The sequence below is a fragment of the Paraglaciecola sp. L3A3 genome (assembly GCF_009796765.1).
In the GTDB taxonomy this organism is placed as follows: domain Bacteria; phylum Pseudomonadota; class Gammaproteobacteria; order Enterobacterales; family Alteromonadaceae; genus Paraglaciecola.
Genome location: NZ_CP047023.1, coordinates 2,919,017 through 3,034,359, shown reverse-complemented (window position 1 = coordinate 3,034,359; position 115,343 = coordinate 2,919,017). Strand labels below are relative to the sequence as shown.

The 115,343-nt window shown below is 38.4% G+C and carries 104 protein-coding genes, 1 other RNA gene and 1 pseudogene (2 of these 106 running past the window's edge); 41 read left to right on the top strand and 65 right to left on the bottom strand.

Annotation, left to right across the window (positions count from 1 at the left end; all coding sequences use genetic code 11):
• Positions 1–254 carry the start of an L-dopachrome tautomerase-related protein gene (locus GQR87_RS12695; RefSeq protein WP_158969847.1) on the bottom strand. It extends 844 nt beyond the left edge of the window, so 254 of the gene's 1,098 nt are visible here — the first part of the coding sequence; the start codon lies at positions 252–254; the stop codon falls past the left edge of the window.
• 36 nt (positions 255–290) lie between these two features.
• On the bottom strand, positions 291–935 hold the full coding sequence (locus GQR87_RS12690; protein WP_158969845.1) for a peroxiredoxin-like family protein: 645 nt from the start codon (positions 933–935) through the stop codon (positions 291–293).
• Positions 936–1,089: 154 nt separating this feature from the next.
• Between GQR87_RS12690 and GQR87_RS12685 the strand changes: the two genes are divergently transcribed.
• The gene (locus GQR87_RS12685; protein WP_158969844.1) at positions 1,090–1,677 is read left to right on the top strand and encodes a TetR/AcrR family transcriptional regulator; all 588 of its coding nucleotides are present in this window, start codon (positions 1,090–1,092) and stop codon (positions 1,675–1,677) included.
• Positions 1,678–2,006: 329 nt separating this feature from the next.
• Here the strand turns inward: GQR87_RS12685 and GQR87_RS12680 are convergent, their stop codons facing one another.
• From GQR87_RS12680 to ssrA, 9 genes are all read right to left on the bottom strand, one after another.
• Positions 2,007–2,282, bottom strand: a complete 276-nt coding sequence (locus GQR87_RS12680; protein WP_158969842.1) for a helix-turn-helix domain-containing protein — start codon at positions 2,280–2,282, stop codon at positions 2,007–2,009.
• Positions 2,279–2,473: a type II toxin-antitoxin system RelE/ParE family toxin gene (locus GQR87_RS22180; protein ID WP_199271616.1), complete on the bottom strand. Its 195-nt coding sequence runs from the start codon at positions 2,471–2,473 to the stop codon at positions 2,279–2,281. The genes GQR87_RS12680 and GQR87_RS22180 overlap by 4 nt, the downstream gene beginning before the upstream one ends.
• A 39-nt stretch (positions 2,474–2,512) precedes the next feature.
• Positions 2,513–2,647: a hypothetical protein gene (locus tag GQR87_RS22550; RefSeq protein ID WP_255456427.1), complete on the bottom strand. Its 135-nt coding sequence runs from the start codon at positions 2,645–2,647 to the stop codon at positions 2,513–2,515.
• 433 nt (positions 2,648–3,080) lie between these two features.
• Positions 3,081–3,455: a hypothetical protein gene (locus GQR87_RS12670; protein ID WP_158969840.1), complete on the bottom strand. Its 375-nt coding sequence runs from the start codon at positions 3,453–3,455 to the stop codon at positions 3,081–3,083.
• A gap of 21 nt (positions 3,456–3,476) precedes the next feature.
• Positions 3,477–4,064: a DUF6036 family nucleotidyltransferase gene (locus tag GQR87_RS12665; RefSeq protein WP_158969838.1), complete on the bottom strand. Its 588-nt coding sequence runs from the start codon at positions 4,062–4,064 to the stop codon at positions 3,477–3,479.
• 182 nt (positions 4,065–4,246) lie between these two features.
• On the bottom strand, positions 4,247–4,606 hold the full coding sequence (locus GQR87_RS12660; RefSeq protein WP_158969836.1) for a hypothetical protein: 360 nt from the start codon (positions 4,604–4,606) through the stop codon (positions 4,247–4,249).
• The gene (locus tag GQR87_RS12655; RefSeq protein WP_158969834.1) at positions 4,603–5,259 is read right to left on the bottom strand and encodes a hypothetical protein; all 657 of its coding nucleotides are present in this window, start codon (positions 5,257–5,259) and stop codon (positions 4,603–4,605) included. The genes GQR87_RS12660 and GQR87_RS12655 overlap by 4 nt, the downstream gene beginning before the upstream one ends.
• Before the next feature lie 500 nt (positions 5,260–5,759).
• The gene (locus GQR87_RS12650; RefSeq protein WP_158969832.1) at positions 5,760–6,398 is read right to left on the bottom strand and encodes a hypothetical protein; all 639 of its coding nucleotides are present in this window, start codon (positions 6,396–6,398) and stop codon (positions 5,760–5,762) included.
• A gap of 876 nt (positions 6,399–7,274) precedes the next feature.
• Positions 7,275–7,632, bottom strand: a transfer-messenger RNA (tmRNA) gene (gene ssrA / locus GQR87_RS12645).
• A gap of 366 nt (positions 7,633–7,998) precedes the next feature.
• Between ssrA and GQR87_RS12640 the strand changes: the two genes are divergently transcribed.
• The 4 genes from GQR87_RS12640 (at position 7,999) to GQR87_RS12625 (ending at position 17,297) form a co-directional block, all read left to right on the top strand.
• On the top strand, positions 7,999–11,439 hold the full coding sequence (locus GQR87_RS12640; RefSeq protein WP_158969830.1) for a ThuA domain-containing protein: 3,441 nt from the start codon (positions 7,999–8,001) through the stop codon (positions 11,437–11,439).
• A gap of 353 nt (positions 11,440–11,792) precedes the next feature.
• Positions 11,793–14,963, top strand: a complete 3,171-nt coding sequence (locus GQR87_RS12635; RefSeq protein WP_158969828.1) for a GH116 family glycosyl-hydrolase — start codon at positions 11,793–11,795, stop codon at positions 14,961–14,963.
• A 37-nt stretch (positions 14,964–15,000) separates the two neighbouring features.
• Positions 15,001–16,005, top strand: a complete 1,005-nt coding sequence (locus GQR87_RS12630) for a family 43 glycosylhydrolase (RefSeq protein ID WP_158969826.1) — start codon at positions 15,001–15,003, stop codon at positions 16,003–16,005.
• 149 nt (positions 16,006–16,154) lie between these two features.
• Positions 16,155–17,297, top strand: a complete 1,143-nt coding sequence (locus tag GQR87_RS12625; RefSeq protein ID WP_158969824.1) for a DUF6786 family protein — start codon at positions 16,155–16,157, stop codon at positions 17,295–17,297.
• Positions 17,298–17,359: 62 nt separating this feature from the next.
• On the opposite strand, the gene smpB is transcribed toward GQR87_RS12625, so the two are convergent.
• Entirely contained in the window at positions 17,360–17,839 is a 480-nt protein-coding gene (gene smpB, locus GQR87_RS12620; RefSeq protein ID WP_158969822.1) for an SsrA-binding protein SmpB, read from the bottom strand.
• Positions 17,840–17,989: 150 nt separating this feature from the next.
• Between smpB and GQR87_RS12615 the strand changes: the two genes are divergently transcribed.
• Positions 17,990–18,421 (top strand): type II toxin-antitoxin system RatA family toxin, encoded by a 432-nt coding sequence (locus tag GQR87_RS12615; protein ID WP_158969820.1) that lies wholly within the window; start codon positions 17,990–17,992, stop codon positions 18,419–18,421.
• A gap of 70 nt (positions 18,422–18,491) precedes the next feature.
• Entirely contained in the window at positions 18,492–18,833 is a 342-nt protein-coding gene (locus GQR87_RS12610) for an RnfH family protein (RefSeq protein ID WP_158969818.1), read from the top strand.
• Between the two features lie 3 nt (positions 18,834–18,836).
• Here the strand turns inward: GQR87_RS12610 and GQR87_RS12605 are convergent, their stop codons facing one another.
• The 11 genes from GQR87_RS12605 to GQR87_RS12555 form a co-directional block, all read right to left on the bottom strand.
• Positions 18,837–19,358 (bottom strand): DUF3833 domain-containing protein, encoded by a 522-nt coding sequence (locus GQR87_RS12605; protein WP_158969816.1) that lies wholly within the window; start codon positions 19,356–19,358, stop codon positions 18,837–18,839.
• Between the two features lie 258 nt (positions 19,359–19,616).
• Positions 19,617–20,120, bottom strand: a complete 504-nt coding sequence (locus tag GQR87_RS12600) for a DUF2878 domain-containing protein (protein WP_158969814.1) — start codon at positions 20,118–20,120, stop codon at positions 19,617–19,619.
• Positions 20,098–21,360 carry a cyclopropane-fatty-acyl-phospholipid synthase family protein gene (locus tag GQR87_RS12595; RefSeq protein WP_158969812.1) on the bottom strand — a complete coding sequence of 421 codons (1,263 nt, stop codon included), beginning with the start codon at positions 21,358–21,360 and terminating at the stop codon, positions 20,098–20,100. The genes GQR87_RS12600 and GQR87_RS12595 overlap by 23 nt, the downstream gene beginning before the upstream one ends.
• A gap of 8 nt (positions 21,361–21,368) precedes the next feature.
• On the bottom strand, positions 21,369–22,094 hold the full coding sequence (locus GQR87_RS12590; protein WP_158969810.1) for a DUF1365 domain-containing protein: 726 nt from the start codon (positions 22,092–22,094) through the stop codon (positions 21,369–21,371).
• Complete coding sequence (locus GQR87_RS12585) at positions 22,091–23,344, bottom strand: NAD(P)/FAD-dependent oxidoreductase (RefSeq protein WP_158969808.1); 1,254 nt, start codon at positions 23,342–23,344, stop codon at positions 22,091–22,093. The genes GQR87_RS12590 and GQR87_RS12585 overlap by 4 nt, the downstream gene beginning before the upstream one ends.
• Positions 23,341–24,066 carry an SDR family NAD(P)-dependent oxidoreductase gene (locus GQR87_RS12580; RefSeq protein ID WP_158969806.1) on the bottom strand — a complete coding sequence of 242 codons (726 nt, stop codon included), beginning with the start codon at positions 24,064–24,066 and terminating at the stop codon, positions 23,341–23,343. The genes GQR87_RS12585 and GQR87_RS12580 overlap by 4 nt, the downstream gene beginning before the upstream one ends.
• Positions 24,063–24,491 carry a nuclear transport factor 2 family protein gene (locus GQR87_RS12575; protein ID WP_158969804.1) on the bottom strand — a complete coding sequence of 143 codons (429 nt, stop codon included), beginning with the start codon at positions 24,489–24,491 and terminating at the stop codon, positions 24,063–24,065. Before GQR87_RS12575 ends, GQR87_RS12580 begins: the two co-directional genes overlap by 4 nt.
• A 201-nt stretch (positions 24,492–24,692) precedes the next feature.
• A complete protein-coding gene (locus tag GQR87_RS12570; protein WP_158969802.1) occupies positions 24,693–25,340 on the bottom strand; it encodes a ChrR family anti-sigma-E factor in 648 nt (215 codons plus the stop codon).
• Positions 25,333–25,926: a sigma-70 family RNA polymerase sigma factor gene (locus GQR87_RS12565; RefSeq protein ID WP_158973003.1), complete on the bottom strand. Its 594-nt coding sequence runs from the start codon at positions 25,924–25,926 to the stop codon at positions 25,333–25,335. The genes GQR87_RS12570 and GQR87_RS12565 overlap by 8 nt, the downstream gene beginning before the upstream one ends.
• A 136-nt stretch (positions 25,927–26,062) precedes the next feature.
• Entirely contained in the window at positions 26,063–27,271 is a 1,209-nt protein-coding gene (locus GQR87_RS12560; protein WP_158969800.1) for a response regulator, read from the bottom strand.
• Positions 27,258–29,972 carry a hybrid sensor histidine kinase/response regulator gene (locus GQR87_RS12555; RefSeq protein ID WP_158969798.1) on the bottom strand — a complete coding sequence of 905 codons (2,715 nt, stop codon included), beginning with the start codon at positions 29,970–29,972 and terminating at the stop codon, positions 27,258–27,260. Before GQR87_RS12555 ends, GQR87_RS12560 begins: the two co-directional genes overlap by 14 nt.
• A gap of 205 nt (positions 29,973–30,177) precedes the next feature.
• Between GQR87_RS12555 and GQR87_RS12550 the strand changes: the two genes are divergently transcribed.
• Together GQR87_RS12550 and GQR87_RS12540 are read left to right on the top strand one after the other, a co-directional pair.
• Positions 30,178–31,392: an EAL and HDOD domain-containing protein gene (locus GQR87_RS12550; protein ID WP_158969796.1), complete on the top strand. Its 1,215-nt coding sequence runs from the start codon at positions 30,178–30,180 to the stop codon at positions 31,390–31,392.
• Positions 31,393–31,824: 432 nt separating this feature from the next.
• Positions 31,825–34,839 carry an FAD-binding and (Fe-S)-binding domain-containing protein gene (locus tag GQR87_RS12540; protein ID WP_158969792.1) on the top strand — a complete coding sequence of 1,005 codons (3,015 nt, stop codon included), beginning with the start codon at positions 31,825–31,827 and terminating at the stop codon, positions 34,837–34,839.
• 95 nt (positions 34,840–34,934) lie between these two features.
• Here the strand turns inward: GQR87_RS12540 and GQR87_RS12535 are convergent, their stop codons facing one another.
• From GQR87_RS12535 to GQR87_RS12505, 7 genes are all read right to left on the bottom strand, one after another.
• Positions 34,935–35,393: a GNAT family N-acetyltransferase gene (locus GQR87_RS12535; RefSeq protein WP_158969790.1), complete on the bottom strand. Its 459-nt coding sequence runs from the start codon at positions 35,391–35,393 to the stop codon at positions 34,935–34,937.
• 13 nt (positions 35,394–35,406) lie between these two features.
• The gene (locus tag GQR87_RS12530) at positions 35,407–36,552 is read right to left on the bottom strand and encodes a cupin domain-containing protein (RefSeq protein WP_158969788.1); all 1,146 of its coding nucleotides are present in this window, start codon (positions 36,550–36,552) and stop codon (positions 35,407–35,409) included.
• Between the two features lie 2 nt (positions 36,553–36,554).
• Positions 36,555–37,787, bottom strand: a complete 1,233-nt coding sequence (locus tag GQR87_RS12525; protein WP_158969786.1) for an adenylate/guanylate cyclase domain-containing protein — start codon at positions 37,785–37,787, stop codon at positions 36,555–36,557.
• An 88-nt stretch (positions 37,788–37,875) separates the two neighbouring features.
• A complete protein-coding gene (gene purB / locus GQR87_RS12520; protein ID WP_158969784.1) occupies positions 37,876–39,249 on the bottom strand; it encodes an adenylosuccinate lyase in 1,374 nt (457 codons plus the stop codon).
• A 9-nt stretch (positions 39,250–39,258) separates the two neighbouring features.
• Positions 39,259–39,903 carry a high frequency lysogenization protein HflD gene (hflD, locus tag GQR87_RS12515; protein WP_158969782.1) on the bottom strand — a complete coding sequence of 215 codons (645 nt, stop codon included), beginning with the start codon at positions 39,901–39,903 and terminating at the stop codon, positions 39,259–39,261.
• Entirely contained in the window at positions 39,903–41,033 is a 1,131-nt protein-coding gene (mnmA, locus tag GQR87_RS12510; protein ID WP_158969780.1) for a tRNA 2-thiouridine(34) synthase MnmA, read from the bottom strand. Before mnmA ends, hflD begins: the two co-directional genes overlap by 1 nt.
• A 167-nt stretch (positions 41,034–41,200) precedes the next feature.
• Positions 41,201–41,809 (bottom strand): pseudouridine synthase, encoded by a 609-nt coding sequence (locus GQR87_RS12505; protein WP_158969778.1) that lies wholly within the window; start codon positions 41,807–41,809, stop codon positions 41,201–41,203.
• 230 nt (positions 41,810–42,039) lie between these two features.
• Between GQR87_RS12505 and GQR87_RS12500 the strand changes: the two genes are divergently transcribed.
• On the top strand, positions 42,040–44,265 hold the full coding sequence (locus GQR87_RS12500) for an NADP-dependent isocitrate dehydrogenase (protein WP_158969776.1): 2,226 nt from the start codon (positions 42,040–42,042) through the stop codon (positions 44,263–44,265).
• A 92-nt stretch (positions 44,266–44,357) separates the two neighbouring features.
• Here the strand turns inward: GQR87_RS12500 and cspD are convergent, their stop codons facing one another.
• Positions 44,358–44,576 (bottom strand): cold shock domain-containing protein CspD, encoded by a 219-nt coding sequence (cspD, locus tag GQR87_RS12495; protein ID WP_158969774.1) that lies wholly within the window; start codon positions 44,574–44,576, stop codon positions 44,358–44,360.
• A gap of 237 nt (positions 44,577–44,813) precedes the next feature.
• Between cspD and clpS the strand changes: the two genes are divergently transcribed.
• The gene (gene clpS / locus GQR87_RS12490) at positions 44,814–45,128 is read left to right on the top strand and encodes an ATP-dependent Clp protease adapter ClpS (protein ID WP_158969772.1); all 315 of its coding nucleotides are present in this window, start codon (positions 44,814–44,816) and stop codon (positions 45,126–45,128) included.
• A gap of 52 nt (positions 45,129–45,180) precedes the next feature.
• On the top strand, positions 45,181–47,457 hold the full coding sequence (clpA, locus tag GQR87_RS12485) for an ATP-dependent Clp protease ATP-binding subunit ClpA (protein ID WP_158969770.1): 2,277 nt from the start codon (positions 45,181–45,183) through the stop codon (positions 47,455–47,457).
• Positions 47,458–47,580: 123 nt separating this feature from the next.
• Here clpA and infA read toward each other — a convergent pair whose 3' ends face one another.
• The 3 genes from infA to aat form a co-directional block, all read right to left on the bottom strand.
• Positions 47,581–47,799, bottom strand: a complete 219-nt coding sequence (gene infA / locus GQR87_RS12480; RefSeq protein WP_006010397.1) for a translation initiation factor IF-1 — start codon at positions 47,797–47,799, stop codon at positions 47,581–47,583.
• A gap of 83 nt (positions 47,800–47,882) precedes the next feature.
• The gene (locus GQR87_RS12475; protein ID WP_158969768.1) at positions 47,883–48,587 is read right to left on the bottom strand and encodes an arginyltransferase; all 705 of its coding nucleotides are present in this window, start codon (positions 48,585–48,587) and stop codon (positions 47,883–47,885) included.
• Entirely contained in the window at positions 48,584–49,291 is a 708-nt protein-coding gene (gene aat, locus GQR87_RS12470; protein WP_158969766.1) for a leucyl/phenylalanyl-tRNA--protein transferase, read from the bottom strand. Before aat ends, GQR87_RS12475 begins: the two co-directional genes overlap by 4 nt.
• 191 nt (positions 49,292–49,482) lie before the next feature.
• Between aat and GQR87_RS12465 the strand changes: the two genes are divergently transcribed.
• A complete protein-coding gene (locus GQR87_RS12465) occupies positions 49,483–51,711 on the top strand; it encodes a beta-galactosidase (protein ID WP_158969764.1) in 2,229 nt (742 codons plus the stop codon).
• Positions 51,712–51,799: 88 nt separating this feature from the next.
• On the opposite strand, the gene trxB is transcribed toward GQR87_RS12465, so the two are convergent.
• Entirely contained in the window at positions 51,800–52,753 is a 954-nt protein-coding gene (gene trxB / locus GQR87_RS12460) for a thioredoxin-disulfide reductase (protein ID WP_158969762.1), read from the bottom strand.
• A 266-nt stretch (positions 52,754–53,019) separates the two neighbouring features.
• Here trxB and yfbV point away from each other — a divergent pair, with 266 nt between their 5' ends.
• Entirely contained in the window at positions 53,020–53,445 is a 426-nt protein-coding gene (yfbV, locus tag GQR87_RS12455; protein WP_370459637.1) for a terminus macrodomain insulation protein YfbV, read from the top strand.
• Between the two features lie 104 nt (positions 53,446–53,549).
• Here yfbV and GQR87_RS12450 read toward each other — a convergent pair whose 3' ends face one another.
• Positions 53,550–54,035 (bottom strand): SprT family zinc-dependent metalloprotease, encoded by a 486-nt coding sequence (locus tag GQR87_RS12450; RefSeq protein WP_158969759.1) that lies wholly within the window; start codon positions 54,033–54,035, stop codon positions 53,550–53,552.
• A 96-nt stretch (positions 54,036–54,131) separates the two neighbouring features.
• Here GQR87_RS12450 and GQR87_RS12445 point away from each other — a divergent pair, with 96 nt between their 5' ends.
• Together GQR87_RS12445 and GQR87_RS12440 are read left to right on the top strand one after the other, a co-directional pair.
• Positions 54,132–54,617, top strand: a complete 486-nt coding sequence (locus GQR87_RS12445) for an acyl-CoA thioesterase (protein ID WP_158969757.1) — start codon at positions 54,132–54,134, stop codon at positions 54,615–54,617.
• Between the two features lie 148 nt (positions 54,618–54,765).
• Positions 54,766–55,860, top strand: a complete 1,095-nt coding sequence (locus GQR87_RS12440; RefSeq protein WP_158969755.1) for a sorbosone dehydrogenase family protein — start codon at positions 54,766–54,768, stop codon at positions 55,858–55,860.
• An 81-nt stretch (positions 55,861–55,941) separates the two neighbouring features.
• Here the strand turns inward: GQR87_RS12440 and GQR87_RS12435 are convergent, their stop codons facing one another.
• Positions 55,942–56,652 carry a GDSL-type esterase/lipase family protein gene (locus tag GQR87_RS12435; RefSeq protein WP_158969753.1) on the bottom strand — a complete coding sequence of 237 codons (711 nt, stop codon included), beginning with the start codon at positions 56,650–56,652 and terminating at the stop codon, positions 55,942–55,944.
• A 128-nt stretch (positions 56,653–56,780) separates the two neighbouring features.
• Complete coding sequence (sppA, locus tag GQR87_RS12430; protein ID WP_158969751.1) at positions 56,781–58,640, bottom strand: signal peptide peptidase SppA; 1,860 nt, start codon at positions 58,638–58,640, stop codon at positions 56,781–56,783.
• 156 nt (positions 58,641–58,796) lie between these two features.
• On the opposite strand from sppA, the gene GQR87_RS12425 reads away from it, so the two are divergent.
• Positions 58,797–60,824, top strand: a complete 2,028-nt coding sequence (locus tag GQR87_RS12425; protein WP_158969749.1) for an NADPH-dependent 2,4-dienoyl-CoA reductase — start codon at positions 58,797–58,799, stop codon at positions 60,822–60,824.
• 19 nt (positions 60,825–60,843) lie between these two features.
• On the opposite strand, the gene GQR87_RS12420 is transcribed toward GQR87_RS12425, so the two are convergent.
• The 11 genes from GQR87_RS12420 to GQR87_RS12370 form a co-directional block, all read right to left on the bottom strand.
• Positions 60,844–63,966: an efflux RND transporter permease subunit gene (locus tag GQR87_RS12420; protein ID WP_158969746.1), complete on the bottom strand. Its 3,123-nt coding sequence runs from the start codon at positions 63,964–63,966 to the stop codon at positions 60,844–60,846.
• Positions 63,967–64,009: 43 nt separating this feature from the next.
• A complete protein-coding gene (locus GQR87_RS12415) occupies positions 64,010–65,305 on the bottom strand; it encodes an efflux RND transporter periplasmic adaptor subunit (protein ID WP_158969744.1) in 1,296 nt (431 codons plus the stop codon).
• Positions 65,298–66,701 carry an efflux transporter outer membrane subunit gene (locus tag GQR87_RS12410; RefSeq protein WP_158969742.1) on the bottom strand — a complete coding sequence of 468 codons (1,404 nt, stop codon included), beginning with the start codon at positions 66,699–66,701 and terminating at the stop codon, positions 65,298–65,300. The genes GQR87_RS12415 and GQR87_RS12410 overlap by 8 nt, the downstream gene beginning before the upstream one ends.
• A 134-nt stretch (positions 66,702–66,835) precedes the next feature.
• Positions 66,836–68,404, bottom strand: a complete 1,569-nt coding sequence (locus GQR87_RS12405) for a diguanylate cyclase domain-containing protein (protein ID WP_158969740.1) — start codon at positions 68,402–68,404, stop codon at positions 66,836–66,838.
• The gene (locus tag GQR87_RS12400) at positions 68,397–68,822 is read right to left on the bottom strand and encodes a hypothetical protein (protein WP_158969738.1); all 426 of its coding nucleotides are present in this window, start codon (positions 68,820–68,822) and stop codon (positions 68,397–68,399) included. Before GQR87_RS12400 ends, GQR87_RS12405 begins: the two co-directional genes overlap by 8 nt.
• On the bottom strand, positions 68,819–70,018 hold the full coding sequence (locus GQR87_RS12395; RefSeq protein WP_158969736.1) for a hypothetical protein: 1,200 nt from the start codon (positions 70,016–70,018) through the stop codon (positions 68,819–68,821). The genes GQR87_RS12400 and GQR87_RS12395 overlap by 4 nt, the downstream gene beginning before the upstream one ends.
• Before the next feature lie 184 nt (positions 70,019–70,202).
• A complete protein-coding gene (locus GQR87_RS12390) occupies positions 70,203–70,943 on the bottom strand; it encodes a DUF4840 domain-containing protein (RefSeq protein WP_233267257.1) in 741 nt (246 codons plus the stop codon).
• 76 nt (positions 70,944–71,019) lie between these two features.
• On the bottom strand, positions 71,020–73,002 hold the full coding sequence (locus GQR87_RS12385; protein ID WP_158969734.1) for an alkaline phosphatase: 1,983 nt from the start codon (positions 73,000–73,002) through the stop codon (positions 71,020–71,022).
• A 13-nt stretch (positions 73,003–73,015) separates the two neighbouring features.
• Positions 73,016–74,599 (bottom strand): alkaline phosphatase, encoded by a 1,584-nt coding sequence (locus GQR87_RS12380; RefSeq protein WP_158969732.1) that lies wholly within the window; start codon positions 74,597–74,599, stop codon positions 73,016–73,018.
• Between the two features lie 274 nt (positions 74,600–74,873).
• Entirely contained in the window at positions 74,874–75,602 is a 729-nt protein-coding gene (lpxH, locus tag GQR87_RS12375) for a UDP-2,3-diacylglucosamine diphosphatase (protein WP_158969730.1), read from the bottom strand.
• Between the two features lie 68 nt (positions 75,603–75,670).
• A complete protein-coding gene (locus tag GQR87_RS12370) occupies positions 75,671–76,165 on the bottom strand; it encodes a peptidylprolyl isomerase (protein WP_158969728.1) in 495 nt (164 codons plus the stop codon).
• A 173-nt stretch (positions 76,166–76,338) separates the two neighbouring features.
• Between GQR87_RS12370 and cysS the strand changes: the two genes are divergently transcribed.
• The 3 genes from cysS to GQR87_RS12355 all read left to right on the top strand — a co-directional run bounded on the left by cysS (position 76,339) and on the right by GQR87_RS12355 (position 79,931).
• Positions 76,339–77,718, top strand: a complete 1,380-nt coding sequence (gene cysS, locus GQR87_RS12365) for a cysteine--tRNA ligase (protein ID WP_158969726.1) — start codon at positions 76,339–76,341, stop codon at positions 77,716–77,718.
• Positions 77,719–78,387: 669 nt separating this feature from the next.
• On the top strand, positions 78,388–78,891 hold the full coding sequence (locus GQR87_RS12360) for an HNH endonuclease (RefSeq protein WP_158969724.1): 504 nt from the start codon (positions 78,388–78,390) through the stop codon (positions 78,889–78,891).
• A gap of 59 nt (positions 78,892–78,950) precedes the next feature.
• A complete protein-coding gene (locus GQR87_RS12355; protein WP_158969722.1) occupies positions 78,951–79,931 on the top strand; it encodes a transposase in 981 nt (326 codons plus the stop codon).
• Between the two features lie 440 nt (positions 79,932–80,371).
• On the opposite strand, the gene ltrA is transcribed toward GQR87_RS12355, so the two are convergent.
• A complete protein-coding gene (ltrA, locus tag GQR87_RS12350) occupies positions 80,372–81,721 on the bottom strand; it encodes a group II intron reverse transcriptase/maturase (RefSeq protein WP_158969720.1) in 1,350 nt (449 codons plus the stop codon).
• Positions 81,722–82,331: 610 nt separating this feature from the next.
• Here ltrA and GQR87_RS12345 point away from each other — a divergent pair.
• Positions 82,332–82,760, top strand: a complete 429-nt coding sequence (locus tag GQR87_RS12345; protein WP_158969718.1) for a hypothetical protein — start codon at positions 82,332–82,334, stop codon at positions 82,758–82,760.
• Between the two features lie 123 nt (positions 82,761–82,883).
• On the opposite strand, the pseudogene GQR87_RS22175 reads toward GQR87_RS12345, so the two are convergent.
• Positions 82,884–83,132 (bottom strand): annotated as a pseudogene (locus GQR87_RS22175) (group II intron reverse transcriptase/maturase); the annotation flags it as partial.
• A gap of 402 nt (positions 83,133–83,534) precedes the next feature.
• Between GQR87_RS22175 and GQR87_RS12340 the strand changes: the two are divergent.
• The 6 genes from GQR87_RS12340 (at position 83,535) to GQR87_RS12315 (ending at position 89,916) form a co-directional block, all read left to right on the top strand.
• On the top strand, positions 83,535–84,137 hold the full coding sequence (locus tag GQR87_RS12340) for an acyloxyacyl hydrolase (RefSeq protein WP_158969716.1): 603 nt from the start codon (positions 83,535–83,537) through the stop codon (positions 84,135–84,137).
• A 343-nt stretch (positions 84,138–84,480) separates the two neighbouring features.
• A complete protein-coding gene (locus GQR87_RS12335) occupies positions 84,481–85,755 on the top strand; it encodes a sugar phosphate isomerase/epimerase (protein ID WP_158969714.1) in 1,275 nt (424 codons plus the stop codon).
• 212 nt (positions 85,756–85,967) lie between these two features.
• On the top strand, positions 85,968–86,693 hold the full coding sequence (locus tag GQR87_RS12330; protein ID WP_158969712.1) for a glycosyltransferase family 2 protein: 726 nt from the start codon (positions 85,968–85,970) through the stop codon (positions 86,691–86,693).
• On the top strand, positions 86,686–87,426 hold the full coding sequence (locus GQR87_RS12325) for a TVP38/TMEM64 family protein (protein ID WP_158969710.1): 741 nt from the start codon (positions 86,686–86,688) through the stop codon (positions 87,424–87,426). Before GQR87_RS12330 ends, GQR87_RS12325 begins: the two co-directional genes overlap by 8 nt.
• The gene (locus GQR87_RS12320; protein ID WP_158969708.1) at positions 87,413–89,137 is read left to right on the top strand and encodes a glycosyltransferase family 39 protein; all 1,725 of its coding nucleotides are present in this window, start codon (positions 87,413–87,415) and stop codon (positions 89,135–89,137) included. The genes GQR87_RS12325 and GQR87_RS12320 overlap by 14 nt, the downstream gene beginning before the upstream one ends.
• An 83-nt stretch (positions 89,138–89,220) precedes the next feature.
• Positions 89,221–89,916 carry a DUF1722 domain-containing protein gene (locus GQR87_RS12315; RefSeq protein ID WP_158969706.1) on the top strand — a complete coding sequence of 232 codons (696 nt, stop codon included), beginning with the start codon at positions 89,221–89,223 and terminating at the stop codon, positions 89,914–89,916.
• Positions 89,917–89,982: 66 nt separating this feature from the next.
• On the opposite strand, the gene GQR87_RS12310 is transcribed toward GQR87_RS12315, so the two are convergent.
• Genes GQR87_RS12310 through rimK form a run of 3 tightly spaced genes read right to left on the bottom strand, consistent with a single transcriptional unit; the run spans position 89,983 to position 92,359 of the window.
• Positions 89,983–90,423, bottom strand: coding sequence for a RimK/LysX family protein (locus GQR87_RS12310; protein ID WP_158969704.1), 441 nt, complete (start codon positions 90,421–90,423; stop codon positions 89,983–89,985).
• Between the two features lie 5 nt (positions 90,424–90,428).
• Positions 90,429–91,454 (bottom strand): succinylglutamate desuccinylase/aspartoacylase family protein, encoded by a 1,026-nt coding sequence (locus GQR87_RS12305; protein ID WP_158969702.1) that lies wholly within the window; start codon positions 91,452–91,454, stop codon positions 90,429–90,431.
• Entirely contained in the window at positions 91,454–92,359 is a 906-nt protein-coding gene (rimK, locus tag GQR87_RS12300; protein ID WP_158969700.1) for a 30S ribosomal protein S6--L-glutamate ligase, read from the bottom strand. Before rimK ends, GQR87_RS12305 begins: the two co-directional genes overlap by 1 nt.
• A 190-nt stretch (positions 92,360–92,549) precedes the next feature.
• Between rimK and GQR87_RS12295 the strand changes: the two genes are divergently transcribed.
• From GQR87_RS12295 to GQR87_RS12275, 5 genes are all read left to right on the top strand, one after another.
• Positions 92,550–93,392, top strand: coding sequence for a mechanosensitive ion channel family protein (locus tag GQR87_RS12295; RefSeq protein WP_158969698.1), 843 nt, complete (start codon positions 92,550–92,552; stop codon positions 93,390–93,392).
• A gap of 113 nt (positions 93,393–93,505) precedes the next feature.
• Positions 93,506–94,604 (top strand): peptide chain release factor 2 gene (prfB, locus tag GQR87_RS12290; protein WP_158969696.1). Its coding sequence is split into 2 segments (ribosomal slippage): positions 93,506–93,580 and positions 93,582–94,604, totalling 1,098 coding nucleotides; the frame shifts between segments, so codons are not numbered across the junction.
• A gap of 50 nt (positions 94,605–94,654) precedes the next feature.
• Entirely contained in the window at positions 94,655–96,199 is a 1,545-nt protein-coding gene (gene lysS, locus GQR87_RS12285; protein WP_158969693.1) for a lysine--tRNA ligase, read from the top strand.
• 107 nt (positions 96,200–96,306) lie between these two features.
• Positions 96,307–96,756, top strand: coding sequence for a hypothetical protein (locus GQR87_RS12280; RefSeq protein ID WP_370459605.1), 450 nt, complete (start codon positions 96,307–96,309; stop codon positions 96,754–96,756).
• Positions 96,757–96,826: 70 nt separating this feature from the next.
• A complete protein-coding gene (locus GQR87_RS12275) occupies positions 96,827–97,786 on the top strand; it encodes a DUF4862 family protein (RefSeq protein ID WP_158969691.1) in 960 nt (319 codons plus the stop codon).
• Positions 97,787–97,829: 43 nt separating this feature from the next.
• Here GQR87_RS12275 and GQR87_RS12270 read toward each other — a convergent pair whose 3' ends face one another.
• The 3 genes from GQR87_RS12270 to GQR87_RS12260 are packed head-to-tail and all read right to left on the bottom strand — an operon-like array spanning position 97,830 to position 100,001.
• Entirely contained in the window at positions 97,830–98,753 is a 924-nt protein-coding gene (locus GQR87_RS12270; protein WP_158969689.1) for a ketopantoate reductase family protein, read from the bottom strand.
• Between the two features lie 8 nt (positions 98,754–98,761).
• Complete coding sequence (locus GQR87_RS12265) at positions 98,762–99,439, bottom strand: TIGR01621 family pseudouridine synthase (protein WP_158969687.1); 678 nt, start codon at positions 99,437–99,439, stop codon at positions 98,762–98,764.
• A gap of 13 nt (positions 99,440–99,452) precedes the next feature.
• Positions 99,453–100,001, bottom strand: a complete 549-nt coding sequence (locus GQR87_RS12260) for an Hpt domain-containing protein (protein WP_158969685.1) — start codon at positions 99,999–100,001, stop codon at positions 99,453–99,455.
• A 270-nt stretch (positions 100,002–100,271) separates the two neighbouring features.
• On the opposite strand from GQR87_RS12260, the gene gshA reads away from it, so the two are divergent.
• A complete protein-coding gene (gene gshA / locus GQR87_RS12255; RefSeq protein ID WP_158969683.1) occupies positions 100,272–101,852 on the top strand; it encodes a glutamate--cysteine ligase in 1,581 nt (526 codons plus the stop codon).
• 110 nt (positions 101,853–101,962) lie between these two features.
• The gene (locus GQR87_RS12250) at positions 101,963–102,586 is read left to right on the top strand and encodes a hypothetical protein (RefSeq protein ID WP_370459636.1); all 624 of its coding nucleotides are present in this window, start codon (positions 101,963–101,965) and stop codon (positions 102,584–102,586) included.
• Positions 102,587–102,620: 34 nt separating this feature from the next.
• On the opposite strand, the gene smrB is transcribed toward GQR87_RS12250, so the two are convergent.
• On the bottom strand, positions 102,621–103,205 hold the full coding sequence (gene smrB / locus GQR87_RS12245) for an endonuclease SmrB (protein WP_158969679.1): 585 nt from the start codon (positions 103,203–103,205) through the stop codon (positions 102,621–102,623).
• A 40-nt stretch (positions 103,206–103,245) separates the two neighbouring features.
• Here smrB and prmB point away from each other — a divergent pair, with 40 nt between their 5' ends.
• From prmB to GQR87_RS12225, 4 genes are all read left to right on the top strand, one after another.
• Positions 103,246–104,223: a 50S ribosomal protein L3 N(5)-glutamine methyltransferase gene (gene prmB / locus GQR87_RS12240; protein WP_370459604.1), complete on the top strand. Its 978-nt coding sequence runs from the start codon at positions 103,246–103,248 to the stop codon at positions 104,221–104,223.
• Between the two features lie 68 nt (positions 104,224–104,291).
• Entirely contained in the window at positions 104,292–105,389 is a 1,098-nt protein-coding gene (aroC, locus tag GQR87_RS12235) for a chorismate synthase (RefSeq protein ID WP_158969677.1), read from the top strand.
• A 30-nt stretch (positions 105,390–105,419) separates the two neighbouring features.
• The gene (locus tag GQR87_RS12230; protein WP_199271614.1) at positions 105,420–106,583 is read left to right on the top strand and encodes an MFS transporter; all 1,164 of its coding nucleotides are present in this window, start codon (positions 105,420–105,422) and stop codon (positions 106,581–106,583) included.
• Positions 106,584–106,918: 335 nt separating this feature from the next.
• Positions 106,919–107,125: a cold-shock protein gene (locus GQR87_RS12225; RefSeq protein WP_006994582.1), complete on the top strand. Its 207-nt coding sequence runs from the start codon at positions 106,919–106,921 to the stop codon at positions 107,123–107,125.
• A 126-nt stretch (positions 107,126–107,251) separates the two neighbouring features.
• Here the strand turns inward: GQR87_RS12225 and ansA are convergent, their stop codons facing one another.
• From ansA to GQR87_RS12210, 3 genes are read right to left on the bottom strand one after another with little or no spacing between them, the layout of a single operon-like run.
• On the bottom strand, positions 107,252–108,265 hold the full coding sequence (gene ansA / locus GQR87_RS12220; RefSeq protein ID WP_158969675.1) for an asparaginase: 1,014 nt from the start codon (positions 108,263–108,265) through the stop codon (positions 107,252–107,254).
• A gap of 18 nt (positions 108,266–108,283) precedes the next feature.
• On the bottom strand, positions 108,284–109,108 hold the full coding sequence (locus GQR87_RS22380; RefSeq protein WP_233267256.1) for a hypothetical protein: 825 nt from the start codon (positions 109,106–109,108) through the stop codon (positions 108,284–108,286).
• Positions 109,109–109,125: 17 nt separating this feature from the next.
• Positions 109,126–109,863, bottom strand: coding sequence for a dienelactone hydrolase family protein (locus GQR87_RS12210; protein WP_158969673.1), 738 nt, complete (start codon positions 109,861–109,863; stop codon positions 109,126–109,128).
• Between the two features lie 186 nt (positions 109,864–110,049).
• Here GQR87_RS12210 and GQR87_RS12205 point away from each other — a divergent pair, with 186 nt between their 5' ends.
• Together GQR87_RS12205 and GQR87_RS12200 are read left to right on the top strand one after the other, a co-directional pair.
• On the top strand, positions 110,050–110,334 hold the full coding sequence (locus tag GQR87_RS12205) for a pyrimidine/purine nucleoside phosphorylase (RefSeq protein WP_158969671.1): 285 nt from the start codon (positions 110,050–110,052) through the stop codon (positions 110,332–110,334).
• A 38-nt stretch (positions 110,335–110,372) separates the two neighbouring features.
• The gene (locus tag GQR87_RS12200) at positions 110,373–110,711 is read left to right on the top strand and encodes a Fis family transcriptional regulator (RefSeq protein ID WP_158969670.1); all 339 of its coding nucleotides are present in this window, start codon (positions 110,373–110,375) and stop codon (positions 110,709–110,711) included.
• Positions 110,712–110,845: 134 nt separating this feature from the next.
• Here GQR87_RS12200 and GQR87_RS12195 read toward each other — a convergent pair whose 3' ends face one another.
• Positions 110,846–111,739 carry a LysR family transcriptional regulator ArgP gene (locus GQR87_RS12195; RefSeq protein WP_233267255.1) on the bottom strand — a complete coding sequence of 298 codons (894 nt, stop codon included), beginning with the start codon at positions 111,737–111,739 and terminating at the stop codon, positions 110,846–110,848.
• Positions 111,740–111,829: 90 nt separating this feature from the next.
• On the opposite strand from GQR87_RS12195, the gene GQR87_RS12190 reads away from it, so the two are divergent.
• On the top strand, positions 111,830–112,438 hold the full coding sequence (locus GQR87_RS12190; protein ID WP_158969668.1) for a LysE/ArgO family amino acid transporter: 609 nt from the start codon (positions 111,830–111,832) through the stop codon (positions 112,436–112,438).
• Between the two features lie 16 nt (positions 112,439–112,454).
• Here GQR87_RS12190 and GQR87_RS12185 read toward each other — a convergent pair whose 3' ends face one another.
• The 3 genes from GQR87_RS12185 to GQR87_RS12175 all read right to left on the bottom strand — a co-directional run.
• On the bottom strand, positions 112,455–112,667 hold the full coding sequence (locus GQR87_RS12185) for a DUF3820 family protein (RefSeq protein WP_199271613.1): 213 nt from the start codon (positions 112,665–112,667) through the stop codon (positions 112,455–112,457).
• The gene (locus tag GQR87_RS12180) at positions 112,660–114,465 is read right to left on the bottom strand and encodes an ABC transporter ATP-binding protein/permease (protein WP_158969664.1); all 1,806 of its coding nucleotides are present in this window, start codon (positions 114,463–114,465) and stop codon (positions 112,660–112,662) included. Before GQR87_RS12180 ends, GQR87_RS12185 begins: the two co-directional genes overlap by 8 nt.
• A gap of 104 nt (positions 114,466–114,569) precedes the next feature.
• Positions 114,570–115,343, bottom strand: the 3' portion of a protein-coding gene (locus GQR87_RS12175) for a GGDEF domain-containing protein (protein WP_158969662.1). It continues 312 nt past the right edge of the window; 774 of the gene's 1,086 nt are visible here — the last part of the coding sequence; its start codon lies off the right edge, out of view; the stop codon is at positions 114,570–114,572.

The window sequence follows — 115,343 nt, the reverse complement described above, 5'->3', positions numbered from 1 at the left end:
TTTTCATTTGGGTAAGGTTTGGTTGTTCCATCTGGTAACAGCTCAACGATCCGTAGAGATTTGCCGTAAAACCCGTGAATACTGAGAAATATTCGGCCATCAGGGCCCACCGCAATGTTACCCGGAGGCGTTTCGGCACTGAGCTTGGCGACTACTTCAAGTTGTCTTGCTTCATCGGCTGCTGCCATATTTAGGCTGAATGCACTGGTAGCAATCATAGCGGCCGATGCTAATAGTTTGAATGAACGCGTCATTTTAACGTTTCCTGTTAGTAAGTTATTGCCAAGTTTTTAGATTTGCTTCAATGATGCAACGACTTCGCTAGGCTCTGCGCGGTGTGTGTAATCAGCATGCACATCAGCAAATACGATTTTGCCTGATGGGGCGATGACATAGGTTGCAGCAAGAGGTAGTTCGAACGCGCCTTTGCCGTTATGAGCTTCAACTTCAATGCCAAAGCCACTGTAAATAGGCTTGATTGAGTCCGGTAGAGTGAACACTAGACCTAAGGTTTTAGAAAACTCAGAATTAGGATCAGACAATACAGAGAAGCTTAGCGCATTTTTTTCTGCGGTTGAAAGTGATGCATCAGGTAGTTCAGGTGTTATAGCCAGTAAGCTAGCACCTTGTGCTTTGATGTCGTCAAGAACGCTTTGGTACGCCCGCAATTCTAGGTTGCAGTATGGGCACCAGCCGCCACGGTAAAATGTTAGTACTACTGGGCCTTGAGCAAGCTTTTCTGACAAAGTAACTTGGTTGCCAAGTTGGTCTGTAAGAGAGAATGCAGGAAACACTTCACCCGCTTTGGGAGCATTCTTCTCTAGCTCTTTTGCTTTTAGGTTGTCGGTTTCAGCCAGCATGACAGAAAGCTTTTCCGCAGGGATGTTTTTAGCAGATGCTTCGCGTACTTCAGTTAATTGATCTTTAAGACTCATCATTTTCCTTAAGGTTAAATTTGTTTTTTTTGAATGAACGTTCAAAATGTTATTTCCGTATGGGATGTTTGTCAATATTAATTTGAATAATCATTCAAAATGTTATTAAATATCCCTGTACTCAATAAAGTAATGAGCATTATGGCGATTAAAAATGGCGATTAAAAAATTCGATGTAGATGTCGTACTTGAGCAGGCAATCAATACATTTTGGCAATATGGTTATCATGGAACATCTATGCAGCAATTGTTACAAGCTACTGGATTACGCCCGGGTAGTTTGTACCGAGAGTTTGAAAGTAAAGAAGGGTTGTACTTGCTTGCTCTGAGTCGCTATGCTGCGGCCACTATTACGACTGTGAACAACCGTATACAAGGCAGTTCAAGTGTTCTTGAAGGCATTAAGTCGATACTGGTTGACTTGTTCGAAGAGGCCAAAGCTAAGAATTACTGTGGCTGCTTTTTAGTTAAAACTCAATTGGAGTTGTCAGCTCACAATGAGTCGATACTGACTAATGTTTCTGAAGAGTTTGCAAAAATCGAAGCCAATTACTGCGCTATCCTAAAGACGATATTCTCTCCTGAGATCAGTTTGCAATACGCAAAACAGCTCATGCTCGTCATTTTTGGTATTCGTGTTTATAGTTATCAAAGTGAGCAACCTGAAGATGTTGAGGAATTTATTTTATCCATATTGCCTTGGTTGAAAGATGATTCTAATAACAATATTAAGCGGGGTTAACTTTTATAACTTAGGCAGGCGTTGTTGATCAAATTAAAGCCCCGAGCATAGCTGCCTCAAGGTTTTGCCCCGATCCTGCGCCTTGAATTGAATTGATAATGATTCTGTAAAGCTAGATTTGTTAAAAGATAAAATTTACAGATAAGGGCAGGACTTAAACCAGCCCAATTTTAGGTGTTTTCTCTGTGCCCTCTGTGAAGCTTAGCCTATGTGGTAAATAGCTTTTAGTCTTTTCGGCGAAGCCGCATCCTTAACCTCGGTGTAACTCTGTGACAAGCTTTTGACTTTGTCTTTTTCTATCTCCTAGCTACTATTTACTGCTCTTCGCACTATACCAATCGAATTTCTATCTTTTTACCTAAAGCAGATGCAAAACGTTCAAGTGTGGATAGCTTTACATCATCAGAATGGTTTTCAATTCTAGATATCGCACTTTTTTGAGTGTGTAGCATTTCGGCCAATGCTTGTTGGGTAATGCCTGATTCTTTTCTAGCTGTTTTCAGCATGATGCCAAATTTTAAATTTTGGTAACCTTCATCATATCCTTCGGCAAAACCCTTATCATCGGCTTTGCGTTTTGCTACGTACTTTTTTAGATCGCTCATTGTTTTTTCCTCCGTAGATAATCTCTACGTCTTTGTTCTGCAAGTTTGATATCTTTAGCTGGCGTTTTTTGAGTTTTCTTTTGAAAACCATGGTTTAGTACCACTAAGTTATCACCATCGAAAAAGCCTAATAATCTAAAAATATTATTGCCCACTTGCGCTCTTACTTCCCAAATGTCTTGGGTATTCACCAGCTTCTTTAAATAAGTAGTAGGAATAACATCTAGCTCTTAAACCAATTGTAATACCCAAGTTATTTTTTGAGCTTGCTTTGCTGGCAATGAATCTAAGAACTCAACAACGGGTGTTTTACCTTCTTGTGTTGTATAAAAATTAATAGCTTTCATCTCGATGTTAACATCCATGTGAACTTCTGCAAGTTTCTAATAAGGTATATATAGATAAGTGATGATAGATACGTCCAGTATTAAATACGTTGAAATGAATATACTGGGAGTGTCATCAATAAATGGTGTGAGGTGAATGATTATCTTTATGCAACTCTGTGAGTTTTGTGGTGAACAGCTTGATTAATTTTCATAATAACGTGCACAATAAAGTTGGGAAGTGTGTGCATATAAAAGAAACGCGCACATAAACTGCTGATTCATGATTGTCGAAAATATATAATTTATAGATCAGAGCAAAATTTTACTAACACATTGTTAGATCTTTTCTCTGTGCAACTCTGTGACAAGCTTTTAGTCTTTTGCTTTTAAGCTCGAATCTCGTAACTCCTTTTATACAGGAATGACGGGCTTTTAATAGTTATTGAATTATTTGACTTAATAGTCAAAATCAAGCCAAGTGTTGGTAGCTTCTTCTTTGGTAGGGTAATAACGATTTGAATGAATATTTTAAGTCAGAATTAACACCCCAAGCCATAGCTAACGCATCACTGCTATTCACAGATTTTGAGTGGCTATTTAGTTTAAGGGCTGGCAATACAAAATTTCTCACTTGCTGCTTAGACGATAAGGGGGTACATGAATAACGAGATAATTTGTCTAAAACAAAACCTGCTTGGGCAACATTGTCGCCTGAAAAAACATCAGTAGAAGGAACAAAATTTTCATACCAAAAAGCCAAAGCCACAACCTTCAGCCATTCTGAAGCTTTAGGGTGCTCTGGATTGAGTACTAATTGTTCAAACACTTGTTGTAAATTTGGCATTTTCTCGATTATCTTAAAAAACTAACTGTTTTCGCACTCGATTATAACGTGACTAATATTTAACCGCAATTTTTCTGGGTTGATAGAATAGCCAGCCGCTTCAACTGCCAGCTTTTCAAATTCATCAAGGGTAAAATATCCTTTTTTATATAAAGCGACTATATCAGTTACATCATCGGCTTGGCAGCGTTCAAGTTTAGAAATGGCAATATCAATTGCTGAGACTAAATAAACGTGTAAAACAGTTTTGCCAGTTGAAAGCGCTATCACTCGTTCCTTGTAATCAGGGTGTAAGGTGGGTAGACCAACATTAAAGGTATCGTCTAAACTTAGTACTTTGTCACCTTCTAACGGATCAGTGTAGTACACATCATCTACTTCAAGAATTAGTGAGTGGGTATCAAGTTTTTCAGCTGAACGAATTTCAATATCAACGTCATCACTGCCTCTTACATTAGTCAGTAAATGAATAGCGCACCCACCAAAAATAAACGCTGTGACAGCCCCATAGGATTGATTTTCGCTAAAATGAATAACTAGTTTTTCATTAAACTTTTTGAATAATTCAAATATTGCCGAAGCTAATGGGGTATCTGTGTAGAGGCTCAAAGTTATCCTTAATACTGTTGAAATAAGTAATCAGCCAAGAGTGTAATGTCTGGCTAGATAATTACCAAATTGTTAAAGATCTGCAGGGTTAGGTTCGTTGAAAGTAAAATCCATCGTTTAGGGCTGAAAATTATAGCCGAGTGACAAAAATGCAGTAAATTTTACTGCATGGAATACCTTAACTATTCCTCAATAGTTAAGGTATTTGCCTTCTCTAGCATTTTGCTCAAGCTTTGTATGTCTTCTGGTGTCATCTTGCTAAACTTTTCAATATCTAAGCCTTGTGCAGAGCGTAAAATATCTTCAATTTTTCTCTTATTGATTGGGGGGATACCGCCAGATGTACGTTGACTTTTTGAAGAATATTTTTTTAATAAGCAGGTATCTTTTTCAACTTTTGTTGTGGGTTTTGTACAGTTTAATTGGTTTGGTTGTTTATATTTAGCCAAAAGACTTTCGATGGTTGCATTGTCTTGTGCCAATAGGCATGAGGAAAATATCGTTATACCAATAGACAATGCAACTTTAGCTATATTTATCATTTCAAGTACTCCGAATTCAGTTCTGCGAATAGAGTTTCAAAACAATTTTCAATATCTGTTTGCTTACAGTCTTTATAAGCATTGTGGTTTGTGTTCAACAGAGCTAGCATTTCCTCTACTTCCGCTGGAATAACGCTAGTTTCAGTCGTATGTATATACCCAGGTATACCCGAACCTTGATACGTGTTAGGCAGAACCCCTCCAATTGTCGCCATAATGGCACCGACCACAAACACTAACACGCCAGTAGAACTGGTTCTGATATCAATACTCATACCACCTGCTTCGCCAACTATATTATGGGAGTGTAAATCTGTTGGCCCCGTTCGAGGTTCTTTAAAACCAAGAACAAATACAGCCAGGCCTACACTTATCACAGCAAAACCAATGCAGATAACTGCGACTTTCATACGTTGTTTGTTTTCGACTGTTTTGATGTTGCCGTGTTCGACCAACATCAAAGACAAAAGCTGATAGTCATTCCCATTCCCTATGTCCTGCAAGGATTTAAATTCAGTTATGACATCGGCGGTGGTTGTCTTTTCATTTAACGAGTCGCTCGTCGACCCAATTTGTAGATAAGCCATAACTAATATGAGTGTGGGAGCAATTACACCGAGAAAAAAAGTTGTCGCGTATTTCATTCCTTGCATAGGTTAGCCTTTTATCTTTATTAAAATGATTTGCCGTCAGCATTGAGTTCCTACCAGACGTATTTTAATACTATGACAACGTAACTATGTTCGCCATCTATATGATGAATTTAGTGAAGCAACTGGAACTGTGTGGGAGGGCAGGATTGTTGAAACTTGATATAATTATTAATCGTTAAATCTGAGTGCATTGATTTTACTGGCTAGCTGTTAGGGGAGGATATTGATTTTTAATTAAATAATAAAGCCTGTTGTTATATCTTTTCTCGGTGTTCTCAGTGACAGGCTTTTGACTTTTTCTAGTTGAGTTTATTGATACCTTTTTCTTTTCCTCAGGAGTCACAGGGACAGTGCTAGCGTTTCCATGATACTTACGGTGACCATTTTCAGAACTAGTACTGTCATTCTTTAAGGGAAGGCCTGAGCGCGATTTAGCTTCGCATTTCATACTAAGACAAAAATGTGTATAGGGGATGGTCAATGACCTAACCGCATACAAATCATTGAATGGTGTAAACGTGAGATATGTAAAGAGAAAAGAACAAAAATGAAATAGCCAATAGAATAAATCCTGATATTGAAGAGGTTAGTTTTAGTTTGTTAAAACTGACTTCTATTTCACTTTCCAAATTGCCATTTTTGGAAGTCCCAAAAACTCCAAACCCAATTTGAATCGTTGCCAAAATTAACGCTACAAAAATCATGGAAAAGACAATAAATTTGACCTCAGCACTTCTATCTTTTTGCTCGAGTCTTATTTTCAGATAATACGATTGAATATCTGTAGTGGTTTTCATTCGTTTGATTTGGTTTTTAATATAGGAATCACATAAATAGTAAATAGGATTGTCTAACTTGATTTTTTCCTTCCCAGAATTAGAGACACATATTTCAAAAAGTGATTTTGCATTATGTTCAGCTTCTTTGCTAAGTACTTCTTCACTAGTAGGAAGTACTGCATCTGCTTGTGGCAGGAGTTGGGGTATAACACCTGCGATATGACCAGAGTCAGTATTGTCCGCAAGCGATATGTCAGCTTGGGAAACTGAACCTAGAAATATTTGTTCAGCAATTATTGGGGACGAATCTGCCTGTTGTGCAAATATATCATTAGAAAAAATAAATACTATTATTGACACTAACAATTTGCGTTCGGTAGGTATGAAAAAATTTCGAATGTAATGAGTTATTTTGAGTAGAGTTTTAATTTTAAAATCCTTTTATAAAAATATGGATGAACCATTTCTAAAGTTAGACCAAACTTTTCCGTAAAGCAAAAAGCTTGCAGTACTTGGGTATAGGTAGTAACTCGGACAAAATAAAATTAGAAATTACTTTGTCAAATTAGCTTTTTCATTGTGCTCATAAAATACAGATTCATTTCATCTTCTTTTGCTAATCCTTACTTCTGAAATATCGTGAATATCGGAGTTAGAACAAGATTATTTTACGTTAATCACCTGTCTCTGCGGAAAATGGTGAACAAAAGAACAAAATGGTCATCGCCATATTAAATAAATACAATTTAAGATGGACTGAGTATTGAATTGAGTTAGTCGAAATTCGGCGGATTTTGGGTCGTTAAATGTAAATTCATAGATAAGGGCAGGACTTAAACCAGCCCAATTTTAGGTGTTTTCTCTGTGCCCTCTGTGAAGCTTAGTCTCTGTGGTTCAATGCTTTTAGTCTTTTGCTTTTAAGCTCGTAGTTCTAAAATCGTAACTAGCCACTGCTTACAATGGATTCCTGCTAACAACATGCAGGAATGACAGGCTTTGAGGTTGGGTGATGATCTTGTGCCAGTTCAATCTTTAAACTATTTCCTACCTCCTATTTACTAGGATCTGCAGTTGGCTTTGCTCTGTGTAGCAAAGCCTCTGTGGTGAATAGCTTTTAATCTTTTGCTTCATACTGCACCATGCTGTTTAGTCTGTAACATTCTGCTTTATTCTGCTCTACATCACTTTATTTCAGGCATAAAAAAAGGCTGATAAATCAGCCTTTTTTTATTCAGTTGGTGGAGCTGGCGGGACTCGAACCCGCGTCCAAAAAACGTCAACCGTCGGTACTACATGTTTATTTTGTCTTTTATTTAACTACGTGGAACTCCGACAAACAGGATTTCGTTGCAGCTGGCCTAATACTATTTCGCGGTTCACCCTTAGACAAGGTTCCCTCGCTATCCTGCTGGGATGACCTTCCGAACCTCTACTAGCAGAAAGAGTATGAGTGGAAGGGCACTGCCGGTTATTAAGCGGCTAGTGCGTAGTTTTCGTCGTTTGCGACTATTTAAATGCGGCTTTTTACGAGGCAAACCGCTCCTCGACATGCACCTAAAGCGTCTAGAGTCTTGTCGAATCCAAAATCAGCCCCAAGGCGTTGGTTGCAAACCACCAACGCAGGCATTCTAACACAGGCCCACCAATAAGGAATAATGATTAACACTAAATATTGTTACAAAAGGTCACTAAATAACGAATTTTTAGTTTGATTGTTGCTTATTTGAGCAAAAAATTTAGCCAGTGGGGCTTTTCAGTGCTGGCAATAATATTTTTAACGTCATTAACAGATATGTTAATGACTGTGTGATAAATCGTAATGTTGGGCGAGGCCTTTGCCTTACTGGGATATCAATATTTTTACCTAAATAACAATTCGTTAACTATTGACTCAAAGTCATACGAAAGTAGTATATCTGCTCCTCGAATTTGTAAAATCCTTATCTTAGGTCGTGTATATATGAAAAGCTTGTCGCGGTTTGTTGCCGTATTATTTGTTGTTAACCTAGGTTTAGCTCTGGTGGGTTGTGGTACTGAAACCAAAGAATCTCAGCCGGTAAAAATGAATGCTACAGAAAAGGTACTTATTTTTAGTAAAACTATGGGCTACCGACATAAGTCTATCGAGCCTGGCACGGAGCTTTTAAAACAAGCGTTAGTTAAAAAAGGTATCGAAGTGACGGTATCTGAAGATGCGGCAATTTTTAACGATACTAATTTGTCAGAATTTTCAGCCTTAGTGTTTTTAAATACCACTGGTGATATTTTGAATCAACCACAACAAGTAGCAATGGAGCGTTATATTCAAGCGGGCGGTGGATTTGTTGGCATTCATGCCGCTACTGATACTGAGTGGCGTGGTGATTGGATTTGGTATCGCCGATTAGTGGGGGCTGTGTTTGCTAGTCATCCTAATACTCCGTCGAATGTGCAAACGGCTCGTATTCAAGTGATTAATAAATCTCATGCTTCGACCACTGATTTCCCAGATAATTTTTTGATGGCCGACGAATGGTACGACTTTGAAAGTTTGTCAGATCGTCGCATTGATTTAATGAAGGTAGACGAAACCTCATACAATGGTGGGGGTCATAATGGTTATCATCCTATTGCTTGGTATCACGACTTTGATGGTGGCCGTTCGTTTTATACCGGCATTGGCCACAATGCTGAAAACTTCAAAAAGCCTTTATATATGAAGCACCTTCTAGGCGGTATTGAATATGCTATTGGCAATAACGTCAGAGACTATACAAAATCAAGGCCTGAACCGAATCGTTTTGTTAAAGAAACACTGTTAGATAATTTAAAAGAGCCAGTCAGTTTAGATATTACTCAAGACGGTAATGGGGTGATATTTATTGAACGTAAAGGTCAAGTGCATTGGTTTGATACGCAAACCAATAACGTTGAGCAGATTGGTAAAGTGGATGTGTTTTCTGCAGTAGGATTTGGTGAGTTTGGTTTATTAACTGTGGCGCTTGATCCTAACTTTGCTACTAATCAGTTTGTTTATATGATGTATAACGTACCTTCAAATGTTGCAGGGGCGGGGCCATTACAAAGAGTTTCACGCTTTACAATAGTAGATGGCAAGCTGGATAATAGTTCAGTGGTGAATATGTTAGAAACCAGCAACGAAGATACATGTTGTCACACTGGTGGCAATATGGAGTTTGACGGCGAAGGCAATTTATATATTGCTTTAGGCGATAATACCAATCCATTTGAAGCCTTTGGTGTCGGTCCTGCTGATTTTAGAGATGGCCGAGATGCTCACGATGCGTATCGTTCGTCAGGCAATACTCAAGATTTTCGCGGTAAAATATTACGTATTAAACCGCAAGCCGATGGTAGTTATACCATTCCTCAAGGTAATTTATTTGCTGATGCTGCAAAAGGTAAACCTGAAATATATGTTATGGGTACCCGTAACCCATATACCTTAGCCTTTGATGATCAAGAAAAAACCTTGTACTACGGCGATGTGGGGCCAGACAGTAAAGCAGACAATGACGAACATGGCTCAAAAGGATATGACGAAGTTAACCGTGTACGTAAAGCGGGTAACTTTGGTTGGCCGTTATTTATTGCTAACAATAAGTCTTATCGCCAATTTAACTACGACACTAAAAAGCCTGGTAAATGGAATAACCCGTTAAGTCCACGTAATACGTCGCCGCGTAATACTGGCTTAGAAAGGTTACCGCCTGCGCAACCCGCTTATATTTGGTATCCCTATAGTCAATCTGCCAAGTTTCCTGAATTAGGAGCAGGCTCTCGTAATGCGTTAGTGGCGGGTGTGTACCGAACTAAGAAAGGTGAGGGGGCTTTACCGAGTTACTACGATGGCGGTTTGTTTATTTCTGATTTTATGCGTCGTTGGGTGAAAGTGGTATTTAGTGATAAAAACGGTGATATATACAAAATCGAAGAGTTTGCCCCTGAAGCTGAATTAATCGCACCAATTGATTTAAAATTTAGCGCTAAAGGTCAATTATATGTATTGGAATACGGCGCTAAATGGCATGCGAATAATCCTGATGCAAGATTGTCTCGACTGGTTTATACAGGTGCCGGTAACAGAGCGCCGACGGCAAAAATACAAACTGCTGTAACCCAAGGTGTTGCACCTTTAACTGTTGACTTGTCGGCTGTTAATTCAACTGATCCCGACCTAGATCCCCTGACTTTTAGTTGGCAATTAACTCAGTTAACGGCACAACAAAGTGTTGCTACAGCTGATTTTACTGGCGCAGAAAAAAAACAGGGGCTAGAGACTGTATTTAATATCCAAGATAATGGCCGATATGCAGTCGCACTAACGGCAATCGACAAGGCTGGAGCTACTCATACTGCTATGCAGTTAATCGAAGTAGGCAACGCACCACCTAGTATTGATATTAGTGTTAAAGGGAATCAAGACTTTATCTGGCCAAATATTTCAACTCATGAATATCAAGTGAATATTAGTGATTTAGAAGATGGCGTGATTAGCCAAGACTCTGCTGAGTTTGCCCAAGTGGATATTGCTTTGGTGAAAAATGACGGAGCAGCGGTTGAAAAAGCGGTCGGGCATTTGGCCAATGATCCTTTTGGACCAGGTCGTGCAGCCACCAAAAAACATTTGTGTATTGGTTGTCACCAAGAGCAAGCTGTTTCTGTTGGGCCTTCTTTTCAAAAAATTGCCGACAAATACGCCAGTTTAGATAATGCCATGGAGTATTTGAAAAATAGCATAGCATCAGGTAGTACAGGTAAGTGGGGGCAACATCAAATGCCAGCACACGACTTTTTGTCAGACCAGATACGCACAACCTTAAGTCAGTATATTTTACTGAATAAGTCTAAAGTGCCGAGCTTGCCACTTACGGGCAAGTTACCTGTTGTTAGTAAAGATGGTCATTATGCATTACGTGTCAGTTATACCGACCAAGTTGCCAATGGTATGTCTGCGATAAAACGCCAAAATGAATTTGCGTTACGCTCTGCTACTTTATTAGCCAGAGAGTTATTTGAATCTGCGGGTAAAACTAAAGGCATTGTCTTTGCTGGTGGCGGAGTGGAATCGGTGATCTTCTCTGGTGAAAATACCACTTTATCTCTTGGGACTTTTGATTTAACTCAAGTGAAAGGGTTACAAATCAAACAAAAGTATTTGGACTGGTTACCTGATGACGCTCAGTTTTCACTAAGAATGGGTAGTAAACGAGGCAAAGTGATTGCCTCAGGTAAATTTACTTATGGCAAGAACTTAAAACCCTACGCAGATGTTGATCTTACTTTGGCGTTTGCACCTATCAATGAAAAAACACCTTTATTTTTGACTGTGACTTTACCTGAAGTTAAAGCTGATACCGCCACAGCCAATATATTTTCGGTTAGTTTTATTCATCAATAACAGCAACTAAAATACGACGCCAGCATTTAAGCTGGCGTCTATATCTAAGTAAAAAATCGATTTATCGTCACTTCCTTCCGTTCTCAGTCATTTCCTCGATAACCGCCTTAATAGTCATTTGTTAAATAAAAGTAATGCAGAAGTTAAATTTCATAACTTTATGTTTTTTGTTTAATCCGTTGATTTATATAGTTAATGTCTTAAATAGCTGATTTTGATCTTTTTGACTAAAGCCCTCGGCTAGTTAATAATCACACTTAATGATTTTAACTTTACACATAATTTAAATTGAAAAACAAAACTATATGTAAAGTGCTCTGAACCTGTGTTTTTGCTACATAAAAGAGGTGTCTTTGAAAAATTTATTTGTCTTAATAGTGCTACTGTTTACCAATGGATTCACTTATGGCCAGGATCAGTCAAACACTATTATGCAGAAATTGCAGTTAAGTAGTGATGGCAAAACCCCGACAGTGAAGAATTTTCCAGCTAATTTTCCGCAAGTTTTAACACAAAGAGGGCAACCTCTGGTGTATAGCAAAAACAATTCGAACAACTTTGAATATATAGGCATGCCAGTTGGCGGTATTGGCGCCGGGCAATTGTATTTGGGAGGCGATGGCAAACTTTGGTTTTGGGATATCTTCAATTTAAATTACAACATTTTAAAAAATTTAAAAGGGGAAGAAGCCTACGAATTTCCCTATGAACGCAGTAAGGGAAACGACAAAGGGGCACGAGATATTGAGCATGGATTCGTGTTAACCACACAATCACAAGGTAAAACCGTTAGTAAAATATTAGATCGCCATGGCATAGATAAAATTCAGTTTAAAGGCCAATACCCCATTGGTAACGTCACTTATCAGGATGATGACTTACCTGTAGAGGTTAATCTTGAGGCCTTTTCTCCATTTATGCCGTTAAACGTGGATGACTCTGCTTATCCAGCTACCATTTTAAATTTTTCAGTTAAGAATACTTCTAACGCTGCCGTATCATTTGATTTAACTGGATGGATAGAAAACGCAGTATTTACCGAATCGAAAACATACCGCAAGATTACAGATGGCAAACTGCTTAATAGCTTGTCTACTTTAGACAATGGCGGACTCAGATTAGACAGTACTGTGGTTTTTAATCCTGATAAAAGTGAACGAGCAGATATTGTTTATGATGATTTTGAAAATGGTCTAGGTAAATGGCAGGCCACAGGGCGTGCATTTGTTGAAGAAGCTTCACCTTATAACAATGCTTTTAACAATCAACCCTCACAAAAGGCGGGTAATAGAATTGCTGATTCTCGTTTGGTTAAAGACCAATCAAATTCAACCTTTGATAACCGTCTGCTAGGTACCTTAACCTCAAAACCTTTCACTATAAATAGAGATTATTTAACCGCGTTAATTGGCGGTGGTGATTATAAAACAAATGGCGTCAGTGAAACGGGCCTAAGAGTATTAGTGGATGGAAAACCCATCGCTTCAATACACGGCGAAAGAAGTGAATTTGTCACCCGTAAACAAATAGACTTAACCGAGTATCAGGGACAACAAGCACAAATAGAAATATTCGATCTGTCTAAAGATGGTTGGGCGGGTTATGTGATTGTTGACCAAGTTGTGCTGACCGATATTGGCTTGCAACCGCAGTTGATGCAAGATTACGGTTCTATGTCACTGAGTTTACTGAACCGCGGGGCGACAGGCTCTGCTGATTTGAATTTACCTGTAACAGGTATTCCGAATAACTCCAAGACTCATTCCAGCGCTAAAATATCGGCCACGGCCCAGTTAATTGGTGGATTAAGTACTAAATACACATTACAGCCGGGTGATGAGAAAACCGTTAAATTTTTATTAACTTGGCATTTCCCCAATACCAAAGTGGCGTTTTCACAAACTAAAAAGCGCCACTATGCAGAGCGTTTTGCTAATGCCACTTCTGTGTCAGAACATCTCATTCGTCACTTGCCGAGTTTAGAAAATCAAACCAAATTGTGGAAAAACACTTGGTACGATTCAACTTTACCTTATTGGTTTTTAGACCGTACATTTTTGAATATTTCAATATTGGCTTCTGGCACGTCTCATATATTAGAAGGCAAGCAGTTTTATGGTTATGAAGGTGGCTATCAAGGCACCGGCACTTGCACCCATGTTTGGGGATACGCCCAAGGGTTAGGGCGATTATTTCCTGAACTTGAAATAAACCTCAGAGAAAAAACCGATCTTGTGCCACAAAGTGAAAGTGGCGCCATGATGGAAAACGGAGTGATTAAATTTCGTTGGATGGAAAACGATGGTGCGGTTGATGGCCAAGCTGGGATTATTCTAAGAAGTTATCTTGCTCACCAAATGTCGGTAGACAACACGTTTTTGCAACAGAATTATCAAGCATTAAAAAAGGCCATGGCAGGTTTAACTGAGGTGAATGATGCTGATCATGATGGGATTTTAACCGGCGCACAACATAATACTTTAGATGCTGATTGGTACGGAAAAGTGGCTTGGCTGAGCATGCAATATAATGCCGCTTTGCTGGCTATGGCTGAAATGGCAGATGAAATGGGTGACCGTAAATATGCTGAATTTAATCGTAATATTGCCCGTAAAGGCAAAGAGTTTATTGAAAATGATCTGTTTAATGGTGAGTACTTTTTCCATATTGGCGATCCTGAACATGAAAATTCCCCAGGTATTTATACGGGTAACGAATATAGTCAAATGTTGGGACAAAGTTGGGCTTATCATGTTGGCTTAGGCAGTATTATTGATAAAGATAAAATAACCACAGCCCTAGATTCTATTTGGAAATATAACTTCACAACTGACGTTGGACCTTACAGACAACAAAAGCCAGCGGGTCGCTGGTACGCTATGCCAGGCGAGGGCGCTTTTATTGCTGCGACTTGGCCAAGAGGTGGCTCTGAAGTGTTAGATAAAGGTGAAGCTCGTTTTGCCGCTTATAATAATGAATCGCAAAATGGTTATGAGTACGCTTTGTCGTCGTTAATGATGTGGCATGGCATGCCTCATCGTTCTTTGGCTCACATCTGGTATATGCATAATCAAAGATATCATGGTAGTAAACGTAACGCTTGGGCAGAAGTAGAGTGGGGTATTCATTACGCTCGCTCTATGGCTAGTTTTGGCCATTTCACCGCTATTAGTGGTTTTGAGTATCACGGACCTAAAGGTTATTTAGCTTTTTCACCAAAAATTACCCCAGAAAAATTTAAAGCACCGGCTGTGACAGCAGATGCTTGGTTAACCTTCGAGCAGACACGTAACAAGTCGCAACAAACTGAATCTATTTCAATTAAACATGGCTCTCTGGTTTTAAATAAATTGGCTTTTAGCTTAGAAGATCAAGCGTCAGCCAAAACGGTTGTAGTGAGTGTAAACGGTAATCCCGTGACCACAAGCTACTTCCAAAACGAAGACAAGCTTGTTATTGATTTGCCTAAAATGCTGACGCTGAAAGAGTCTGATTCTGTTTTGGTATCGATTAAACACAATTAAATAGTCGTTTATTGAATGAAATATAGGGAACATAAATATGAAATGTAAAACTTTATTAGTCCTTTGCTTGTCATTATTTTTAGTGGCTTGTATTCACTCCAGTCAAAATAATAAGAGGGTAGAGGCATCAGCTAAGGTGTTGATCCCTAAACAAGCGAATAATTTTGTTTGGATCTATCAACCTAAAGGTGACAGATTTTTTGGCCCCGATACGCAACGTTTAAAACAAGGACAGTGGTATCAAGATTGGGTGCCGAATGACCATACTTTTATTAAAGGTGATGCAGGCCTTTGGCACATATTTGGTATTACTCATCCCTATGTTCCACCTAGTCCTAAAAGTGGTGTACACGAGGGGGAAATGGCATCGTTTCATGCGGTTTCAACTGTTACTAGTTTTAAACAATCGATACTAAACGACCATTATGTCGACCAAGCTAAAGTCTTGCCTCCCCATGAAAGGCCAGGCGAGCCATTATCTAATCATGCCCCGACTATTGTTAAGAAAAATGGCTTATTTCATATGATTTATGGGCCCAGCCCAATTCGTTTGGCTGTGTCTAAAGACCTTTATAAATGGCAAGTAAAAGGTAATTTGTTTTCTGAAAAAGATGGTGCACGTGATCCCAGTTTATTATTCCACGATGGTCAGTACTATCTTGTGTATTGCACCCAAAAAAGTGTCGCATTAAGAACTTCAACTGATTTAGTGAATTGGAGTGAGCCTAAGATTATTTTTACTGCTAACACTTATGATCCAGAATCGCCAAGCTTGATTTTTCACAATAATACTTTCTATTTATTTGTCTGTTCATGGAACGGAATTTGGGATGGCAAAGAAATTCAAGGCGCTTATCAACAAACCACTTATGTACTTAATTCCAATGATCCTGTGGATTTTGGTTTAGGCGATGAAAAACAAATTACAACCTTACAGGGCCATGCACCGGAAATATTTCAAGATGAAAACGGCGATTGGTATATCTCCAGTGCTGAATGGCCAAACCGAGGTGTCAGTGTCGATAGTTTAGTTTGGCAGTGATTTTTCTAGCCGCGCTTTATGTATGTAGTGCTTTATAGAAAAATTAACAGGGTAAAGACATAACAATAAATGGCGATGAAATAATGGTGAATTATCTTAAAAGTGTAGTGTGTGTATCTGTTTTATTGGTTAGTTGTAGTGAGCCTGCAATGATAAAAACTGCAGAAAGTTCGCCGCAGAAAGGGACTTTTGCTTATGATCTTGATTATCTAAAAAGATACCAACAAGTTATCACCCTAGAAGAGAATAATGGCAAAAGCCAAATTATTATTTTGCCTGAACTACAAGGTCGAGTGATGACCAGTACCGCATCAGGCTTGGCTGGTAATAGTTATGGTTGGATGCATTATGATTTACTGGCGGCAGGGAAATTTGCACAACACATTAACCCCTTTGGTGGTGAAGACCGATTTTGGATAGGCCCAGAAGGCGGACAATATTCAATTTTCTTTAAAAAAGGCAGCGAATTTGTTTTTGATGATTGGTTTACCCCTGCAGCCCTCGATACTGAACCTTTTGATGTTATCTCACAATCTAGTCGCGACGTATCTTTTGAAAAAAACATGCAACTGATTAATTATCAGGGGTTTGAATTCGATATTAAAGTGAAACGTAAAGTTACTATTTTTGATAAAAAATCGATTGAGAAAGATCTCGGTATTATTCTGAATAACAAGGTGGATTACGTTGCATATCAATCTGATAATGAAATAGTAAATACGGGTATCCAGACATGGAAAAAAGAGACGGGACTGTTATCTATCTGGATATTGGGTATGTATATTCCCTCTGATAATACCACTGTAATCATTCCGTACAAAAATGAATTAAGCCTTAATACCTCTTACTTTGGCGAAGTGCCGGAGGGGCGCTTAACCACCACAGATAAACATGTCATGTTTAAAGGTAATGGTACTGCACGTTTTAAATTGGGCTTGCCACCAAAAAATGTTGAACCCTACATTGGTAGTTATGATGCAGATAAAAACATGTTAACCATTGTTGGTTATACGTTTGATGGTCGTCCTGATTATGTTAATTCTGAATGGAGAGAACACCAAAATGGTGGTTATCAAGGGGATGTGATCAATTCTTACAATGATGGCCCGCTAGATAATGGCGAACAGTTGGGACCATTTTATGAATTGGAGTCGTCATCTCATGCCGAAGAATTACAGCCTAATGCTTCTATTCAACATCTACATAAGACTTATCATTTTGCAGGTGACTTTACTGCTTTAAATAAGATTGCTAAGAAGGTTTTGCAAAAAGATTTAACTGAATTGAAATAAAAAACCTTAACTTAGGTTAAATATGCCCCCTTTAACGATACGTTATTGGGGGAGCATTTTATTTAGGCCGAATGTTTCATCATGCGCTCTTTATCGCGAGCCCAATCTCTATCTTTAACCGCATCACGCTTGTCGTGTTCGTGTTTACCTTTACCCAGATAGATTTCAACTTTTACCCAGTTTTTCTTCCAATACATAGCGGTTGCTATAATTGAAAAACCTTGGCGTTCAACCGAACCGATTAATTTATCTAGTTCACGCTGTTTAAGTAATAGTTTACGTTTACGGGTTGAGTCACATACAACATGACTAGAAGCTTGATTGAGTGGCTGTATAGTAGAACCAATTAAATAAGCTTCACCTTTTTCGATAGTGACGTAACTTTCGGAAATATTGACTTTACCAGAACGAATACTCTTTACTTCCCAACCTTGTAAAGCCATACCTGCTTCTAACTTATCTTCTAAGTTATATTGATGACGGGCTTTTTTGTTGAGAGCAATAGTGCTGTCGGTATTTGATTTTGACTTCTTTTTATTCATGGGCGGTATTATAGAGATTGTGCTTATTGGTACAACAAAAAACATAAGCAATTTTGTAAATATCCTAGATCTGCGAACATCAGGCTGTGCCGAATTTTGATTAATTATGGTAATCTACCCAGAATAACGTTTATAAGTGCTGGAGAGTGGATGTCGAATGTATCACGAAGTGCGTTAGTCGCTTATAGTGCCGATTCCATGTTTGATTTAATTAACGATGTTGCAAGTTACCCTGAATTTATTCCGGGTTGCGCTGAAACCAAAGTCTTAGAGCAAAATGATGAGCAGATGCGTGCATCTATTTTGATTTCTAAAGCAGGAATTAAACAGTGGTTTACTACCTGTAATACTTTACAGCGGGGCGAATCGATTCAAATGGATTTAGTGGACGGGCCTTTTTCTGAGCTAACTGGAGGTTGGACAATTAAAGCCCTGAGTGACTCAGCATGTAAAATTGAACTGAATCTTGATTTTGCTTTTTCAAGTAGATTAATCGAAATGGCTTTTGGTCGAGTGTTTAATTCTATTGCCGGCAATATGGTTGTCGCTTTCACCGAACGAGCAAAACAAGTTTACGGTTAGCCTTATGGCAAATTAATAACGTAAAAGCTTGAAGTTAGTTAATTTATAAAGAAAAAAGTAAAAAATACACATGACAGCAGAACTCATCACTATCGAAGTCGTTTATGGCCTTCCTACCAAACAAGTATTACTCGAATGTAAAGTTGCACAAGGCTCAAGCGTAGAACAAGCTATTGAAACGTCAGGGATCCTTTCTCATTTCCCTGATATAGATATACAAACCAGTAAAGTGGGGATTTGGAACAGGGCCTGTAAATTAACTGATTTACCCAAAGAGGGGGATCGTATAGAAATTTATCGTCCACTGATTGCCGACCCCAAAGAAGCTAGAAGGCGTAGAGCCGAAAAAGCTATCGATGAAGGCCGAGCAAATAAAGTCACGGGCGGTAGGGCTAAAGCACTAAAAAAATAACAGCTATAATTTACGAATCGACAAAATTACTTGGCCAACCTCAATGCCGTATTTAATAATTTGTGATTTATTTAATAATACATCTTGGTCAATTAAGTACATCCAGTCATCTAGGGTGACTATCATAGGTTCGCCGTCTACCTTGATTTCTAGGTCGTATCGCCAATAAAATGCCGCGCCAGCTGCTTGACCTGTGGCAATGCCAATAACATCTCCAGCCGTGCCTTGATATTGGTTATCTCCTAGGTGAGTTAATTGCCAAATGCGAGTATCCGTTTCTCCGTCATCATAGATAAACCTTTCATCTAAGATGCCTTTTTCATCTTGCCAACTGCCGGTAATATCAGCAGTAAAACGACGAGTGAGTTTGCCATTCATATCTAACACCATGCCGTGAGCGATTAATTTACCATTAAAAAACTGCTGTAAATTGAGCTCTGGGTTAGTGCTTTGGTAGTCATCAATGTACGGGCTTGAACAAGCTACTAATATCAAAGCAAAAATTGTGAGGGTGAATGTTTTCATGATTGAGCCTTAGCATAATGTTGGTGATTTAATGGGTATTAGAATATGTCACCTGAGCTTGGAATTATCCGAGCCACTCGATAACGCTCTTTTTGCGCCTAGCTGCGTTGGATTTTCTAATAATAGCCTGTCTTGCTATTCACAAAAAAATTTGTCATCGAGTTAGCCTTAATCCAAATATAACTTAGAACATATTTTTAAGTGTTTGAATTGTTGTTAAAATTCAATTTAAACGACACTTCTTAAGCCGAGTTAAGGTTATGAAGTCTGGATATTTCTAAAGATGATTTTTGCCCGTAACATGATTAATAAAGGCAATACTATTGCCCACGACAGAGCAAAAAACACGATTTGCCATAACCAAGGGAAACTTGATTGTAATGCGCCAAAACTAATGGCCGCCATATAGCTCGAACAACCTGCAATTGCGCCAATTAAACTTTGCCAATGGACAGCTAATTTTGATAACCACAATAAACTATGGTTCAGCGATAGAATAAACATACACCAGAGTATAACTAGCCAAAGGGGGATCCAGTCATTGCTAGTACTGATAATGGAAAAATGTAGCAAGACAGAATCGAGCAACCAACCAATAGGTGCCAGCATCAGTAGCTTGGCATCTACTAGCTTTCTATCTAATAGTAAAAAATGTAAAACTAGCAGCAAACTAATTAATACAACTGCAAACTCTGTGAGTAATGCAGCTGAAAACCAAGCTAATTGAAATAATACTGCATTAATAAGCCAAGACTTTTGCATCATTCCGTCCAACAAATTTTAATTTTCTGGCAGTGATGTGGTGTGTGCTAATGGCTCTTTCTAAAAAGGCCCCTTCGCAATAACATAAATAATAATTCCACAAACGTTTGAATTGGGCATCAAATCCCGATTCGGCTAAAACAGCCCAATTTTGGTTAAAGTTTTGATACCACTGATTTAAGGTGCGAGCGTAATGTAAACCTATATCTTCTACGTGATCGATCACCATGTCACTTTGTTCGGCAAACTGTTTACTGATAACTTGTATTGAAGGTAAACAGCCACCGGGGAAAATATATCGTTGGATAAAATCGACATTTTTTCGATAATGATCGTAACGGTTATCTGCTATGGTGATGGCTTGTAGCAACATCTTACCTGAATCATTAAGCAGAGAATCACACTTTTTGAAGAAGGTAGGTAAATAATCATGCCCCACTGCTTCGATCATTTCTATGGACACTAGCTTGTCATAAGTGCCTGTTAACTCTCGGTAGTCTTTTTTCAGTAAAGTGATTTGTTTGCTTAAGTTTTGTTTCTTTACTTGTTGTTGAGCGTAGTCAAATTGTGCGTCTGAAATAGTGGTGGTTGTCACCTTACAGCCGTAATTTGTTGCCGCATAAATAGCTAAACTTCCCCAGCCTGTGCCGATTTCAACTAAATGGTCACTGGATTTTAATTCTAATTTGTCGCATATGGTTTTTAATTTGTTGTTTTGTGCAGCCTCCAAAGTTTGACTTTGTTGATTATAAATAGCGGCCGAATACATCATAGTAGGATCTAAAAACTCTTTATAGAGATGATTGCCTAAGTCATAATGGCTCAATATGTTTTTCTTTGAACCTGTTTGAGAATTTTTATTGGCAAGGTGTAACACTTTGTTTTTGATTTTTGTTGGCCATGATATGGAAGCTTCTACCTTGTCTAATTGCTGCTGATGCCTAGCAAATATCTGGATTAGTTTGGTGAGATTAGGACTGGTCCATTTATGTTCGATATAGGCTTCGGCTGCGCCGATAGAGCCACCTTTAACAAAGTCGTTGTATAGGCTGGAGTCTAACACTACAATTTTTGCTGTTAGTGATGCTTTGGTATTACCTAATTGATAAATGCTGTTAGCTTCTTGTATTTCTACGTAAGCGTCTTGCATAGAATTTAGAGTGCTGAATACCAACTTTCGACATTTGCTGGTCCACCAATCTAAATGAATCGCGGGTGTTAAACTTTGTGTATTTTCCATTATTTACCTCAGCGTTCTGGGTGTGCTACAAAAGGCACTTTTTTAATAAATAGCTTTAATGCTTGCCAATAAATCGTTAACACAATTTTTAAGGTCATCATTGGTGTACTGCTAATCGTAGCCAACAAATTAGTGGCTGTGATTGACTGTTTTTTCATGGTTAATGTGGCATCGAATACTTTGTTTTTTTGGTGGTTTTCAATATGCACCAACATACTTTTTGCTGGTGCTTTAACCCGCCAGTGGTAATCCATATCCATTTCCATAAATGGGGATACATGGAATACTTTTGCTGTTGGTTGTGGTGTGTCTATATTGACTAAATAATAATGACGTTCTTTCCAAGGTGTATTACTCACCTCTGCTAACATATAACTACAGTGGTCTTGCTGGTTGTAACAAAAGTAGAAATTAATAGGACTAAAATAAAGTCCAAAACATCTAGCTTGCACCACCATTAACACTCTATGCCCATCCCAACTTCCACCTAGCTCATGTACTTTATTGTTAATACGTTGGCGCAGTTCGCCTGGTTCACTTTTTAGGTAATCTTTTTGCTGAAAACGTATGGGGTGATACCATTTTTCTCCAAATAAACACGATTGTTTATTTAGTTCAGGTAATTCATCTAAATCAATGGCCAGCATGTATAAAGAGTAGCTGAAACTATGCTGAGCATGTTTAAATCGTCTATGGCGAACTTGGCCTTCATAAATGCCACTGTTTAAGGTCATAGTTCAACGCCAAAGCGTTGACCAATATCGGTAGCACTTCTTACCCCGTCTTCGTGAAAACCGTTGTACCAATAAGCGCCCACAAAATGTGTACGATTGATGCCACAAATAGTATTTCTTTGTTGTTGTGCTGTCATACAGGCTTGGTTGAATACTGGATGAGCATAACTAAATTTTTGGATAATAAGCTGTGGATCAATTTGTTCTGATTGATTTAATGTTACGCAAAATGTGTGTTCTGACTGCAGACCTTGCAAAATATTCATATTGTAGGTGACGCTTGCCTGGCGGTCATAATCGCCATTCAGTTGGTAATTCCAACTGGCCCATGCGGCTTGACGTTTTGGCAATAAAGCAATATCTCTATGTAGCACCACTTCATTTTTTTTGTAGTGAATATTACTTAGTACATGTTTTTCTTGTTCAGTCGCATCAGCTAATAGAGCCAGAGCTTGATCTGAGTGACAAGCAAACACCACTTCATCAAAATCAGTGGTGGCTCCATTTGCATAATGCACTGTGACTTTATCCGCTTGACGAGTCACTTTATCTATATCGGCATTTAACATAATGTTTTGTTTAAAGTTTTTAATCAGTGGCGTGATGTACTCTCTGGAGCCTCCTGGTACTACATACCACTGAGGACGGTCACTGACATTTAATAATCCATGGTGATGGAAAAAGCGAATAAAAAAGTTTAATTCGAATTGGCGCATCTCATTTAAACTAGTAGACCAAATGGCTGCACCCATAGGTAGAATATAATTTTGGCAGAAATAATCACTAAATCCTTCGTTATCTAAAAACTCACCTAAGGTGAGATCTTGAGGAATGTTTTGTTCTGCATATAGTTTTTTGCAGTGTTTATTAAAGCGTAAAATATTAGCAATTAATCGCCAAAATTTGAGGTTTAGCAAATTACGTTTTTGCGCAAAAAGGGTGGTTAAACTATGACCGTTATATTCTAAACCTGTGTTTTGATTTTTAACGCTAAAACTCATTTCTGTTTCTTGGGGCTGAATCCCAAGTTGCGATAATAAGGTTAAAAATCGCGGGTAGGTTTTGTCATTAAATACAATAAATCCAGTATCGATAGGGTAGTTTTGTTTTGCTACTTTGATATCAACTGTAGCGGTATGGCCGCCAATGTAGTTATTTTTTTCATATACCGTGACTTGATGCTTTTTGCTGAGTAAATACGCAGCAGTCAGCCCCGATATGCCAGAACCAATGATGGCTATGTTTTTCATTTTTTCACCATAGAAATTGCAATTTTTCGCCACCAAGAAAAAGGTAATAAAGACATTAGTCTGAGGGTTGCGATAAATAATGTAGGAAATCGAATCGTTAATTTTTTAGCTTGCATGCCTTTAAAAATAGTCTCTGCAGCAAATTTAGCTGTGACTTTAGCTGGCATGTCGAAGGTGTTTTTATCGGTTAATGGGGTTTCTACAAAACCAGGTTGAATAAGACTAACCCCTATCTTTTTGTCAGCTAAGTCTACGCTCAGACTTCTGGCTAGATAATTTAATCCTGCTTTTGATGCACCATAAGCTTGTGCTTGAGTAAAAGCTAAGTAAGTGACACTGGAACTGACTATACCTAGCTGTGAGCCTGAACCAAGTTTAGGTAAAAATGCTTGTAAACAATAGCCCACAGACAGTAAGTTTGTGCGGATCACACGTTCGAATAATTCACTATCAAAAGGATAAACCGTATCCATGTATTCGCAGTTGCCAGCATTTAAAATAAGCTGGTTTATGGGCGGTAAATCATTTGCCACAACTAACACTTGTTGCAGATCACTCACGTCAAATTGTAGTGGGGTGATGGCGGCAAAATCAGCTTTTAATTCAGCTAGTTTTGTTGGGTTACGTCCGGCCGCAAATACGTCATAACCCTGATTAACATAGGTTGCGACTAAGGCTCGGCCAATGCCAGAGGTTGCGCCAGTAATCAATACTGTATTCATTGGCTGGCCTTACGTTTTAAATATTTAATTAACCTTCCAATAACAGGGATATGCTCGAACAACATGGCATTAGTATCTAAATAATCTTGATGAAAAATGACCAGTTGTTGTTGGAACTTGAGACGACTGTGTCCTTTTACGCTTATGGGTTTACCGCCATTAAGAGATGTATGACGATAAGTCATGGTCCAGTACAAAAATCCTCTGTCATTGGATTCGAAACATTCTTCAATGGTGAATTCAATAGACTCAACATTAGCGTAAAGATGGCTAAAATATTGCTCTAGTTGTTGCATCCCATGGACGGTATGTAGAGGGTCAATAAACTGTATATCACCATGGTAAATATCCTTAAGTTGATAAAGATTATCCTTGTTTAATCTTTGATAAACTTGGATGAAAGCCTCAGTTCTATTGGTATCCATTCGCTACTCTCTGGTCTTAATGATTGAAAACATCAGGTTAAATTATCTAACTTTTTTCGCATGCAATCTTCACAAGCAATATTTAATTAGTATTTAATACCCAATACGTGAAGTTGCATTAGTTAGATCAATGTTTTTCAATATTAAATAAAAAAGCAGCCCTAGTTTTAGCTGCTGCTTTATAAAATCGGATAGTTGGACTTAGTAAATTAATTTACCTATAGGATTTAATGCTTTACTTAAACCTTGCACAAAATGCATAGAGTCATTAGCCACAGTCAGACACAAACATCCAGTTTCTGTCGTAGGTGAGTGGGTGTTTGTATCATTTAACCAAATAAAGTCACCAGGTACATATTCACCATGCTCATCGTTAAATTTACCCGCTAATAAGACTGTTAGTTCAAAGCCTTTATGAGTGTGTAAAGGAATAGTGCCGCCTTTTTCAATATGTAATAAATTGGTATGAACTTCACCTTCATTTAAATCAATCCGTGCTCTGGCCAGTTTGCCTAATTTTAACCAACTAGAAAGACCGACTGACTGTAATGCCTGGGGCAGGGTGTAGTCAGTGCCTTTAATATTTAACTGAATAGGCAAACTTTGTTTAGGGTGTACTTCAAAATCATCATCTGTGATGGCAGCAATCATTTCATCGTTATCCCATTCTTCTAGTTCTGCGTTATCAATATCTAAACACTGGGCAGATGTTTCTTGTAAGGCTAAAACTTGATGGCGGCAAGTTTGACAATGATCCATATGTGTTGATATAGCAATAGAAAGGGATGCTGCTAATTGTCCTTGGGTGAAAGCTAATAACAATGATGGATTTGGATGATGTTTAATCATTAGATTCTCCCAATTGTTGACGTAATTTGTTTAGTGCAAGTCTGAGCCTAGACTTTACCGTGCCTACTGGAAGGTTAAGTTGCTGGGCTAATTGCTCTTGTGTTGCTTGTTGAAAATACAGGCCAAACACAACTTGACGTTGATTTTCTGGTAACTGATCAAGCATCATGATGATGTTTTTATTTTGTAAATGATCTTCATACTGCTCCAAATCATCTGTTGCCAATGCGTTGTCTATTGGCCAAATATCATCACTTATGGTTTCGGTGCGTTGAGTTTGAATTTTTCGTAACATGTCAAAACTCATATTCCGCATGATCGAATACATCCAAGTAGTTGGAGCACCTCTATCTTTATTATATAGATGGGATTTGCGCCAAATATTGGTCATGGTTTCTTGTACTAGCTCTAGAGCTTGTGCTTCGTTATTAAACTGTTTGATGCCAAATTGTTTAATGCGAGGGGCAAACCACTTAAATAATTGACTAAATGATTGCTTGTCTCGCTTTACTGCTACTGCTTGTAGCCAAGTACACAACTCTTGATGCTGAGTATTTGGCTCTTGGGGTTTACTGGGTGCTGTCATCACTATTTGCGACGTCCCGAATTGACTTGATAACATTTTAATCTTCCCATCAAACTCTTTGACTAGCAATACGAGAGATAAGGAAATAGCGATCAGTTAATTTAAATATTCTTTTTCAGGGCAGGTTGAATTTGAGTTACTTGATAAACTTTTTAATTAGTTTATCTGCGGTTGGTTTATGTAAAGGTTTAAGTAAATATCCCGTGGCACCGCGTTCTATCGCTTTTGAAACTATTGATTTATTTTTGTTGCCTGACAAAATGACAAATGGTGTGTCCATATTCATGCCTTTTTTATTGGTTATTTGATCCACAATGTAGATCCCATTGGTATCAGGCAAATTAATGTCGAGTAACACAAAGTTAAATTTCTTTTCTTCTAGAATGGCGATAGCTTGTCTACCATTATTAACGGTTTCAATGTTTACGTTGTAGTTGTTGAGCAACATTTTTGTTAGTTGCATACTTATTATGTCGTCTTCGATAAGTAGTATTTGTGGGATATTACCGGCTTGTTTAATTAACTCTTCTGGATCTAAATCTTGTTGGTAGAGTCGATTAAACTGATATTCATTGGCGCCAGTATTGTTGTCATCGTTTTTGTTTTCATCAGTAGTTTCCGTGCTGTTCGGCAAAATAAATTGCTCTAACAGGGTTATCGTTTTTTCTTGAATTCTCAATAAATCTAAGCGCATTTTGTCTGAACGGATAAGTGACAATGTTTGTTGTATTGTAGAAATATTTAATCTGATTGTTTCTTTGTTAGCGGCTTTCTTAATGGCCTCGTCAAGCTCATTATCAATATTGACTAACTTCAATTCCAACGCTTGCTTATTTTGTTCGATAAGTGTTAATCGATTTTTCACGGACTGTTTTGTTGGTTCTTTAAGTGACTCAATTTTCTGTAGTTGTTTATTTAATGTCAGGGAGTCGCTGTTTATATCCACCCCTAATTCGTTTAGTAAATGTTTACATATTAGTACTATACGGTGTAGCTCGTAAACTGGCCGTGCAACTAAGTAGTCATCAATGATATTGGCGCTGTATGCTTGGTAGGCTTCTTCTTCACACTGTCTTGGAATTAAGCTGACTATTTTATGCTCACATTTTTCTCGTTTTTTGGTTGCTTCGAGTGCCCGGTAATAGGGATAAATGCTGTTTTCTAATGATTCTCCTGTCATCAATAAAACCTTAGGTTTTAGATCAATAAGCAGCAGACATAAATCTTTTAAGTTTGTACATATTGTCAATTTTGCATAGTGCTTTTTGAGCACATTTAATACTAACTCGTCGCTTTCTGGATGAGTAATATATAGCACTATATGGCTTTCACTAGTTTGTTTCATTAGTACAGTATTCGCATAAGTGAGTTAGCAACAAATTAATATTTTTCTCTGTTTGGTTCCAAATTTTTATAGTTTCTTGTTCAGAATTAGAATTAGAATTATGATTTTCAAGTAATTCACATTCAGCACTTAATAGATCCGCGCCAACAATCTTTGCCGTGCTTTGTAAGCTATGGGCTAGCTTTTTGAGTGCTTGCCAATTTTTAGATTCTACAGCCTGTTGCATATTATTTGTCGTATCAGCCAGGTGTTTTGAATACCCTACAAGGTAATCTATTGTATCTTGTTGACTGATTGAACCGACAATTTGATAAAACCTGTTAATATCCATTATTGAATGCTGTTGCGGCGGCGAATGATTAAGTTGTTCATCTATGAAAAGATAATCTTCTAATGAATCATCTTCTAATAGATCATCTGCTAACCGATCCTTTTCACTAGATGGATCTTGCTCTGTAAAAGTAGAATTAGCTGGTCGGTTGGTTGAATAATCAAGATTGGGGGTTGAGTTATTTTGTTTATCATTAGATGTCTGTAGGTGAATATCAATATCTTTGATCAGCTCTATTAACATAGGGATTTCGAGCGGTTTAATTAATATTTTATCTACCGTAACGTCTGCCAGCTCTTGCTGGCATTGTTCACTTTTATCTGCTGTGAGAATGAACATTTTGCATTTAGGCCTTTGTTCAACCTGTTCTATTTCTCGCAAAATTGATATCAATTGTGCTCCTGATAATACGGGCATTTGATAGTCGCTTATTACCAAGTTAAACATCTCTTGTTCAAAAAAAATAATTGCTTCTTCAGGGGATGTAGCAAAACTCACTTCAACTTTGACTGTTTCAAATTGTTTTTTCAGGACATATATATTGTCTTGGTTATCTTCTACTACCAAAGCATTTATTAATGATTTGGGCGTAAATATTGTTGTGTTCAGTGGGGTAACTGTATTCGCTGGAATATTATTGTCGTGACTAAGAGCCGCCAATAGTTCACTCAAATAAATTGGTGTGGAACAAATAATTTGAGGATCATTTTGTTTATGTTCGATAGGACAATCATCTAGATAAATTGTTTGTTGTAGTGGGTAACTGTTCGGCGGAGAATAGGTATGCGTATATCGAATGTTTATAAATATAACTTCTGTGCTTTGTATTTGTTCGGGTAATTTTTCATAATATTTGATATCAAAGCCTAAGATAGGTGCATACAGCAACATCATTTGATAGAAATAGGGGTCATTTGTTGAAATAAGTAAGTGATTAAATATCTTGGTATTTATTTCAGCTATTTCAGGTTCATTATTGCTTTCGATTGGTAATTGAACGGTAAATGTTGAGCCCAGCCCTAACTGACTTTCTACATAAATATCACCTTGCAAAAGCTGACAAATTTTTCGACATATACTTAGTCCTAAGCCAGTCCCGCCAAAGTGTTTATGTATATTAGAATTGGCTTGAGAAAACGTATCGAAAATATGTGACTTTTCAATGTCAGAAATACCTATTCCGTTATCGGATACTACAAAATTGATATAGCCTGTTAATTGATCAAGAGATACGAGTAACCTGAGTTCTGGATGTAAACTGTTATTAAACTTTAACCCATTACTGACTAAATTAGAGAGGATTTGCTCTAACCTCACGGGATCTGTATAAATCTCTTGAGGTAGATTAGGATCGACAAATAACATAAGCGTTATATTTTTATTTTTAGCATGCCCAGAAAATTTTTCGAATAGATCTTCACAGAGTGTTCTTAAGTTGAAATGGCTTTTATTTAGCTCTAGTTTGTTCACATCTAATTTGCTGAAATCTAAAACATCATTGACCAATTCTAATAATGCACGTGCACTTTTTTGCATACGTATTATATATTCATGAGATTGTAATGTAGGCTCTAAAGCACTTAAATCTAATAAACCAATAAGGGCATTAAGCGGGGTTCTGACTTCGTGACTCATGGCGGCCATAAAAGTACTTTTTGCGGTACTTAACTTATTGGCTTCTTGAAAAGCAACTTGTAGTTGATCGGTGAGAGCTTTAAAAGGAGACTCATCAATCAACAAGGCTATGCGTTCACCACTGAATGTAATGTTATCGCGATATTGGAAGTACTGTTGGTTATTTAATGAAAAGGTAAATTCGCATTCTTCTTGTTTATAAATTTTGAAGCGTAAGTATCTATATATAAGTAACTGTTGCTTTTCTTGTTGTGGGTATATCAGAGGTAATACTTTGAGTAACAATGATAAAACATTCTGTTTTTCGCCGTGATTAATCTCTGAAACCGGAAATGTGTTTTGGAATTGTTCATTTACTAAATCAATACGACCCTGTTTGTCACATATTAAAACGGCATCAGACATTTGGTCGATGGCACTGAGAATATTGTTATAACGTTTGGCTAAGTCAGATTTATTATTCGAAATTTTAATTAGCTTTAAATTTTGTGTCATTGGCATGACATCCAGCACTTTTTCTTGCATCCCCAAATAACAATAGGTTTGGCTTTGTTGTGCGGATACTAGGGGGTAAATATGCTCTAACAAAAGCTCGGTATTGGCGACTAACTCAGATGATTGATTAAAAGCATGATTAGCTAAGACAAAAGCAGAAGTCTCATCTACCACCATAACTGGCTGTGTAAACAAATTTATTAATGTTCCTACTTCTTTTATATCAACAGTAGTAGTCATAAGTTTGAGTTTTCCTGATTTGACCGTTTTAAGTATAGATAGGTATCAGAGAGCTGGTTGATACCTTTACATAAAAACTTTTTAATTTCCAAGACTTCGAGTTGTAGTTCTTATATTGTCAATATTAATTATGTTTCTCAGAATTAAATAAGATTCTGTTTATTATGCTAAGTTAAGTTAACTATGTTGAAAAGATACCCCTGTGATGGATGATTCTGTATTACTGGCTCGTCAACCAATCTTTGATTCAAAAAATGATCTATATGCTCATGAATTTTTATATAGACGAGAAAACTTATTAAATATTAATGACATATCAGATATGTCGACTAGAGAATTACTCGTTAATATTTGCACCAGTATTTTGGAGAAAGATATAAATATGGGCTTACCTATGTTTATTAATGTTGATGCAGAGTTTTTAATGGCTGAAGATTTTTTTCCTATTGCTCCGAAAAATATTGTTTTTGAGATATTAGAAACCATTCCTCCCACACCTATTGTTTTGCAAAGGATCAACAAATTAAAAAGTGTAGGCTTTGAATTTGCTCTAGACGATTATTTACTAGAAAAAAGTAAAGTACCTTTCTTTAAGTTTTTAAAAATTATTAAAGTTGATGTATTAGGTCTTGATTTTAATCGATTAGAAAAAGCGATACCTACACTAAAAAATATCGGGTGTTTATTATTGGCTGAGAAGGTTGAGAACCAAGAAGTTTATGATAAATGTTTGGCTTTAGGCTTTGATTTATTTCAGGGTTTTTATCTAGAAAAACCGAGTATTATCAAAGGTAAAAAAGTTGAAGCGAATAAACAAAGTGTTTTACACCTTTTATCAGAATTGAGTCGTAGTGATATTGAAGTAGACGAAGTAGCTGAATTAATTTCTCGAGATACGGGGTTAGCGTTAAAAATATTCGCTTTAGTTAATAGTCCTATTTACCAATTGGTTAGAGATGTAAGTTCAGTTAAAGATGCTGTGGTTATATTGGGTTTAGATGTTGTAAAACAATGGGCAATTACTTTGGTATTGGTTTCTAATTCTTCTCGTCCGATTGAGTTGTTTAGGATCATTTTAATTAGAGCAAAAACTTTGGCTTTATATGCCAATCACGCCGCTAAAAATGGCAAAAAAGTGACATCCTCTACTTGTTTTTTAGTCGGCTTATTATCAGGGGTTGAGGCGATATTTGAACGAGAAATGAAAGAAGTTCTCAAATTCATTAAGTTAAACCCAGAAATTAAAATTGCATTATTACAAAAAGATAATGATTTAGGTGAAATGTTGAAAATTTCAATAGGTATTGAAAGGTTTAGCAATAGCGTGTTTGAACAATTAACTAATCAAGAAGTTTGCTCATATAACCGCTGTTATCGAGATGCATTAAAATGGGCCGATGAAGTGATGAAATATCTATAGCGGCACTGAATTATTTTTACCCTTATATTAAACGTACAGGTAAATTAGTTTCTTAATTTTCTATTTAACAATATACGGTCAAGTTTTCGTGCAGAATTTGACATGGACTTTTGACATATCCTTAGTATGTTACGTGCTTTGGGGAAATCATAACTAAGCATCAATAAACCTAATAACAAGACAAACATTGAACCCGGTACAATAAAAAATACCACGCCAAAGCCGCTGAAAATAAAACCTAAGGTTATTCGAATTTTTTTCTGCATGATATGATCTCAACTTATTTTGAATCAGAAGTGTAGCACTTGCCTGCTTTTATAAAACAACCTAGTTGTTACAAACTATTTTATTCTGAAAGTAATATAGAGAATAGGCCTAACTTGTTGGTATAATTGCGCACATCATTTTGGCTCAGAATCCGAACTTAAAACTATGCTTCCAGCGTTAGATCCCCGCTCAGTTATTGAGAGTGAATACCAAGAATTTTTAACCGCGTTAAATCAGTCATCTTTTACTGGTGATGTTGAGTTTAGTTATGCCAGCCGTTTGGCTGTGGCTACTGATAACTCAATTTACCAACAGTTGCCTCAAGCCGTGGTGCTGCCAAAATCTATTGAAGATATTTCAACAATAGGTTCTGTGGCTAATCAGTTTGAAAACGTTAGGTTTTCTGCTCGTGGTGGCGGTACGGGTACTAATGGCCAGTCGTTAACCTCTGGGATTATTGTTGATGTGTCAAGGCACATGAATAAAGTCTTAGAAGTGAATGTAGAAGAGAAGTGGGCCCGAGTACAAGCTGGTGTAGTAAAAGACCAACTGAACGATGTGTTAAGACCATTAGGCTTTTTCTTTGCCCCAGATTTATCAACCAGTAATCGCGCCACAGTTGGTGGCATGATCAGTACTGATGCATCAGGGCAGGGCTCATTGGTGTATGGCAAAACCAGTGATCATGTTTTAGGTTTAACCTCTATTTTGGCTGACGGTACAGTATTAACCACTGAACCTATGGCCATGGATGAAGCTAAAAAATTAGCGGAACAAAACAGTCGACATGGTCAAGTTGCGCAACAATTGTTAGCCACTTGTGTGCAGAAACGTCAGCAAATATTAGCTAAATTCCCAAGGTTGAATCGGTTTTTAACAGGTTATGATCTTGAAAACACCTTAAATGATGATTTGTCTGAGCTTGATATTAGCCGTGTGATTACTGGCTCTGAAGGTTCATTGGTATTTGTGGCCGAAGCTAAACTAAACATCACGCCCATAGCGACTTTCAAAGCTTTGGTTAATGTTAAGTACGATTCTTTTGAATCAGCGTTAAGGCATGCTCCTAGTATGGTGGCGGCAAATGCAACTTCGGTTGAAACCGTTGATAGCAATGTGCTTAACCTTGCTAAACAAGATATTATTTGGCATTCAGTAAAAGACCTCATTACAGAAGTGGAAGGCAAAACCGTTCTGGGTCTAAACATGGTTGAGTACAACAGTAACGATCAAGCTGATATCGAACAAAAAATTGCTAGTTTATCTGCTAGTTTAGAAAAAGCTGGCGATATCGGTGTGATTGGTTTTCAAGTGACTTATGACAAAGCCGATATTGGTAAAATTTACGCTATGCGTAAAAAGTCAGTAGGTTTGTTAGGCAAAACCAAGGGCGATAAAAAACCTCTAGCGTTTGTAGAAGATACAGCGGTACCACCAGAAAATTTAGCCGATTTTATTATGGAGTTTCGTACATTATTAGATGGCTACGGCTTAAAATATGGCATGTTTGGACATGTTGATGCCGGTGTGTTGCATGTGCGTCCTGCGTTAGATATGTGCGACCCAGAACAAGAAAAAATGATCCCACAAATATCAGATAAAGTGGTTGAGCTGGTGGCCAAATATGGTGGTTTAATGTGGGGAGAACACGGTAAAGGTTACCGCAGTGAATATAGTCCTCAGTTTTTTGGTGAAGAGTTATATACCGAGTTACGTAAAATTAAATCTGTATTTGATCCGCTCAATAAAATGAACCCAGGTAAAATCTGTACACCTCTTGAGTCGACCGATGAGTTGGTCAAAGTTGCTGGGCAAAAACGTGGTGAGTTTGACCGACAAATTCCTATAGCTGTGCGTACGTCGTTTGAAGCGGCTATGAGCTGTAATGGTAATGGTTTATGTTTTAACTATGACACTACATCTCCTATGTGTCCGTCATTTAAGGTGACAGGTGATAGACGTCACAGTCCTAAAGGTCGAGCAGGAATTGTCCGTGAATGGTTAAGATTATTGTCAGAACGCAATATTGATATTAATGAACTTGAACATAACGAAGATCCACCTACTTGGTTTGAGCGTTTTCGAAATTCTACCGATAAAAAACAAACCGAAGATTTTTCACATCAAGTATTAGAAGTGATGGAAGGTTGTTTAGCTTGTAAAGCTTGTTCTAGCCAATGTCCTGTGAGTGTTGATGTACCTAGCTTTAGGTCACGATTTTTAAGTATTTATCATCAAAGATACATGCGTCCGGCGAAAGACTTTTTAGTAGGGAATATCGAAGTCATGGCGCCATTGATGGCAAAAGCTCCTGGCTTGATTAATTTCTTTTTAAAGCAAGATTGGGTGAACACCACTATTCGCAAAACGGTTGGTTACGTAAACACGCCTATCTTGTCACAGCCCACTTTACAAAAATCACTAGCAGGGGAGCAATCGACAAAATTTAATTTAGCCGAATTACAGTCTATGTCGGCTGAGGCGAGAGCGAAAAAAGTTTGTATTGTACAAGACCCTTTCACCAGTTATTACGATGCAGATGTGGTAGTGGCGTTAGTTAAACTGATTAGTAAATTAGGCTATGAACCTATATTGTTGCCGTTTAAACCCAATGGTAAACCACAGCACGTTAAAGGTTTTTTGAAGGAGTTTGCAAAAACTGCTAAAGACGCAGCTGATTTATTGAATCAAATCGCCGACCTTGAATTACCTATGTTAGGTGTCGACCCGTCTATGGTGCTCTGTTACCGAGATGAGTATAGTAAAATATTAGGTAAATCTCGTGGTGACTTTAATGTGCAGTTAGTGCATGAATGGCTACAAAATATTGAATTGCCTAAAGTAAAAACTAATAGTCAAAGTTATGCTTTGTTTGGTCATTGCAGCGAAAAAACTGCTTTACCTACTTCTGAAAAAGAGTGGCAAGGGATCTTTAGCCAAGCTGGTTTAGAGCTTCATTCAATTGCTGTTGGTTGTTGTGGTATGGCGGGTACTTTTGGTCATGAAGAAAGTCATTTAGCTGAGTCTAAAGGGCTTTATGAGATGAGTTGGGAGCAAGCTGTGAAAAAACTACGACCAGAACAAATATTAGCCACTGGGTATTCTTGTCGTAGCCAAGTGGCTAGGTTTGATAATTTTAAACCTAAACACCCGTTACAAATATTAGCTGAACATTTCTAAGCTGTTATAAAGAGTTTGTTATAAACCGTTAAATTAACAAAGCCGCTAGGCTAAATTAGGTAACACATATCAAGTTTGATATAACCTAATTTTTCCTAGTGGGTGAGTTCTACTTTAGTCAAAGAAAACTCATTGAGGCTGCACACCATTGATTGTCTTGCTATGCCTGCCTCCATAAACACTGTACCGACGGGGCGGAATCCTTGTTGTTTATAATAGTTAACACCTTCCAACTCACACTGTACTAATACATCGTCCAAATTTTGTTGCCTAGCGATATTAAGCAGTGCATTAAAGAGTATTTGATACACTTCAGGACCTCTATATTGAGGCTCAACGGCAATACGACCAATTTCTCCTTTTGGCGTAATGCGTCCTGTGGCTATTTCCTGATTAGTATCATTGAGTACTAATACGTGAAATGCAATTTGGTCATCTTGATCAAATTCGCAATCTTTAGGAAGGCGCCATTGGCATACAAATACCTTGTCTCTAATTTTTTTAAGTTTGTGTTGTGCGTTTCCCCAGTCGACGTTTTTAGTATAAAACGTCATATGGTGACTCCAGTTATTCGAGGTACCAATACCCCGAATTAACTAGTGTAGACAATAACTGTGTGAAAAATAAACATTTTTCTGAGGGATTCTCAGGTGAGTGACTAAATTGAGGGGCAGATAAAAAGTCTATCAGCCAATTTGTATGTTCTGCTGGAATGGAAAAAGCTTGGCTTTCTATGTAAAAAGTGAAGTTGTCGTTGCCATTTAAAGGCTGCTCCGCAAACACAGCTTTAACCCCAGGCGACCTGATAAAACTGGCTCCTTGCGCTAACAATTCTGTAATTTCTTGTACCGTAAAACTTTGCTCTTGCTCATATTCTTCAGATACGACTTTGCTTTGGCTCATAAAACTAGCTAACCATTCAGAGAAGAGCTCGCTTTCTAAAGTTTGTTGCAGAAATTGTTTAAAAGCCAATACTTCTTGTTGCTTGATTTCACCACTATGGGTACGTCTTTGTAGTTTTGGATCGCTGTAACGTTTAGCTAGCACGTTATTATCGATGGCAAAATCAGCAAAAGACGATAACATTTCTTGTTGTGTCGGTGCGCGAAATCCCACTGAATAATTTAAACATTCTTCTAGAGCGATACCATTATGGGGGTGATTTGGCGGAATATAAATAATGTCGCCAGCGGTTAATACTTGATCGATGACTGCGGTAAATTCAGGTATTTGCGATAAATCACAATGAGGTCTGAAAGATTGATATTTTCCGGGTAAGCCCACTTGCCAGCGTCTTGAACCTTTGCCTTGAATAATAAATACATCGTATTGATCTAAATGTGGGCCCACTCCAGCATTTTCGTTGGAATAACTGACCATTAAATCATCCATACGCCAATGGGGAATAAAATCAAAGGCGCGCATTAATAGATCTGCTTGTGGAATATAATGATCGACTGATTGCACCAACAAACTCCAAGCACCAATACAATGTTGGTTAATGTCATCATATGGTCCGTGGTTTACCTGCCATTTTTGGTACTCATAGCTGACAATTCTTGAGTCAACCGAATCTTCTTCGGTTAAGCCTGCCAATATATGCTCATCCACAGGATCAATAAAATCTTTAAAGCCTTGTTTGATGATACAGGGTTTTTTCTGCCAATATTCTGTTAGAAAATGTTCAATATCGAAATTTTGTAATTGGTACATTGTTATCCAAGTTTTTGTTTACGACCCAGTAACCAATAGGTATTAACCAAACCTAGACCTTTGATTTTTATTTCGCCGCGTTTGACATAATCAAAGGTGTTTTTGGTTAAATCATAGGTTGACTGAGTCGTTTGAATTTTATTACATAAGCCGTGGCTTTCCATCCGTGAAGCTAGGTTAACTGCTTCGCCCCACATGTCATAGCTGAATTTGTTTTTACCTATAATACCAGCGACTACTTCGCCACAACCTATGCCGATACGTAAGCCAGTTTTTAAGTTGTGTTTTTTACTGATTTTTTGAAACGCTTGCTGCATTTCTATCGCACAACAACAACATTGAATGGCATGTTTTGAATCGGCTTTAGGTAAACCTCCTGCAGCCATGTAGCCATCGCCACTGGTTTTTATTTTTTCTAATCCGTACTTGAGTGACAATTCGTCAAAAGTACAAAAAATCTCATTTAATATTTTAACCAGTTGTTGTGGACTATGTTTTTTACAAATGGGTGTAAAGTCTTGTATATCTGCAAATAAAATACTGGCTTGAGCGAAATAGTCAGCAATTAGATGGGTCGAGTTTTTTAATCTTTGAGCGATACTATTTGGCAATATATTTAATAAAAGTTGCTCCGAACGCATCTTTTCAAAAGCCAGTTTTTTCCAACTGCGGCTAATATTTTTTTGAATATGAAAACTGCAAAGTAAACTAGCTAATGTTAATAGACAAGCACTGGCAAATTTAAAGTTTTGCTGAGCAGGGGTGTATGGGTTAACTAAGTTTAATTGATAATAGATTTCTGTTGCTAAAAAGCATGTGCTGAATAACAGCGAAAAAAACCATTTGTATTTCACTTCATCTTCTGTGAAAAAGAATGGGCAACAGACTACGGCTAATAAATAAAAAAAGTGAATATATAAGTCCAGTTGCCATAATAAGCAGGTAACAATTAAGTTAAGTATATAAATTATGTTCAACCAAATTTTGGCTGTTAAATAATAACCAAAGTGATTGAGAGTGGGTACAAGAATAAGTAAGGTGATTGTAGAACAGGTGATCCCAAGCTGATATTTTCCAGCTTGTTGCCAAAACCATATCGCATTAGGAATTTGACATACAGATACCAGTATGACTAAAAATGCAATGATGTTGGTGAGACGTACTGGAGTGAAATATTCATGTGGATAACGAGCAATACCAGCGCTGACCCACAGTTTTAATAAGTTTTTGAGCATTTTTAATTCCTTTTAAAAATTGATGCCGACTAAGTATAGTCGGCATCTGTTTTTTAGGAGTTAAAAATCGACCTTGTTGGAGGTTGAATTAACCTTCTAAATCTTCAACAAACTCAATAGCTCGGCCAATGTAGTTTGCTGGCGTTAACAATTTAAGGTGTGCTTTAGCTTCATCAGGTAAAGCTAAAGTGTCGATGAACTCTGCCATAATTTGCTGATTGATTTTTTTGCCGCGAGTTAGCTCTTTCAGTTTTTCGTAAGGCTTTTCAATTCCGTAACGACGCATGACAGTTTGCACTGGCTCGGCTAATAATTCCCAGTTGTTGTCTAATTCGTTTAATAGGCTTTGTGGGTTCACTTCTAGTTTGCTGATCCCTTTAAGAGATGATTGATATGCAATCACTGCATAACCCACACCTACACCTAGATTTCTTAAAACGGTTGAGTCCGTAAGGTCTCTCTGCCAACGTGAAACAGGCAATTTAGTCGCTAAATGACCAAACATAGCATTGGCTAGGCCTAAGTTTCCTTCTGAATTTTCAAAATCAATAGGGTTTACTTTATGGGGCATAGTAGATGAACCTATTTCGCCTGCAATGGTTTTTTGTTTAAAGTGACCAAGTGCAATGTAACCCCAAACGTCACGATCAAAATCAAGCAAGATAGTATTGAAGCGGGCAATGGCGTCAAACAATTCTGCAATATAATCATGAGGTTCTATTTGTGTAGTGAAAGGGTTCCAAGTAATTCCTAGACTACTAACAAATTCACCTGCAAAGGTGTGCCAATCAAATTCAGGATAAGCTGAAAGGTGAGCATTGTAGTTACCTACAGCACCATTAATTTTACCTAACATTTGTACTTGAGCTATTTGCTCTCTTTGACGCTGTAAGCGGATCATCACGTTAGCCATCTCTTTACCCATAGTGGTAGGAGAGGCAGGTTGACCGTGAGTTCTGGCCATCATAGGCATAGATTTATATTCAATGGCTAAACGTTTTAGTTCAGAAACTAATTTATCACAGTAAGGCAAAATAACTGAATTACGGGCTTCATTTAACATTAAAGCATGTGACAAGTTATTGATGTCTTCAGAGGTACATGCAAAGTGAATAAATTCGTTGATAGCTTGTAATTCTGCGTTATCAGCTACTTTTTCTTTTAAGAAATACTCTACCGCTTTCACATCGTGGTTAGTGGTACTTTCAATGGTTTTGATGCGTTGAGCATCTTGCTCAGAAAAATTATCAACAATACCATTAAGCACAGCTTGAGCATCGTCACTTAATGCTGGCACTTCTTGAATGCCTGCCGCTGCCGCTAGTTTTTGTAACCAACGTACTTCTACAACTACTCTGTATTTTAACAGGCCAAATTCACTAAAGATGTGACGTAACTCAACTGTTTTACTTCCGTAACGGCCGTCAATTGGGGATACTGCCGTTAATGCAGATAAGTCCATGAAATGCTCCTAATATGCTGTGTTAATATGGTTTAAAGTTTGTTCTGCGCTTTTCACAATTTGTTGTCTGTTTAGCAATATATGACGTCGTTTACCACCTAGTTGACGCCATAATACTGTGGCTCTTACACCGGCTAATAGTGCGGCTCTGACTCGATATTGATTATCTTCTCGTTTCAGTAGAGCAGGATCGCCGCCCACTTGAATTTTTCTACCTAGTGGGCTGATTACGTCGGTATAAATACTATCTAAATTACGTAACATTTGTGTATCGAGTAAGTCTAAATGTAATGCTTGTCTTTGCACATTACTGATACGCTCGCCTAAGGTATTAAGCGCTTTTTTGTTACCTGTAAGCTTACGTTCAATCGATAACAAATTAGCAATGTAACGGGTAATTTCAACGTCTTTGTTGGTTTGATTACCTAACTGACTGAGAATGGTTTGATAACCTAAAGCCAGCTTTGAAATATCGCCATACACTTCTTCAGTATTTTTCGGTTCGGTGACTGTAATACTACTAATACAGGTGGCTAGAGCAGCCTGATCAAATTCATTTTGACGGGCAATTTGTTTAACTAATACTGCAGCTTGGCAAACACCAGCTAAAGCAATATTACTCTGATAAAAACGGTTGTTTTGATATTCACTCATTAGCGGATGTAATTCTCTATTATCCCGCCACCCAGGCAGACTTGCTCTTGATAAAATACAGCTGATTGGCCAGGTGTGACGGCTTTTTGTGGTTGCTCAAACATAACAAGTACGCTGCCATCTTGTTGAGGAGTGACAGTACAAGGAATATCTTCTTGGCGATAGCGAGTTTTGACTACACACTTGATTTCATTTTGCGGCCCTTTTCTGTCTACCCAATCTAGTTGGTTAGCGACTAGACCTTTTGAATATAGGCGAGGGTGGTTAGCACCTTGGCCAACAATCAAAACATTACGCGCAACATCTTTGTCAACGACATACCAAGGATCGTCGCCATATTCTTTCATGCCACCAATTAATAAGCCTTTACGCTGACCTAATGTGTGGTACATCAAGCCGTCATGTTTACCTATTATCTTCCCTTCGGCAGTTTCAATCTCACCAGGTTGCGCAGGTAGATATTGGGCTAAAAATTCTTTGAATTTTCTTTCACCAATAAAACAAATACCCGTACTGTCTTTTTTGTTATGCGTGACTAAATCTTGCTCTAGCGCTATTTCACGGACTCTGGGTTTTTCTAAGTGCCCAATGGGAAATAAGGTTTGGCTAATATGTTGTTCGCCTAGGGTATACAAAAAGTAGCTTTGATCTTTGTTGCCGTCTAAGCCTCGTAACATTTGCCAATGGCCGCTTTCATTTGAACGCTGAACGTAATGACCTGTAGCAATGTAATCGGCTGATAATTCTTCAGCTGCAAACTCAAGAAAGGCTTTAAATTTTATTTCTTTATTACACATGATATCTGGATTAGGAGTACGACCAGCTTTGTATTCAGCTAAAAAATATTCAAATACATTGTCCCAGTATTCAGCAGCAAAGTTGATGGTATGTAACTCAATACCCAACTTATCAGCCACTGCCTGAGCATCTTTTAGATCTTCAGCAGCAGAACAGTATTCTTCATTGTCGTCTTCTTCCCAGTTTTTCATGAACAATCCTTCAACCTGATAACCTTGCTGTTTAAGCAAGTATGCAGATACAGAAGAATCAACTCCGCCAGACATACCAACAATGACTTTAATTTGGCTGTTATCTTGAACTGAAGTACTTGTTTGAGCTGATGTTGTCATAGATTAAATTAGGTTCAGATTTAGGTGCAAAAAATGGAGGCGAACTTTAGCAGAAATTTGACTCTAGATCATCTGCTTAATAAGCGAATTTAGATCTATGAAAGTTGTTAAACGCATGTCTATAGCATTGAAACAACCAGCCTTTTGAGACAATCCATGTTTTTCTGCTATTCGGTTTTTACTTCGACATATTGGCCATTGGCAATTCCGTCTATGGTCCAATTGCCAATACTGTAGCGGATCAATCTGAGGGTAGGGAAGCCAATGTGTGCTGTCATCCGCCTAACTTGTCGGTTGCGTCCTTCAGCAATGGTAATAGATAACCACGTAGTTGGGATATTTTGTCTAAACCTGACGGGAGGGGTTCGCTCCCATACTTCGGGAATGTCTATCACTTCTACTCTTGCCGGTTTAGTGGGGCCGTCTTTTAATGTTACCCCTGTGCGCAGTTGCTCAAGAGCTGATTCTGGCGGTGCACCTTCAACTTGTACCCAGTAGGTCTTTTCTGTTTTATGTTTGGGGGAGGCTAATTTATTTTGTAATTTGCCATCATTGGTTAATACCAATAAACCTTCGCTATCTTTATCTAACCTGCCTGCGGCATAAACTTCAGGAATAGGAATAAAATCCTTTAAGGTTTGCCTACCTGCTTGGTCGGTAAACTGGGTTAACACATCAAAAGGTTTATTAAATAAGATGATTTTACGGGCTTTGATTACAGTGTCATTATTGCTCGAACGCTGTTTATCGACTTTTTGTTTAAATTTTTTCGACATGGTCTAATACTAAAACTAAATTTTTTGCTAAAATACCGGCTGACTAGTGTGATTTAGAATATATATTATGCAAGCAAAACTTGTACTTGATAAATCAAGCCATATATTATTTACCACCTTTTTAGACAGATCTTTTAATTTTCGGTTCTAAGCTACGGATCATATTTTTGTTATTTGCTTATTTTATAGATACCAAGGTATGAGGCTTGACCATTAACACGAGGCCCATAATGACGATTTCTAAGTCAAAGATTATCTACACCAAAACGGACGAAGCTCCAGCTCTAGCCACTTATTCATTACTACCTATTATTCGTAGTTTTGCTGCAAGTGCTGATATTGAAGTCGAGCTTAGCGATATTTCTTTAGCTGCTCGTATCCTGGCTGGTTTTGCTGACAAGTTACCAGCAGAACAAGTTGTGCCTGATGCGTTGGATGAACTGGGTAAATTAACCCAAGTTGCGTCTACTAATATCATTAAGTTGCCTAACATTAGTGCTTCTATACCTCAGTTAGTTGCTGCCATTAAAGAATTACAAGCTAAAGGTTTTGCTTTACCTGATTTTCCAGAAGTGGCAAATACAGATGAAGAAAAAGATGTTAAAGCTCGTTACGCTAAAGTACTGGGAAGTGCGGTTAATCCGGTATTACGTGAAGGTAACTCAGATCGAAGAGCACCTATTGCGGTTAAAAATTATGTGAAGAACAATCCTCATTCAATGGGTGCTTGGTCTAAAGATTCTAAAACTCACGTTGCACATATGGGAACAGGTTGTTTTTATTCTTCTGAAAAATCAGTAACCTTAGCTAAAGCTGGTCATGCTTCTATTGAGTTTACTGACAAAAATGGTGTGAAAACCGTTCTTAAAGATAAAATCAATTTACTCGCTGGTGAAGTATTAGATGCTAGCTTCATGAGTAAAAAAGCGTTATGTGAGTTTTTTGAAAAAGAAATCACTGATGCCAAAAATTCAGGTGTGTTGTTTTCATTACATATGAAAGCCACCATGATGAAAGTATCTGATCCTATTATTTTTGGTCACTGCGTAAAAGTATACTTTAAAGATGTGTTTGCTAAACACGGTGATTTGTTTGACGAATTAGGTGTTGATACCAAAAATGGTTTTGGTAGCGTTTACGAAAAAATCGCTAGTTTACCAGCTGAAAAACAAGCTGAAATAGAACAAGACATTGCTGCTTGTTACGCCTCTCGTCCTCCAATGGCTATGGTTAATTCCGATAAAGGCATCACTAACTTACATGTGCCAAGTGACATAATTGTTGATGCTTCTATGCCTGCTATGATCCGTGGTTCTGGTCACATGTGGGGACCAGATGGTGCTGCAGGTGATTGTAAAGCAACTATTCCTGATACTACTTATGCCACTATTTACCAACAAGCAATTGATTTCTGTAAAGAAAACGGAGCATTTGATCCAACTACTATGGGAACAGTACCTAACGTTGGTTTAATGGCGCAAAAAGCTGAAGAATACGGTTCTCACGATAAAACCTTTGAAATTCCTGCTGACGGAACAGTGCAAGTAATTGATCAAGATGGTGTTGTATTGCTTGAGCACGATGTGGAAGAAGGTGATATTTGGAGAGCATGCCAGGCGAAAGATGCGCCTATTCGTGATTGGGTTAAATTGGCAGTGACTCGTGCCCGTCAATCAAATACTCCTGCAGTATTTTGGCTAGATCCAAAGCGTGCTCATGATGCGCAGTTGATTGCTAAAGTCACTACATACTTGAAAGAGCATGATACTAGTGGTTTAGATATTTCAATTCAATCGCCTGATGACGCTATTCGTTTCTCGATGGAACGTGCGATGAAAGGTGAAGATACTATTTCTGTAACAGGTAATGTATTACGTGATTACTTGACTGATTTGTTTCCAATTATTGAGTTGGGTACAAGTGCCAAAATGTTATCTATCGTGCCATTAATGGCTGGTGGTGGCTTATTTGAAACGGGGGCCGGTGGTTCAGCTCCTAAGCACGTTCAGCAGTTTGTTGAAGAAGGACACTTACGTTGGGATTCACTTGGTGAGTTTTTAGCATTAGGTGTTTCTTTAGAAGATTTAGCGATTAAAACAGATAATGCTAAAGCAAAAGTATTGGCTGAAGCTCTAGACAAAGCTACTGAAACTTTATTAACTAATGGTAAGTCTCCCCTACGTAAAGTTGGTCAACTTGACAACAGAGGAAGTCATTTTTATCTAGCTTTATATTGGGCTGGTGAATTGGCTGCTCAAACTGCTGATGCAGAATTAGCTGCTAAATTTAAACCTTTGTTTGAAACTCTTAGCACTAACGAAGCGACTATTGTGGCAGAAATTGATGCAACTCAAGGTAAAGCGGCAGATATTGGTGGTTATTACTACCCTGATGAAGCGTTAATCACTAAAGCTATGTGCCCAAGTGAAACTTTAACGAATGCGTTAAACGCTTAATTTGAAATAATCAGCCACCTTTTAATTGTTAAAAAGGTGGCAATAAAAAAGCAGACTATTTTAGTCTGCTTTTTTTTTAGACAACTTAGGAGTTATCTCTCAGGTTCGCCATTAAAATCGATGTTTTCAGCATGTAGCCCTTTCGGACCTTGCTCAATATCATACTTAACTTCTTGTCCTGCTTTGAGTGAGCGATATCCTTCCATTTGTATAGTTGAATAGTGAGCGAAAATATCTTCGCCTCCATCATCAGGCACAATAAAACCAAACCCTTTTGCGTTGTTGAACCATTTAACCTTACCGACTGCCATACTTCTGCTTCCTTAAAATCCCTTGAACTATCACTACTTTGTCCCCACACTATAGAAGTATGAGGAAGACCAGTTGATTTGACGTTTTTCAACTGTCAAATAAAATGTAGGTTTTTTAACCTGTTTTTGTCAAGGTGAATTTGGTATTTAGTCAAGTGGTAAGATTAGCTCTATTATTTTGAAATACGAAAATTTAGCTAATTATGGTATTTAGGTAAAAAGGTAAGTAGCTTATTTATGGGTAAAGACAACACTATTGATATTGAAAAACAAAAATCTACGGTCAGACAAAAAGCTGTGCCACCACCCATGTATAAAGTGTTTTTGAATAATGACGATTACACGCCAATGGATTTTGTAATTGAGGTGTTAGTTCGATTTTTTAATTTGGATGGAGAAAAAGCACAGCAGATTATGTTAACTGTGCACTATCAAGGCAGAGCTGTTTGTGGCATATATACTGCAGAGATTGCAGAAACTAAAGTTATGCAGGTGAGTAATTATGCGAGAGAGCACCAACATCCATTAATGTGTACTATGGAACAAGCGTAATTTTGAGTGAAAATATACCGTTTTTAAAGGTTAGTAGTCAGAGGGTATTCTTATGTTAAATAAAGATTTAGAACAAACGTTAAATGAAGCGTTTATGTTTGCTAGAGAACATCGTCATGAGTTCATGACGGTTGAACATCTATTGCTTGCCTTGCTCGATAATAACTCCGCCAAAGAGGCATTAAAAGCCTGTGGCGCTAATATTGAAATCATTCAACAAGAACTAACTGATTTTGTTAAAGATACCACGCCTTTATTATTGGATGATGAAGCTAAAGAGCGCGAAACCCAGCCTACTTTAGGTTTTCAGCGGGTATTACAACGTGCAGTTTTTCATGTGCAATCGTCAGGTAAAGAAGAAGTGACGGGGGCCAATGTATTGGTGGCAATTTTCAGTGAGCAGGAATCTCAAGCTGTATATCTGTTGAAAAAATCAGATGTGACTCGTTTAGATGTGGTTAATTTTATATCACATGGTGTGTCTAAAATTGATGACGAAGCTGTTGAACATAATGACATTGATACGGATGTGTCGGAGCAGGAAGAAGCTCAGTCTATGCTCGATAAATATTCTACTAATTTAAACATTAGTGCTAAAGAGGGCAAAATTGATCCCCTTATCGGCAGAGAAAGCGAAGTTGAAAGAAGCATTCAAGTTTTATGTCGTAGGCGCAAAAACAACCCATTATTAGTGGGTGAGGCAGGAGTGGGTAAAACGGCTATTGCTGAAGGTTTAGCTTATCGTATTGTAAATAATGAAGTACCTGAAGTGATCGCAGACGCCACTGTTTATTCGTTGGATATGGGTGCATTGTTGGCAGGTACAAAATATCGTGGTGATTTTGAGAAACGTTTAAAAGGTATCCTTAAAGAGTTATCTGATGATCCTCAAGCTATTTTATTCATTGATGAAATTCATACCATTATTGGAGCGGGGGCTGCCTCTGGTGGCGTAATGGATGCGTCAAACCTACTTAAGCCTAAGTTAAGTAGTGGTGAATTACGTTGTATCGGTTCAACTACCTATCAAGAATATCAAGGTATTTTTGAAAAAGATCGCGCTTTGGCTCGTCGTTTTCAAAAAGTAGATGTGGTAGAACCTACGGTATCTGACACGACCAAAATTTTGATGGGTCTAAAGTCTCGATATGAAGCTCATCATAATGTTCGATATACCCATAAAGCGATGCGAGCAGCTGCTGAATTGTCGGCTAAATATATTAATGAACGTTTTTTACCAGATAAAGCCATTGATATTATTGATGAAGCTGGCGCAAGCCAAAGATTAATGCCTGCTTCAAAACGTAAAAAAACCATTAATGTCACAGATATCGAGCAAATTATATCGAAGATTGCCCGTATCCCGGAGAAGTCTGTATCGGCCTCTGATAAAGAAGTATTGAAAAACATAGACCGTGACTTGAAGTTGGTTGTATTTGGTCAGGATCAGGCCATAGACACGCTTACAGATGCAATACGTCTGTCGCGCTCTGGATTAGGTAGCGAAACTAAACCTATTGGTAACTTTTTGTTTGCCGGTCCTACAGGTGTAGGTAAAACAGAAGTTACGGCTCAATTAGCCAAAATTATGGGGGTAGAGTTAGTACGTTTTGATATGTCTGAGTATATGGAACGCCATGCTGTCAGTCGTTTGATTGGAGCGCCTCCAGGATATGTGGGATTCGATCAAGGCGGTATGTTGACTGATGCTGTGATTAAACATCCTTATTCAGTGGTATTGCTAGATGAAATAGAAAAAGCGCACAGTGATGTGTACAACATTTTATTACAGGTAATGGATCACGGCACATTAACGGATAATAATGGACGTAAAGTGGACTTCAGGAACGTGGTGTTAGTGATGACCACCAATGCTGGGGTACAAGAAACGATTCGAACTTCAATTGGTTTCAAACAACAAGATCATAGTCATGATGCTAAGTCTGAAATTAATAAAATATTTACCCCTGAATTTAGAAATAGATTGGATTCTATCGTTTGGTTTAATAATCTGGATAAAGAGGTTATTTTGCAGGTTGTTGATAAATTTATCGTTGAACTACAAGTGCAACTAGACAATAAAGGTGTGTCACTTGAAGTCACCAACCAAGCGCGAGAGTGGTTGGCTGAAAAAGGTTACGATAAAAACATGGGCGCTAGGCCTATGGCTAGGGTTATCCAGCAAGAGGTTAAGAAAGAATTAGCTCATGAGTTATTGTTTGGCCGTTTAAGTCATGGCGGTAGTGTGAAAATAACCTTGAAGAAAGATAAATTATCTTTTGAAATTTTGTCGGATGCTAAAGAAAAACCAGAAGCGCTTAATTCTTAGTTTAGAATAATTACTCTGAGATACAAAAAAGCCGATATCATTTGATATCGGCTTTTTCGATCTTTATGGTACTCGTTTTGCGTTAGTACAATGCTTCACACATATACCGGAGCATATGGTTATTTATCTTGCACGGTAGATGATGCGACCTTTACTTAGGTCGTAAGGAGTCATTTCTACTGTTACTTTGTCGCCGGTTAAAATACGGATGTAGTTTTTACGCATCTTGCCTGAAATATGAGCAGTAACAACATGACCATTTTCTAATTCAACACGAAACATAGTATTTGGAAGGGTATCCAACACAGTGCCTTCCATTTCAATACAATCTTCTTTCGCCATCTAACTCTGCTACCTCTATCAATAAAATAAGTGTCTAAAAATGCCGCGCAGATTTTGCCCAATAAGGGGGCGAGTGTAAAGCTTTACCCTGATTTTTTTGCAATTAGTTGCCATTTTTCTTCAAAAAAGCGTTCATGGGGTAAAAAATTCTGTTTATAACGCATTTTTGCGCAGTCATCGATTTGATATCCAAGGTACAAATATTCTTTGTTTAATTTCTTCGCCAGCTCAATTTGTTGTAATACACAGAAAGTGCCTAAGGATCGTTTATCTTGATCGGGTTTAAAAAATGTATACAAAGCTGAAAGGGACGAGACCAGATTATCGGTGACTGCGACTGCGATTAATTCGTCTTTATCAAATAGTTCGATATATAAAGCTTTATCCCAAGGATTGACAATAAAACCTTGGTACTGTTCTTGGCTAGCAGGAAACATACTGCCATCTGCATGGCGCTGATTAACGTAAGATTCATATAAAGCATAATACTCGGGTTTATTTTGCTCGCTTATTTTTACTTGTAAGTCTTTATTACGGTTCCAGATACGTTTTTGACTTTTAGAATATTTAAACAACCCAACGGGTAGTCGTATTGACTCGCATGCTTTGCATTCTTGGCAATGGGGTCGATAAATTTGTAATCCACTGCGCCTAAAGCCTGCTGCGATTAGATAATTATACTGTTCGGCGTCAGGTGGATTATCTGTTATCAACACCAATAACTGTTCATGTTGGTTAGGTAAATAACTACAAGGTGCGTGTTGGGTGATGCCAAATTTTAAACTCATAATTGTGGCTCTAAATATCTAACTCGCCATAAACTTGGGCTAAAGCTATGTTCGGTCTGTTGTTTTAGTTTGGCTAGAAAGTGCTCTCTAGGTATTTCCATGCAACCTAAGCTTGCTAAATGAGGGTTTTGCATTTGGCAATCTATAAATACGGCGCCATCTGCTTTAAGTAGCTTGACCAAATTTAACATAGCCAATTTAGAAGCATTAGTCACTGTATGAAACATAGATTCACCACAAAATACCTTACCCACTGCTACACCATATAATCCACCAATTAATTCTTGGTCATGCCAAATTTCGATAGAATGAGCATGTCCTTGGTTATGCAGGTTTTTATAAGCTTGGATCATTTCTGCAGTAATCCAAGTGCCTGAATCATTTCGTGGGACGTTTGCACAACTATCGATAACCTGATCGAAAGCCATATTGACCGATATCTGAAAATCACAATTACGGGAAAATTTCGCTAAGCTCTTACTGCATTTAAATTCATCCAGTAGCAATATTCCTCTGGGATCAGGAGACCACCATAAAATAGGTTCACCTTGACTGTACCAAGGAAAAACTCCGTTCTTATAGGCTTTAATAAGTCTTGCTACGGATAAGTCACCACCAAAAGCCAACAAGCCATTTGGTTCGTCTAAGGCATATTCACAACGGGGGAAAATTAAATCTTTATCTAATTGAGTAAGGGTGAGCATAACAAACATTATAATGACAAGAAGAGACGATTGTAATAGCAATGAAATAACGTCTCAAGGAGTGAAGTCATTTAATTAAATTTCATTATTATTGTAAATTGTTGACAACTTTGCTAGTTTGCATTTTTTGAGAGATATAGTGCCAACATCATCCAGCCCTAAATTTTTTGCTTAATCTAAGAGGTAGTTACATGAAAATACTGTTGTTTATACCGATATTATTGTCCTTATCCTGCAGTGATAATAATGAACAAGTAACCCATTCAAATGATAATTTGTTGCAGGTATTACAGGATTTTGAGGCGGATACATTGCAAGCTGATCTTGTTTTATCCGCAGCTGAAGGAAAATTGGTACAAACAAATAGCAAAGCCCTCAATGTTAAATTTTTAGCGAAGGATAATCTTCACTCATCCGTTATTTTAAAACCCCAAATACCTTATGACTGGAGTCAATATCAAGATTTTAACCTTGCTTTAGACATCAGTAACCAAGGCAAACACTCAGTACAATTATTTCTAGATATTACAGATAAACACGGCGCTAATTACACTCGCAGTGTCAGTATCCCTATTGGTTCAGCTAAAACCTACTACGCCAAATTAGCAGGCCATGATTTGGCTACCCCCGAAGATAGAGGTGACATTGAATTAAATTTTTTATCTGGCTTGAGAAATAACCCAGAGACCTGGCAATCGGATGATGTTCAGTTTATTTCTCTTTGGGGCAAGAAAAATCTAGATGTGAGCGGGATAACTAAAGTTGAGTTAAGTGTGCAATATGCTTTGTTTGATAAAGAAGTTACTATCGATAACATTCGCTTACGTAAAAACCCAACACAAGATAAAGAGTTTTTAACTGGCATAGTCGATAAATTTGGACAAAGTGCTAAACAAGACTATCCAGGTAAAATACATTCACTTGAAGAACTAGCCGAAACTAAACGACAAGAAGCAAAGACCTTAAATGGGCAGTTGTTCTCACAACGCAGCAAGTTTAGTGGTTGGGCAAATGGTCCAAAACAACAGGGCACAGGATATTTCAGCACAGCTAAAGTCAATGGTAAATGGTCATTTATTGATCCTGATGGGTACCCTTATTTTGCTACAGGCCTTGATATTATCCGCTTAGGTGATGCTGCGACTATGACAGGTTATGATTTAGCCGACCCTAAAACTCGTAGTGGACGTCATGTTGCCTTAGATAAACGAGCCAATATGTTTGAGTGGTTACCAGAGGCTACTGATCCTCTTGCTACCCATTATGGTTATATAGGTAACAATCATTCGGGATCATTAGAAAAAGGCGAAACATTTAACTTTCAACGAGCTAATCTTGCAAGAAAATACGGCGAAAACTACGAGCAAAAGTGGTTAGACGTCACAGTTGACCGTATGATTAATTGGGGTTTTACCTCATTGGGAAATTGGACCTCACCTAAGTTATATAGCAACGATAAAGTGCCGTATTTTGCAAATGGCTGGATCCGTGGAAAGTATAAAACTGTTTCAAGTGGACAAGATTTTTGGGGGGCACTGCCTGATGTATTTGATCCGGTTTTTGCCCAAAGTGCCGATTTAACTGCACGTAGAGTAGCGGCAGAAGTTAACGACAACCCTTGGTGTGTTGGGGTATTTATTGATAACGAAAAAAGTTTTGGCCGCTCTGAAACTAAAAATAGTATCTACGGCATAGTGATTAATACTCTGACTCGCGATGGTGAAAATGTGCCAACTAAAGCGCACTTTACACAAATGATGAAAACTAAATACTCAAGCATTGAAAAATTAAATCAAGCTTGGGGTAAAACCATTGCAAGCTGGGATGAATTTAGTAAAGGTATTGATTCAAGCCTAGTGAATGAAATTCAAGAAGCGGATTATTCAGCTATGTTATTTGCTTACTCTGAAAAATATTTTAGTACGGTGAATCAGGCAGTGAAAAAGTATATGCCTAATCATCTGTATTTAGGGGCTAGGTTTCCAGTATGGGGAATGCCAATGGAAGCAGTAAAGGCATCGGCTCAGCATGTGGATGTGATCAGTTTTAATGCTTATAAAGAAGGACTTATTGCCAAACAATGGGATTTCTTAACTGAGTTAGATATGCCTGCCATTATTGGTGAATTTCATATGGGGGCGATGGATAGAGGTATGTTCCACCCTGGCATAGTCATAGCTTCAGATCAAAATGATCGAGCTAAAATGTTTAAAGACTATATGCATTCAGCTATTGACCATCCTAACTTTATCGGTGCACATTACTTTCAGTACGCAGATGGGCCATTAACAGGTAGAGCCTATGACGGTGAAAATTATAATATTGGTTTTATCTCGGTAACAGATAACCCATATACTGAAATGGTAGAAGCGGCTAAGTCACTGAATAAAGAGTTGTATCCTAGAAGGTTTAGCAAGTAGTCCTATTTCAATTAATAATGGGTATATATTTAAAAAGGGGGGAAGACAAAAGTCTTCCCCCCTTTTTAAATCGAATAGAGAATAAATTTTATTCTTGTGAATCTAAATACTTTTCTGCATCAAGGGCTGCCATACAGCCTGTACCTGCCGATGTGATGGCTTGGCGATAAATATGATCACTAACGTCACCTGCTGCAAACACACCTTCTACGCTGGTTTGAGTGGCATTACCTTCAGTACCACTTTGTACTTTAATGTAGCCATCTTTCATTTCTAACTCACCTTCAAAAATTGCAGTGTTAGGCTGATGACCGATTGCAATAAATACACCCATTAGATCCAGTTCTTCAGTGGCATCTGACTTAGTATCTTTGATACGTAAACCAGTAACACCCATATCATCACCTAATACTTCATCTAGTTGACGATCAAAATGTAGTGTCACATTGCCATTTTTAGCTTTCTCTAATAAACGATCAGCCAGTATCTTTTCACTTCTAAAAGAGTCACGTCTGTGGATTACGTGTACTTCAGAGGCAATATTAGATAAATATAAAGCTTCTTCTACAGCTGTGTTACCGCCACCTACCACTGCTACTTTTTGATTGCGATAGAAAAATCCATCGCAAGTGGCACAGGCTGATACACCTTTACCCATAAAAGCTGTTTCAGATTCCATGCCTAAATATTTGGCCGAAGCACCCGTACAAATAATTAAAGAATCACAGGTATATGTGCCTTGATCGCCTGTTAAAGTGAAAGGGCGTTTAGACAAGTCAGTTTTATTGATATGGTCGAAAATGATTTCTGTATCAAACTTTTCAGCATGTTTTTGCATGCGCACCATTAAATCTGGGCCCGTTAAACCATCTGGATCACCTGGCCAGTTTTCAACTTCTGTGGTAGTGGTTAATTGGCCACCTTGTTGAATGCCTGTCAATAACACAGGATTCAAATTAGCACGAGCGGCATAAACTGCAGCAGCATAACCAGCAGGGCCAGAGCCTAATATTAGTAATTTTACGTGTCTTGTTTCAGACATAATATTCTCCAAAATTTTTTCTAAGAGTGCTTAATACAAAAGGACTAAATTTTTATATTTGTTAGACATGTGGGCAACTATATTACTTTCAATGTTGTCAGAGTAGAACTAGCCAATATAACGTATATTTTTTTCTACAGTGTGAATACTATTAGCGGCAAACTATTTATTTTTTGATAATTTAATTTCGCACTCTTGGTATTTAACCGTTAGAATGTCTCACAAGTTTATAAAGGAGAAGTCAATTGGCAACCACAATCACATCTATGGTGAAAGACGGTCAGCAATATATGCAGACATGGCCAATGCAAAAACAACTTTATACTATGTTTCCTGAAGGTCGAGTGATTGCTGCGACTAAGCTGTCTATAACAGTTATGCCTGCATTAGCTGTGTTAACTGTTGCAATTATGTTGAATGCACAAGGTTATGAAAAATTGCCGCAAGCTATTGCCATAGGTGCTTTTTTTATGTCTTTACCTATGCAAGGTTTAATTTGGTTAGGTCATAGGTCAAATCAAATTTTACCGCCATCTCTCAAAGCTTGGTATTTAGATATACACCATAAAATGCAATTACAGGGTTGTGCGTTACAAAGTCCTAAAGCCAAACCTAAATATAGGGAATTGGCCAGTTTATTAAAAACGGCCTTTGATGAGTTAGATAAAGCATTTACTAAACGCTGGATGTAGTTAAAAAGAAAATAAACTTAGTGGTTGGAATGATGGCCCTTGTTATTATTCACCTCGACTCTGTGCCTACATCTTCATAACTGCTAAGTCGAAATCTTTTTATATTATTTTACTAGGGTTAAAACTGTCTGACATCGACGACAACAGTATTGTTGTTGCCCTCTAATAATCTTGTTATGCCTACGAATGCTCAATGGCACATGTCCACATAAACATTGATAAAAAAACTGCTTTCCTGCTACTTTTTTTACATCCATTTGGTGGTATGTCTGCCCATCTAAATTAAATAGTTGGCGCATCAAGGTTTTCCATTCTTTGCCATGGGGACGGACTTTACCAAATAAAGTAAATGCTAATAAGTGACAAACTTCGTGGGGTACTACTTCGTCTAGAAATGCAGTTAAATTATCATTCAACAATATTGGGTTAAAACGTAATTCGTTTTTTTGTAAACGGGCGCATCCTGCTATTTTTCCCCTTTGATTAAAAAAAATATCGGGGATAATAAAAGTATGAGAGAGCTGTTGGTTAGCATGAATAACACATTCTTTTACTTTATTGATAACCAATTGCTGGTTTTGATAGGACAAAAATATAGCGACCTTGCTTAAGAGTTACTGACAATTCGTGTATTTTAAATGATAATTCGTTAATAAACACGCCCTTTGTCAACAGGAACTCCCCTTATGGATATTAATCAACGCCGTTCATTGAACTTTAGATTTTTAGCAGAACCAACAGATGTCAATTTTGGTGGCAAGGTGCACGGTGGTATTGTGATGAAATGGATGGACCAAGTAGGTTATGCTTGTGCGGCACAATGGAGTGGTCGCTATTGTGTCACTGTGTCTATTGGTGGGATCCGCTTTAAACGTCCAATTTTAGTTGGGCAAATGGTTAATCTAAGAGCTAAAATTGTACATACTGGCAGAACCAGTATGCATATTTACATCGCTGTTTTAGCTACTGACCCTAAATTAAACGCTATGGTTGAAACGGGACATTGTATTATGGCTTTTGTGGCCAGTGATGAAGCGGGATACCCTGTTGAAGTACCCAGTTGGCAGCCCCAAACAGAAAGAGATTTAGCCCTAGAGCGTTATGCGATACAAGCTAAAGAATCCGCACAAAGTTTAGATAAAGAGTTACAAAATACCCCTAAGGAAGACTAATCTTCATCTTGTTAACTAAGCTTACTCCGGCATGACAAAGTCATATAACAAAAAGGGTAATTGTTAGACGTCATCTACGACACTACTTGCCTTTTATGCTTGAATGCTTTTAAAGTAGGCCTCTATTTGCTAAGTGGTTCTATACCTAATGAAAAAACTATTTGCCTGTGCATTGTTGATTTGTTGCTCAAGATTTTCCTATGGTTTTGAATTGCAATCTGTTTTAACTGAAATAGAACAGCCTACTGACCTGTTATTTTTACCTGATAGTAAACAGGAGTTATTGATTGCTGAAAAGAATGGAGGCTTGTTACTGGCTAACCTTGAAGATCAGTCACACAATACAATCTACACCTTTGATGTGCGGACTAAAAGTGAGATGGGCCTATTAGGTCTTACCTTACACCCTGACTTTAAAAGTAATGGTTATTTATTTGTTAATTATAATCCTAAGGAAGGTAAGCGTAGAACACGGATATCTCGTTTTAGACTTACCTTACTTGAACACAAAGGTTCACTTGATAATGAAAAGGTAATCTTAGAGGTTGAACAACCGTATGGTAATCATAATGCCGGGCAGCTGGCATTTGGCCCTGATGGTTATCTTTATGTTGGAATGGGAGATGGCGGCTCTGGTGGCGATCCTAAAGGTCATGGGCAAAACCGACAAACTTTATTGGGAACTATGTTACGCCTTGATATTAATACGCCAGACAATGTGCCGTACCAAATTCCCTCAGATAACCCATTTATTAATGATAAAGGCTCACTAGATGAAATATGGGCTTACGGTATCCGTAACCCTTGGCGTTTTACTTTTTATGGTGACAGTTTGATACTTGCCGATGTAGGACAAAATGAATTAGAAGAAGTGAATATTATTCATAAAGGCAAAAACTATGGTTGGAAAATCATGGAAGGTAACAAATGTTTTAAAGATAAAAAACAGAGCTGTGACAAAAGCCAATTTGAGCCGCCTTTGCTTACTTATGGTCGAGATGATGGTCAATCGATTACAGGTGGTGTGGTTTACAGTAAAGGCAGTGTTAAATCGCTAGTTAATCGGTATGTTTATGCTGATTATATTAGCGGCAAGATATGGTCTGTAAATTATCCCTCTTTTGGCGACAATCAACTTGAGGTAGATACTAATATATTTATTTCATCTTTTGCTTTAGATAACACAGGGGAATTGTATTTTACCGACTTTGCTACAGGTAAAATAATGAAAGTAGTTAACTAACCTGAATACTGGACAATCCAACGCCGCTAGGCACAAAAAGAGCGTTATCGAGAGGTTCGGCTTATCCAGTATTCAGGTTACTTATTCATATTGTGCTTCTATTGGCATCAAAGCCGCTTTGATTGTTTGTCCCCAAATTTGATAACCTTTGTTGTTTAAATGCAGATTATCTTTGATAAAAATATCATCCATTACCTCGCCTTCTGGTTGCAGCAGTGGAGTGGCCACATCTACGTAATATATAAGAGGGTCTGTATCAGCTATGGCTTTAAATCCTCGACTAACATCCACCGCCAATGGCCACAATGAATGACGTAATATGCTAGGTTTAACTGACAGTAGGTAAAAACGGGTATCCGGTAATGTACTGCGGACTTTACTAATAACTTGTTTCAGTTGGCTTAAAATTTTAGCTTTAGGAATAGGTGGTGATAAAGCTGTGTCATTATCGCCTTCATAAATCAATATAGCTCTAGGTTGATATTTAATCGCTACGCGGTCGATATAGTGCAGTAAGTCATTCATGTTGCTACCGCCAAAGCCACGAGAAATAACAGTTAAAGGTGCTAAATCAGCATGGACCTTGTTATTCCACATCTTAATACTGGAACTACCTGTCAATACTATGGCACCTTTGGGAGGCATTTTTATAGCATCTTGATTTTCAAACTTTTGGATCGATTGTTCAAAACGAGTTGGGTCTGGTGCTTGTGCGTATACGGACTGACAAATTGAGAAAAATACCAAGATAGAAATAATGATCTTAGTTAATTGTGATGGGGTGTTTTTCATAAGCTCAGCAATTTAATATCAAGTTGAAAATTTAAGCTAACAAATCTGGCAACAAAAAGCCTACTGCTTAATCAAAAATAGTAGGCTTTTAAGTTTATTGTTATCAAACTTGAAATCTGTTTATTTAATTACAACTCACAAGGCAAGCAGTAAGCGTATACACCTTTAGGGTCGTTAAGTTCTACCATAGCTTCAATATCCGCTGTTATTTCTTTGACCAGACTAATTAAGGTATAGCTAGTATCAGATTTAAATGCGCCGTCTAAGCTAACCGCTGTTTTTTGGAATAACTCCCGCCAAAACAGCTCACTTTTAGACAAATCACGTTGGATATATTGAGTATCATATTCAGTTAAATTAGCAAAATCAGCAGCGGCTTGGATACCATCTTGTAAATATCCTAACTCGTCTACCAAACCAATTTCTTTTGCTGTGCTACCAATCCATACACGGCCTTGAGCTATTTGATCGACTTGTTCTTTAGTCATATTACGATTGTTCGCAACTAGGGTAATAAATTTATCGTAACCATGTTCAATACCACGCTGCATGATTTGGCCCATTTTAGGATTTAGGCTACGAGTTACCCCCATGCCAGCAAACTCTGTGGTGCCAACCCCATCAGTATGAATACCCAGATAATCTAAAGTGTTTTCAAACGTCAGGAACATACCGAATATACCTATGGAGCCAGTAATGGTACTTGGTGCTGCAATGATCTTGTCTGCTCCTGCTGAAATCCAATAACCACCTGATGCCGCGTAAGTACTCATTACAGCAACTACTGGTTTGCCGGAGTTCTGTAAGTTTTCGACTTCTTGTCGAATAACTTCAGAAGCAAATGCGCTACCTCCAGGAGAATCAACATATAAAACGACAGATTTTATTGAGTCATCTAGGCGTGCCTTTCTAAGTAATTGAGCCGTACTATCGCCACCAATTGTGCCTGGTTTTTTGGTGCCATTTAATATGGTGCCTTTTGCTACAATAATGCCAACTTTTTTCACATCTTGAGGTTCAAAAGGGAAGGGGTTACTGATGACTTGTAAATAATTTTTATAAGAAATGGCGTTAAAGCCGGTATTGTCTTTGTTACTACCAACTATTGAAACAATTTCTTGCAGGGCTTCTTCACGGGTTTTTAGACCGTCAACCCAGCCGTATTGCAGCGCATATTTTGCGAAGTCGCCATCAACTTGTTCAAATTTTTCTAAAAAAGTATCAAGGTTCTCATCAAAGTTTGATACGTCTAAACCCCGAGCTTCAGCTACTTCAGCTTTGTATTGTTGCCACATAGCAGTTAACCAAGCTTTATTCGCCTCTTTAGCAGCATCAGACATGTCATCACGAATATAAGGTTCGACAGCCGATTTATAAGTACCCACTTTAAAAACGTGAGTCTGAGCCTTAAGATTTTCGATAGCAGATTTAAAATAAGTTCCGAAACGACCATATCCTTCAAACAACATAAAGCCCATAGGATTTAGGTATAAATGGTCTGCATGACTGGCTAGATAATATTGGTTCTGACTATAATAATCGCCAATCGCATAAATAGGTTTTTCACTTTCTTTAAAGTCATCAAGGGCAACCGCAATTTGTTCTAATTTATCTAAACCTGCACCACCTAAACCGTGTAAGTCTAAGACTAAGGCTTTGATACGGCGATCTTGTTTGGCATTGTGTAAAGTATGTAATACGTCTTGTAATAGTACTTCAGGATTTTCAGAATCTTGCTCAAGTGCTTCGCTAATAAATTCTTCGAAGGGATCGATTGCTTGTTTTTCGATAACTAAATCACCCTTTAGTTTTAAAACTAAAGCTGAACCTTGTGGCACTGTAATTTTGTTACCATCTTTACTCGCAACTGAAATAATTACGATGATGATCCCAATAAAAATAAGATTAAAAAATAATTTACGACTGAAGTTTAAAGCAGTCCAAATTCCGACGAATAAAGATTTCGTCCAACTTTTTCCAGATGACATAAAAGAATTATCACACTTTATTAATTAATAATAATGCATCCTATCTAAAATTGAGCTAATAGGGTATTTGCAAATGTAATTCTTTGTAACTTTTAAATCTAACTAAAAGAATATAGACTGGTCTGACTAGATAGCTAAGCAAGAGTAAAATCGCCCATGACACAAAATAAATATTTTCCTCACCTGTTTGAACCATTAGATTTAGGATTTACTCAATTAAAAAACCGTACATTAATGGGCTCTATGCATATTGGTTTAGAAGAGGAAAAAAATGGTAATGAAAAACTAGCTACATTTTACGGTGAACGTGCGGCGGCTGGTGTTGGTTTGATTGTTACTGGTGGAGTGAGCCCTAATCGTCAGGGCTGGTTATTACCTTTTGGTTCTAGAATGGCCAATAAGAGTCATGCTAAACATCACAGGGTGATCACCGAAACTGTGCATCAGCATCAAGGGAAGATATGTCTGCAAATTTTACATGCAGGTCGTTATGCTTATCATCCATTTAGTGTGGCCCCTTCGGCCATTCAATCCCCTATAAGTCCTTTTAAACCTTGGGCTTTGTCTAAAAGAGGGGTGTTATCTACTATTGAAGATTACGCAAATTGTGCTCATATGGCCAAACTAGCGGGTTATGACGGGGTTGAGGTGATGGGATCTGAAGGTTATTTAATTAATCAATTCCTCTGTACCAGGACCAATAAGCGCAATGACCAATGGGGAGGTAGCTTTAGTAACCGTGCACGTTTTGCTGTGTCGATAGTTGAGGCAATAAGACAAAGAATAGGCACCGATTTTATTATTATATTCCGTCTATCTATGTTGGACTTAGTCGAACAGGGCAGTAGTTGGCAGGAAGTGGTTAGCTTAGGTAAAATGATTGAACAAGCCGGAGCTACAATTATTAACACTGGCATAGGTTGGCATGAAGCCCGGGTGCCAACTATCAGCACTATGGTGCCAAGAGCCGCATTTTCTTGGGTAACTAAAAAGATGAAGGCGGAACTCAGTTTACCTTTAGTTACCACTAACCGAATTAATACACCTGAAATAGCCGAAAAGGTGTTGGCCGAAGGACATGCCGATATGGTCTCAATGGCCAGGCCCTTTTTAGCTGACGAAAAGTTTGTTGAAAAAGCATCACAGGGGAAAAGTGATCAAATTAATACCTGTATTGCTTGTAATCAAGCTTGTTTAGATCACGTGTTTAAACGTCAACGGGCGAGCTGTTTAGTTAACCCGAGAGCGGGTTACGAAACTGAATTAAATTTTCCAGTGACTAAGCATAAACAAAAAATTGCGGTCGTAGGCGCTGGGCCTGCTGGATTAGCCTTTAGTAGTTATGCAGCTGAGCGTGGACATGAAGTACATTTGTTTGATAAGCACCAAGAAATAGGTGGACAGTTTAATTACGCTAAACGTATTCCTGGTAAAGAAGAGTTTTATGAAACGATACGCTATTTTAAAAATAAACTTGACCGTGTTGGTGTGCGGTTACATTTAGAAAATACACAAACAGTCGACAGTTTAGTGGCGCAAGATTTTGATCAAGTGGTGTTGGCAACAGGCATAGTACCAAGACAATTAAATATTCCAGGCATAGAACATGCGAAAGTACTGAGTTATTTAGATGTGCTGCGAGATAACAAACCGGTCGGTAAAAAAGTAGCAGTGATTGGGGCGGGGGGTATAGGTTTTGATATAGCAGAATTTTTGGTAGAAAAAGAGTCATTGTCTACCCAAACTGATGAATGGTTAAAATCTTGGGGTATAGATAAAAACCATCAAGGCGATGGCGGTTTAATTGCAGCAGAAATCGAAGCGCCAGCCCGTGAAGTTTATTTACTACAGCGAAAAGACAGCAAAGTAGGCAAAGGCTTAGGTAAAACCACAGGCTGGATCCACCGTGCTTCCCTTACTCGTAAAAATGTGAAAATGATGGCCGGGGTAAATTATATAAAAATTGATGATCAAGGTTTACATATTGAAGTGAATGGTCAAGCTCAGTGTTTAATAGTGGACAATATCATTTTATGTGCAGGACAAGAGCCTTTACGAGAGTTACAGGCTGGTTTGTTGGAAAAGAATATTCGCACTCATTTAATTGGTGGCGCCGACTTGGCATCTGAATTAGATGCCAAGCGGGCAATTAGACAAGGGGCCGAATTGGCCGCAGTGATTTAATTTTAATTGACCTTAGGAATTAAGCTGCGGTCGCTGGGCTAGATGAAATTGTACTGTTAGCTTTATTACCTTTTAGTTTTTCCACCAATAAATAATTGATTGGTACTAAAATTAAGGTGATAAAAGTAGCAAATAAAATACCAAAACCTAAAGATACTGCCATAGGAATTAAGAATTGTGCCTGAGTTGATTTTTCAAATAACAAGGGCATAAGTCCAAAAAAGGTAGTTAAACTGGTCAACATTATAGGTCTAAATCTAGATGCCCCAGCCGTAAGTACCGCTTCAATTAAACTGCTACCTTCAAGTCGCTTCTTATTGATAAAATCAACTAAGACCAGTGAATCGTTTACAACCACGCCGACTAGAGCCAACATGCCTAATACACTCATTATGGTTAAATCCATGCCCATTATCCAATGGCCAATAACAGCGCCTATCATGCTAAATGGAATAACACTCATCACAATCAATGGTTGCACATAAGACTTAAACGGAATGGCGAGCAGGCCATAAATGGCAAAGAAAACCATCAACAAGCCAATTGACAAAGATGCGAAAGATTCTCTTTGTTCACGAGCTTCGCCTTCAAGTTTATAACTGACACCAGGGTATTGATTAACTAGCTCATCAACGTAATCTGTTAGTTCTGCTTGCAGCACTGTCATATTAGTTTTGTCTTTTTCAATGTCGGCGGTAACACTCACTGTACGGAAACGGTCAATACGTCTAATTTGTGAGGGACTTTTTCCTGGTGTCAGTGTCGCCACATGGGCCAATGGTACTGTGCCACCACTAGGCAGTTTAATCAGTATATTTTGTAGATCAGAAATAGAATGCCTTTCTTCTATCGGTAATCGCACCATTACCCGCACATCATCTCGTCCTCTTTGGATACGCTGTACTTGGCTGCCAAAAAAGGCGTTTCTCACTTGATTAGAAATATTAACTCTAGTTAGACCTAAAGCATTACCTTGCTGAGTGAGCTCAATCTGTAGTTCTTCCTTACCGTCAGACATACTATCAGCAATATCAAATACAGTAGGGTAGGTGCTTAAATGTTGTTTTATTTGATCGGCTACTTCTTGCAAAGTGCTTTGCGAATTGCCAATTAATTGTACGTCTATAGGATCTGAGGAACGGCCTATTTCGGCCCTAAAAGTCACACTTTCTGCACCGGGGATTTCACCAATTAAGCCTCGCCATTCTTGGACTAATTGAGCTGAAGTGATAGAGGATTCTCTACTTTCTGGAGGGGTAATTTCGAATCTGACCGAGCCAGTATTGGCTGAACCTCCTCGGCCACCAGTTGAGGCCAGAATATTTAATACGATACTTTCGCCTGATTCTTTATCCGTATATTTTTCTTTAAGATCATGTGCTTTATCTGCCATCTTGACAATATACTTATTGGTCACATCAAATGTAGTACCCGTTGTCATTGTCAAGGTGGCTCTTACTGTCTCACTGGGTATACGAGGAAAAAATACAAACTTTGTCCAGCCACTCATCAGTAAGGTGGTAATGATCACAAACGTACCAATAAACAGCGATAATGTGGCTAATTTGTGGCGTAAGCATAAACCTAGTAATGGTTGGTAATACACTAATATGGCTTTTTCAAATCCGTCAGCGAATTTTTGTTGCCATATTTGTAAGCGATTTCGAGACTCTTCTTTTTCGTCTCGCAACTTTAAGTATTTTAAGTGAGAGGGCAAAACAAATTTAGACTCTATCAAGGAAAATAGGAGTACGGGTATAACGATAACGGGAATTTGCGCAAATAAAGCACCACGGCCACCTTCCATAAAGGCGAAGGGTAAAAATGCCACTATTGTGGTCAAAATACCAAAGGTCACAGGTGTCGCGACTTCTTGAGTACCTCGAATAGCCGCTTCTTCACCGGATTCGGCGGTTCGCATATGAGTGTATATGTTCTCGCCGGTAACTATTGCATCGTCGACCACTATCCCCAATACCAGTATGAAGCCAAATAAACTAATCACATTGAGGGTTACGTCAAAGATAGGCATAGCTAAAAATGCGCCCATAAATGATACGGGTATACCAATAAACACCCATAATGCTATGGCTGGGCGCAAAAATAAGGTTAACAGTAACAATACTAATATACCGCCTTGAATGGCGCTGCCGGTTAGAGTGGCAATTCGATTTTTAACAATCTGTGAGTCGTCGTCCCAATAACTGAGTTCGTAACCTAATGGCAAACTGGCTTGTTTTTCTTGAATGTAGTCTTTAACTTTAGTTGCCACTTCTACTGCACTTTGTTGACCAATACGATAGACATCAATAAAAGCGGCTTGTTTACCGTTAAAACGAGTGCGAATAGGGGTTTCTTCAAAGTCATCTTTGATTTCGGCAATGTCTTTTAGACGTAATATAGAGCCATCTTGATTGGTCAGAATAGGAATATTACTGAATTCATCCTTACGATAAGCCTGACCTTTGGAACGAATTAACACATCGCCTCCATCAGTCTTTATATTCCCAGCTGATATGTCTTGACTAGAACTTGCTACTGCTGAGGAAATATCGGCTAAGGTTAATCCATATTGACGTAATTTTTGTTGGGGAACTTCTAGGGCAATTTCGTAATTACGTACACCTGCTAATTCTAATTGGGTGATGCCAGGAATACGTAACAGGTCATCTCGAATTTGTTCGGCAAACTCATTGATTTCTTTTTCGCCATAATCGGCCGCGATTGTCACGGCTATTACTTCACGTATTCTTTGTGCAAGGGATATAACAGGCTTTTCTGCCGTGCCGGGGAATGTATTAATGGCATCAACACGAGATTTTATATCGGCTAATTTTTCTCTAGCATCGTAGTCGGATTCTATTTCAATAGTCACCCGAGCCGAGCCTTCAGAAGAGACACTAGTGATCTTTTCAATGCCCTCCAAATCTTGAACGGCTTCTTCAATTAATATTGCCACCCCAAGCTCTGTATCTTCTGGCGTCGCACCTCTAATTGATACACTGACGTTAATTACATCGGATTCAAAAGAGGGGAATACTTCTAAAGGAATACGACTGGTAAGACTGTAAACACCGGCCAATAATATTGTGATCATCAGCAGATTGGCTGCTACGTGATTTCGTGCAAACCAAGCAATCATAGTATTTCTCTACTTATGTGATTATTAATGCTGCTAGTAATCATTATTGTGGTCCTTTCGCGCCGTTAGGTGTTTGACCACTTTGTCGACGTTGTTTTAATTCTTCTAGGGTAATGCCCATACGTTTAGCTGCTTCACGCATTCTTGCATCTTTGTCCGTAGCAGAGTTATTGTTTTTTGCTCTGCCGGAAATGGCAACAGGTGTACCTGAACTGACTTGGCCTAAAGGAGTAGTAACCAACACATCATTGGCTGAAAGGCCATCTTCAATAATGGTTTTTTGGCTATTCTGCCAGCGAATTTTAATATCGCGACGTTTTAATAAGTCATCTTCCACTACGTACACATAACTGCCTTGGTAAATCGCGTTATTGTTAATGACGATGGCATTATTGATAGTTTTACCTTGTACTTTAGCGCTGACATATTGGCCAATTTTAATTGATGTACCTGGATGGATTGTTGGATTATATGGGTCTTTGATTTGTGCAACTATGTAAAGCTGCTGTGAGCTGGCGTCTATCGCTGCTTCAGTGCGAGTAATTTGTCCGACCCAATGTTGGTTGCTGGTTAAACTAGAAGTGAAATTAGCTTCTATAGAAGGTAATTCAGGGTTGTTGATGCGAAACTCTTCAGGAAAGTTAATCAAGTCAATATCACTATTATTAATAGGTAAACGAATTTCAACTGAATCTGTTGAGTAAATTTCTGCCAATTTACTGTTATTTGCTAACACTTGGCCAAAGTCAACTAATTGGCTCAAGATACGTCCATCATATGGCGCGGTAATTTTTGTACGTTCAAGGTTTAATTGGGCGCGAGCGAGTTGTGCTTCTGCTGACAATAAGTTGGCTTTAGCTGCAGCTAATTGCGGTTTACGTAGCACCAAATCACTAGCTGGTTGCCCATTACCTAGTCTTTGCCAATCAATTTCTGCTTGTTTTGAGTTAGCTTCTTCTTCTAATAATTTTTGTTGAGCAGATAACAAACTTGCTTCGGCAATTTGTTTATCTGCCAAGTAATCTCTTTGATCGAGTTTGACTAAGACGTCACCCTTACTAAAAAAGCCACCATTTCTAAATTGTGGACTCACATAGTTTATTTGACCTGATACTTGGGCCACAAGTGCGCTTTGTGTTTTTGGTTGCACAGTACCGTAACTATCGACTATGACTTGATATTGTTGTGGTTGTAAATTTACAACTTCAACAGTTAATTGTGGTTTTGTTGATTTTCCACCGCGACGACTTTCAGGAGGATTATTAAGAATAAAATTAGCTACAAGGGCAGTGACTGCTAAAATAATCAGTGGAATTAGCCATTTTTTGGTATTACTCATAGGTTGAGTCGTCCTGTTGATTGTTATTGTTTTGGCTAAAATCGCCGCCTAAGGCAAGATGTAAATTGACTCTGTTATTGAGTAATTGATTCTTGATTTGGATTAATGAACTTTGCGCGTTAAAAGCTCGACTTTGAGCATCAAGTACAGTGGTGTATGTCACCAATCCTTTTTGGTATTGCTCAAAAGATAAATTCTCAGCCGCCAATGCATTTTCTTCTGCATCCAAAGTCGCGTGATATCTTTGTAATAAATTCTTTTCATTGCTGATAGCGTTCTCTACCTCAGCAAAGGCGCCATATAATGTATTAAGGTAAGCTTGTTCTTGTTGTTTGAGTCTTAATCTAGCAATTTCTTCACTGGCTTTTAAATTTCCAGCATTAAAAAGAGGTGCGGTAATGCCGCCTAACAAAGACCAAGCAATAGATGAAGTGGTGAGAAGATCTGATAACTCGTCAGAAGTATTCGAAACAGAAGCGGTTAATTTGATACTTGGAAATCTTTGTTTGTGGGCAAATGCTAATGCTGCATCTTGCGCTAACACCTGATACCAAGCAGACTGTAATTCTGGTTTACGGCTAACTATTTCTGAGGGCAGACCTAAGGGAATGTCATTTGTCAGCAGAGGCAAGCTTTGTTGATTAATTTCAGTAACGATTTGACCGCTAGGGTAACGGCCCAAAAGTTGTTCTAATACGCGGGCCGATTGCAACAAGTTTGTTTGTTGCGATGCTAAATTAGCTGTTTCTGTATTTAATTCATTTCTAGATAAATACACATCTAACGCTGTATTCACCCCTTGTTGATAGCCTGATTCAATAATATCTAAGCTCTGTTGAGCATTTTTGACTCTTTGTTGGAACAAGTGTGTCAACTGATTAGCCATGATCAGGTTAAATCCATTACTGATAACCTGACCGACAATTTCCTGCTTTTGTTGTTGATGTTGGGCTTTAGTTGCCAAATAGTTTAAATGAGCATTTTTTTGATTATCAGAGAGTTTACCCCAAATATCTATCTCGTAACTTGACTCTAATTTAAGTGAATGTTGATTACTGACTACTTGAGTGGCTGCAGTTTTACTTCTACTTGTATTTAAGCTCAAGTCTAAATCAGGCCAAAGTGATGCACCACTTTGTATAACTTGTTGCTTTGCTATATCAACGCTGTAAGCTGCTTGAAGCAGGGCTTGGTTTGAGTTCAGTGCTTGATTAATAAAGGTCTCTAAAAAAGGCTGTTGAAATTGTGCAAGCCAATTATTCTCGATGACTGATAATTGTTGAGTATGTTGCCAATTTTCTGGAATTTGAAAATGTTGTATTTCTTTGTTCACTTGTTGCGTATTGATACAACCATACAAAGAAAAACTGAATAATATCGGGATGTAAAATTTCACTATTGGGTGATTCTCAAGCCAGTTTTATTGATAAGTTAAACTATTGATTGTTAGCAATAAAGTACTTTACGCAATTTTTACAATTAAGTGGCTGATTAGTTATTTTGATTAGGATATTTTCAGGTAAATTTAGCTTAGACATTATCATTAAAAAACATGACTTTATGTTGTTTATCTCTATTTTCTTTTACTTTATACATAGTCGTGTCAGCTTGTTTAATAAGTGTGTCTATGTCACAAACTTGATCTTGTTGGTAAAAAGTCACCCCTACACTGGCACTGACAGAGACTGTTTCATTCACTTGTGTTAATAAATACGGGTTTTCAATATTACTGATTATTTTGTCGCAAACATTATGTACTTCTTCAACAGTTAATCCCGGTAAGATAATAACAAATTCATCTCCTCCCCAACGAGATAATATATCTCGACGACGTAATGCCTGTGTTAACTGTTGCGCCACATGGATTAAAATTTCATCGCCAGCATCATGCCCATAAATATCATTAATGGGTTTGAATTTGTTTAAATCCAGCAATATCAACGCAAAAGCTACATTTGATTCTATCAATTGCGTTAAAGTTTGTTTCGCCCCTCTGCGATTGAGTAGATTGGTCAATTGATCTGTGCGAGCTTTTAGATCTAGTTGTTCTATTTTTAATCTACCGGCTGATATGTCATGCAGAGTGATTTGGTAATATTCACCAAAATCATCAGTTAGGGTCGCAGTTACAATAGTCTGGACCCAGATAGAGTTATCTTCGACGTTGTAGTTTAATTTGAATTCCCCTGATGCTATTTCATTGTGATTAAATGCACTAGTCACTTGATGATCAAGTTCAATAGGATTTTCAAATAAATCTCTTAAATATGGGCCAAAATTTGTTTTGAAAGGGACCTTAAGTTTTTGTAATAATTTATCAAATGCTTGATTGTGTAAAACTATATCACCATTAGGTTCGGCTAATACAATAGGTGAATTAGAATTTTCAAAAAGCAATTTAAAATGGCGAGATAATTTTTCTACTTGCTGGCGTAATTTCCGTTCTTCGGTAATTTGATTTTCAGTTTTCCCTAGTAACAAATTGATATCTTTAACTAATATACCAATTTCACTATTATCATGAAAATTAGGTAATTGTATGCGTTCATTCGTACCAATAGACAACTCATGTAGTCGTGTCGCAATAAAAATTATCGGCCGAGTTACAATAAAATAGGCAACAAACACAATAATTAACACAATGATTGCGGCTTGTATGGTAATAGAGATTTGGTTATCTGAGCTAATTTCAGATGCTCGCTTTTCAATGTGTTTAATATTAGGCGTGATAACTAAATTGCCTACTTTGCGGTCTTTTTCAAAGGGAGAATACAGGGGAAAGGTGCGACTATCTTCGGTTTTTCGATAACCAGCAGAGTCCACTAAAAATTCTTTTGCGGTAATCGAAACACCTTTTACAATATCATTACTCATTAAGCCGGAAATAACTTCTGTAGCTAGTTCTTTATCGAGTAGATATGTTGCAACTGATGCGGTAGAAGAAACAGTTTTAAACAGTTGCTCTACTTCAATTTGGCCATTTTCTTTTTCATTAATATAGGTGAAATGGGAATAAAATTGGGAAATAATCAAACCAATTACAAAAGCTGAAATTACAACTGCTAATGTAAGGCGAAGTATTAATCCGTTTTTATTCATTAAAGTTGTATACCACTTTTAGTTCAGGGGTTAAGTTAGAAGCACAAATATAGCCTATTGCAGAGTTCGTACTATTAATCAACGCTACCACATTTTCTTCACTTGTCACAATATCTGCTGTTCTTGCGTGTCCGGTAAATTTAAGTCTTGCCCAATATGAGTTTACACTGGCTAAAGAACGGCCAATTAAATTTTGATAAAAAATTTCTTTAATTCTATTGTTATCTTCTAACTCTAATGGACTTGCAGAATCCCCATTGGGATAGGCAATATATTTACCCATGAAAATGTCAATCACTTCTGACTTAGTTAATTTATCAGTCGGATTATTTTTATTCACTACTACCACTAATTCTTCAGCAGACTGCGCTAAATGACAACAAAATAATAAAGAGATAATCAGTATAAACCGAATCATAATGCAAAGCTCAGGGTAAACATGACACTAGTGACTGTTCGGCCTGTATCATTACCCTGCTCCCTTAGCCAAAGAGTCGCTCCATTTTCATCTACATTGGTGACATTAAGTTGAAATTTTGATGTTAGATTGGTGCTGATATCACGCCGCCAACCAATTGAGTAGGTTGTCTGATTTGTACTATAAAAGTTTTTTGAATCCTCTATGTATTTAATCAACTCGGGAAAATATTGTGTATCTATTGGTTCGTCAAATATATAATTATCAGCGGAGGATTGAGAATATAAACCGTAATAGGTATTCGCTCCATGACGATAACTTGCGCTAAAATAACCACTATCGACAGGAAGTTCAGAAGTTGCCTCAGTGACAATCCTGCCTACTTCAAAACTAAATAACCAGTTTTGCCATTCCTTTTGGCCGCTGAAAGAGTAGTATTTTGCGATGCTATCTTTCAAGTTTAATGAATGACTAAAATCTAGGCGGTTAGGCCATAGGTATTCAGGGACCAGTTCAATTTGTTCACTGAGAAGGCGAATAGCATCAGCATTGTTATCGAAGGTTATTTTTGTATATCTCCCTTGGATATTCCAATCAAATTGATCGTAAGAGATTGAGGCGCCAAGCATACTCGATAAATCGAAATGTTGATTATCACCGAATGCATGCACAACTGATTGACTTTTCCCGAGGAAAAATTTGTACTTGAGAGTGCCTGAATTAAAACGTGTTTTGTATGTAATATCGCCACCATCTAAGTGTTCAAACGGACTTAAGGCATAAACCTCAGTTGGCACGTTGGTCCAAGTATAAGCAACATTGATATTTCGATATTCTGTTATTTTAAATAGATCAGGAATCAATCTACCTAATCTAACTGACCATTTTGCAGAAGGTGAATATTTGAAAAATGCCATAGTGATGAAGTCGCTAGCAGTCGCATCATTCATATCTTTTAATACGACTTGGCCAAGAAACTCTAACTCTCTGTTTATGGATACATCGACTTGTCCACCCAACAACGAGTTTGATTGAAAATCAAGATCACCTGCAAATACACCATTGTCGGAGTTAATATTATTGCGATAGCCTAATTGATTTGAATCGGCGAGGGTGAGTCCTAGGGTACCAAAAGCACTCCATTGGACTTCTTCAGCAGTAACAAATGATAGTATGCTTTTAGTAATGATAAACATACATAATATTATTTTTAACACATTAACCCAAAATTCATTTGTAACGAGAACAAAGTGTACGTTTATATAGGTTAATTTTCAAAGTAAAATTAAGTATTCAAATTACTCACTCAGCATGATTTTTATCTACTGAGTGTAAAAAACCAAACTTAAATGAGTAATTTTGATTAGGGTAGGCAGATGATTAGTGGTGGTGCCCGCCTGACAGTGCTTTACCTTTATCATCGTAAAAGCCGCTTGCTCCAGGTTCAATAAAACCTAGTGTCACCATGTTCGTTAAAAAAGGATCGGTATGGTCATCACCAATATCGGCAAAGTCTGTAGTTTGGTACTTATCTAGAGCAGTAAAATAGGATTGAATTATTTTTGCTTGCTCTGTTAGTTTAACCAGTTGCCATTTTTCTTGATGATGATCAGATACTAAAGTAAATGATTTAACTAATTTTCGTTCTGGTAACCATTCGATAGTAATTTCAGAATCTGTATCTTTTTTAGATAAATAATCAATCGAGTCGCAGCCTTTATCTAATTGATTAGTGAGTGTCATGGTGTTTAAAAATGTATCGGATATAAGTTGCAACCGATAGGACCAATCGGTTTCTTTTTTACCATGTACAGTTTCACCTGGCTGGTATTCGATGGCTCTTTTGTGAGCTTCAAAAAAACGAGTGGGTTTGATTAGTTGCTTTTTACTATTGGGGACAAGTTGCCACATTTCAGAAACAAGAGTGGAAGGATACTGATGTGCAACCGTATTTTTTTTTCGCCATAGAATAAGTTCAGTGGTTTTGCTTGCTTGATCTTTGCGTTTAATATCGATTTGATATTTAGCTTGTAAATATGAATCTTGATGACAGTCGTTTTGCCCAAAAGCTTGAGTGGATACGCCAGTTAATGTGAGTATTAATAGTGTTGTTTTTAGCAAAGGAAATTCCTTATTTACAAATAGAAAAACATGGTGCACGAACATGCACCATGTTTGTTGTACAAACTGCTAGTGATTATTGTTTAGCAGCATTGGCTTTTTCAGTTAAATTGGCAGCAAAGTCCATGATATGGAAAATCATGCTTTGTTCTTGTGTACCATTCACTAAAAACGCTGCTGGACCAGAAGCAAATACACCTACGTCTTCCCCTGAGTGAGACTCAGAACCCATTGGGATTAACGCTTCTTGGTGGAACCCAGCTGTAGTGGTATCGACACTTGTTAGGTCTTTTCTACCTGCATCTATAGCTGTGCTATAGGCTACGTCTGCATCGGTTTCTGTGCCTAAGTCACGGAAACCTAATCCATTGGTATAACCTAGCGTGGTGTATGGTGTGCCATCGGCTGCAGTAGCAGGCTCGGTTGCTCCAACATTGACCACTTTACCTAATATAGGGTTACCGCGTTTTGGATAACCGGCTATGGTAAATACATGACCGTGATCCGCAGTGACTATGATTAAGGTATCCGACATATCAGTCATTGCTACCGCTTTAGCAACAGCATTAGAAAGTTCTATAGTGTCGGTTAAAGCACCATAGGCGCTGCCTGCATGGTGAGCATGATCTATTCGACCTGATTCAACCATTAAGAAGAAACCTTCAGCATTGTTATCTAGAATACCGATAGCTTTTTCTGTCATTTCACTCAGTGACGGTTCACCGGCAACATCGTTTGCACGATCTGCTTCATATTGCATGTGTGATTCATTAAATAAACCTAGCACTTGGGTGGTATTTTCTGTGTCTATGGCATCAAAACCAGTTTGATCCATCACATAAGTGCCAGTGGTGTATTTTGCTTGCCATTCTGCAGTTAAGTCTCGACCGTCAGTACGATCACCTTCAACAGGGCTGTGAGCATCTGTGCTGTTAAATGCTACGTCTTTAGGTAAAAAGTGACGACGTCCACCGCCAAATACCACTTCCATGCCGTCAACATCGATTCCGCCAACAGTAGTTTCAAGGTTTGTTTCAAAATTCACTAGTTGATCGGCAATGTCTTTACAACCAGCTGTCACGGCCGCTTCAGGCATATCAGAAATATCTTCCCAGTTTCTATCCGCTGATTTGGCATAAGTCGCCGCTGGTGTAGCGTGAGTGATGCGTGCTGTAGAGATGATACCTGTTGATTTACCGGCTATTTCAGCAAGTTCCACTGCAGTTAATAACTCGTTTCCTGCCACTGTTGAGCAATCACCACGTTCAATATCTGCATCAACACCAATTACACCTACGTCTGTTTTCACACCACTGATCATGGCTGTCATGGTACCTGCAGAGTCAGGGGTTTGAGCATCGACGTTATAGGTTTTAGCTAATCCAGCAAAAGGGAATTTATCAAAACTAAGCTGATTTTCTTCACCTAATTTACCTTCTAATTGGCCTTCAAGAATACGTGATGCAGTAATGGTAGAAACACCCATACCGTCGCCAACGAATATAATAACGTTTTTAGCTTTACCTTTAAGATCCGTTAAAGTTTTAGCTTTAGTAGATTTGCTATTGGTACTTTGAGTAGCGACAGTCACACCTGTGGTATTCAACCAAAGTTGTTTTGCTTGGTTCACTTCTTGTTCAGCTTCAATATACCAGTCATTATTTAAACTGGTAAGGAGTTCACTTGAAGCTACATTAGTGTTGCCAGCAGTACAGACATACTCAGAGGCAGTGACTTCTGTGTCATCCAAGACACCACTGTTATCAATGTCTAAACCAGAGTTAATTTGTACACCACTGTTTGGACAATTTGTGTCACCTATAGGTAAGTTAATTTGTGCAATTAAACTATTGAAGCCATTCGAACCATCAGTTCCATTGGTACCGTCGGTTCCATTAGTTCCATCAGTTCCATCAGTACCATTGGTTCCATTAGTACCGTTTGTTCCATCTATTCCGGGAGATCCAGTTGCACCTTTAGCTCCATCATCACCATCTGATATACAGCCAGAAAGACCTAAAATTGCGATAGCTATCGCACTTAATCGTAAAATTTTCATGTCTAACTCCTGACTATTGTTTAATTAGATCTAATGATTGATTGATAAGGTGGAACACGACACTTTGTTCGATCACCCCTTGAGCTAATTGTGCTCCTGGACCTTGAGCATGTAGGCTAATATCTTCACCTGAGTGAGTTTCAGAGCTTAATGGAATAAGGGTTTCTTGGTGAAATCCAGCTGTTGTGGTGTCCACGTTAGTTAAATCTTGACGACCTGCTGTAATGTCATATCCATATGTGGCATCTGCGTCAGTTTCTGTTCCTAAGTCTCTAAAACCTAGGCCATTGGTATAACCTAATGTGGTATAAGGCATGCCATCAGAAGCGGTAGCAGGCTCGGTTGCCCCTACATTAACCACTTTACCTAGAATTGGGTTACCACGTTTAGGATAGCCAGCTATGGTAAATACGTGACCGTGGTCAGCTGTGACTATGATTAATGTTTCTTCATCGTTAGTCAGTGAATTTGCCATTTCAACCGCTTTAGCAAACTCGATGGTTTCGGTTAACGCGCCGTAAGCACTGCCTGCATGGTGAGCGTGATCAATACGACCCGATTCAACCATAAGAAAGAAACCTTTTTCGTTGTTATCTAGTTTTTGAATGGCTTTGGCGGTCATTTCACTTAGTGAAGGTTCACCTGCGATATCGTTGGCACGATCTGCTTCATATTGCATATGAGATTCATTGAATAGTGCGAATAATTTGTTACCTGTTTCAGGATCAAAACTATCAAATCCAGTTTGATCCACAACATAAGATCCTGTTGGATATTGGCTTTGCCACTCTGCGGTTAAGTCTCTTGCATCTGTGCGATCTCCTTCGATGTCACTTACCGCATCTGCGCTATTGAACGCTGCATCTTTCGGTAAGAAGTGACGGCGGCCACCGCCCATCAACACATCGATACCATCAACATCTACACCAGAATAACGAGACTCGACTATAGATTCAAAATTGACTAGTTGTGAAGCAATATCAACACAGCCAGCTGTAACAGCTGCTTCAGGCATATCTGATACATCTTCCCAGTTACGGTCAGCCGATTTTGCATAAGTGGCAGCAGGAGTGGCATGAGTAATGCGAGCTGTAGATATGATACCTGTAGAAAGACCTTTTATTTCTGCTAATTCTAAAGCGGTAACTACTTCATTACCTTCTACTGTTGAGCAATCACCGCGCTCAATATTTTCGTTAACACCTATGACACCTACATCTGTTTTAATGCCACTCATCATCGCCGTCATAGTACCGGCAGAATCTGGTGTTTGTGCATCCACATTATAGGTTTTGACCAAAGCTGTATGAGGGAAGCTTTCGAAACTCAGGTATCCTTCTTCACCTGGGTTACCTTGCATTTGTCCATTCAATATACGAGCAGCTGTTAATGTTGACACACCCATACCGTCGCCTACAAATAAAATGACGTTTTTAGCTTTAAAGTTGTTATTAACTGCTAATTTAGCAGCAATGTTTGCTTGAGCATCGGTGTACCAGTCATTCGTGGATTGATGTTCAGGTACGACTTGAGCGTTCAAGCCAGAAGATACCGCCAATGCGATTGCACATGACGTAGCAGTCCAGGTCTTTCTCATCTTGTAGTTATCCTATTAAAGTAGTGTTTGACGTGCATAACTAAGCTCAGCTTTAAACTAGGTTTAGGTATATGACGGCGAATAGAATAAGGTCGAATTATGAATAACTAACGACAAATTAATGACATTATAAAGTCAGTATTATGTAATTTTTGTGAAATATTATGTTATATTATAACGTTGCTAGGTCTGGCTGTTTCGTAGCGATACGGGCAGTTTTATTGAGGAAATTACTACAGTATGTAGAAGGTATTTCGAGTAATAGATACTGGGTTTAAAACGCTAATGTAGTTAAATTCACACCAGCACTAGACACCTTTAAAATACTGCCTTGATCATACCAGTCGCCCAGTACTATCCGCTGCGCGGTTTGGCCGTCTATAACTAAATCATGAATCGCAGGTCTGTGCGTGTGGCCGTGGATCAATCTTTTGACTTGATGTTGTTGCATGCTCAATACAACATCTTCAGGGGTAACATCCATGATTTCTGAGGTAAGATTTTTGTGATTTTTTTGACTGGTTTCTCGCCCTTTTTTAGCTAATTTTCGTCTGGTGTTTAATGGCAGGCTTAGCATTAATTTAGGCCACCACCAGCCGCGGGCTTTTTTACGAAATTTTTGATATGCCACATCTTTGGTGCAGAGTTCATCGCCATGCATCAGTAAGGTAGGTTCCCCATATAAATCCACTACGACTTGTTCTGGCAATAGTGTCATGCCGGCTAATTTGGCAAATTTATCTCGCACTAAAAAGTCTCGATTACCATGAATAAAATATATCGGAACACCTTGATTTTTAAGCCTGTTAAATGCGTTGGCAATAGATAAGGTAAATTCATTTAAATCATCATCACCTATCCACATTTCAAATAAATCACCTAATACATATAAAGCTTCTGCTTGCGGCGCTTGCTCACGCATAAAGGTAAACAAACATTGATTAATGTCGTCTCTTTCGGCAGATAAATGTAAGTCAGAAATGAAATAAGTAAATGGAGTCATGGGATCAGATTTATAAGAAAACTAAAACAAAAAGCGCTTACTGTAATCAGTAAGCGCAACAAGTGAAACTAGTCAATTATTTCAGCTTTTTGGATTACTACATCTTCTGCAGGTACGTCCTGGTGATAACCAGAATTACCTGTTTGGACGGCTTTTATTTTATTCACTACTTCCATGCCATCAGACACTTCAGCAAATACACAATAACCCCAACCATCAGTGCTCTCACTGCGGAAGTTTAAGAAGCTATTATCACCTACGTTGATGAAAAACTGCGCTGTAGCTGAATGAGGTTCATTGGTGCGAGCCATAGCAACTGTGCCAATATTATTGGCTAGACCATTATTAGCCTCATTTTGGATCATTGCTTTAGTTTCTTTTTGTTCCATACCAGGTTCAAATCCACCACCTTGGATCATGAATCCATCGATGACTCGATGAAAAATGGTATTGTCGTAAAAACCTTCTTTTACATACTCTAGGAAATTGGCGACTGTGGTAGGCGCTTTATCGGCAAAAAGTGTTAGTGTGATAACACCATAGTTTGTATGGATCTTAACCATTTAGCATGTCCTCGGTTTACAATATGCTTCATAAAGCGGGCATTCTAGCGTAAACCTCTGCTATTTTTAAAGCTTTTACTGGAATTCACTAATGCAGCTTATTGTTCTCGATGGTAGAATCCCGTTTTTTATGACACCAAACGACTTACTTTAATTAATAGGATTTAAAATAAATGCTGCATATATACAACACCTTAACTCGCCAGAAAGAGCAGTTTAAACCGTTACAAGCCGGTAAGGTGGGCTTATATGTGTGTGGTATTACGGTTTATGATTTGTGTCATGTTGGTCATGCTAGAACCTATTTAAGTTTTGATTTGATGGTACGTTATATGCGTTCTCGTGGCTTAGAGGTAAATTATGTACGCAACATCACAGATGTTGACGACAAAATTATTGCCAGAGCCAATGAGCGTGGGTTAACCCCAGACCAAGTGACAGAACAAACCATTAGTGAAATGCATAAAGATTTTGCGGCTATTGGTTTGATCGAACCAGATATTGAACCCAGAGTGACTACCCATATCCCTGAAATTATCGATGTTATTCAGCGTTTAGTGGATAAAGGATATGCCTATCAAGCCGAAAGTGGCGATGTGTTATTTGAAGTAAACAGTTTCGAAGACTATGGAAAATTAAGCCGTCAAGATCTTGAACAACTCAATGCCGGTTCACGAGTTGAAATAGTCACCGATAAACGTGATCCCATGGATTTTGTGTTGTGGAAGTCAGTGAAACCGGGTGAACCTTTTTGGCCGTCGCCTTGGGGTAATGGTCGTCCAGGTTGGCATATTGAATGTTCTGCTATGAACCATAAACATCTAGGTGAACATTTTGATATTCATGGTGGCGGTTCTGATTTGATTTTTCCACACCATGAAAACGAAGTCGCTCAGTCATGCTGTGCTTTTGATACACCCTATGTGAATTATTGGATGCACACAGGTATGGTACAAGTTAACCAAGAGAAAATGTCGAAGTCTTTGGGTAATTTTTTCACCTTACGTGATGTATTAGAAATATATGACGCTGAAACCGTTCGTTTCTTTTTAATGTCAGCCCAGTACCGCAGTCAACTTAATTATTCAGATAGTTATATTCAACAAGCACGTACTTCCTTAGAGCGTTTATATACGGCTTTACGAGATGTGACGCCAAATAAAAATGTAGATATGAGCTTAGGTGGTTATCAAGCGCGTTTTAATCAAGCTATGGATGATGACTTTAATACTCCTGAAGCCTTTGCTGTATTGTTTGATTTGGCCAAAGAAGTGAACAAGGCCGATGGCCAACAAGCCGCAGACTTAGCCGGAGTGATGGTCAACCTAGCGGATATATTAGGTATTTTACAACAAAACCCTGACGACTTTTTACAAGGCACATCTGGCGGTGAAACTGATGATGTTGCTGAAATCGAAGCCTTAATTAAAGCTCGTAATGATGCGCGCGCCAATAAAGATTGGGCAGCAGCCGATGCCGCTCGTGATGCACTTAATGCGTTGAATATTGTGTTAGAAGATAATGCAGGTAAAACAACATGGAGAAGAGGGTAGTTTTTAGTTGAGCTATGCTCTTGGTATGTGCTGCGCAAACTTATGCGCTTCGCTTATTACCGCATCGCTTCGCTTATAAAGCATGTGCTTCGCGCAGGGAGTATGGCTTCGCCACCAAAGCATTCACTTCGTTCACCGCAATCCATTGCGTTTTTGATACGGCGTCCCTGCCGCACCAGTTACTCTTTTTCAACAGCAAAAAAGAGTAACCAGAAAACGCCGCGCTCCAGCAAAGCTCTGTTCCTATTTTTTATAAACTCAATAGGCCGTGCTGATTTGTTCCCGACAAAACACCACTCAATTGGCTATCCATGCCAATTGTCCTATTGAGTTTGTAATAAAAAATAGCGAGCTTTGAGTCGCGACAAAATCAAGAGCATGTGCTTCGCACACAAGGCATGGCTACGCCACTTAAAAACTTCGGCTTGGCCGTCATTCCGGCGCGATTATAGGCCGGAATCCATTCTTTTGATTTTTAGTTCCGCATATTCGCAAGATCAAAGTGTTTACCCATATTTAGTTGAGAATTAGTTTTTGGACGGTGAAAAAATTTAAACTATACAGTTACTTAGAAAGTATGCTAAAAATAGAGAAAATAAATACGCAGTGTGTCCCCGTTTTTAAACATGGGATAAGCGGGCTGATGAAACTGTTAGGGCTATAAAACTCATGACTCTCACAAATGAGCAGATTTGTAAAAAGTGTGGTAACTCATTTCCTTTAACACGTGACAACTTCGGTCAAATAAAACAAAAATCAGGAAATGTAACATGGCGGCATGTATGTCGTGCCTGTATGCGTGAGCATACAGCAAAGCATTATGCGAGCAGTCCCGAAAAAGCCGCTCAGAGGGTTGCTAAAAGACAGGCATTAAATCAACAAGCGAAAGGCAACTATACCGAAGTTGACCTGAATAAAATAAGAAAAGAACTGGATAATAAATGCAGATACTGCAGGGCAGAACTTAAAGGCAGTTGTGAGGTTGATCATATGACACCAATTGCACGTGGAGGCACGAACTGGCCTTCCAATATCACACTATCATGCTCACAATGTAACAGAGAGAAACACGATAAAACAGTTGCTCAGTATATACAATGGCGAAAAGACAGAGGCTTACCTGTTTATGAAAAACAGCAACATGCTTCTATGGACACCCAACGTAAAAATTAGCAATATTTTAGTTTTGTTCTAGGCTTTAAAGTATTCATTGAAGCCAAGGATGGTCTGTTATGCCTCAGTCTCGTAAATCTCAAATTTCACTTGTTGATACCCCTTATTACCATTGCGTTTCTCGCTGTGTTCGCCGTTCATTTTTGTGTGGTGAAGATAAGATGACAGGTCAAAATTACGAGCACAGGCGAGGCTGGGTAGAAGAGCGTTTGTTGTTTCTTGGGTCTGTGTTTTCTATAGATATATGTGCTTATGCAGTGATGAGTAACCACACTCATATAGTTCTTTGCGTTGATAAAAAGCAAGCAGACAATTGGTCTATGGGTGAGGTGTTAGAGCGTTGGCACCGGTTATACCAAGGCACACTATTAAGCCAAAAGTACCTTAGAGAGGATAAGCTCACTAAAAGTGAGTTATTTACCTTAAAAGAAACCACTGAAATATATAGACAACGTTTATACGATATCAGTTGGCTAATGCGTAATCTCAATGAATACATAGCCCGTGAGGCTAATAAAGAAGATGGCTGTACCGGCAGATTCTGGGAAGGGCGATTTAAATCCCAAGCACTGTTAGATGAAAGTGCAGTACTCGCTTGTATGGCTTATGTAGATTTAAACCCGATTAGAGCCAAGATGGAAACCACACCAGAAACCTCTAAACACACCAGCATTCAAAATAGAATCAACGCCCTTATCAAAGGGGAGCAACCTAAAAAGCTTATGAAGTTTGTGGGTAACCACAGGCAAAACATGCCCAAAGGTATTGCTTACAGCGTAATAGATTACTGTGAATTAGTAGATTGTACAGGCAGGTGTATTCGAGAAGGCAAAGCAGGCTACATAGAAAACAATCTCAACCCTATTCTAGAGCGTATTGGTATCAATTCAGAGCAGTGGTTAATCCTGACCACAGAGTTTGAACAGCACTTTCATACCGCAGTTGGCAGTGAACAGATGTTACAGCAATTCAAACACCACACCGACCATCAACGAATACGAGGGATGGCAAAGGCAAGAGCCTTACTTCAATCCGCCTAAATATCTAACACATCATTTTATTAAAGTATCCAACAACCTTTGGAGCTTTTTGCTGTTTGAAGTTCAGGGTTAAGTAAGAATTTAAATGTATTACCTGCAGTAACAATTCACACAGCGCCGAATTCATCAAACTAGACCTCAAAAATAAGAAAGTCCTGAAATTTATAACTTGTTGATATAGCCGCAATTGGGTATTTTATTAGCATGAGTGTCTAAGTTAATCAATGTCTAAGTTAGGTATTTTATTAGCATGAGTGTCTAAGTTAATCAATGTCTAAGTTAATCAATGCACAAGCTACTTTTGGGTTTCCCGATCTGATATACAGAGGGGTGATGGATGCGTGTAATAGGATTGGTGCGAGAACCTGTTAATCGGGTAGCCGGAGGTATCTAACCTCCAGCCCCCACAACACCCTGCATGCGGCTCCGCACAGGGCGTTTCACTTAGGATAGTGAAGCGCAATCCATCCATCACGTAACGAATAAAGCCCTTCGGATTTTAAGTAATCAAGCGATAAAGCCTGATTGACCCCCGGAGTTTTAGCACTACGCCATGGCCCCTTGCTGGTAATGCCACAGGCAACTGCGGCTTGAACATGCACACCTAATCTCATTAAACTTCTAACTTTAGTACGTGGCTTTCGCCACTGTCGCCAGTAGGCCATTCGAACTCTGCGCCTGATCCAATGATCCAGATCGACACAGCGCTGGTAACCACTGGCGATACCAAAGTAGTTTATCCAGCCGCGTAAATATTGGCTGATTTTAAAGAGTTGGTAGCGCATGGACACGCCCCAGTTACGGTTCGTTAACCTTCGGACTTGTTGCTTAAATTTCAGCAATGTCTTTGGGTGCCATTGAATGCGACCTGCCTTGAATGTAAATCCAAGGAATTTGCTTTCACTGGTTTTACTGACGTGGCTTTTAGTGGTGTTAACCACCAATTTTAAGCTATGACTCAGGAATCGACTGATGCTACTCAGCACGCGTTTTCCCGCACGAGGGCTGTTCACCAGTATGGTGAAATCATCCGCATAGCGAGCAAATTTGTGGCCTCGTTTCTCAAGCTCTTTGTCCAAAGGGTCGAGCATGATGTTTGCCAATAGCGGCGATAACGGCCCGCCTTGTGGCACACCTTCTCGACTCTCACTATAGAACTGGTTATCCCCCTTTGTTTTGCAGAGAACCCCAGCTCGCAAGTAACGTTTAATCAATTTAAGCAATCGCTTGTCCTTCACTTTATAGCCAAGGTGCGTCATGAGTAAATCATGATTAACGCGGTCAAAGAACTTCGACAGATCAACATCGACTGTAAAACGGCGACCCGTTTTAATGATGCTTTGTACCTGTTTCACCGCTTGTTGCCCATTTCGATTTGGCCTAAACCCAAAACTGTTGTCTGAGAAGGTCGGGTCGAAAATAGGCGTAAGGACTTGAGCAATGGCTTGTTGGATCACGCGGTCGATGATGGTCGGAATTCCCAACTGACGTTTACCGCCATCTGGTTTATCAATTTCCACTCGCCGAACAGGTGCTGGTTGGTATTGACCTGAGCGAAGCTCAGACATAATACGTTTCCAGTTTCCATCCTTTGCCCAAGCGGGGAAGTCATCAATGGTCATCCCATCAATGCCAGCAGCCCCTTTGTTGGCTCGAACCTGTTTCCATGCCGCCAATATATTGGACGGTTGTAGAATAGGTTCAAGTAGATGTGCGCTAAAGGCTGGCTGCTTATCGGTACGCTGAGTCACGTCGCTACCGGACGGCATTCGTGTATTCAAGTCTGACAAGGCTCCTCCTTTGTTCTAAATGTTCAGGCCTTCACCGTGTCCCAACCATTACGATGGGCATTTGGCTACTATGCCGTCTGCTGACTTCTGCTTAATCACAAAACGGCTTACGCCGCTATGCGCTATCGGTGTCATCTATTTGTTCTTTTCAGTTGATGACGCTGAAAAGCCAAGGCACTTATATACCAGAGCCTAACTGGTTAGTTACCGATCGCTTGTTAAGCAGATCTCCCCAGATAAGAGCATGAACTTTCTTTGCACTGCTGCATCATTTACGGTGGCCGTTAGATCACATGGTTTCGTCGTCTTGTGCCAACTCACCTTCAGCCTACGCCTCATATGATGTTCTTGTTCATCAGCTCGCAAATTTGCGTCCGGCTTCCTCCAGACAAATCCTCGCGGATTTGCCCTTGCCATTCACTAGTAGTTAACGTTTAATAACGGTAAGTTATATAAACGGTGACCTTCCTACAGAGGACTTTCACCTCATTAGTTCATGCCCATGCTGGGCGTACACAAGGCCAGGCACAGCGACGGCTTTTCCGTTACGGCTGCGCCTCCACTACAAAGCCGCGCGTGCTGGCGGCGTTAGGTTTTAAAAAGAGGTTATATGCAATTACTTACTAAATTATTTTTAATCGTTATGACAAGCATGATAATTTCATGCGGAGATAACGCGTCTTCAGAGCAAGCAGCTAAAGCTGAGCAAAGTATTAATTTAATTTCGTATAAAGTATTAAATAGATCAGAGATGTCTACTTTTAAAGTTTCATACGATATTGAAGTGCCTTTAGTAAATAATAAATTACCAACTGAGGAGCAATTAGGTGCTATATCTAATCATCTAATATCCAAAGAGGCTACTCATGATAAGTCGTTTGTATTATTTTATTTACCACGAATGAAAATAGGACATGGTGCATATGCCTCGGCTCACCACGCGCCAACAATGCAAGTTAAAGTAATGGATTTCTCTCTCATTGACTACAGTGAATATCATCATTTTATACCTGAAATAGTTAAGGCGCTTAGCAATTAAAACCTAATCGGGTAGCCGGAGGTCTCTAACCTCCAGCCCCCACAACACCCTGCATGCGGCTCCGCACACGACCTCAAGGATGTAGGAGGTAGAGCGAAGCAGGATGCCAGAGCCGAGGGCGTTTCACTCAGGATAGTGAAGCGCAATCCAACCATCACGCAATGAGTAAAGCCCTTCGGATTTTAAGTAATCAAGGGATAAAGCCTGATTGATCCCTGGATATTTAACACTGCGCCATGGCCCTTTACTGGTGATACCACAAGTAACTGCGGCTTGAACATGCACACCTAACCTCATTAAACTTCTGACTTTGGTGCGTGGTCGCCACCACAGGCGTTAATATGCCATTCTAACTCTACGCCTTAAGCAGTGTTGTCAGTTTCTTTGAAATTATAAGGGGAATTGACCAATATATTCATTGTAACGGTTGATATAAAATTTAATTAAATCAGTTGTTTGCTTCTTTTCTTCTGTGAACCGCTTGAATCTTTGTCTTTTTCTATTCCCTATCTCCTAGCTACTGCTTTAATCAACTTAGACAGTCTTATGTTGTTCCTGTCTGCTTTTCTAGTTTTTACTGGGCCAGTAAATATTACTAAGGATAGGTAATTTTTACTGACTAATGATATTAGGATTTTAACATCAAACATTTAAGTTGTTGTTTTTATTATATATTTTTGTTTTCTTGGCTCTGGCCTGCTATTTGCTTTTACAAGTTCATCAATAAATCTGAGTGGTCGTTTAAAAACACTCATTACATAATGGAAACTATCAATGCAAAATAATCACGCCATTTTTGATAAATCTATATTACATACTGTCATTGCCGTTAAACCAGCGGTCTTGCTCACACTCTTGTTGTTGAGTTTTCAAACTGTGGCTAATCAGTTGCCTGATAAAAACAAACAATTAGTGTCAGTTGAATATATGACGGGTTCAAGTGACATGCATGGTATGCGTCTCGCTTATAGACCTGACATTCATCATGATTTAGATATTCCCCTCATTGGTGATACTCGTTTATCTTGGGAGGCTAGTCTTAATCTTTTTGATCTCCATGGTAGTGCCAAAAATGAGGCAACATATGGGGTTTCTCTTTCTCCTGTATTTTCTAAACCTTTACCTAATATAAATAATAATTATCCGCTGACACTTGAATTGGGGATTGGCCTTGCTTATGTACATGAAGAAAAGTTTGGCGGAGTTGATATAGGTAGTTTTTATCAATTTGAAGATCGTTTGGGTTTACTTATAGGTTTAGACAAAGAGCAAAATTCTGAGATTGCGCTGCGCTATATTCACTATTCGAATGGTGGCTTAAATACTAAAAATCCTGGTTTGGACTTTCTAAGTATTGCTTACATGTATCGTTTTTAATTTAACTTAGCATGTTTAATAAAAAGGCCTCAGCCGGTTAAGTTGAACTGGGCTGAGGCAGTCTAAAGCCAACTCAAGGCGGGATAATTACTACTTCACTATGTGATTATCTATGCAATTCTTCATTCTCCGGCATATTGCCTCTCCATAGCACCTTCTATTCCCTAGCTACTGTTGTTACCTATACTGCACTGCACCAAGTGGATTTAACCGAAAAACAAAACTTGAAAAGCAAAAACCAGAAAGTACAAATATTTTGATTGCTTTATGCTTGTTGTTTTACTCGATTATACCCTTGATTTCGAAAACCATTTATTCCATATAAAAATTAGAGGTTAGCTGCATGAGAATTATCGTATCGATAGTATTGATTTTTTTGTTTAACCAAAGTTTATTAGCCAACAACTCCATTAGTTCCCAAGTTGACCGTTTGCATCAATATTCTGGCCATTGGGTCAGTAGTGAGCATGCTGATACCGATAGTGTTGCTGAGTTTCCAGCTATCAAAATGAACAATATTTCAACTATGCATAACCAGTCCATGCAAGTAGAAGTGCTGCAATATCAAAATGGGCGATATATACCCATGTTAACTGAGTTGATTGGCTATGATTCTAAGAGTGACAAAATTATCGCTTTAGGACAAAACCAGCAAGGCATTATTTTTAAAGGGAAAGGGCGTTTTTCGTCGGATACAAAATGGACAATGCAAGATGTGGATATGTTGGGTGATTTTTATTTAGCTGTCGAATTTGATTTCCAAAGCCCTACCAATGTATTGCTTGAAGGGTTTGATGATGCAGGTAAAGGTCTTTGGAAAACCCGTTATATCAAAGCTAATCCACAGGATAAAAACATCGGCATTCAATTGGTTTCTGTGCATCAACAAATGCTTAAAGATCCCGCAGCTACTTTGCGTGAGTTAGGCCGCATGGGCTATAGCTATGTGGAAACCTTTGTTTATGACAAGGGCACTTTTTATGGCATGTCACCAACAGAGTTTCGTCATTTGGTTGAAGCCAATAGTATGCAATTTTTAGGCTCAATGACATTTCACGATCTTCCTGCTGCAGAGGAGTGGCAAAGCGCTTTGCAATGGTGGTCGAACACCATAGATGACCACGTGGCTGCTGGTGTCAAATATTTAACCACTTCTAATAATCAACTGAAGTCGGTAACAACCAAAGCAGAATTAAAACGTTATAGTGATTATTACAATGCTATAGGTAAACTATGCCGTGATAAGGGTATTACCTTCGCTTTTCATAATCATGCTGATGAGTTCGCATTGATTGAAGGCGTGCGTATTTACGATTATTTTTTGCAAAATACCCATCCCGAATACGTTTACTATCAAGCGGATATTTACTGGATGCACGTGGCCGGTGTCAACCCTGTAGATTATTTCAAAAAACACCCCGACAGATTTTTAAGTTGGCACATCAAGGATTATAAAGAATTGGGTGCAAGTGGAAAAATTGATTGGCTGACGTTATTTAATCATCCTGAATTTGCAGTGCCCAAATACATGGTGGCAGAGGTAGAAGATTATTCCTATCCGCCTATGTATAGTGTGCAGTTAGCTTGGGAATACCTATATTATAAGATTTTAGAGTAGATAAAAAAGGACGTAATCAAAAGGGGGGAGAGCCGAGTTGCTCATAACTAGTCTAGCTATTGGCTAATAGCCAGTATCGAAATTCTGTATTTTATCTATTTACGATCGTAGAAATTAACTGCTATAAAAAATAATTTATTTTGAAATTTAATTATCCCTTAAGAAAAATTAGTTAATTTGGCGAAATTACTGATTCAAATATAGGGTATCAAGTGATTTTATCTGTGGTCATTCCTGCTAAAAACGAGAAAGAAAATGTTAAGCCGTTAGTGTATGAGATCGTGGCGGCATTGATGGATGTTATCGCCTTCGAAATTGTTTATGTTGATGACGGCAGCGAAGATGGGACTTATGCAGAATTACTAGCTTTGGTTGATGAAGGTATTACCGAGCTAAAGCCAATTCAACACCAATATTCTGTAGGTCAAAGTGCTGGTATTTATACTGGTGTCTCAAACGCAAAAGGTGATTTAATAGTCACTTTAGATGCTGATGGGCAAAATGATCCTGCTGACATTTCGCAGTTATTATTTGAAGCACAAAAATTGCCTCTAGGAGCAGACTTTTGTATTGCTGGTTATCGCAAAGACCGTAAAGATACTAAGTGGAAGCGCTTTCAGTCAAAAATTGCTAATAGAGTACGCAGTAAATTATTACATGATAATACCCCAGATACTGGCTGTAGCTTAAAAATATTTCCTAGAAAAACCTTTCTGAAATTACCTTACTTTGATCATATGCATCGCTTTTTACCCGCACTGGTAAAACGTCTGAATGGTAAAATAGTGGTGGTTGAAGTGAATCATCGCGACCGACAATTTGGTGTCTCAAAATATAATATGCTTGGCCGTTTAGGGGTTGGTTTAATTGATATGGTAGGTGTCATTTGGTTACAAAGAAGAAACAAATTGGCCGTTATTGTACATCCAGATGACTGATCGTTTGGTTGCTTTAATTACAGCTAAGTGGTTTAAAAAAGCATTGGTTTTATTATTTGCTTGTATCTTAGGCGGCATCTTATTAAGTCAAAATGCTATTTTTGAGTCACTTAATCAAAACTGGATAGATATTCATATTAGAAATAATGGGCTGCAAGGAATTTTGTTATTCGTGGCGATAGGAGCTATTGCTACGGCAGTTGGCAGTCCTCGGCAATTGCTGGCATTTTTAGCAGGTTATGCTTTTGGCTTTGTTAACGGCGCTATTTTGGCAACCTTGGCTGCTGGTATTGGTTGCTTGATTAGTCTGTTTTTTGCACGAATTTTGGCTCGAAATTATGTACAACGACGATTCCCTGAAAATATAGCGGGGATTGATCGTTTTTTAAAGATTAAACCCTTCACCAAAACAATTGTGATTAGGTTACTGCCGATAGGAAATAACCTGGTGACTAATCTAGCAGCCGGTGTGACAAGTGTCAGAGCCACGCCTTTTTTGCTTGGCTCTGTGCTGGGTTATTTACCACAAATGGCTATTTTTGCCTTAATGGGCAAGGGCGTGATTATTATGTCTATTTGGAAAATAGTACTCAGTGTGGCACTTTTTGTTATTTCTAGTTTGCTTAGTATTAGGCTTTATAAACAATATAAAGCGGAAAATTTATTGGATAAAGAACAAACAGAACAACAAAATCAAGCGAGAAATAAGGATATTGTCATTGCAACCAAATAACAAATTGTCTGTATATTTTCATTCGATATCTACTGACCACAACCAAGCATTGAGCTGGTTGTTTTTTATTTCAGCTTCGCTCATTTTTATTGGTTTGGGATTAAGAGATCCTTGGCCAGCTGACGAGCCTAGATTTGCTTTAATTGCTAAAGAAATGGTTGCTACTGGACAGTGGTTTTTCCCTGCTAGGGCGCAAGAGCTATATCCAGACAAACCCCCCATTTTTATGTGGTCTATTGCCGTATTTTACTGGTTGTTTGGCTCTATTAAGTTTACATTTTTATTGCCCAGCGCATTAAGTGGCCTATTAACTACTTATCTAGTCTACGATATTGGCCGCAAACTTTGGTCGGTAAAAACGGGTTTTATTGCCGCTCTACTGCTTATTTTTAGTTTGCAATTCATGTTACAGGCAAAAACAGCGCAAATAGATGCGATGGTTTGCGCTTGGATTACCCTAGGTTGTTATGGTTTTTTAAGGTTTATGCTTTATGACGGCAAGTGGCTCTGGTGTTTCATTGCTTGGTTTTTTATGGGGATAGGCGTGATAACCAAAGGTGTCGGTTTTTTGCCTATATTAATGCTTATTCCTTACATAACATGGCAATGGTTTGTTAGAAAAGAAAACCTAACTGTAAAAGTCTCCAATAAATGGCGATGGGCCCTCGGACCCTTTATTATGTTATTTGCTATCGCACTCTGGTTTGTGCCGATGTTATGGCTGGTAGATCAGAGTCATAACCCTTTCTATGAAGTTTATCGTGATAATATTTTATTCAAACAGACAGTCACGCGTTATGCTAATTCTTGGCACCATATTAAACCTTTCTGGTATTACATCACCTCGGTTATTCCTATATTTTGGTTGCCCTTAAGTTTAGCGCTGCCATGGTTAATCAAACCTTGGTGGAAGGCAATTAAACAAGCAGATGGTAGGATTATTTTACCCTTAGGCTGGGTTATATTAGTGATACTGTTCTTTAGCATTAGCTCGGGAAAACGCGGCGTATATCTGTTACCAGCTCTGCCTATGTTAGCCTTGATTACAGCGCCTTATTTATCGAGTTTAATTAAAAGTAAAGGTTTGAATTGGCTAATTTGGTCGTTAGTGACCCTTATTTCTGTGTTGCTCGTAGTGCTTGCAATTGCGGGAATAGCCGAGCTAAATTTTGCCACAAAACTAAGTCAAAAATATAACATTGAGCCATGGTTCTTTTTGTTGTCAATTGGAGCACTAGGAACGCTTAATAGCGTGACACATTACAAATACCAAAAGTGGCAAACATGGCCATATTTTATCGCTATTCTTTGGATTTTATATAGTACTTGGGGCTATAGATTGCTCAATGAACCGAAGACGCCTCATAATATATATCAACAGATAAGTCAGCTGGTGGATACAAAGGCTGAAATTGCTTTGGTTGATTTCTCTGAACAATTTATCTTGTTTTCTCCTTATCGAATGACCCATTTTGGTTATCATACAGAAAATCATCGACAATTAGTTTCAGCTTGGAATTGGCAAAAGCTTCAGCCTAATAGGCATGTGTTAATGAACTATGAGTTGATAGACGACTGTTATAACAAAGAGAAAGCCATTCATCTTGGCTTTGCCCATAGAGTAGGCTGGGTGTTATTAGGCAATGATAGTCGTTTAAAACAATGTAATAAACCTGTGGAGCTCCTCAAAGCATACCGATATGGCTATTAAACTTACAGTGCTTGAAATCTAGTTTTTAAATAGGCAAATTAAGGGGGCTAATTTTCGCTTATGATTAAGTGTAAACACAAAACATGAGAATTTGGGATATACATCCAGGATATTTGAGTCAGTCTAGATTGCTTGAAGAGTGCAGGGATCTTGATGCTGTTGTGGCTAGATTACATGGCAATAACGAACACGATAGTCAAGATCCTGAAGTATTACGTTGGACCGACTACGGTTGGGCTATTAAGCACCGTCAAAAAAAACTAGTGTGTGAAATGGCTCTTCGGGGGGATGAAAACACCTCTGTTATTAATACCCAATCTAATACACAAAATTTCGAAATATGGCCATCTGTTTATATTGATAAGCCTGATGTTCAAATAGCTTTGTTAAAAGAGCACTACATAAACAAGGAAACTGGTCGTATAGTGCTGCCTAACAATGGGCAGGTTTTATGGAGTCAGCATAAATATTCGATACTGGCTCGAGATCCTAATCGCTATAAAATGTTTGGTAAAATGGTAGCAACTCAGTCTGTTAGTTTTGAAACCTTAGCGTTGGAGCTGGTTGATTTATTAAGAGTGCCACCTAGTGAAGGGGGGATTCGCAATGCTTTACAACATATGTGGGGCCATGTTTCAGATGTATCTGAGCAGCAAGGTTGCATTGATAAGTGGTCTTTGCAGAAGCTGTTATTGTGTATTCAGGAAAATGTTAAAAAGTCGAATGAGCCGTATCTGACAAATTCTACTGCGTTAAGTGATTTAATGGTTTGGTTATAATATCGGGGACAGAGCAAGACTAATATTAATCATGCTCTGACCTGCTAGTGCCGTTAGATATTACAGCTAATTTTTAGTTAATAAAAACTCATGTTCTGGATCAACGATTAATTTACCGGACATGGCTTCTCGACCAAGTAACATAAGGTATTTCATACCCGAACGGTCGGTAAGGGTAAGCTGAATTCGCCACTGCATTTCTGCAATTAAAATATCCGTTTCAATCACATATCTACTTTCCATTGTGCCGTTTGAGCTTTTCACTTTTCTGACACTTTTTACTTTTGCTTCCCGTTTAACGACTTGATGAACATCATGAGCATCAGGATGAATATCAAAACTGATCCAATTTTGTTTGCCTTTAGTAAAGTCATTTATATTGTCAACGTGCAATGATGAAGTAGTCGCTCCAGTATCAACACGGGCTTCGAGTCCAGATAATTCCAAGTCAGGTAAGTCACACAACTCAAGTGCGCCTACCAGATGTTTATTGTTATTTTTTGACATGATTTTTAATACACTATTGATGGTTCATCTAATACTAGGTTGTCTTGCAACAACCCCAAGTTTTCTGCTACCGAATCAGGTTTTCTAAAGTATGCTACGTGGTACATGGCTTCGCCTTCTTGGGTAAGAGGTATGTTTTGTTTACCAATAATAACTCCTTCTTCTGGGCTGAATACTTTATTTAGTTCTGTGCCATAGGGGTCGGCAATCACTGCTAATACATCCCCTTTGCTCACATGATCGCCAAGTTGTGCTACATGGGATACAAAACCGCTTTCGCTAGCTCGTACCCAACCACTTTGCCTGGCAATAAATTGGGTTATTTTATGTCCTTGGCGTTTGCGGTTGGATAACATGCCAATTTCTCGCATGACATTGATAATGCCTTTTACCCCGGCACGAATTGAATATTCGTCATACCTTAGCGCTTCACCAGCTTCATACAGTAATACCTTAGTATTCATTGCCGCGGCAGCTTCTCTTAATGAGCCAGGCCTGATATCGGCATTAAGTAAAACAGGTAAACCAAAAGCTTTTGCTAAATGTAAGGTTTCTTCATCATCAAGGTTCGCTCTTACTTGCGGCAAGTTACTGCGGTGAATTGCCCCAGTGTGTAAATCAATTCCGTAATTACATTTAGACACGATTTCATTAATAAACAAATGAGCGAGCCTGCCAGCTAGAGAGCCTTTTTTGGTACCTGGAAAACTCCGGTTCAAGTCTCGTCTATCAGGTAAATATCGACTTTGGTTGAGCACTCCATAGGTATTCACAATAGGCACAGCGATAAGTGTGCCTTTTAATGATTTAATGGATTTACTCTTTAGCAATCGATTAATAATTTCAATGCCATTAAGTTCGTCGCCATGAATAGCAGCACTGACAAAAATTGTCGGGCCGTCTCTTCTGCCTCTTTGCACATAAACAGGCATAGACATATGCGTGTCTGTGTAAAGTGGCGGCATTGGCAGTTCAATTTTTTTGCTTTCGCCAGCATTAATGCTGATCCCACCAATAACCATAGGTTCCATTAGCCTTTACCCTTCGTTTTATTGCTAAAAGGTTTAGCATTTTTGACAATACATTCAATGATCATAGTCGCTACATCCTTACCTGTGGCATTTTCAATGCCCTCTAAACCCGGTGATGAATTGACTTCCATCACCACTGGACCAGAATTAGCACGTAAAATATCTACACCACACATATTTAAGCCCATCGTTTTTGCTGCGTCGACAGCTGTTTTTCGTTCTGCTGGTGAAAGCCTAACCACACTTGCTGACCCTCCGCGATGTAAGTTTGATCTAAATTCACCTGCTGCTGCTTGTCTCTTCATTGCTGCAATGACTTTACCATCAACTACTAAGCAGCGGATATCTGCTCCGCCTGCTTCTTTAATATACTCTTGTACTAGAATGTTAGCTTCTAGTCCCATAAAGGCTTCGATAATCGCCTCGGCAGTTTTTTGTGTATCGGCTAATACTACGCCAATCCCTTGGGTTCCTTCTAATAATTTGATAACAACGGGCGCGCCGCCGACATTTTTGATTAAATCTTCAATATTATCTGGATGATTAGCAAAGCCAGTTCGCGGCATGCCTATACCTTTACGAGACAATAATTGTAAGGAACGTAACTTATCCCTAGAGCGGCTAATAGCGACTGATTCATTGATACTGTATGTACCCATCATTTCAAACTGTCTGACCACAGAGGTTCCATAAAAAGTGACAGAAGCACCTATACGAGGAATAACCGCATCATAGTGAGGTAAAGGTTTTCCCTTGTAACGAACTGAGGGGCGACTGCTAGTGATGTCCATGTAACAATGCATAGTGTCGATAACATCTACTTGATGGCCTAATTCGGTACCCGCTTCAACAAGGCGTTTAGTTGAGTAAAGTCGGGGATTACGTGACAAAATTGCAATGCGCATTTTTACTGTCCAATATTTAAATTTAGCGCATAGTAAATGCTCTTTATTACTTGGGTCTATAACTATTTTCAGTTTATTTTTTTGCAGATTTTTTCTCTACTAAATATCTATGGATAAACTTCGTTTATCTTTAACTATTCTTGTATAATCTACATTTTTTGGGGGAAATACGTTGTTATTGGAAAGTGGTATGGTTTGGATAAAAAATGTATTGGAAAATCAATTGATTTTAACTTTTTCAATCACGTTTTTAGCCTTGTTGATTAAATATGTTTTAGTCAAAATGTTACGTAAAAGAGCGGCATCTAAAGGAGAGGATCGTCGAGATCTAGTTAACAACGTTAAAAACTTTTTGAACTTTGTAATGATTGTTTTGATCCTCAGTATTTGGGTACACGAAATACAAAAGTTTGCCTTTTCGATTGCGGCCTTTTCAGTGGCGATTGTATTAGCTACCCGTGAATTCATTCAATGCCTTATTGGTTTCTTTTATTTGATGTCTACTCGTCCTTTTCGCATTGGCGATTGGATTGAAGTGGAGAACTTTGTCGGTGAAGTGTCGGCCACGGATTGGGTGAAAAGTACCTTATTAGAGGTTGACCTGAAAACCTACGAATACACAGGTAAAACCCTTTTTATTCCTAACAATAAATTGATTTCTAGTCCTATTAAAAACCTTAACTTTTTAAAACGTTATGCGACCCACAAATTTAAAATCATTCGTGACCAAAGTGTTAATCCTTACGTTTTTATTGATAAAATTATCGAAAATGCCATTCAATTAAGTTCTGATTTTTATGATGTGGCTACTCGTTACAATCATATGATTGAAAGACGTTTGGGTATCACCATAGCGGGACCTGATCCTAAGGTGAAAATAAACACTACAGATTTGGGCGATACTCAAGTTGAATTTACTATTTTTTGTCCTTCAGAACGTGCCATTGAATTAGAGCAGGCAATCACTCAAGATTTTCTACAACATTGGCATGCTGTGGCGCAAAAGAGCGATTCAGCTAGTTCGTTTAGCTAGTGATGTGAATAATATCAATATTTTGTCGAGGATTTGCAGGCATTTACTGTTATTAACTGTTGAAATCCGCTAAAATCCGCGTCCTTTAATTTTAATCCCTAGTCTTAATATTTATGTTTGAAATCAATCCAGTAAACAATGCCCTCGCTGATATTAGACAACGCGCCGAATCGCTTCGGGGGTATCTTTGACTACGATCAGAAAAAAGAACGTCTTGAAGAAGTTAATCGAGAGTTAGAAAGTCCGGACGTATGGAATGAACCTGAGCGAGCCCAAGCTCTAGGTAAAGAAAAAGTAGCCCTTGAATTGGTAGTTGAAACCATAGTGCAATTAGAAGCAGGCGCTGAGGACGTAGAAGGTTTAGTTGAACTGGCAGTAGAAGCCGAAGATCAAGAGACCTTTGATGAAGCCGAATCTGAATTGGCAGAATTAGTTAAAAAATTAGAAGTATTAGAATTCAGACGTATGTTCTCTGGACCAAACGATGCCAATGATGGATATCTTGATATTCAGTCTGGTTCAGGTGGTACAGAAGCCCAAGATTGGGCCAATATGTTATTACGTATGTATTTACGTTGGGGCGAAGCCCATGGTTTTAAAACTGAATTAATTGAAGTTTCGGATGGTGATGTCGCTGGAATAAAAAGTGCCACTATTCGTTTTAGTGGGGATTATGCTTTTGGTTGGATACGCACAGAAACAGGCGTACATAGATTAGTCAGAAAGTCGCCTTTTGATTCCGGTAGTAGACGACATACATCATTTGCTTCTGCCTTTGCTTATCCCGAGGTAGATGATGATATCGAAATTGATATTGATCCATCAGATTTACGGATTGATACTTACCGAGCGTCAGGTGCCGGTGGACAGCACGTTAACCGAACAGACTCAGCGGTACGTATCACTCATGAACCAACCAATATTGTAGTTCAGTGTCAAAATGACCGTTCGCAACATAAGAATAAAGCTCAGGCAATGAAGCAATTAAAAGCCAAACTTTATGAACATGAAATGCTGAAACAGAATGAAGAAAAACAAACTATGGAAGACGGTAAGTCAGACATAGGATGGGGCAGTCAAATACGTTCTTACGTATTGGATGATTCACGTATTAAAGATTTACGCACTGGGGTAGAAACCAGAAATACCCAAGCCGTATTAGATGGCGATTTAGACAAATTTATTCAAGCCAGTTTAAAATCTGGCTTGTAAGTATTTTTACTCATAATTAAACAAGATATTGCATAAAACCAGGAACACCAATGACAGATAATCAGCAAGACGAAAACAAATTGATTGCAGAGCGCAGAGCTAAGCTTTCTCAAATTAGAGAAAACTGTAAATCAAACGGTTTCCCTAATGACTTTCGCCGAGAATTTTATAGTGATGAGTTACAAAAGGAATTTGGTGAGCACGAAAAAGCTGATTTAGAATCACTAGGTAAGGTGGTGAGTATTGCTGGACGTATTTTGGCAAAACGTGGACCATTTTTATTGTTGCAAGACATGACTGGACGTATTCAGGCTTATGCTGCAAAAGACACACAAAAAGATATTAAAGCGCGTTACGGCAGTTTAGATATTGGTGACATCATAGGTGTAAAAGGTGAGTTACATAAATCAGGTAAAGGTGATTTATACGTTAATATGGCTGAATATCAGTTATTGACTAAGTCATTACGTCCATTACCTGAAAAATTCCATGGCTTATCTGATCAAGAAACCAAATATCGTCAACGATATGTTGACTTGATTACTAACCAAGATACTCGCGATACCTTTATGATCCGCAGTAAAGTGGTGAGTGGTATCCGTAATTTCTTGACTGAACGCAATTATATGGAAGTAGAAACACCTATGTTACAGGTGATCCCAGGTGGTGCAACAGCTAAACCTTTCACCACTCATCATAATGCCTTAGACATAGATATGTATTTACGTATCGCACCAGAGTTATACCTTAAACGTTTAGTAGTAGGTGGTTTTGAGCGAGTGTTCGAAATTAACCGTAACTTCAGAAACGAAGGTTTGTCTACTCGCCATAATCCTGAATTTACCATGTTAGAGTTTTATCAGTCTTACGCTGATTACCATGATTTAATGAACCTAACAGAAGAAATGTTACGTAAAGTGGCACAAGACGTTTTAGGCACCACTATTATCAAAAACACCACTAAAGATGCTGAAGGCAATGTTCTGAGTGAAGTGAATTATGATTTTGGTCAACCATTTGCACGTTTAACTATGAACGAAGCGGTAATCAAATATTGGCCTGAAGCGAATGTAGAAGCGATAAATGATCCTGAAAATCATTTAGCTGAACTTAAAGCTATGGCTAAACAATTACATATTAAAGAGCCTGAAGTGGATGGTATTTGGGGAGCAGGTAAATACCTGTGTGAGATTTTCGAAGCCACAGCTGAAGAAAAACTCGATCAACCTACCTTTATTACGGCTTATCCGTGGGAAGTTTCACCCTTAGCGCGTAGAAACGACGATAACAGTTTTGTTACTGATAGATTCGAGTTCTTTGTAGGTGGACGTGAGCTGGCTAATGGGTTCTCAGAGTTAAATGACGCTGAAGATCAAGCTGCTAGGTTCCGTAAACAGGTTGAAGAAAAGGATGCTGGCGACGATGAAGCTATGCATTTTGATGAAGATTATATTCGTGCCCTTGAGTACGGATTACCACCTACCGCTGGTGAAGGTATTGGTATTGATAGATTAGTTATGTTGTTTACCGACAGCCCAACTATTAAAGATGTGATCTTATTCCCACACATGAAACCAGAAACAACGGCTGAATAAGTATTATTTTTGGTTAAATATCAAAGGACGCGCCAGCGTCCTTTTTTGTAGGTCATAGAAAATTAAGATAAACTGATCCTCCTATTTTAGGCGAGTTAACTTGAGCTATGGCATTATCAAATACATTACTTGTAAGCGGATTGTTGAGCTTAATGGTGACCTTTTCTTTTTTATCATTTGATGTGCAAGGGGATACATTAAAACCTTTTCAAAGTGATGGTTGTAGTGCCTTTCCTGATGGCACGATACAGCATAAACAATTATGGCTTTCTTGTTGTCAAAAGCACGATTATGATTATTGGAAAGGAGGCACCTATCAACAACGAATGGATTCAGATAATAGATTACAAGCATGCGTAGCTGCAGTGGGCGAGCCAAAAATTGCTTTACTTATGCTCGCTGGGGTAAGGGTGGGTGGTACACCGTATCTTCCAACAAAATTTAGATGGGGTTATGGTTGGTCTTATCCGAGGTTTTATGGGCCATTAACTGCAGAAGAACAGAATCAAGTAGACAATAAAGTTATACCAATTCCAGTAAACAACTATACCAATTGAGATGAATTGGTATAAATACTCGAATTGTTCGTGCTAACATTTGGTCATTATTTTAAAAAGGAATACTGTCATGCAATATTTTGTTGGGGCCTACGCCACTTCTCCCAATGTTTCGACTTGGGATCCAGAATTAGAAACTTGTTATTATCAGCAGTTAAAAGTCATGCCTAATGTTAAAGGTTTAGAGCATCCTTTTACTGGGAAATTACATGCTAATGATGATGACTGGTTTTTGGCCAATATTGACACCACATGGCAGTTTTTATTCACTTGTGTACCAGGAAATATGGGGGCCTTGGCTAAAAATCCTCACTTTGGGATTGCCTCTGATGATGCCGCTGGTCGAGCAGAAGCCCTAGATTTTATGCGAAAAGCCTGTGCTGCAATAGCTAAGTTAAATGCGCATTTGGGTCGTCAAGCGGTACAAGCCGTCGAAATTCAAACCGCTCCTGATCGCAGTAAAGCATCAGGTTCTAAAGCTTCGTTGAAAAAGTCATTAGAGACTATGTTGCAGTGGGATTGGCAAGGGGCTCAGTTGGTGATTGAACATTGTGATACCTTGGTTGAAGGACAGGTTCCTGCTAAAGGCTTTTTAACCATTGAAGATGAAATTGCAGTGTTAACAGAGCTTAATGTCAATAACCCTACACCCGTCGGTATGGTGATGAATTGGGGGCGTTCTGTAATAGAAACTCGCAATACTCATGGGGCGATTGAACATGTTAAATTATTGAAAAAGCATAATTTATTGACAGGTGTTATGTTCTCTGGAGTATCAGACCAAGACACAGAATATGGACAGTGGTTAGATACACATATGCCACCGACACCGAATGCACAGCTTATGACAGGGGCAGAACATTCATTGATGACAGAACAACAGATGCTGAATACTTTGGCTGCTTGTGGTGACGAGAGTTTACCTATAGTGGGTATCAAATTAGGTATTCGTCCAAGAAGTATGCCGCTAGAAAAAAGAGTGGCGCATATCCGAGATTGTTTAGCAGCCTTAGAGCGTTATTCAAAATAACCTTGCAGTCACTAAAAAATTAGACTAACAGCAAGTAATATAACTATGTGCTGTTAGTCTCTAATTGTATTACCTGCCTGAGTAGGCTGTTATTTTCTTCTGCCCTCAAACCTAATTTTTCAGCGACTTTTATTACGTAACCATTAATGAATTCAATTTCTGTTCGTCGCTTGTGTTGAATATCTTGGTGCATGGATGAGAAATTATTAGCAGTTTTTTCGGCAACAGCCATTACTAACTCCACCAGTTCAGCGCTAGTTTCTGAGTATCCTATAGCTTGCATGATCAAGCTTATTTCACTACATATTTTTGTTATTTGTGCTGCGTATTGTGTTTGTAACAACTGGCCATTTTGTATTTGATGGATTGCAGTTAAGGGATTAATCACAGCATTGATGGTTAACTTTCTCCAAAGGGCGAGAGTTATGTCGGTATGCCAAGTTGTAGGTGGAAGAATATTTGATAATAGGTTTTCTACTTGTTGTTTAGTGCCCTTTGGGGCAGCAGTAATCCAACCTAAATGTGTCTCGCCTAAACCGGTTTCTTTGCTACTAAATTCAGAAGGTTTATATGCACCATAGCTAGTCGTGCCAGCAATACATGGGTTGTGCGGAAAGCGTTTTTGTACTTCTTCTATTGTGCCCATTCCATTATGTAATAATACTATGACCTGAGCTGGCTGTAATGAGTTTTGCAGTGAGTTGAGTGCGCCAGATACTTGATATACCTTAATAGGCAATATGACCAGATCAAATTTATTGGGTTGGTCAATCTGGGATATTTTGGGGGTGAACTTATGTTGTTGGCCGTCAAATCTCTCAACTTGCAAAGAGAGTGTTTGTTTATCTCTGAGTAAAAGTTGGTAATCATAGTTTAGCTTGTCGCATTGGCTGGCGATTAAGCTACCAATGGCACCTTTACCAACAATAGCGAGGTTTAATGGCTCTGCTTGCTTTATATTTTTCATGAGGCTTGTTAGGAATTAGGCCATAATTGTTGCCAAGGAGCGCTTAACTTTTGGCAGAATTCAAGGCATGCATGGCTTAAAAAGTGTTCACCAACACTAGGCAGACAAGTGAGCTCAATGCTCTGATCTTTATACTGAAATTTTATTCCGTATGCGTGTAAATAAGTGCGTTCGGCTGGCTCGCCGGTATAAAGTCTATCGCCTAAAATTGGACTAGATAAACTTTTTAACGCAACACGCAATTGGTGTGTTTTGCCCGTTAAGGGTTTAAGTAGAAATAAACGAATATTAGGTAATAAGCCAAAGCTAAAAAATTGTGTTTTGGCTACATTTTCTGACTTAGAGGTTAACATCCATTTGCCGTCTCGGACTTTGGTCATTCCACCTCTGATAGTGCCTTGTTTCTTCTTCGGTTTTTTTGTGGCTATGGCTAAGTAATATTTTTCTATTTTTTTATCTGCAAATAGGCTACCAAATACGGCTGCCGCTTGAGCATTTTTGGCTAAGATTAAAATGCCTGAAGTGACCTTATCTAATCTATGCACTAACCATAATTTTTTTAAGTTTAGCTGTTGGCAAACAATAGGTAAAATACCGGTTTGTGTTGCTTCATCTTGCACTGCTACATCCACAGGTTTATCGATGATGACAAAGTCTGGGTGGTCAAATACTATGTTAATTAACAAACAGAAAATTACCTTATTGAAGCATTAATAATGCGCTTTTATAGTTAAAGTCATCAATAAATTCTGCTAGCTTTTTACTGTCGTCTGCAGGTAAGTCTAGATCTGTTAAATATTGTGTTAACTTAGCGTCAGATAAGAACTCATTGCTATTTAATGCTGCAATTAATTGTTGTTTAGCAGATGTCACATGACTGTTAGCAGTATCTGTCTGGCTACTTTCTGGCTGACAATATTCTTTAGCAGAATTTATTGATGTTTTGAGCAGAGCTAATAATGGCTGTAGTTGAGCTTCATCCGTAGATGTGTCTATTAGTGGTTCTATTTTATAACATTCAGCAGCTAATGCTTTAAACCCTAAATTTCCTGCTACACCTTTTAGTGTGTGCACCTGTCGTTTGGTATCTGTAATACCATCCTTAAGTAAATTTGCTTTTAGTTCTAAAGCATAATTTTCATTCTGTTCTATGAACTTGTCTAAGATTTTATTCAGTAATGTTTGGTTGCCGCTAAACTGACTCAAGGCAAAATCTAGGTCAAATATAGGTAAGTTCTGTTCAGACAAAATATATGTTCCTTGTACATTAAAATATAATTGATATTAATGATTTGATTTTATCAGACAATATACTGTTTTGTTACGTGATATTAATAGGATAAAATTTGAATCAATGTTCAGTTACTTTATTGTAAAACAGCAGGTAAACTAGCGTTTGTAATTTTATACCTAAATTAACGTTCTGGTACAGAGTGAAGCTGTATGAGATATAGCTAAATTTTCAAATTTTTTCATCAGTAACCTATTAAATGTTACTCATCAATATTGGATAGTATTTTGCAAGAAAATAGAAATTCATTCACCGAGCGTTTACGCTTATTGCAAGAAAACAAGATCAGCCAGACGTTAACTGGTATTTGTCATGGCATAGAGAGAGAATCACTAAGAATTGATCCCAAAGGGGGACTGGCACAAACCCCACATCAAAAAAAATTAGGGGCAGCTTTAACACATGATTTTATCACCACAGATTTTTCAGAGTCGTTATTAGAATTTATTACTCCTCCTGAGACGTCTATTGATAAAACCATTGGGCAATTAACGGACGTACATAAATTTGTGATGGCAAATATAGATGATGAACGTCTTTGGCCCATGAGTATGCCTTGTTTTATAGAAAATCAAGATGCTATTCCCATTGCCAACTTTGGTTCGTCTAATGTAGGTAAAATGAAAAGTTTGTACCGTGTGGGATTAAAAAACCGCTATGGCAGTATGATGCAGGCTATTTCTGGGGTACATTTTAATTTTTCGTTACCCGACGAGTTTTGGCACTCATGGTTAGCCGAATTTGGTCAGCAGTCAGATAAAGAGTCTGTATCTTCAGCATATTTTGCTTTGATCAGAAACTATCGCCGTTTTTGTTGGTTGATACCTTATTTATACGGTTCATCGCCAGCTCTTTGTGGTTCTTTTATTAAAGGTAAAGAAACAAATTTACCTTTTAAAAAATTGGGTAAAGGTACTTACTATTTACCTTATGCTACGTCTTTACGAATGAGTGATTTAGGTTATACCAATAGTGCTCAATCAGGTTTGAATATTTGCTACAACCAAGTAGATAGTTATATCGAGTCGTTGCGCAAAGCGATTAACCAGCCTTCTACAAATTATGCCAAGTTTACCGCCAAAAAAGAGGGGGAATATCAACAATTAAATGGCAATATTTTACAGATCGAAAATGAACTGTATTCTCCCATACGTCCGAAACAACCTACTCAATCTTTAGAAAAACCTACAGATGCTTTAGCCGATAGAGGAGTCAGTTATATAGAAGTAAGAGCGCTGGATGTTAACCCATTCAATGCTGTGGGTATTGAGCGTAATCAGTTTTACTTTCTGGATGTATTTTTATTGTATTGTGTTGTGAAACCTAGTGCATTTTTTGAATCCGACTTATATCAAGAAACTGAATCGAATTTAAGCGCAGTGGTTGATCACGGCAGAGATCCTGAATTGAAGTTAAATCATGAAGGTAATGCCATTGCATTATCTGAATGGGCGCTAAATATTTTTGCCGAAATGTCGGAAATAGCGAAAGTCCTCGACCAAGTTAATCACTGTGCAGATTATTCGCAGGCGTTAGCAGTTGAAAAAGCTAAAATACTGGATCCAAATCTCACACCTTCAGCTAAAATTTTAGAAATATTATTAGCCAATAACATGGATAACGGTCAGTTTGGTTTGCAGCTTGCGGATAAATATAAACAACAGTTATTAGATGCTGATTATGCTTATATGGATGAGCAGGAATTGATTGCGCATGCCAGGCAATCGTTACAAAAACAGTTATTAATTGAACAGCAAGATACACAATCTTTTGATGAGTTCTTACAAAGTTATTTTTCTAAAAGTTAGACAAAAAAAAGCCTGACAAACTGTCAGGCTTAAAATTACAACTAGGAAAACACACACAATAACTAGAACACACTACTTATGAGTGAGGAATTTTGAGAAAGTTCAAAATAATAAACACTTTTTTTAAAAAATATTTTCTACTGCTATCTGTGCCATTTATCTTTACTAGTTGTGTCACCACTCCGCCTAAAAATATCGATAATATTTGTGATATTTTTTATGATAAAAGTGACTGGTTTGACAGTGCTTCAGATATGAAAGAAAAGTGGGGCGTACCTATTCATGTGCCTATGGCTATGATGTATCAAGAAAGTTCATTTAAAGCCACTGCTAGGCCGGGTAAAAAATATGTGTTTTTTGGTTTGATCCCTTGGGGCAGATTAAGTACTGCATATGGTTATTCACAAGCAAAAACTCCCACTTGGGAAGATTATATGCGAGAAACCAATAATAGCTGGGCAAGTCGTACTGATTTTCATGATGCTATGGATTTTATGGGTTGGTTCATTAGTAAAACGCATAAAATGAACGGTATTTCTAAATGGGATGCACAATTACAGTATTTAAATTATCACGAAGGGTGGGGAGGTTACCGTAGAGGTAGTCAACATAAGAAGCAGTGGCTCAAGAATGTTGCAGTTAAAGTGAAATCTCGTTCATTACGTTATGCTCAGCAATTAAAAACCTGTGAAGAAGATTTATCTAAAGGCTGGTTTTGGGGATTGTTTAGTTAGGACTGTTAAGACATTTTTCATTATTTAATGATGGCTAAATGTGAGTTTGTTCTATCAATACTAATAAAGCACTTTGTCCGCCCCATTCTTTGGGGGCTTGGTGAAAGCCTAAAACACTAGGATGTTGGATAAGCCAATTGGGGATCGAACGTTTAAGCGCATAAGTGCCTTTGCCATGCATAATAGAGACACAATAAACATGGTGTTTTTGTGCCGCTTGTATTAAAGCCGCAATTTCTAATTTTGCGTCATCTTTTTTATAGCCATGTAAATCGAGAATAAGATCTGGGGGATAATCGCCACGTCTTAGTCGTTTAACCTCGTGACTGGCAGCATTTTCTCTTACATATTTTAGTGGTACATCAATTTCAAAATGTCCTTCAAATCCATCTGAAAATTGAAATGCGGCATTGGCTTGTTTAATATCTGACAATTCATTGATTTTTTTTAGGTTACGACTGTAATTCTGCTTGCTGGAAAAGCGTTGAGGCGGTATTTTGTCCTGCTTTAAAGGCGCTACATCTTTAAACTCATTTTGGAAAAGATCGAGTTCGTCTTCGATTTTAGAGTTCGAATCTGAAAAGAGCTTGCGTTTTATCAGTGTTTTATCAATATTCATTGCAAATTATCATAACAAATTTGCAGCGGTAGAACACGAAATGCAAACTACTAATTTTATTAAATTACGAGATAATATGACTATTACAATAGATAACGAACAACTAGTAGGCGATTTACACACTATGCTTGATATGGTGAGGTGGTCGGTCAGTTGTTTTAATCAAGCCGGTTTATTTTATGGTCATGGGACAGACAATCCATGGGATGAAGCGGTAAGTCTCGTTTTACAACTATTACACTTACCTCAAGACCTACCAGAACAAACTGGTGATCAGTTATTTCATAGTCGATTAACCTACGCGGAAAAGTTAAATATTGCGGAATTAGTTAACCGCAGAGTACAAGAACGTATCCCTGTGCCATATTTAACTAATCAAGCATGGTTTTGTGGGTTACCCTTTTATGTCGATGAAAGAGTATTGATCCCTCGTTCTCCCTTTGCAGAACTTATCCAAGATCACTTTGCTGCTTGGCTTGGTGATGAAGAGCCAGAACAAATATTAGATTTATGTACTGGTGGTGGCTGTATTGCCATTGCCTTGGCTTATGCATTTGAAAATGCTCAGGTTGACGCGGTTGATATCAGTACTGATGCTTTAGAAGTGGCAGATTTAAATATTACTGAACATGGTTTAAATCATAGAGTGTTGCCTATTCAATCTGATCTAATGAATGCTTTACAGGGCCAACAATATGATTTAATAGTCAGTAATCCTCCATATGTAGATGCTGAAGATATGGATGATTTACCAGAAGAGTTCCACCACGAACCAGAATTAGCGTTAGCTGCAGGTCAAGATGGCTTAGATTTAGTGGATAATATTTTACGTCAGGCTCCTAGTCATTTAACTGAAAATGGTTGGTTATTTGTGGAAGTAGGCAATAGTGAAGTGCATATGCATAGTCGTTATCCTGACTTACCCATTCAGTGGGTATCATTTGAAAAAGGTGGCCATGGTGTCTTTGCTATAAGCAAGAACGAATTAGTTGAGTACTGGCGCGCAGTTGATCATTAAAATAGACAAATTAAATAACATTTACTCATTCAATTTTTATAAGTAGCACAAAACAGGACTTAAATATTATGGCTGGTAACACCTTTGGAAAATTATTCACCGTCACCACCTTCGGCGAAAGTCATGGGATTGCTATTGGCGGTATTATCGATGGCTGCCCTCCAGGTTTGGAAATCTCTGAAAGTGACCTGCAAGTTGATTTAGATCGCAGAAAACCTGGTACTTCTAGATATACCACTGCTAGAAGGGAAGAAGACGAAGTGAAAATTTTGTCTGGTGTGTTTGAAGGCAAAACAACAGGTACTAGCATTGGTTTATTAATTAATAATAATGACCAACGTAGTAACGACTATTCAAAGATTAAAGATACATTTAGACCAGGCCATGCCGATTATACTTATCAGCAAAAATATGGCCTACGTGACTATCGAGGTGGTGGACGCTCATCAGCTCGGGAAACTGCAATTCGTGTTGCGGCTGGTGGTGTGGCTAAAAAATACTTAAAGCAACATCATGGTATTGAAATTTTGGGTTATTTGTCGCAACTAGGGCCGATAAAAATTGAAAATGTTGATCATAAAATTACTAATACCAATGCGTTTTTCTGCCCAGATGAAACTAAGTTAGAAGAACTTGACGCTTATATGCGCGAGCTTAAAAAGCTGGGGGATTCTATTGGTGCTAAAGTATCTGTGGTAGCAACAAATATGCCTGTTGGTTTAGGTGAGCCTATTTTTGACAGATTAGATGCAGATTTAGCCCACGCGATGATGGGCATTAATGCTGTCAAAGGTGTGGAAGTGGGGGATGGCTTTGCTACAGTCGAACAAAAAGGTAGTGAACACAGAGATGTGATGACTCCCGATGGTTTTAAATCAAATCGATCTGGAGGGGTTTTGGGTGGGATCTCAAGTGGTCAAGATTTAGTGGTACATATGGCCCTTAAACCGACCTCAAGTATCAGTGTGCCGGGTGAAACCATAGACATTAATGGTCATAGTGCTGAAGTGATTACTAAAGGACGACATGATCCTTGTGTGGGTATCCGTGCTGTGCCAATTGCAGAAGCAATGATGGCGTTAGTGGTAATGGATCATTTACTGCGCAATAGAGCGCAAAATGCAGATGTACAACGTACTACTCCAGTCATACCAGGGCAGGCTTAACAGCCTGTCTGTTTTTAATAAGAACTTGTTTTGCCAAAATCTGCTTTTTCTGCCTCAAATTTAATTTTACTCGCATTTACTTATCTCTTTTATTACGGACAGATTGGCGTATTAATCCCTTATTTAGGGGTCTTCCTTGATGGCAGAGGTTTTAGCTCTAGTGATATCGGAGAGCTGTTTGCGCTCATTACAATCGCAAGGATCGCAGGGCCTAACCTGTGGGCTTTCATCGCTGATAAATCTGGTAAACCCCTTAAATGGTTGCAAATTGGTGCGTTTTTAACTTTTAGCACATTTTGTTTGGCATTTGTGGTGAATGGGTTTTGGGCGTTAACGATTAGTTTTGCCATTATGATGATGTTTTGGACTGCGATTTTGCCGCAAATGGAAGTGTTGACCCTAAATTGCGTTAATTCGCATGCAGGCCGTTATAGTAAAATCAGATTGTGGGGCAGTATTGGTTATATTGTATTTACCATTTTTACAGGAAAAATGGTGGATATGTATTCTTCAGAGTCGCCCATTATTATTGGCGCGTTTGTATTATTAACCCTCTGGTTAGTGACATTATTTTTAAAAGAGCCAGTAAAAGAGGTAGTCACAAACCAAACTTCAGCTTCGATCTGGAGCAAAATACATAATCCTATCTTTTACGGATTTCTATTTTCGGCCATATTTTTACAAATTAGCTTTGGACCTTATTATGGTTTCTTCGCCCTATATACAAGAGATTTAGGTTACAGCGGACAAATGACCGGGGCACTAATTGCCTTAGGTGTGGCAGCTGAAGTGATTATATTTTTACAAGCCGGAAAATTGATTGAAAAAATTGGCGTGAAATGGATTTTAGTTATAAGTATGTTGTTGACCGCTCTGCGCTGGTATCTATTAGCTGTGATGGCAGAACATGTTGTGATGTTAGTATTAAGCCAAATGTTGCATGCCTTTAGTTTTGGTATGGCTCATTCTGCCTCTATCTTTTTTATAAATAGATATTTTGGAAAAACACATCAAGGTCAAGGGCAAGCGTTTTACACCAGTATCGCTTTTGGTATTGGTGGCGCAGCTGGAAATTACGGGGCTGGTTGGTTTTGGCATCAAGGGCAGGGGGCTGAATTTGCTTTTTCTCTGGCGGCATTATTTGCTTTGATTTCAGCAACAACTCTGTTATTTATTCCTGCTAAACGTATGTAATGTAAAATTGCTAAAATTGTTTTGCAAAATAGTGTGAATATCCAGCGACTGTAACTTTGTCGAAAGCTATCTTTTTTTCAATTTTGTGACAATTATGTGACTAACTTATTGAAACAAAAAGCCTTGTTAGACCACTTTATTGATAATAGTTGTTGACCTTAGTCACGCGCAAGTTATACTAAACGCGCTTGAAAGTAAGTTTGATATTTATGTACATTGTTTCGACGTTCCATTGCAGTACCCGGTCTCGTAGCTCATAAGTAATTGCAACACACTTCAGCACAACTAACGTCTCTTAGGAGACACAATTACTCTTGAAAAATATAGGAAATACTATGTCTACAACTACTGGTACAGTAAAATGGTTTAACGAATCTAAAGGTTTCGGTTTCATTCAACAAGAAAATGGACCTGACGTTTTTGCTCATTTCCGTGCTATCACAGGTACTGGCTTTAAAACTTTGGCTGAAGGTCAAAAAGTTGAGTTCACTGTAACTCAAGGCCAAAAAGGTCCTCAAGCAGAGAACATTGTAGTACTTTAATTCTTAGTAATTAAATTATTACCAAAAAGAGCAAACCTTAGGGTTTGCTTTTTTTATGCCTATAAGAAAATGAAACTGTGTCCTGGGCAATCAAATAATTTAGTTTTTTATTAGCCATACCAAAACTTATTCCGTTAACTCCCCACGTACATTCTTGATTAATAAACGCTTTATTTCACTAAACGCTAAATCTTTGCTGAGTAGGTAATGCAATTTAGCTAGCGCCGCTTCGGGTGTCATATCTGTACCTGATACTACACCAGCTTGTTTAAGAATATTACCGTTGGCATAACCAGACATGTTAACTTTTCCTCGCACACATTGAGTACAATTTAACACGATAATTTGTTGCTCATTCGCTAAGTTGAGTTGTCTTAATAAGTCTTCATTGTGTGGCGCATTACCTACACCAAAACTTAACAAAATTAAGGCTTTTACTGGTTGTTTTAAGGTGTTTTCAATCACAGCCGCACTGATACCCGGATAGAGCGTAATAATACCTATGGGTTGTGATTGTATATGACTTACTTTAAGTTGTTTTGTGTTGTCGACTCCTATCAATTTTTTGTCTATCTTAATTTCAATATCAATTCCTGCTTCTAATAAAGAGGGAAAATTAGGAGACCCAAAAGCATTAAAACCATCTGCGTCCAATTTTCGGCTACGGTTACCTCTAAATAATTGATTATTGAAAAACAAAGTCACTTCGGCAATGGGATAATTGGCGGCAATATATAAAGCGTTAAGGAGATTTATTTGCCCATCTGAGCGCAGTTGTGTAAGAGGGATCTGTGAGCCCGTGACAATCACAGGTTTACCTAAATCTTCTAGCATAAAAGATAAAGCTGACGCTGTGTATGCCATTGTATCTGTGCCATGCAATATGATGAAACCGTCATAATCTTGGTAGCGCTGTAATATATCATCTGCAATTTGTTGCCAGTCTGTGGGGCTCATATCAGAAGAATCAATTAGCGAGTCATATTCATGGATGGTAAATTTTGGCATTTCAGCACGATAAAATTCAGGCATATTAGCCACAGTGTGAGATAAAAAACCCGCAGTTGGAATAAAGCCGTTATCAGAAGGGCACATACCTATAGTGCCACCTGTGTATGCCACATAAATGTGTTTTTTCATAAGACCCCTTATTGTGATTCAGTATGAGTGATTATCTTCGAATGATTGAGGGTAAATGGTTTTAGCTGCAGCGTTTTCATATCGTTTAAGTAACTCAGTAAAAATTTTAGCATCGACTAAAGAGTCTAAAGAAGTGAATAACTCTGAGATGTTCTTATCTTTAGTCCGGCAACACTCTTGGTAAATACCAATTAATGAGGTGAGGGATATACCTTTTTCAGTCTGTAATTGTCTATCCGCTAAAACAAAAAAATAAGCACTGCCCCAATACGCAGCTGGATATTGTTTGTTATCCATTAATCTTCGAGCGATAGCCGCTGCAGTGTAGTCGCTATTAAACCAACGTAGGTGAGGGGATATTTTCGTTTGATAGCGTTCGTCTAATTTGCCTTCTAACACGTCGATTTTATCCATGATTTGATATTGCATATAACTTGCAAAACCTTCAGAAAGCCAGCGGTACTGGGGACCTAAATAAGGGATCGCTAAGTGGGCAATCTCATGGTAGAGGGTCCAATCGTTAACAAATTTATCCAGCGGAAACCGACTATCTACATATAAATGTACACTTTCATGTTCATCGCGTCTGGTATGGGCCCAAGGCACAGCTTGGTTGGATTTTTCTGGGTATAGGTATAACTCGAGTGTTTGAGGATATATACCCAGAGTGGCTCGCGTCGCATTAACACCATTGGTGACCCATTGTTTTAATATCGTTTTTTCACCTTGCTTAAAACTAGATAAGCCATGTAACTTAAATTGGTTGTTTGTTATTTTCTCTGAGGCATTGGCTGACCCAATGACAAATGCCAATGTGTAGCCCAATATCCAGATAAGTCTCACTTTAACCCCGGCGCTTATTAGCGTAAATGTTGCTGAAAAAATGTCACAGACATAGCGTACATTTGCATTGCCAGATCCGCATCGTATCTGTCACCTTCATCCCGCATAAAGGCATGTTGGGCATTGACTTCATGCCATGAAAAGTCATTTTGGTTTTGACTCAATGTTTGGTGAATAAGTACGCGGCCCTCTGCTGAAACATGAGGGTCCTGTTTTCCAAAAACTAAAGTTAATGGGCATTTGATTGTATGGCTCATAGTTAACGAGTCGTTACCGTCTGTGCAGGGCAGGGTATTAGAGTGAATGTCGGTAGGATATAAACAAAAAGCAGCGCCTATGTTAGCATTTAACGCTGCCCTAAAAGCTAAATGGCCACCAATACACACGCCCATCGCACCCACATGTCCTGTGCAATAAGCTTGTGCTTTAACGAAATCGAGCAGGGCTTGGGTATCAGAGTCGTGATCTTCTAAAGGCTTAGTAAATTTGTCAGCGTTACCTTTGTCTTTACCTGCATCATCATAGGCGAGTACTGTGCCCATTGGATTTAACTCATGAAATATCTCTGGCACTAACACCACAAATCCGTATGCCGCTAAAATTTGCGCACTTCGAGTAATGGGCGCTGTTTCTTGAAAAATCTCTGAATAAAAAATAATGGCTGGATATTGTTTGTCATCCAAAGGGCGAAATATCGAAGTTCGCATAGTGCCTGTGGGAGTGGTTAAATCTTGCAGGTGCTTCTGAATAAGCATAGCTTTTCCTTTAAATTTGTTAAATATCTGAGCAGTTATTGGTTAGCCTATTGTAATACATTCGGTTGCCTTAGTCTGCGTTGCTGACTTTGTGTTGATAAGATAGATCATTTTGGCGGTTTGTTTCAGTCTTTTGTTTTGCTAGATTACGGCACAATTATTTTACAATTATTAGGAAGAAAAATTATGTTTGATGTAAATCACTATTTTGATAATAAAGTGACCTCTATTGCGTTCCAAACTGCCACTTTACCGGCGACTGTTGGTGTCATGTCGATTGGTGAATATGAGTTTGGTACTAGCCAGTTTGAAACAATGTCAGTAGTAAGTGGTGCCTTAACCGTTAAGTTACCTGAAAGCAATGAGTGGACTACCTATAATGCTGGCGAAAGCTTTACTGTTGAAGCGAATAAAAGCTTCAACGTAAAAGTAGCAGTAGAAACTGCTTATTTATGTACATACGGTAAATAACGGACTAAATTTTTACTATAAAGTGATGCTGACAATCAATGAATAAGACAGTCAAGAAGTTAGATAATAATGTTATCAAGGCCCTTACCATTGTTTGTGAATCGGCTAAAGCTGATATTGCTGGATTTGAGTGGTTAACACATACTGCTAACTACTCAAACTTTCCTGCCAGTTTACTAGTGACTTGTGTATTTGATAACAACCAATCCTTATTTGATGCGCAAAAAAATCAACAAGAACTTGCTATACGTAAGATGGTGCAACAGCAATTATTAAAAGTCGGTGTGTTGATTAAAAATGCTAAATATCAAGTATGTTTTGATACTGAAGAAGCCTGTTTAGCCGAACATAATGGCGATTGGAAACTTAGGCTTTAATCACATATATAAACAGGTTTCCCCTTAACTAAAATTAAATATTTCATAATATACTGATCAATTTCTCTATAGCCGCATAGGTAACAAAAATATCATTATTAAAATAAATGACCGTTATTACCTAGCAAAATTAATCACTGAGTCAAAATAGCCGATTTAGCTTTGTTAATTATAGCGTCTGATAAATGCTTGAACGCACCTTTTAGCAAAACCCATCGGTGCCAATACAAAGTGCGAGTTAAAGATTGATTGGGTAGTAAGTCAACCAACTGGCCATCCTCTAGCTCTTTTTGTATCTGTAATTTAGGTATTAGGCAATATGCTAACCCTTTTAGGGCAAAATTTACAAAGGCCTCTGATGAGCGCACTGTATGACAAGGATAACTACCTCCTGGTAAGTCAAATTTTTCTTTAATAAACCTTATGTGCATATCATCATTTTGGTCATAGGCTGCCGCAGGTGCTCGTTTTAAGTTATCCATAGTTATACCATTTGGGAAGTAACTTTTTTTAAATAATGGAGATGCGACTAACAAATAGTGCATATCACCTAATTTATCTAAGGTACATCCTGGCAACGGTTTATCTTGGCTGCTTATTGCCCCAAATACTTCGCCATTTTTTAAATATTGAATTGTATTATTTTCATCAGCGATGAGTAAATTTAAGGCTATTTTATGTTTATGGGTAACATCACCTAGAGCTTCAATTAACCAAGTTGCTAAGCTATCCGCATTCGTTGCCATATTAATACTAATTGTCTCATTGATGTTTTGTGCTTCTATTTCGGGTAGCACAGCTTGCTCTAACAAACATACCTGCTGATAGTGGGCTAGTAGCTTTTTACCTATGTAGGTGGCAGTTAAGGGGTGTTTGCGGATGACAACTGGCTGGCCAATAGATTGCTCTAGTAATTTGATACGTTGTGATACAGCAGATTGAGTGACGCACAGTTCATTTGCTGCTTTTTCAAAACTCTGTTGGGTGATTAATACGCTGAGGGCATGAAGTAATTTATAATCCAACATTATTAGAATTTCTTATCATTGATTAAGTTTATTAATTATACTTAATTTAAAGTGGAAGTATAATCGCTTCATTATTTTTTGGAGATAACTATGTTGTTCGCAGTAGTTCAAGGTTTTTTTCTGGGGTTAAGTATGATTTTGCCCTTAGGTGCACAAAACTCCCATGTGCTCAATCATGGAATTAAACAGAATCATCACTTATTAGTTGCGTCAATCTGTATTGTTTGTGATGTGTTGTTAATTGCTTTAGGGGTTTTTGGCGCGGCTAAGTTACTGGCTAATTCACCTCAGCTTGTTTGGCTTATATCTTGGGCTGGAATTATTTTTTTATTAAGTTATGCCGCATTATCCTTTCGAAGTGCATGGCGAAATTCTTATCACAAAAGTGAAATTAATGGTTATGGAACTAAGAAAACGACTGTAATAACAACCACCTTGGCGATAACTTTACTCAATCCCCATGTTTATTTAGATACAGTCGTTATTTTAGGCAGTGTAGGTGAACAATTTGTTGGTCATGACAAAGTAGCTTTTGCAGTAGGTACTATGTTGGCGTCAATTATTTGGTTTTATAGTTTGGCTGGGGCAGCAGCCAAACTTTCACCTTGGTTAAATCGACCTAAGGTGCAGCGCATTATCGATACGATTGTGGCGCTAATAATGTGTATGATTGCCTATATGTTGTTTTCAAGCTTATAGCTCCATGCTAAAGCCATTAGTGACTTAATAATGGCTCAAGCATCGACTCTAAACCATTCACTTTCACTTCATGGATCAAGGCTAGCTGTTGGCCTAATTTCCCTTCGGGGAAACCTTTATTGTTAAACCACACCAAATAAGGTTCAGGCAAATGTAAAAGTTTCCTACCGGCATATTTACCAAAAGGCATAGTTTGATTAATGGCTTCTAAGAGTGCTTGCTTATCCATCTTGCCCATCCCGTGATTGATGATTTTGTTGGGTGTCCCATAACTTTTTATAAGCACCGTTTTGCATTAACAAGGTGTGATGATTGCCTTGCTCTAATATCTTACCTTTGTCTAATACAATAATTTTATCAGCATCGACTATGGTAGATAAACGGTGGGCGATGACTAAGCTTGAATGACCTTGAGATACTTCTTTAATGGCTTTTAAAATGGCCTGTTCTGATTGGCTGTCTAAAGATGACGTGGCTTCATCGAAGACTAATATTTGTGGTTTTTTTAGTATCGTCCTTGCAATGGCGACTCTTTGTTTTTCACCACCAGATAGCTTTAGACCCCGCTCTCCGACTTTTGTACTAGTGCCATCGGGCAGAGAGTTAACAAAGTTTCTTAAATGCGCCATATCAATTGCTTGTTGTACGTCAGCATCCGAGGCGTCGGTTCGACCATAACGTATGTTTTCTAAAATAGTATCGTTAAATAACACTGTATCTTGGGGCACTATGCCAATGGTTTTGCGCAAAGAGTCTTGATTTACAGACTTAATATCTTGGCCGTCTATGGTTATTGTTCCTTGACTGGTATCGTAAAACCTAAACAGGAGTTTAACTAAGGTTGACTTACCTGAACCACTTTCGCCTACCACTGCAACTTTTTGACCGGGTAATATCTCAAAAATAATATCTTGTAAAATCGTACGCTCAGCATGATAAGCAAAGTTGACATGTGAGAACTTAACTCGGCCTTGGTCGATTTTTAAGTGTTTATTGTTGTTATTAATAGGCACTGTATTTTTTCTCGCGAGAAGATTAAACAGATTCTCGATATTGGCTAATGAACCGCGGATTTCTCGATAAACGAACCCTAAAAAATTCAGAGGCATAAAAATCTGCATGGTAAAGGCGTTAATTAGTACAAAATCACCTATTGTCATGTCTCCATTGGCCACATGATAAGCTGCTAACGCCATCATACTGGTCATAGATAGGGCTATAATAGAGGCCTGACCACCATTTAAAGCAAACAAAGATAGGCGGTTTTTGCGTCTGGCTTTTTCCCAGCCGGCTAAATCAGTATCGTAACGATCCGCTTCGTATTCTTCGTTATTGAAATATTTAACTGTTTCGTAGTTAAGCAAGCTATCAATTGCTCGTGAGCTACTGCTGGAATCAGCTTGATTGACTTGCCTGACATATTGGGTTCGCCAGTTAGTCGCTTTAATAGAAAAACCTACATAACTGACCACAGACGCTAAAATAATTAACGCAAAACTTATTCCGTAGTTATAAAACAAGACACCGATAACAGCGGTTATTTCAAACAGGGTAGGGCCAATGTTAAATACCAAAAAGCGCATCAAAAAGCTAATACCGCTGGTACCACGTTCAATATCTCGAGAAAGGCCACCAGTTTGTCTATTTAAATGAAAATCGAGATCTAACTCGTGTAGATGTTTAAATACTTTTAAGCCCAAGCGACGCATCGCTCGCTCGGTAACTCGGCCAAATAGAGTGTCTCTAATTTCACCAAATATAACATTGGCCAATCTTAACAGCCCGTATGCTGCGACTAGGCCAAAAGGTACAAGTAATAAGGCATTATCTGACTGGGGGGTATTGAGGGTGTCAACCGTGTGTTTGAGAATAAAGGGTAAATAAATGCTAGCGATTTTAGCGGCAATAAGAAACAAAATCGCTAAACTGACTCTGAGTTTAAACTCAGTTAAGTAAGGTAAAAGTTGAGTGAATATCCGCCAGTTAACTGGGGTGTCGATGTCTTGATTAGAATGGCTAGGGCGCATGAAATATCATTTACTTATAGTGTGGGAAGTGAAGAAAATTGAGCAAAATTAGCTCGCAGATGTACAAACGAAGATATTTAGTCATTAATGCAAACTTTTAATATCTATAAAACACATCGATTTCTTCCTGCTTTTTTGGCTTTATATAATTTTGTATCAGCAGCAGTAATAGCATGATCTATATCATCTGTTACTTGAAACTGGTGAATGCCCATACTGACAGTGATCTGAAAGGTGCCTTTTTGTGATTCAAAAAGTGTTGATTCGATTTTTTTACGCAGTTTTTCTGCTAATAACAAAGCTTGTTTACCTGTGGTGACCGGTAATAAAAACAAATACTCTTCGCCACCCCATCTAGCTAATGAGTCTTGTTTTCTTAATTCAGAACTAAACAATTCAGCTACTGTTTTGATAACCTCATCACCTTTGTCATGTCCATACTTATCATTGACAATTTTGAAATGATCTATATCACACATAATGACTGCCATGTCCGACTGTTCTCGTTTACTTCTGGCATATTCTTTTTCTATGTTGGCAATCATGCCACGTCTATTTTGTAAACCTGAAAGTGAATCGTGCATCGCCTGTTGTTCAAACTGTTTACTGATTTTCATGACTGTGGCATATGAATTACGCCGAGCGGCTTCGTATACACCAAACAAAAAGCTTACTGTCATAAAAGAAAATATCAGTCGTGACTTAAATTCGGGGCTGTATGCCACATTAATCAATAAAGGATCTTTTAGAAAAAGTTGAATACTGATAATGATGATAAAAATGAATAAGTTTCGAATACCTTTACGTAAACCACCAAAAAATAACACCACAGGAGGGACGACATATATCCATAAAGGGCCGGTTCCATCCACACCTCC

Excerpts from the sequence above, each read along its gene's own strand:
- GQR87_RS12690 (WP_158969845.1), bottom strand. The coding sequence starts at position 935 with ATGAGTCTTAAAGATCAATTAACTGAAGTACGCGAAGCATCTGCTAAA.
- GQR87_RS12685 (WP_158969844.1), top strand. The coding sequence starts at position 1,090 with ATGGCGATTAAAAAATTCGATGTAGATGTCGTACTTGAGCAGGCAATC.
- GQR87_RS12680 (WP_158969842.1), bottom strand. The coding sequence starts at position 2,282 with ATGAGCGATCTAAAAAAGTACGTAGCAAAACGCAAAGCCGATGATAAG.
- GQR87_RS22550 (WP_255456427.1), bottom strand. The coding sequence starts at position 2,647 with ATGGATGTTAACATCGAGATGAAAGCTATTAATTTTTATACAACACAA.
- GQR87_RS12670 (WP_158969840.1), bottom strand. The coding sequence starts at position 3,455 with ATGCCAAATTTACAACAAGTGTTTGAACAATTAGTACTCAATCCAGAG.
- GQR87_RS12660 (WP_158969836.1), bottom strand. The coding sequence starts at position 4,606 with ATGATAAATATAGCTAAAGTTGCATTGTCTATTGGTATAACGATATTT.
- GQR87_RS12655 (WP_158969834.1), bottom strand. The coding sequence starts at position 5,259 with ATGCAAGGAATGAAATACGCGACAACTTTTTTTCTCGGTGTAATTGCT.
- GQR87_RS12640 (WP_158969830.1), top strand. The coding sequence starts at position 7,999 with ATGAAAAGCTTGTCGCGGTTTGTTGCCGTATTATTTGTTGTTAACCTA.
- GQR87_RS12630 (WP_158969826.1), top strand. The coding sequence starts at position 15,001 with ATGAAATGTAAAACTTTATTAGTCCTTTGCTTGTCATTATTTTTAGTG.
- GQR87_RS12625 (WP_158969824.1), top strand. The coding sequence starts at position 16,155 with ATGATAAAAACTGCAGAAAGTTCGCCGCAGAAAGGGACTTTTGCTTAT.
- smpB (WP_158969822.1), bottom strand. The coding sequence starts at position 17,839 with ATGAATAAAAAGAAGTCAAAATCAAATACCGACAGCACTATTGCTCTC.
- GQR87_RS12615 (WP_158969820.1), top strand. The coding sequence starts at position 17,990 with ATGTCGAATGTATCACGAAGTGCGTTAGTCGCTTATAGTGCCGATTCC.
- GQR87_RS12610 (WP_158969818.1), top strand. The coding sequence starts at position 18,492 with ATGACAGCAGAACTCATCACTATCGAAGTCGTTTATGGCCTTCCTACC.
- GQR87_RS12605 (WP_158969816.1), bottom strand. The coding sequence starts at position 19,358 with ATGAAAACATTCACCCTCACAATTTTTGCTTTGATATTAGTAGCTTGT.
- GQR87_RS12600 (WP_158969814.1), bottom strand. The coding sequence starts at position 20,120 with ATGCAAAAGTCTTGGCTTATTAATGCAGTATTATTTCAATTAGCTTGG.
- GQR87_RS12595 (WP_158969812.1), bottom strand. The coding sequence starts at position 21,360 with ATGGAAAATACACAAAGTTTAACACCCGCGATTCATTTAGATTGGTGG.
- GQR87_RS12590 (WP_158969810.1), bottom strand. The coding sequence starts at position 22,094 with ATGACCTTAAACAGTGGCATTTATGAAGGCCAAGTTCGCCATAGACGA.
- GQR87_RS12585 (WP_158969808.1), bottom strand. The coding sequence starts at position 23,344 with ATGAAAAACATAGCCATCATTGGTTCTGGCATATCGGGGCTGACTGCT.
- GQR87_RS12580 (WP_158969806.1), bottom strand. The coding sequence starts at position 24,066 with ATGAATACAGTATTGATTACTGGCGCAACCTCTGGCATTGGCCGAGCC.
- GQR87_RS12575 (WP_158969804.1), bottom strand. The coding sequence starts at position 24,491 with ATGGATACCAATAGAACTGAGGCTTTCATCCAAGTTTATCAAAGATTA.
- GQR87_RS12570 (WP_158969802.1), bottom strand. The coding sequence starts at position 25,340 with ATGATTAAACATCATCCAAATCCATCATTGTTATTAGCTTTCACCCAA.
- GQR87_RS12565 (WP_158973003.1), bottom strand. The coding sequence starts at position 25,926 with ATGACAGCACCCAGTAAACCCCAAGAGCCAAATACTCAGCATCAAGAG.
- GQR87_RS12560 (WP_158969800.1), bottom strand. The coding sequence starts at position 27,271 with ATGAAACAAACTAGTGAAAGCCATATAGTGCTATATATTACTCATCCA.
- GQR87_RS12555 (WP_158969798.1), bottom strand. The coding sequence starts at position 29,972 with ATGACTACTACTGTTGATATAAAAGAAGTAGGAACATTAATAAATTTG.
- GQR87_RS12550 (WP_158969796.1), top strand. The coding sequence starts at position 30,178 with ATGGATGATTCTGTATTACTGGCTCGTCAACCAATCTTTGATTCAAAA.
- GQR87_RS12540 (WP_158969792.1), top strand. The coding sequence starts at position 31,825 with ATGCTTCCAGCGTTAGATCCCCGCTCAGTTATTGAGAGTGAATACCAA.
- GQR87_RS12535 (WP_158969790.1), bottom strand. The coding sequence starts at position 35,393 with ATGACGTTTTATACTAAAAACGTCGACTGGGGAAACGCACAACACAAA.
- GQR87_RS12530 (WP_158969788.1), bottom strand. The coding sequence starts at position 36,552 with ATGTACCAATTACAAAATTTCGATATTGAACATTTTCTAACAGAATAT.
- GQR87_RS12525 (WP_158969786.1), bottom strand. The coding sequence starts at position 37,787 with ATGCTCAAAAACTTATTAAAACTGTGGGTCAGCGCTGGTATTGCTCGT.
- purB (WP_158969784.1), bottom strand. The coding sequence starts at position 39,249 with ATGGACTTATCTGCATTAACGGCAGTATCCCCAATTGACGGCCGTTAC.
- hflD (WP_158969782.1), bottom strand. The coding sequence starts at position 39,903 with ATGAGTGAATATCAAAACAACCGTTTTTATCAGAGTAATATTGCTTTA.
- mnmA (WP_158969780.1), bottom strand. The coding sequence starts at position 41,033 with ATGACAACATCAGCTCAAACAAGTACTTCAGTTCAAGATAACAGCCAA.
- GQR87_RS12505 (WP_158969778.1), bottom strand. The coding sequence starts at position 41,809 with ATGTCGAAAAAATTTAAACAAAAAGTCGATAAACAGCGTTCGAGCAAT.
- GQR87_RS12500 (WP_158969776.1), top strand. The coding sequence starts at position 42,040 with ATGACGATTTCTAAGTCAAAGATTATCTACACCAAAACGGACGAAGCT.
- cspD (WP_158969774.1), bottom strand. The coding sequence starts at position 44,576 with ATGGCAGTCGGTAAGGTTAAATGGTTCAACAACGCAAAAGGGTTTGGT.
- clpS (WP_158969772.1), top strand. The coding sequence starts at position 44,814 with ATGGGTAAAGACAACACTATTGATATTGAAAAACAAAAATCTACGGTC.
- clpA (WP_158969770.1), top strand. The coding sequence starts at position 45,181 with ATGTTAAATAAAGATTTAGAACAAACGTTAAATGAAGCGTTTATGTTT.
- infA (WP_006010397.1), bottom strand. The coding sequence starts at position 47,799 with ATGGCGAAAGAAGATTGTATTGAAATGGAAGGCACTGTGTTGGATACC.
- GQR87_RS12475 (WP_158969768.1), bottom strand. The coding sequence starts at position 48,587 with ATGAGTTTAAAATTTGGCATCACCCAACACGCACCTTGTAGTTATTTA.
- aat (WP_158969766.1), bottom strand. The coding sequence starts at position 49,291 with ATGCTCACCCTTACTCAATTAGATAAAGATTTAATTTTCCCCCGTTGT.
- GQR87_RS12465 (WP_158969764.1), top strand. The coding sequence starts at position 49,483 with ATGAAAATACTGTTGTTTATACCGATATTATTGTCCTTATCCTGCAGT.
- trxB (WP_158969762.1), bottom strand. The coding sequence starts at position 52,753 with ATGTCTGAAACAAGACACGTAAAATTACTAATATTAGGCTCTGGCCCT.
- yfbV (WP_370459637.1), top strand. The coding sequence starts at position 53,020 with ATGGTGAAAGACGGTCAGCAATATATGCAGACATGGCCAATGCAAAAA.
- GQR87_RS12445 (WP_158969757.1), top strand. The coding sequence starts at position 54,132 with ATGGATATTAATCAACGCCGTTCATTGAACTTTAGATTTTTAGCAGAA.
- GQR87_RS12440 (WP_158969755.1), top strand. The coding sequence starts at position 54,766 with ATGAAAAAACTATTTGCCTGTGCATTGTTGATTTGTTGCTCAAGATTT.
- GQR87_RS12435 (WP_158969753.1), bottom strand. The coding sequence starts at position 56,652 with ATGAAAAACACCCCATCACAATTAACTAAGATCATTATTTCTATCTTG.
- sppA (WP_158969751.1), bottom strand. The coding sequence starts at position 58,640 with ATGTCATCTGGAAAAAGTTGGACGAAATCTTTATTCGTCGGAATTTGG.
- GQR87_RS12425 (WP_158969749.1), top strand. The coding sequence starts at position 58,797 with ATGACACAAAATAAATATTTTCCTCACCTGTTTGAACCATTAGATTTA.
- GQR87_RS12420 (WP_158969746.1), bottom strand. The coding sequence starts at position 63,966 with ATGATTGCTTGGTTTGCACGAAATCACGTAGCAGCCAATCTGCTGATG.
- GQR87_RS12415 (WP_158969744.1), bottom strand. The coding sequence starts at position 65,305 with ATGAGTAATACCAAAAAATGGCTAATTCCACTGATTATTTTAGCAGTC.
- GQR87_RS12405 (WP_158969740.1), bottom strand. The coding sequence starts at position 68,404 with ATGAATAAAAACGGATTAATACTTCGCCTTACATTAGCAGTTGTAATT.
- GQR87_RS12400 (WP_158969738.1), bottom strand. The coding sequence starts at position 68,822 with ATGATTCGGTTTATACTGATTATCTCTTTATTATTTTGTTGTCATTTA.
- GQR87_RS12395 (WP_158969736.1), bottom strand. The coding sequence starts at position 70,018 with ATGTTTATCATTACTAAAAGCATACTATCATTTGTTACTGCTGAAGAA.
- GQR87_RS12385 (WP_158969734.1), bottom strand. The coding sequence starts at position 73,002 with ATGAAAATTTTACGATTAAGTGCGATAGCTATCGCAATTTTAGGTCTT.
- GQR87_RS12380 (WP_158969732.1), bottom strand. The coding sequence starts at position 74,599 with ATGAGAAAGACCTGGACTGCTACGTCATGTGCAATCGCATTGGCGGTA.
- lpxH (WP_158969730.1), bottom strand. The coding sequence starts at position 75,602 with ATGACTCCATTTACTTATTTCATTTCTGACTTACATTTATCTGCCGAA.
- GQR87_RS12370 (WP_158969728.1), bottom strand. The coding sequence starts at position 76,165 with ATGGTTAAGATCCATACAAACTATGGTGTTATCACACTAACACTTTTT.
- cysS (WP_158969726.1), top strand. The coding sequence starts at position 76,339 with ATGCTGCATATATACAACACCTTAACTCGCCAGAAAGAGCAGTTTAAA.
- GQR87_RS12360 (WP_158969724.1), top strand. The coding sequence starts at position 78,388 with ATGACTCTCACAAATGAGCAGATTTGTAAAAAGTGTGGTAACTCATTT.
- GQR87_RS12355 (WP_158969722.1), top strand. The coding sequence starts at position 78,951 with ATGCCTCAGTCTCGTAAATCTCAAATTTCACTTGTTGATACCCCTTAT.
- GQR87_RS12345 (WP_158969718.1), top strand. The coding sequence starts at position 82,332 with ATGCAATTACTTACTAAATTATTTTTAATCGTTATGACAAGCATGATA.
- GQR87_RS12340 (WP_158969716.1), top strand. The coding sequence starts at position 83,535 with ATGCAAAATAATCACGCCATTTTTGATAAATCTATATTACATACTGTC.
- GQR87_RS12335 (WP_158969714.1), top strand. The coding sequence starts at position 84,481 with ATGAGAATTATCGTATCGATAGTATTGATTTTTTTGTTTAACCAAAGT.
- GQR87_RS12325 (WP_158969710.1), top strand. The coding sequence starts at position 86,686 with ATGACTGATCGTTTGGTTGCTTTAATTACAGCTAAGTGGTTTAAAAAA.
- GQR87_RS12315 (WP_158969706.1), top strand. The coding sequence starts at position 89,221 with ATGAGAATTTGGGATATACATCCAGGATATTTGAGTCAGTCTAGATTG.
- GQR87_RS12310 (WP_158969704.1), bottom strand. The coding sequence starts at position 90,423 with ATGTCAAAAAATAACAATAAACATCTGGTAGGCGCACTTGAGTTGTGT.
- GQR87_RS12305 (WP_158969702.1), bottom strand. The coding sequence starts at position 91,454 with ATGGAACCTATGGTTATTGGTGGGATCAGCATTAATGCTGGCGAAAGC.
- rimK (WP_158969700.1), bottom strand. The coding sequence starts at position 92,359 with ATGCGCATTGCAATTTTGTCACGTAATCCCCGACTTTACTCAACTAAA.
- GQR87_RS12295 (WP_158969698.1), top strand. The coding sequence starts at position 92,550 with ATGGTTTGGATAAAAAATGTATTGGAAAATCAATTGATTTTAACTTTT.
- lysS (WP_158969693.1), top strand. The coding sequence starts at position 94,655 with ATGACAGATAATCAGCAAGACGAAAACAAATTGATTGCAGAGCGCAGA.
- GQR87_RS12280 (WP_370459605.1), top strand. The coding sequence starts at position 96,307 with ATGGCATTATCAAATACATTACTTGTAAGCGGATTGTTGAGCTTAATG.
- GQR87_RS12275 (WP_158969691.1), top strand. The coding sequence starts at position 96,827 with ATGCAATATTTTGTTGGGGCCTACGCCACTTCTCCCAATGTTTCGACT.
- GQR87_RS12270 (WP_158969689.1), bottom strand. The coding sequence starts at position 98,753 with ATGAAAAATATAAAGCAAGCAGAGCCATTAAACCTCGCTATTGTTGGT.
- smrB (WP_158969679.1), bottom strand. The coding sequence starts at position 103,205 with ATGAATATTGATAAAACACTGATAAAACGCAAGCTCTTTTCAGATTCG.
- prmB (WP_370459604.1), top strand. The coding sequence starts at position 103,246 with ATGCAAACTACTAATTTTATTAAATTACGAGATAATATGACTATTACA.
- aroC (WP_158969677.1), top strand. The coding sequence starts at position 104,292 with ATGGCTGGTAACACCTTTGGAAAATTATTCACCGTCACCACCTTCGGC.
- GQR87_RS12225 (WP_006994582.1), top strand. The coding sequence starts at position 106,919 with ATGTCTACAACTACTGGTACAGTAAAATGGTTTAACGAATCTAAAGGT.
- ansA (WP_158969675.1), bottom strand. The coding sequence starts at position 108,265 with ATGAAAAAACACATTTATGTGGCATACACAGGTGGCACTATAGGTATG.
- GQR87_RS12210 (WP_158969673.1), bottom strand. The coding sequence starts at position 109,863 with ATGCTTATTCAGAAGCACCTGCAAGATTTAACCACTCCCACAGGCACT.
- GQR87_RS12205 (WP_158969671.1), top strand. The coding sequence starts at position 110,050 with ATGTTTGATGTAAATCACTATTTTGATAATAAAGTGACCTCTATTGCG.
- GQR87_RS12200 (WP_158969670.1), top strand. The coding sequence starts at position 110,373 with ATGAATAAGACAGTCAAGAAGTTAGATAATAATGTTATCAAGGCCCTT.
- GQR87_RS12195 (WP_233267255.1), bottom strand. The coding sequence starts at position 111,739 with ATGTTGGATTATAAATTACTTCATGCCCTCAGCGTATTAATCACCCAA.
- GQR87_RS12190 (WP_158969668.1), top strand. The coding sequence starts at position 111,830 with ATGTTGTTCGCAGTAGTTCAAGGTTTTTTTCTGGGGTTAAGTATGATT.
- GQR87_RS12185 (WP_199271613.1), bottom strand. The coding sequence starts at position 112,667 with ATGGATAAGCAAGCACTCTTAGAAGCCATTAATCAAACTATGCCTTTT.
- GQR87_RS12180 (WP_158969664.1), bottom strand. The coding sequence starts at position 114,465 with ATGCGCCCTAGCCATTCTAATCAAGACATCGACACCCCAGTTAACTGG.